We start from the raw sequence: 114,672 nt of genomic DNA on the forward strand, positions 1-114,672 counted from the left end.
GTTGCTCACCGGGGCGATCGGCATGAGGCTGCTCGCGCCCGCCGGCACCGGACGCGGCCTGCTCGGACGGCTGGCCCTGAGCGGCGGGTTGATCGTCATCGCGGCCGCATGCGCCGGGCTGGTCGCCCAGGGCCCGTACGCCGCGGGAGCGGGGCCGGGCTCCCTGCTGGATCCCGCACTGCTGCGTCCCGCGCTGACGGGCCGACCGGGCCGGACGACGGGCGCGCGGATCCTGCTCACCGGTCTACTGCTGCTGCCGGTGGCCCGGGGCCTGCCGCGTCCGGCGGCCTCCTGGGGGGCCGTCCCGCGACGGGTGCTCCCGGTGACTGCCGCCCTGGCCGCCCTGGCCGCCACCTTCGGCGCGGCCGGGCACGCGGCCACCGGGCGGCGGGTCCCCCTGGCCCTCACGGTCGACGTGCTGCATCTGCTGGCCATGGGGTTGTGGCTCGGCGGACTGGTGGCCCTGGTCGGTCTGTACGCCCGGCGGGAGCGGCCGGAGCCGCTGGCCGTGGTGACGCGCCGGTTCTCGAGTGTGGCCGGCTGGTGCGTCGCCGTCCTGGTGGTGACGGGCGTGGTGCAGGCACAACGCCAACTCGGCGGCCCGGGGCGGCTGCTGAGCAGCGACTACGGGCGGCTGCTCGTCGTCAAGGTGCTGGTGGTCATGCTCCTGCTGGTGCCGGCCCGCCTCGCACGCCGCTGGACCCGGACCCACGCCCGCGGGCCGCTGGGGGCCGCCCCGCAGCCGGCGGAAGGCGGGGCGTCCCGGGCGGGGCGGCCGGGTTCTCCAGCAGGGGAGGAGGCACGCCCGGCGGAACGGGCGCTCCGCGGCATGCGACGCACTCTGGCGGTCGAGACCGCGCTCGGTGCGGTGGTGATCGCCCTGTCGGCCCTCCTGTCCGGTTCGGCCCCACCGCACGGCGCGGGCGTGTCGGCCACCGCCGCCTCGTCCGCGTCCCCGCCGGTACGGATGGCGGCGGGTTACGACACCGGGAGCCCCGGCGGCCGCGGCACGGTCTCGGCCCGGGTGGCCCGGCGGGCCGGCGGTGGGGTCGAGGTGGAGCTGCGGCTCGCGGACCCCGCCGGCAGCCCCGTACGGGCGGAGGAGATCACGGCGGCCTGGTCGCTGCCGGCGCTGCGCCTCGGCCCGCTGCCGACGCGGCTGGAGGCGACAGGGCCCGGGCGATGGTCCGGCACCGTGCGGCTGTCCCCGCCCGGCGCCTGGCGGCTGGCCGTCAGCGTGCGCACGTCCGACACCGACGCGGCCACCGTCGTCTTCGACGACATCACCACCGGGACCGCTCCAGCCTCCTCAAGTCGCTTGGTTTCCCGGCCGGCCGCGGTCGGCTTCACGGGGGACATCGCCTCGGCGACCTCAGTCGGGGGCCTCAGCTGGGGAGCGTAGGCCGGCGGAGGAGGTAGCCCTCAACGGGGCCGGGGGTCTCGTCGTCCAGGTGGCAGGCGTCCGACCAGCGACGCTGTTCCACCGGGGCGAGGAGGTCCTCGATGGTGCAGGACCACGTTTCGCACAGGGTCCGCAGGAAGAATCCTTCGAGGTTGCCCGACATGCGCCACTACACCTTCTGCCATGTGAGCGTGGGCTGGTTGCGGGTGAACTCGTACGCGGCGTCGCGGTTCGTGACGTCCGGGAACACTTCGGCCAAGGGCGGCAGGGGCGCCCGTTGGCAGATGAGGACCCACACGGCCCGCGCAATTTCTTCGGAATCGTGACGGTCAACGGCTTCCTCGCCGACGAGTCGGTGGCCTTCGCGGGCCATCTGGCCGGTCAGCCCAACCGGGCGTTCTGACCTGCCATCAGGATGGGCGGCCAAGGTCGCCGACCACCCGGCCTTGCCGAGACTCGCGCCCCGTGTGCACATCGCTGCGATCCTGCAGCGCCGCACGGCCGGTGATGTGATGACCGACGACCACCGGCGCCTTCTCCGGGCAGGACGTCCGCGTTCCGGCCCCCGGGCGCATCCGTGCTCCGGACGGCCAGGACCGCTGCACGACCGGTGAGGCGGGGAGTTCCCCATGGGAGGGGACGCCGGTCCGCCGGTTCGGCTGCCCGCACATGCGGCTGTGCCGACCGCGTCAGCCGATCGCGCGAAGGGCGCCGCCGGGTCGGCGACGCAGGCGCTCCACGGCCTGCGCCGTCGTCTCGTCGGCCGGCAGGAGGACGACCAGCTCCTGCGCGTCGGTGCGTGGCAGCTCCAACCGTTCTCGCTGCCACCGCAGCTCGCGCCCGGTGGGGTGGTTGAGCCGAAGCGGGACCTGTGGTGGGGGCAGGTGGCGGTCGAGCCGCCGGGTGAACTCCTGCCCGGCGAGGGGGGCGAGTTCGGCGGTGAACCACGCGAAGGTCTCCGCGGACGGTCCGAGCCACAGGTCGAAGGCCTGCTCGTCGGCCACCTGGTCCCAGTCGGCGAAGAACGTCCGGGCCCGCGGATCGGTGAACACATAGCGGGTCAGGTTCGGCTCCTGCGTCTCCAGCAGCCCGCTTCCGCGCATCACCGACTCGAACCCCGTGGTGTGCGCGAGCACGTCGCCCAAGCGGTTGGTGACGAACGCGGCAGACGGCTCAAGGAGTTGGAGGGTCGCCAGCACCGTGGGGCGGACATGGCGGTTGGGCGGCTCCGGCCGCCGGTGCCCGGGGCAGGCCCCACCGGTGATCTTGGCGAGGTGGCGCAGGCGGTCGCGTTCGGCGGCATCCAGGCTCAAGGCGTCGGCGAGAGCGTTGATCACGGCGGGGGACGGGTTGCGGTCCCGGCCCTGCTCGATGCGGGTGAGGTACTCGACGCTGATCCCGGCCCGCGTCGCCAGGTCTGAGCGTCGCAGCCCCGGGGAGCGCCGGCGGCCGCGGTCGGGGAGCCCGAACGACTCGGGCTGGATGCTGTCGCGCTTGGCGCGGACGAAGTCGCCCAGTGGCGTGCCCATGGTGGCAGTCTAGTGACGGTGGCGGTGCGCCCGAATGCCGCAGGCTGGCCCTGCGGGGGCCAGCCTGCGCCCGGTCTGGTTGCCGATCTCGCAGCGGTGGACCGTGGAGCACATGAGCGAGAAGCAGAAGAAGCACAAGCTGGTCATCATCGTCGGGAGCGTCCGCGAGGGCAGGTTCGGCCCTGTCGTCGCCTCCTGGGTCGCCGAGCAGACGCGCGTGCACGGCGGGTTCGATGCCGAGATCGTCGACCTCGCCGACGTCGAGATCCCGCTGTCGTTGCCGGCGGCGCCGCCGAAGTTCGCCGGCGACTCCTACCCGCGCCCCGAAGCAATGGCGCCCCTGACGTCCCGCTTGGCGGAGGCGGAGGCGTTCATCCTGGTCACGCCGGAGTACAACCACAGCTACCCCGCCTCCTTGAAGGCTGCCATCGACTGGCACTTCACCCAGTGGACGGCCAAGCCCGTGGCCTTCGTCAGCTACGGCGGCGCGGCCGGAGGCCGTCATGCCGTCCTCCACCTGGAGAACGTGCTCACCGAACTGCACGCGGTGACCATCCGCGACGGTCTGGCGTTCCCGAACTACTTCACCGCATGGCAGGACGGGCGGCCACTGGACTCCGAGGCGCCTGGTTACGCCAAGACGCTGCTGGACCAGCTCGCATGGTGGGCCGCCGCCCTGAGCGCGGCATGCGAAGCGGCCCCGTACCCGGCCTGACAGGAGTCCTCACGGATCAGACCCTTCTTGCCGGGAGTGGTCGGCCGCTTGGCCCGCCCCCGTGTCCACGCCTGTAATGGGCAACGCGCCGGCCCCGGGCCGGGGGCGGTTTACCCGCCCGTGACCTCCGGTGCGGGCGCGACCCCGATGGGACAGGACACCCCGGTCCCGGCGAGCCTGTGCTGTCATGTGACCCATGGGCCGGAGCCGGCTGCCGGGTGGACCGGCCCGTCATCCCCGTAGGCCGGCGAGAGCTTCCTCTTCAACGGGATAGGGGCGTTCTTGGGGCAGCAGCTGGGCGGCGGCCTGCGGATCGCCACCTTTGACCAGGGCGTGGATCTCGTGGGCGAGCGGGGTCACGTCGCGGATGGCGACTGTCCACTCGTCGGCGTAGCGTCGTGCGGCCGCACCGGAGAGGCCGAGTTGCAGAGACCGGTACGGCAGGGGTTGCAGGTGCAGATCCCGCTCGGGGTCCCACTGCACGCGAGCGGGCGCCCGCTTCAACTGACGCTGCCAGGCGGCCCGGTCGGGGTGTACCCCGCGGACGTAGCTCGACAGACACGCGTTGCGCAGCGCCCACTCGAAGCCCTCACGGGTGATCTCGACCGCGAGAACGGTCTCCTGCCCCTCCTTGGCGCCCCAGCCGCATCGGTACATCATCCACAGAAACGACGGCTTGATCCACGTCATCCTGTCGCGCTTCCACGCGGTGGGGAAACGGCCCTCCTGGGCGGCGGGCAGGCCGATTTCCGGGGTGTATGCCTGGTAGACGGTGATCGTGGAGTCCCCGTAGGCCGCACGGATCTCGCGTTGCGGTTGTTCCATGGCGTACAGCGTGGGGTCGGCCGGTTCAGGCGGCCACTGATTTTCGACGTTCACCGCAACGGAGAGCGCCGGCCGCAGCACCGTGCGAACTGCCGGTGCCACGTTGCCCGCTTCAGCACCTACCGCGATACCGGCTACTTGTCCGTTGCCTCCGGCGCCGGAGCGATGCCCGTCGGGCAGGACGCTCCCCAGTTGGTCTCGAACGGGGTGCTCAGCTTGACCCCCGTCCCGCCCAGGCCGCAGTACCCGCCCGGGTTTTTGCTGTCCGAAAGGTACTGCTGGTGGTACCCCTCCGCCGGATAGAACTCGCGGCCCTGAGCGGGGAGCAGCTCCGTGGTGATGGTGCCGTGGCCCGCCGCCGTGAGGACCTTCTGGTACGCGTCGCGGGACGCCTGCGCGGCGGCCGCCTGGGCGGGGGAGTGGGTGTAGACGGCCGAGCGGTACTGGGTGCCGACGTCGTTGCCCTGGCGGAAGCCCTGGGTGGGATCGTGGGACTCCCAGAACACCTGGAGCAGGCGCTCGTACGAGATCTTCTTCGGGTCGTAGACCACGCGGACCGCCTCCGTGTGGCCCGTCAGGCCCGAGCAGACCTCCTCGTACGTGGGGTTCTGTGTGTATCCGCCCTGGTAGCCGACGAGGGTCGTGTGGATGCCCGCCGGCAGCTGCCAGAACTTGCGCTCGGCGCCCCAGAAGCAGCCCAGGCCGAAGTCGGCGATCTCCAGACCCTCGGGGTAGGGGCCGAGGAGCGGGGTGCCGAGGACGGTGTGCCGCTCGGGGACCGTGAAGGCCGGCTCGGGGCGGCCGCGCAGGGCCTGCTCCGGGGTCGGCAGCTGGGGCGTACGGCTGTGCAGGAACATGCGGTCTCCACAAGGTCGCGGGGCTGTGGGGGTCCGTGTACGTCAACGGGCGGGTCCGTCCGGGAATTCCGGTTCCGGTCCGGCTCCCCGGTGCGCCCGGGGCCCGGGCCGACGGCTCCCGGCCGCTGTCAGCGCGGCAGTGTCGCCGGGTTCCCCCCGTTCGCCTCGTACCCCGCCACCGCCAGTGCCCGGTAGACCGCGTAGTCGGCGGCCGGGTCGGCGCTCAGGGTCCAGGGGAGCGCGCCGACGTGGCCGTCGATGTGGACCAGCTGGCCCATCGCCTCGGCCCAGCGCTCGCTGCGGACCAGGAAGAACACCAGGAGATGGCGGACGTGGGCCAGCATCGGGTCGTCGGGGCGGGCGGACTGCACGGCGAAGAGCGCGCCGTGGATCGCCTTCGTGATCACCTCGCTCTGGTAGAAGCTGCTGACCAGGTGCACCTCGGGCAGGTGCTCGAAGACCGCGAAGAGGGGCATGGCCGCCAGCAGGGAGCCCTGGGGTGCCCGGGCCGCGGCCGACTCCGCGAACGAGTACGCCAGCGCCCGCGAGCCGTGCCACTTCTCGCACCAGTAGTGCAGGGCCGCCAGGTGCGCGCCCATATGGGCCGGTGCGCGGTCCAGGATCTTCAGCCACAGCCGCTCGAACTCCGGCTGCGGGTAGCCGAGTCCGCGGGCCACCGAGAGCTCGATGATGTAGGGGACCGGGTCACCGGGCGCCAGCAGTGCCGCGTCCGCGCACGCGGCCTTCGCCTCCTCCATGATGATCCGGAACTCGTCCGTCCCCGGTGTCGACGTGCGCCACGCCTGCTGCACCAGGAACTCGGCGTGCACCGCGGCGCCGCCCGCGTCCTTGGGGGCCTCGGCCCGCCACACCCGCAGCCACTGGCCGCCCGGCGTCTCGCTGACCCCGCCGGGCCGCTGCTGCAGCTCCAGGGACGCGGCGCCCGCGAACGCCTGCACGCGCTGCCAGCGGGTCTCGCTCTCCGTCTCCGTGCCGGCCAGGAGCTGCGAGGCCGCGCGGTAGTCCTGTGTGCGCTGCACCATGTCCAGGACGTCCAGCAGGTCCTGGTCGTGGCCGGGCATGCGCACGTCCAGTTCCTCCTGGCGCACGAAGCCGTAGTTCTCCGGGTCCGCGGCGTCGGGGTCGCCGGGCGCCACCTGCTGTATGCCCGCGCGCCTGCGCATGAGGACGGGCAGCAGGACCATGCTGAACAGGGCCAGCGCCATCAGAACCCAGAGAATCGCCATGCCTCAAGCGAACCAGACGGGTCCGGCACTTGGCCAACGTGGTCGCCGGCCTGTGGAAAACCGCCTGTGGACAGCGGGCGGGCCCTCGGAGGTCCCCGCGCGCCCGCCCGCACCGCCCGGGCGGGTCCCGCTCCCCACCCCGGTGCCCCGCTCTCGCGGCCCGTCGTCCCCGCCCCGGGCGCACTACCCTCGGTGCCCATGAGCGACAGGCACATCAGTCAGCACTTCGAGACCCTCGCGATTCACGCGGGGAACACCGCCGATCCCCTCACCGGGGCGGTCGTCCCGCCGATCTACCAGGTGTCGACCTACAAACAGGACGGTGTCGGCGGGCTGCGCGGCGGCTACGAGTACAGCCGCAGCGCCAACCCCACCAGGACCGCCCTGGAGGAGAACCTCGCCGCCCTGGAAGGCGGCCGCCGCGGCCTCGCGTTCGCGTCCGGACTGGCGGCCGAGGACTGCCTGTTGCGTACGCTGCTCGCCCCCGGCGACCACGTGGTCATCCCGAACGACGCGTACGGCGGCACGTTCCGCCTCTTCGCCAAGGTCGTCTCGCGGTGGGGAGTGGAGTGGTCGGTCGCCGACACCTCCGATCCGTCCTCGGTACGGGCGGCTCTCACCCCGAAGACCAAGGCCGTGTGGGTGGAGACCCCCTCCAACCCGCTGCTCGGCATCACCGACATCGCCGTCGTCGCCCAGATCGCCCGTGAGGCGGGTGCCAGGCTCGTCGTGGACAACACCTTCGCGACCCCCTACCTCCAGCAGCCCCTCTCGCTCGGCGCCGACGTCGTCGTGCACTCTCTGACCAAGTACATGGGCGGCCACTCCGATGTGGTCGGGGGCGCGCTCGTCGTGAACGACGAGGGGCTGGGCGAGGAGCTGGCGTACCACCAGAACGCGATGGGCGCGGTCGCCGGTCCCTTCGACTCCTGGCTGGTGCTGCGCGGCGCCAAGACGCTCGCCGTCCGCATGGACCGGCACAGCGAGAACGCGGCGAAGGTCGCCGACATGCTCACCCGGCACGCGCGCGTGACGCGTGTGCTGTACCCGGGCCTGCCCGAGCACCCCGGGCACGAGACCGCCGCCAAGCAGATGAGGGCGTTCGGCGGCATGATCTCCTTCCAGGTCGAGGGCGGCGAGGAGGCGGCCGTGGAGGTCTGCAACCGCGCCGAGGTGTTCACGCTCGGCGAGTCCCTGGGCGGTGTGGAGTCCCTCATCGAGCACCCGGGGCGTATGACGCACGCGTCCGCGGCCGGCTCGGCGCTGGAGGTGCCCGCCGACCTCGTCCGGCTCTCCGTGGGCATCGAGAACGTCGACGACCTCCTGGAGGACCTGCAGCAGGCCCTGCGCTAGAAGGCTCATGCCGTGGTGTGGAACGTGCCGGTCAGGGCTGTGGGCCGGCCCGTCCCGCTCACGGCCCCCTGTCACCCGCGGGCCGGCCCGGCCTCACCAGTCGCTGACCGGTGGAGTCGTCGTCGACGGCGGCTCCACCCAGGGCCGTGCGAAGGACGCCCAGATCGCGAAGGCGACGGCCGCGGCCAGCAGCGCCAGCCACAGCAGACGGCGTGCCGCCGCCCGGCGGCGCAGCATGCGGGAGCCGCGCCGCACCACCTCGTCGTACAGATCCGGCGGCACCTGCGGCGGCGTCCGCTCCAGCATCCGCCGCACGGCCGCCTCCCGCTCGGGCAGGTTCACCGGCCACCTCCGTCGCGGCCGGCCTCCGGGCGGGTCCCTCGGCAGGGCTTCGTGCCGCTCCCGTTCCGGGACGGCCCCCTCATGACGGTGCCACCTCGGCGCCCAGGACGGGCCGCGCAGGCTCCCGCGGCGGATGCAGCAGCGTCGCCATCGCCCGTGCCCCGAGCGTCCGTACCCGTTCGACGGGCAGACCCAGCAGTGCCGCCGTCTGCTCCTCGGCGACACCCTCGTACAGCCTGAGGACGATGATCAGCCGCTCCTGGGGGGACAGGCCGGCGAGCACGCTGCCCGAGTCCGGCCGGTGCCGGCCGAGCGCCCCGTACTGGTGCCACGCGCCGCGCGCGAAGCGGGAGGCCAGGTGCTGACGGGCCCGGTCGTACGGGTCCTCGCCGCGCCGGCGGTCCCAGGAGGCGTACGTCTGGGCCAGGGCGAGCGTCAGCAGACGCCGCGCACGCGGGTTGTCGTCCGGGGCCTCCGCGGTCAGCAGTGTGGCGGCGTGCAGCAGCCGCCCGGCCGCGCCCGCGACGAACGACTCGAACTCCCGGGCCCGGCGGGCGTCTTGGGACGCATGCCGTTCTCGCACCGCGCCTCCCGCCTGAGGGCGACCCTGAAGGGGACGGGACCCCGCCGCGACAGGGACCCGGTCTCATATGAGACCGGCCGCACCCCCCGGGTCAAGAGCCGGGAAGCGGTTGCTCACACGGACTTCCCGCGTGAGGGCGGAACGGTCCCCGCCGCTCAGGACGCCGGCTGCGAGTCCGCCACCGGAACCCCCTGCGCGGCCTGCCTGGCGGAGAGGGCGACGTTGAAGCGGGTGAGGAGCGTGCAGAACGCCTCACGCTCCTCCGGGGCCCAGTCCTGCGTCAGCTCGGCCATCAGCTGTCGCCTGGAGGAACGTACTTCCTCCAGGCGGGACACCCCGCGCGGGGAGAGCTGGAGCACCACCGCGCGTCCGTCCTCCGGGTGGGAGGTGCGTTTGACGAGGCCGGTGTCGACCAGCGGGGCGACCTGGCGGGTGACCGTGGACGAGTCGATGCCCATGCTGGCGGCGAGCGCCTTGACGCCCATCGGGCCTTCCTTGTCGAGGCGGTTGAGCAGCAGGTACGCGGCACGGTCCATGGAATTGCGCACCTGGCCGACCCCGCCGAGCCGCGTCTGTTCGGCCCGGCGCGCGAACACCGCGACCTCGTGCTGCAGCGTGTCGAGGAGGCCGGTGTCACCGACGGTCGTCATGTCCATCGACATGTCAGGTGTTGTGGGCATGGCCGGGGGCTCACTTCATGCGTGGGGAGCTGGGTTGGGGGACAGGGTACGCGGCCGGGGCGCGGGTCGTACCGGCGCTGCGCAAACCGGTTCCAGCGCTTGGTCACACCCGCTGTGGACGGGCGTGAACTGCGAGACTGGTGGTCATGAGCTACAGCACGTCTCACTCCTTGCCGACGGTGACGCTGGACGACGTACGCGGCGCCCAGAAGATGCTCGCGGGTGTCGCGCGCGTCACCGCCATGGAGGGGAGCAGGTATCTGTCCCGGCTGGTCGGGACGCCGGTGCACCTCAAGTGCGAGAACCTCCAGCGGACGGGATCGTTCAAGCTGCGCGGCGCCTACGTGCGCATCGCGGGGCTGCTGCCCGAGGAGCGCGCCGCGGGCGTCGTCGCCGCGAGTGCCGGCAACCACGCGCAGGGCGTCGCCCTCGCGTCCACCCTGCTCGGCGTGCACTCGACGGTGTTCATGCCGAAGGGCGCGCCGCTGCCGAAGATCAGCGCGACCCGCGAGTACGGCGCCGACGTACGGCTGTACGGCCAGGTGGTGGACGAGACACTGGCCGCCGCGCAGCAGTACGCCGCCGACACGGGAGCGGTGTTCATCCACCCCTTCGACCACCCGGACATCATCGCGGGCCAGGGCACGGTGGGCCTGGAGATCCTGGAGCAGTGCCCCGAAGTGCGCACGATCGTCGTCGGCGTGGGCGGCGGCGGCCTGATCGCGGGCATCGCGACCGCGGTGAAGGCGCTGCGCCCGGACGTGCGGGTGGTGGGCGTGCAGGCGGAGGGTGCCGCCTCGTACCCGCCATCGCTGGCGGCCGGGCACCCGGTGTCGGTGGAGAACCCGGTGACGATGGCCGACGGCATCCGGGTGGGGCGGCCGGGCGAGGTGCCGTTCCGGATCGTCCGCCACCTGGTCGACGAGATCCGTACGGTGTCCGAGGACGCGCTGTCCACCGCGCTGCTGCTGTGCCTGGAGCGGGCCAAGCTGGTCGTCGAGCCGGCCGGCGCGAGTCCCGTCGCGGCCCTGCTGGCCCATCCCGGGGCCTTCGAGGGCCCGGTGGTCGCGGTGCTGTCCGGGGGCAACGTCGATCCCGTGCTGCTGCAGCGCGTCCTGCGACACGGCATGGCCGCGCAGGGGCGCTACCTCGCCGTGCGGCTGCGGCTGACCGACCGCCCGGGCGCCCTCGCGACGCTGCTGGGGGTGCTGACGCTGGTCGACGCCAATGTCCTCGACGTGAGCCATGTGCGCACCGACCCGAGGCTCGGGATCACCGAGGCGGAGGTCGAGCTGCACCTGGAGACGAAGGGCCCGGAGCACTGCGCGGAGGTCGGCCGGGCGTTGCGGGACGCGGGCTACACGGTCATCGACTGAGGCCCGAGCGCCGTCTCGGCGGTCTTCCGGGAAAGGCGTTGAGGAACGCGATACATCGCGTTATGGTGTGTGTCTCGTCCCGTCGCGCTCGCACGCCTGCCGACGTCCGGCGGCGCGTGCGCGAAACCCCATGGACGCGAAATCCCATGGAGCGGACGCGACGGGAGACCTACGCTCTGCCCAACCCCAACGACGTGGAGAACTCATATGCCAGGCGCCATCTATGCCGAGGGTCTGGTGAAGACCTTCGGTGACGTAAGGGCTCTGGACGGCGTCGACCTCGACGTTCCGGAAGGCACCGTGCTCGGCCTCCTCGGGCCCAACGGCGCGGGCAAGACCACCACCGTCCGCTGCCTGACGACCCTGCTGCGCCCCGACAGCGGCACCGCGGTCGTCGCCGGGATCGACGTCCTCAAGCACCCCGACGCCGTGCGCCGCTCGGTCGGCCTGTCCGGGCAGTTCGCGGCGGTCGACGAGTACCTCACCGGCCGCGAGAACCTCGAGATGGTGGGCCGGCTCTACCAGATGAGGGCCAAGGCCGCGAAGCAGCGGGCGGCCGAACTGCTGGAGCAGTTCCACCTCACGGACGCCGCCGACCGCCCCACGAAGACCTACTCCGGCGGCATGCGCCGCCGCCTCGACCTCGCGGCCGCGCTGGTGGTGCGGCCGGCCGTGATGTTCATGGACGAGCCGACGACCGGTCTCGACCCGCGCAACCGCCAGCAGCTGTGGGAGGTCATCAAGCAGCTCGTCTCCGACGGCACCACACTGCTGCTGACCACCCAGTACCTCGAAGAGGCCGACCATCTGGCCCACGACATCTGCGTCGTCGACCACGGCCGTGTCATCGCCCGCGGCACCTCCGACCAGCTCAAGGCGCGCACCGGCGGCGAGCGGGTCGAGGTCGTCGTGCACGAGCGCGACCACATCGCGACCGCGGCCGAGGTCCTCAGCGGCTTCGGCAAGGGCGGCACGACCATCGAGGAGCACACCCGCAGGCTCACCGTCCCCGTCAGCGGCGGTGCCAAGCTGCTCGCCGAGGTCATCCGCGAGCTGGACTCCCGCGGCATCGAGATAGACGACATCGGACTGCGCCGTCCCACCCTGGACGACGTCTTCCTGTCCCTGACCGGCCATGTCGCCGAGGAGAAGCCCGAGGACGGCGGCACGGCCGAGGACACCGCGACCCGCAAGCGTGCGAAGGAGACCGCCAAGTGAGTGCCGTGAGCGATTCCCTGGTCGTGACCCGCCGGAACCTGATTCGCATGAGCCGGATCCCCGAGATGATCATTTTCGGGCTGGTCCAACCCATCATGTTCGTGGTGCTGTTCACCTACGTGTTCGGCGGCTCGATCCAGGTCGGCTCGTCCACTTCGACCCAGGCATATCGCGAGTTCCTGATGGCGGGCATCTTCGCCCAGACCGTGACGTTCGCCACCGCGGGCGCCGGCGCGGGCATCGCCGACGACATGCACAAGGGCCTCATCGACCGTTTCCGTTCCCTGCCCATGGCGCGTGGTGCGGTGCTGACCGGCCGCACCATCGCCGATCTGGTGCAGTCGGCGCTCACCCTCGTCGTCCTGGCGGTCGTCGCCCTGATCGTCGGCTGGCGCACGCACGAGAACCTCGGCAAGGTGCTCGCCGGATTCGGTCTGCTCCTGCTGCTCGGGTACGCGTTCTCGTGGATCGGCGCGCTCATCGGCCTGTCCGTGCGCACCCCTGAAGCGGCGACCTCGGGCGGCCTGATCTGGCTGTTCCCGCTGACATTCATCTCGAACGCGTTCGTGGACGCGAACCAGATGCCGTCCTTCCTGCGACACATCGCGGAGTGGAACCCGTTCAGCGCCACCGTGCAGGCGTGCCGCGAACTGTTCGGCAATCTTCCCCCGGGCTTCCAGGCGTCCGACGCCTGGCCGATGCAGCACCCGGTGTGGGCCTCGCTGATCTGGTCGGTCGTGATCATCCTGTTCTTCCGCACGCTCGCCGTCCGCAAGTACCGCCGGGCCGCCGGCTGACGGTTCCGCCTTCCGGCCGGAGGGAGCCCTTGGGCACGAGCCCGCGAAGGGAACCCGCCCGGTGCCACCGTGCCCGGGACGACGACGGGCGACACGACGGGCCCCCGGCGCCAAGGCGCCGGGGGCCCGCGGTGGTCGTGGAGGATCAGCCCTGGTAGGGCTCGGCCTTGAGGATCCGCACCGATGCCTTTCTGCCGTTCGGCAGCTCGTACTCCGCGTCCTCGCCGACCCTCTTGCCGTGCACGCCCGTGCCCAGCGGGGACTGCGGCGAGTAGGTCTCGACGTCCGAGCTCGCATACTCGCGGGAGGCCAGCAGGAAGGTCAGGGTGTCGTCCTCGTCCCCGTCGAAGGCGATCGTGACGACCATGCCGGGTGCCACCGCGCCGTCGGCGGCCGGGGCCTCGCCGACCTTGGCGTTCTCAAGGAGCTGGGTCAGCTGGCGCACCCGGAGTTCCTGCTTGCCCTGCTCCTCCTTCGCCGCGTGGTACCCGCCGTTCTCACGCAGGTCGCCCTCCTCGCGCGCGGCGGCGATCTTGGCGGCGATCTCCGAGCGCGCGGGACCAGAAAGGTACTCCAGCTCGGCCTTGAGCTGGTTGTACGCCTCCTGGGTCAGCCAGGTGACGTTCTCGCTGGTCTGGGTCACAGGTGCTCCTCGTCGGTACTGGGAATACAAAGCATCGCCCTACCCAGAAGCATGTTCGTTCACGGGTGGGCGAAACCACGAGCCTAACAATTACGTGGCCCAAGGGGGAGGACATAAGGCATCAGACGTACATCTATGCACGTCAGACGATGCCTGGCAAGAGTGCCGTCAGTCCCCGTGACAGCCCAGGAGCTCCGCGGTGGTGCCCTGCGCGGTGGTGCGGAGCGTGACGACCTTGTCGATGCGTGTGGCATGTCCGCCGAACCGGAAGTCCGCGCGCCCCACCTCCAGGCCGTCCGCCGCCTGGGAGCGCACGGTGCAGTAGCCGGTGGCGTCCGCGTCCTTGCGCACTTCCAGGTGGACCTTGACCGACTCCGGGGAGGTCTGGAAGCTGATGACCTCGCCGCTGATCTCGTTCTGCCCGACGTAGTGGTACGCGAACCAGCCGATGACGGCGAGCAGCACCGCCCCCAGCACGCCACCGACGATCTTGAGCGTGCGGTCGGTGCGCTCGTCCGCGGGGCGGCCGTAACGGCCCTCGGGAAGGCGCGTGCTCGCCGTACTCATGAGCGTCCTCTCGGCAGGGGCCGGGACGAACGTCCCGGAAGGGGCGCCCGCGTACCGGACCCGGAATACTTCGCCCCCCGATTCGGTCACTATAGAAGCCGCCCAGCACGCGGTACGACACCGGGCGCCGACTTGCCGACTTACTGAGGATCGAGTCTTGACTGACCAACTGCGACTGATGGCCGTGCACGCGCACCCCGACGACGAATCCAGCAAGGGCGCGGCCACCATGGCGAAGTACGTGGCCGAGGGGGTGGACGTGCTGGTGGTGACCTGCACGGGCGGGGAGCGCGGATCCATCCTCAATCCGAAGCTGCAGGGTGACGCGTACATCGAGGAGCACATCCACGAGGTGCGCAAGAAGGAGATGGACGAGGCCCGGGAGATCCTCGGCGTCAAGCAGGAGTGGCTCGGGTTCGTGGACTCCGGTCTGCCGGAGGGCGACCCGTTGCCCCCGCTCCCCGAGGGCTGCTTCGCCCTGGAGGACGTCGACAAGGCCGCCGGCGAGCTGGTCCGCCAGATCCGCGCGTTCCGCCCGCAGGTGATCACCACCTACGACGAGAACGGCGGCTACCCGCACCCCGACCACATCATGACCCACAAGATCTCGATGGTGGCGTTCGAGGGCGCGGCGGACACCGAGAAGTACCCGGAGGCGGAGTTCGGCGCGGCGTGGCAGCCGCTGAAGCTGTACTACAACCAGGGCTTCAACCGGCCGCGCACCGAGGCACTGCACCACGCGATGCTGGAGCGCGGTCTGGACTCGCCGTACGGGGAGTGGCTGAAGCGGTGGGACGAGTTCGGGCGCGTCGAGCGCACCCTGACCACGCACGTCCCCTGCGCGGACTACTTCGAGATCCGCGACAAGGCGCTGATCGCGCACGCGACGCAGATCGACCCCGACGGCGGCTGGTTCCGCGTCCCGATGGAGCTCCAGAAGGAGGTCTGGCCGACGGAGGAGTACGAGCTGGCCAGGTCCCTGGTGGACACCTCCCTGCCGGAGGACGACCTCTTTGCAGGCGTCCGCCGCTCCTGAGAGACAATGCATGACATGAGCGCAAGCGTGAGCCTGGCAGTGACGCACCTCGTCCCCCTCGCGGAGATCGACGAGAACAAGGTCACCCCCGGCGTCCTCGGCTTCATCGTCTTCGCGGTGATGGGAGTGGCGGTGTGGGGCCTGATGAAGTCCATGAACAAGCACATGGGCAAAGTGAACTTCAACGAGCCGGACGCCCCCGGTGAGGAATCCGCGCCGCAGGACCCGGCCGCGCCGCAGGGCACGCCGAAGGCACAGCAGGGCTGAGACGGGTCCTTCGGGGGCTGCGCCGGTGGACGGGCGCGGCCCCCGCTCGGCGTGCCGGTCCGCCCGTCAGCCCTGCGCCGGCACCGCCACTCCCATCACCTCCCGTGCGTGCCGTCCGGGCACCATGCCCAGGCGCCACGCCTGCCAGCCGTCCTCCAGACGCACGCCCCGCTCCAGCAGCAGCCGGTACGCCTCCATGCAGTCGTCGAGCTTCTCGTCCCGTGCCGGGTTGGCCGTGCGGGACAGCAGGGCCAGTTCCTCCTGGGCCACCGCGGTGCCCACCTCGGTGCCTCCCGGGGAGGCGTAGGGCAGGAGGGTGCAGCGCAGGAAGCGGGCCCAGTCCTCGCCCCTGCGGTCGCCGAAGGACGTGAACAGGCCCACCGCCTCGTCGCACAGGGCCAGCGCCTGCTGGGTGCGGGCGTTGCCGGCGTCCACCACCGCGAGTTCCAGGCAGGTCCACGCCTCGCCGTGGGCCACGCCGATGCGCTGGAAGTCCGTCCTCGCGTCCACCAGCAGCTGGCGGGCGAAGCCCGAGTTGCGCAGGGAGCCCGTGCGGGCCGCCCGTTGGTCACGGGTCACGCGCGCCGAGTGGTGGCGGGCACAGGCCAGCCCGTACACGTCCCGCATCCGCGAGAACATGGTGCGGGAGCGCTCCAGCTCGCGCACCGCCTGGTCGGGGTCGCCCGAGTCCTCCAGGGCCTGCCCCAGGTAGTAGAGCGTCCATGCCTCGCCGCGAGCGTCCTCGTTCTCCCGGTGGCGCGCGGCCGCCCGGCGCAGGCCGTCGGCCGCCGAGGACGCGTCGCCGGCGACGAGGCGGGCGCGGGCGAGCTGGGTCAGGGCCCAGGCGTCGCCCCGGGCATCGCGGGTGCGGGTGTGCAGGTCCAGCGCCGTGCGCAGCTCGCTCTCCGCCCGCGGGACATCGCCCATGCGCAGGGCCAGCTGGCCCAGCTGGAGGTGGGCCCACGCCTGGCCGTGCACCGACTCGTTCTCCCGGTGCAGTTCCAGGGCGCGGGTGAGCAGGTCCAGGGCCTCGGCCAGCCGTGTACGGTCGCGCTCCACGGCCGCCAGCGCGTGCATCGTCCACGCGCGGTCCGCCGCCAGCTCCGGCGAGGCCTGGAGGTCCCTGGCCTCCCGCAGCCGGGCCGCGGCCTCGGTGAGGTTGCCCTGGTGGTGGAGGGTGATGCCGAGGGAGCACAGCGCTCTGGCCGCGCCCGCGGCGTGGTGCGCCTCCACGTAGAGGTCCACCTTGCTCGCCGGGGAGGGTGCCCGGTCCTTTAGGGCCGGGGTGAATGCCCGCTCCCGCGTAGCGGGGCAGAGGTAGCCGAATCGCCACCAGGGCGATGCGGCGTCCCATCCGGCTCGACAGCATGTCGCACAAGGTGCAGCAACTCCGAGTTAACGGAGCGTTCTTCGGACGCGGCGAGGTCTTTGAGCTTGTCGTACAGGTCGTCAGGAATGCGGAAGTTGAAGATTGCCATGGGGTCACCGTAGCCCTAGGATGGGGTCATGGCCAGGTTCCGGATATACCCGACGTGCGAGCAGGAAGAGCAGATGCTCGTGCACTGCGCGCATGCCCGGTACGTCTGGAACCTCGCCGTCGAGCAGCACTCGCACTGGCGCCGGTGGCGCAAGTCCGCGCCCGGTTTCGCCGAGCAGTGCCGCCAACTCACCGAAGCACGGCGGGACAACGAGTGGCTGGGCGCCGGGAACGCGGACGTGCAGCAACAGGCACTCAAGGACTTCGCCCAGGCCAGGAACGCCCGCTTCACCTCCGGGTTCGGCAAGCCGACCTGGCGCAAGAAGTACCGGCACGAGGGCTTCCGCGTCATCGGCACCGACCGCGTACCCGAGTACAACGAGGACGGCACGCCGAAGCGGAACCCGAAGACCGGCAAGCAGGTCATGGGCCGGTCCGTCGTCGTACAGAAGCTCAACCGCAGGTGGGCCCAGGTCAAGGTACCCGGCTGCGGCTGGGTCCGCTTCTGCCTCAGCCCCAAGGGCAAGGGCGCGAAGCTGCCCGACGCGAAGACGTTCCGGGTCACCTTCCGCAATGGCCAGTGGAACATCGCCTTCGCCGTCATCCCTGAACCGACCCCCGCGCCCGGCACAGGCGAGGTCATCGGCATCGACCGGGGCGTCACGATCACCGCCGCCCTCTCGGACGGACGCAAGCTGAACTGCCCGCAGCCCACCGTCAAGGAGCGGGCGCAGATCCGCAAGCACCAGCGGCGCGCGGCACGGGCGAAGAAGGACAGCCCTCAGAAGACAGCCGAGCACGCCAAGGTCGCCCGGCTCAAGGCCCGTGAAGCGAACCGGCGTAAGGACTGGTGCGAGAAGACCAGCACCGTACTCGCCCGCACCTACGACCTGATCCGGTTCGAGAAGCTGAACATCCGGAACATGACCCGCTCAGCGAAGGGCACCGTCAAGGAGCCGGGTAAGAACGTCCGGCAGAAGGCCGGCCTGAACCGCGGCATCCTCGCCCAAGGGTGGGGACTGCTGCGCCGGCGCACCGAGCACAAGGCCCCGGGCCGGGTCGAAGACATCCCCGCCCCCTACACGAGTCTGCGGTGCGGCGCCTGCGGATGGATCGACAAGAACTCGCGCAAGAGCCAAGCCGAGTTCGTCTGTTCCTCCTGCGGCTTCACCTGCAACGCGGACACCAACGCAGCATCCAACGTCGCGGCAGGACAGGGCGGGATTCCCCGCCCCCGGCGAACAGTCGGTGCCGGAGGGGTGACAGCGGCCACCGGCCGTTCGAGCGCCCGTGAACCCCAACCCACCTGGGTTGGAATCCCCCTCTTTTAAGAGGGGGAGGATGTCAAGAGTGTCCTTCGGGAGCGGCATGAGCGCGAGGGGGCCGCCGATCAACCGAACGCCCGTGTCATCGGCACCTCACGATCCCCGTCCGCTCGGACACCGCCAGGAACACACACGCCCCCGCCAGTGCCGTCTCCGCCACCGCGCAGGCCATCGCCTGGGCGAGGGCCCCGCCCGACGGGGAGGTCGTTATGTCGAACCACGCGTCCAGAACCGCCACCGCCGCCGTCGCCGAGGCCGTGAGGCGCGCGTACCCGTGGCGGCGGAGGCCGAGCAGGGCCGTGGCCGCGCAGCCCGCCGCCAGCAGGACGTCCAGGCCCGCCCATGCCACCTGCCAGTTCCGCACGTCCGGGCTGGAGGGGAGGGTCCAGGCCAGCAGCACCGTCCAGGGCACCAGGAGCACGGCCGCCGTGCCCAGGGTCATCAGGAGCCGGCGCCGCACCGCGGCGGCGCCCGACCGGTCATGAGTCTCGATCGTTCGCATGCCCCCACCATAGAGCGCAGAGGGAATTCTGCAAAGAAATTTCTGCAGACTTCTCTCTGCAGAGTGATGTCGGCGGTACTGTGGGTGCCATGCCGGAGCCCGAACTCACCAGCGTCGAGCGCACCGCGCTCTACAAGTCCCTCGGCAACCCACTGCGCCGCCGCATCCTCGAGTACCTGGGAACCCACGCGGAGGCGAACTCGACGGTGCTCGCCAAGGTCCTCGGCGAGAGCTCGGGCACGACCAGCTACCACCTGCGCAAGCTGGCCGAGCAGCGGCTCATCGAGGAGGTCCCCGAGAAGTCCGGCGGCCGCGAGCGCTGGTGGCGGGCGCTGCCCTTCCGCCACACGGCGCCCGACCCGGCGACGATGACCCCCGAGGAGTACGCCGCGGCGGAGCACCTGGCGCTCATCAAGATCGACGTGGACACCGCCCTGTTCCGCCGCGCCCACCAGGAGTACCGGGGCCCGGAGGGCTGGGCCCAGGTCATGCGCGCCGGGGTATGGATGACCAGGGACGAACTGCTGGCCTTCGTCCGCGACTACCAGGCGCTCCTCGACCGTCACGGCCACACGCGCGACGACGCGCCCGAGGGGGCGCGCCCCATCGGCCTCCGGTTCTATGCGGTCCCCGACGCCGTGGGAGAGTGGGAGGGTGAACCGACTGGCCCATGAGACGTCCCCGTACCTGCTCCAGCACGCCGACAACCCGGTCGACTGGTGGCCCTGGTCGACCGCGGCCTTCGACGAGGCGCGCAGGCGGAACGCGCCGGTCCTGCTGAGCGTCGGCTACAGCAGCTGCCATTGGTGCCATGTCATGGCACACGAGTCCTTCGAGGACGAGGCGACCGCCGCCTACCTCAACGAGCACTTCGTCAGCGTCAAGGTCGACCGCGAGGAGCGGCCCGACGTCGACGCCGTCTACATGGAGGCCGTGCAGGCGGCCACCGGCCAGGGCGGCTGGCCCATGACCGTCTTCCTCACCCCGGACGCCGAACCCTTCTACTTCGGCACCTATTTCCCGCCCGCCCCCCGCCACGGCACGCCCTCCTTCCGGCAGGTCCTCGAGGGCGTCCGGATGGCCTGGTCCGAGCGCAGGGACGAGGTGGCGGAGGTCGCCGGGAAGATCGTGCGGGACATCGCCGGACGAGAGCCCGCGTACGGCGGCACGCAGCTCCCCGGCGAGCAGGAACTCGCCCAGGCACTCCTCGCGCTCACCCGCGAGTACGACCCGCGGCACGGCGGCTTCGGCGGCGCCCCCAAGTTCCCGCCGTCGATGGTCCTGGAGTTCCTGCTGCGCCACCACGCCCGCACCGGCGCGGAGGGCGCCCTGCAGATGGCGCAGGACACCTGTGAGCGCATGGCGCGCGGCGGCATCTACGACCAGCTCGGCGGCGGGTTCGCCCGCTACTCCGTGGGCCGCGACTGGACCGTGCCGCACTTCGAGAAGATGCTGTACGACAACGCCCTGCTGTGCCGGGTGTACGCCCATCTGTGGCGCGCCACCGGCTCGGAGCTCGCCCGCCGTGTGGCCCTGGAGACCGCCGACTTCATGGTGCGCGAACTGCGCACGCCCGAGGGCGGGTTCGCCTCGGCGCTCGACGCGGACAGCGACGACGGCACGGGCAGGCACGTCGAAGGCGCGTACTACGTCTGGACGCCCGAGCAGCTCACCGAGGTCCTCGGCGCCCAGGACGCCGAGATCGCCGCCCGCTACTACGGCGTCACCGAAGAGGGCACCTTCGAGCACGGCAGCTCCGTCCTCCAGCTTCCTCAGCGCGACACGGTGTTCGACGCGGAGAAGACCGAATCGATCAGGCAGCGCCTCACCGGGGCGCGCTCCCGCCGCCCGGCCCCCGGCCGCGACGACAAGGTGGTCGCCGCCTGGAACGGCCTCGCCGTCGCCGCCCTGGCCGAGACCGGCGCCTACTTCGACCGCCCCGACCTCGTGGACGCCGCGCTCGGCGCCGCCGACCTTCTCGTACGGCTGCACATGGATGAGCACGCGCGACTGGCCCGGACGTCGAAGGACGGTCAGGCGGGCGCCAACGCGGGCGTGCTGGAGGACTACGCGGATGTCGCCGAGGGCTTCCTGGCGCTCGCCTCCGTCACCGGCGAGGGCGTCTGGCTGGAGTTCGCCGGGTTCCTGCTCGACCATGTGCTCGCGCAGTTCACCGACGAGAGCGGAGGGCTGTACGACACGGCCGCCGACGCCGAGCAGCTCATCCGCCGCCCCCAGGACCCCACCGACAACGCCGCCCCGTCCGGCTGGACCGCCGCCGCCGGCGCCCTGCTGTCGTATGCCGGGCAGACCGGCGCCGAGTCCCATCGTGCCGCCGCCGAGCGGGCGTTGGGCGTCGTCACGACGCTGGGGGCGCGCGTGCCCCGTTTCATCGGCTGGGGGCTCGCCGTCGCCGAGGCGCTCCTCGACGGGCCGCGCGAGGTCGCCGTCGTCGGTCCGGCCCTCGACGACCCCGCCACAAGGGCCCTGCACCGCACGGCACTTCTGGGTACCGCACCGGGCACGGTGGTGGCCGTGGGCACTCCTGGGAGTGATGAGCTGCCGCTCCTCGTTGACCGGCCCCTGGTCCACGGCGAACCCACCGCGTACGTCTGCCGCAACTTCACGTGCGACGCTCCGACCACCGATCCGGAACGGCTGCGCAGGGCGCTGAACGGCTGAAACGCCCAGCGGAGGGATTCGTTCCAGGTGTCGCGATTGAGCATGTGTTCGGATAGATCCCGTTAGAGTACCGAGCGCTCCGAAACAAGCTATTTATCGGAAGACCTCCCGGACTTCACAATTTCCCCCTAGTCTCTGCACGGTGACGCGGCGGGCGCGATGACGCGCGGTCGCGACTGGGGGGTTTCAGGAGATCTGGGGGGATCTTTGCTGACGTCTGTCTTCATCGCCGCCGTTTCGCTTGCCTTGTTCTGGATGGCGGCCTTCACCCTGTGGTGGCAGATGCACGCGTGGCGCACGCCCGAGGTGCTCGCCTCCACCCGGTTCGGCAGCCCGGACGGCGCCGAACATCTCTCGTTCTCGCTGCTCCTGCCCGCGAGACACGAACAGGCCGTCCTGGAGCACACGATCCAGCGGCTGCTGGAGTCGACCCACGCCGACTTCGAGATCATCGTCATCGTGGGCCACGACGACCCGGAGACCGGCGAGGTCGCCCGGAGGGCCGCGGCCCGTGACGCGCGCGTCCGCGTCGTCGTCGACCGCCACGACAAGAAGAACAAGCCGAAGGCCATGAACACGGCGCTGCCGCACTGCCGCGGCGATGTCGTCGGGGTCTTCGACGCCGAGGACCAGGTCCATCCGGAACTGCTCGCCCACGTCGACCACGCGTTCCGCACCACCGGCGCGGACGTCGTCCAGGGCGGGGTGCAGCTCATCAACTTCCACTCCAGCTGGTACAGCCTGCGCAACTGCCTGGAGTACTTCTTCTGGTTCCGCTCCCGGCTGCACCTGCACGCGCAGAAGGGCTTCATCCCGCTCGGCGGCAACACCGTCTTCGTACGGACGGACGTGCTGAGGGAGGCCGGCGGGTGGGACCCCGAGTGCCTCGCCGAGGACTGCGATCTGGGTGTGCGGCTGTCCAGTGCGGGCAAGAAGGTCGTCGTCGCCTACGACTCCGACATGGTCACCCGGGAGGAGACCCCCGGCTCGCTGATGTCGCTGCTCAAGCAGCGCACCCGCTGGAACCAGGGCTTCCTGCAGGTCTACCGCAAGAAGGACTGGAAACGGCTTCCCGGCTTCGGGCAGCGGCTGCTCGCCCGCTACACCCTCATGACGCCGTTCCTGCAGGCGTTCTCCGGCGTCGTCATCCCGCTCAACGCCGCGATCGCCCTCTTCCTGGACGTGCCGGTCGGCATCGCCTTCCTCACCTTCCTGCCGCTCGTGACCGCCGCGGTCACCTTCGTCTTCGAGGTCGTCGGGCTGCACGACTTCGGCACCCAGTACGGGCTGCGCGTCCGCCTCGTCCACTACGCGAAGCTCATCGCGGGCGGCCCCTTCTACCAGGTGCTCCTCGCCGGCGCCGCCGTCCGTGCCGTCTGGCGCGAGCAGCGCGGCCGCAACGACTGGGAGCTGACCAGCCACGTCGGCGCGCATCTGACCGCGGCCGATGTGATCCGCGAGTCCCGAGAGGACGTTCCGGCGTGACCTCCACCCTTCCCGCGGCGACCGGCACCACGGTCCCCGCGCAGGACACACCTGTCCCCATCACCGTCCCCCTGTCCTCCGCGGTGTTCCGCTTCCGCCGCTCCCGTCCGGATCTGGCGCTGTGCGGAGTGCTCCTCGCGGCGATCCTCACGGTCCAGGGCTGGAACATCGCCGACTACCCGACCCTCAGCGACGACGAGGGCACCTACCTCGCCCAGGCGTGGGCGGTGCAGAACGGCCACGGGCTCGCCCACTACACGTACTGGTACGACCACCCGCCCCTGGGCTGGATCCAGCTGGCCCTGCTGACCTGGATCCCCTCCCGCGTCGACCCGGGCCTGATGACGGTCGGCACGATGCGTGTCGCCATGCTGGTGGTCAGCGCGACGAGCGCGGTCCTCGTCTACGTCCTCGCCCGCCGGCTGCGGCTGCCCGCCTGGGCCGCGGGCCTCGCCATGGTCCTCTTCGGGCTGTCCCCGCTCTCGGTGGTCCTCCAGCGCGAGATCTTCCTCGACAACATCGCGGTGATGTGGACGCTGCTCGCCTTCACCCTGGCCGCGTCCCCGAGCCGCCATCTGTGGCACCACTTCGGCGCGGGTCTCGCCGCGGCGGCCGGTGTCCTGACCAAGGAGACGATGCTCGTCGTCCTGCCCGCCGTCTTCCTCACGATGTGGCGCCACAGCCACCGCGACACCCGGAAGTTCGCGCTGACCGGCGCGGTCACCGCGTGCGCCCTGATCGGTCTGTCGTACCCCCTCTTCGCCCTGCTCAAGGGGGAGCTGCTGCCGGGAGCCGGCCATGTCTCACTGTGGGACGGCATCACCTACCAGATGAGCCGGGCCGGCTCCGGGTTCCTCCTCGACCCCGGCTCCGGCTCCTACGGAGTGCTGCACTCCTGGCTCTACTACGACCGTGTCCTGCCGATCGGCGGCCTGGCCGGGGCGCTGCTGATCCTGCTCACCCGGCGCTGGTCGGTGACCGCCCGGGCCCTGGCCGGGCCCGCGCTCGCCGTCGCGATCCTCACCCTGGTCGCGATGCGGCCCAGCGGCTACCTGCCCGCCATGTACGTCATCCAGGCCCTCCCGTTCCTCGCGCTGGTCCTGGCCGGCGCCGCCGCGAGCGTCGCCCACGCGGTGCTGCGCCGGCGCCGCGGCACGGCCGAGAAGCGGTACGTCACCTGGGCGCGGTACGCCGTGGCGGCGCTGCTCGTGGCGGCCGGGGCCGCCTATGCCGCGCCCCGCTGGTACGACGGCGACCGCACCGCCGTGACCGCCGACGCCAACGCCCCCTACCGGGCCGCGTCGCGGTGGCTGGCGGGCGAGGTCGAGGACCCGGAGGACACCCGCGTCCTCGTCGACGACGCCCTCTGGCTCGACCTGGTGCACGCCGGATACCGGCCCGGCCTCGGTGTCATCTGGTTCTACAAGGCCGACCTCGACCCCGCGGTGGCGAAGACGATGCCGCGCGGCTGGCGCGATCTCGACTACGTGGTGGCCTCGCCGACGGTGCGGCGCGACGCCGTCGACCTGCCGAACGTGAAGGCCGCGATCGAGCACTCGACGCCGGTCGCCACCTTCGGCACCGGTGCCGACCGGATCGAGATCCGCAGGATCGACCGGGGCGCGGGAGGCCACCGATGAGCCATGAATCCACCGCCCCCGGCGAGCTGGGCGATCCGGCGGTACGCGCCGCGGAGGTTCCCGAGCCGGGTGCCGTCACCATCGTCGTACCGACGTTCAACGAGTCCGGGAACATCCGTGAACTGCTGCACCGGATCACCGAGTCGGTGCCGGGACGGCTGCCCTGCGAGGTCGTCTTCGTCGACGACTCCACCGACGACACCCCCGAGGTGATCTCGCGCGCGGCGCAGGACTGCCCGTTCCCGGTCACCGTGCTGCACCGCGAGGAGCCGGCCGGCGGGCTCGGCGGGGCCGTCGTCGAGGGCATGACGGCGGCCACCTCCGACTGGATCGTCGTCATGGACGCCGACCTTCAGCACCCGCCGTCCCTGGTACCCGAGTTGGTCGGCACCGGCGAGCGCGCCGGCGCCGGTCTCGTCGTCGCCTCCCGCTACATCGAGGGCGGCAGCCGCGCCGGGCTCGCGGGCGGCTACCGCGTCGCCGTCTCACGTGGTGCGACCTGGCTGACCAAGTCGCTGTTCCCGCGCCGGCTGCACGGCATCAGCGACCCGATGAGCGGCTTCTTCGCGATCCGCCGCAGCGCGGTCACCGCGGAGGTACTCCGGCCGCTCGGCTACAAGATCCTCCTTGAACTGGCCGTGCGCAGCAGACCGCGCGAGGTCACCGAGGTGCCGTTCGTCTTCCAGGACCGGTTCGCCGGCGAGTCGAAGTCCACCGCGCGGGAGGGCCTGCGCTTCCTGCGCCATCTGGCCGGGCTGCGCACCGCCTCGCCGGTCGCGCGCATGGTGGCGTTCGGGCTGATCGGCGCCAGCGGTTTCGTACCGAACCTGGCGGGCCTGTGGGCCCTCACCGCGCTCGGTCTGCACTACCTGCCGGCGGAGATCCTGGCGAACCAGCTCGGCGTCGCCTGGAACTTCCTGCTCATCGAGCACCTGCTGTTCCGCGAGCGCCGCAGGCACCGGCACTGGGCGGACCGGGCGGGCCGGTTCGCCCTTCTCGCCAACGCCGACCTGGTGCTGCGCATCCCGCTGATCGCGCTGCTGGTCGGCATGTTCGGGATGAGCGTGCTGCCCGCCACCGCGCTCGCGCTGGTGACGACCTTCGTCCTGCGCTTCGTGGGGACCGAAGCGCTGGTGTATCTGCCGCGCCGGGGCCGGGGGGCCGCGGGCCGCACAGCAAGGAGGCACATGTGAAGACCATCCGGACACTCCGCGTCCCGCGCAGACGCAGGACCGCCCTGCTGGCCGTGACCGGTCTGACGGCGGGGCTGCTCCTGACCTCACCGCAGCCGGCCTCGGCCGCCAACCTCGTCAAGAACCCCGGCTTCGAGACCGACGGCACCGACGGGATGCCGTACTGCTGGGAGAAGTCGGGCTGGGGCGACAACGACTTCACCTTCACCACCACCAGCGACGCCCACACCGGCGGCAAGGCCATGAAGGTCGAGCTGACCCGCCGCGTCGACGGCGACCGCAAGGCGCTCATCACCGAGTCCGCGAGCTGCGCGCCGGTGGTCACGCCCGGCAAGCAGTACGACCTCTCGCTCTGGTACAAGTCGACCACCCCGGACGCCGCGGTCACCCTGTTCCGGCACGACACGACCGCGGGCTGGCAGTACTGGACCGACCTGAAGACGCTGGACATGAGCGCGGACTGGGCCCAGGCGGGCGTGCGCACCCCCGAGGTCCCGGCCGGCACCGACATGATCACCTGGGGTGCCTCCGTGTACGGCACCGGGTCCGCGACCACGGACGACTACACCATGGAGCAGGTCGCCGATCCGCTGCCGCCCGCGCAGTGCACGGGCAGCGCAGACCAGTGCGCGAACGGAAGCTGGGAGGTCCTGCCCACGCAGAACCCGGTGCGCTCCATGCACTCCGTCGTGCTCAACAACGGCAAGGTGCTGCTGATCGCGGGCTCCGGCAACAGCGAGGAGAACTTCGCGGCGGGCACCTTCACCAGCGCGGTCTACAACCCGGCGGACGGCTCGTACAAGGTGATCCCCACGCCGAAGGACATGTTCTGCGCAGGGCACGTCCAGCTCCAGGACGGGCGCGTGCTCGTGATGAGCGGCAACAAGGCGTACCCGGCGGCGGACGGCTCGCACGGCTACGAGGGCTTCAAGGACTCGTACGTCTTCGACCCGGCGACCGAGACCTACACCAAGACCAACGACCTCAACGACGGCCACTGGTACCCGTCGGCGACCGAACTCGGCAACGGTGACGTGATCTCCTTCGGCGGGCTGCGCGAGGACTCCACGGGCTCGGTGACCACGGAGTACTGGTCGGACGCCGACCAGCAGTGGCTGCCGCTGTGGAAGGTCAACCAGACCTGGTCGTACTGGGGCCTGTACCCGTCGATGATCCTCATGCAGGACGGCCGCCTGTTCTACTCGGGCAGCCATGTCTTCGGCAACAACATCCCGGGCACCGGCTCGGCGATCTACGACTACGGCGCGAACACCATCACGCAGATCCCGGGTCTGCAGAACAAGGACGAGCGCGACCAGTCGGCGAGCGTGCTGCTGCCGCCCGCCCAGGACCAGAGGGTCCTCACCCTCGGCGGCGGCAACATCGACACCAACCCGGACGCCAACCGGCTGACGGACATCATCGACCTCAAGCAGGCCAGCCCGCAGTACACGGCCGGGCCGCCACTGCCGCAGGGCACCGTCGACCTGGGCACCGGGCCGGTCGCCGAGACCGGCGGCCAGGGCAAGATGTACGTCTCCGCGGTGCTCCTGCCGGACGGCAAGGTGCTGGAGACCGGCGGCGCGCTGCACAACCGCGCCGACCCCGTGTACGAGTCGTCGATCTTCGACCCGGACACCACCACCTTCGATCCGGTGGCCGCCGACCCCGAGGCCCGCGGCTACCACTCCTCGGCCTTCCTGCTGCCGGACGGGCGTGTGATGGCCACCGGCGACAACCCGGGCAACGGCACGTGGAACCACAACGTGTCGATCTACTCGCCGCCCTACCTGTTCAAGGGTGCCCGCCCGGCGATCACCTCGGTGATCGACAACCGGTGGACCTACGGCACCACGCAGCGCATCACCGTCGACCGGCCCATCGTGAAGGCGGAGCTGATCCGGCCCGCCGCGGTCACCCACTCCTCGGACCCGAACCAGCGGTTCGTGGACCTGCCGCTGTCGGTGGACGGCGACAACGTCGACCTGAACGTGACGAGCAACCCCGACCTGGCCCCGCCCGGCTGGTACATGCTCTTCGCAGTCGACGCGAACGGCGTCCCCTCGGTGGCGCGGTGGGTCCATCTGCAGGGCCCGGCGGCCCTGTCCGCGGCCTCCCCCTCGGCGCACGTCCACTCCTTCGCCGACGCCCCGCAGGGTGCGACCACCGGCGCCGGCGGGAAGCGCACCTCGCAGCCGGTCAGCCCGGTGATCTCGGGCTGCGACCGGCACTACGGCTCGGCCAACGTGTGTGTGCCGACCGTGTTCCCGCCGCAGGTGAAGAGGACCACGGCCGCCCGCTGCGCCTGGCTGGCACGCAACGGCTACGGCAGGCTGGAGCTCAACGGCGGTGACGACCCACTGCGGCTCGACCGCGACAGGGACGGGGTGGCCTGCGGAAAGGGCGACGTGAAGAGGCGTTAGCCGCCACTCGACCCGTAGGCGAGGGCGCGCTCCACGATGGCCTCCAGCTGGTCGTGGTGCGCGCCCCGCCAGTAGGCGCGGCCGCAGTCGCGGCACCGGGCGAAGATCTCGTACGTCCGCTTGGTGCCGTGCTTGAGCTGGTCGGCGACCTCCTCCTTGGTGGCGTCGCGGAGCAGGCCGTTGCAGGCGGTGCACCGCGTCCACGGCCGCAGCTCGGGCGCGAACCGGTCGAGCACGTCCCTGAGTTGCTCCTCGGGCCGGGTGCTGTAGACAAAGGCGCCCGCCCACAGCTCCCGGCGGCGCAGCAGCCCCCGGTCGCGGCTGAGCATCACCCGGCGCTCGGCGGCGGAACGGGCGGCCAGGGCCGCGTCACCGATGTCCGTGGACTCGTACGCCGTGTCCACGCCCAGCAGCCGCAGCCGGCGCGCCAGGGTGCCGAGGTGGACGTCGAGGAGGAAGCGGAGCGGGGCGCCGGGCACCCGCTGGGGGCGCTCGACGGGACGCACCTCGACGGACTCGCCGGCGGCGGGCACATGGGAGAAGGAGGAGGCGCGGCCGTCCACGACCAGTTCCCCGACCTCGGTCAGGGGCACGCCCAGCGACTCGACGACATGGCCGAGCGAGGAGGCGCCGTCGGTGACGACCTTCGTGGCGCGCCCGCGCCGTGCGTGCGGGACGAAGAGTCCCAGCTCGGGGGAGAACTCGACGTGGATCTCGGGTCCGTTCACCTGGCCAGGATGGCATGCGGACGGCTCAGGGGGCGTCCGATTTCCGCGGGGGCAGGCCGTGCTGGAGCACATCCATCGTGCGGGTGACGTACGCGCGCAGGTCGCCCCGCTGCCCCTGCTCCGCCCAGTAGCGGGACGCCTCCAGCAGGGCGCCGACGACGCCCATGCAGAACACCCGCACCTCCAGGTCGCCGGGGTCGCGCCCGGTGCGCTCGGCCACCACCTCGCACATCATCCGGCCGGTCACGGACATGCTCTCGGTCATCCGGAAGCGGACCGCGGGCACCTCGACCATCAGCCGCCCGCGCAGCGCCATCTCCTCACGCGTCTCGTACCCCCCGGACAGGCTCCGCTCGACGGCGGTCTGCAGCACCTCCCGCAGCGACTCCATCAGGGGCTCGTCCGCGGGCCGCGCGCGCAGTTCCTCCTCCAGGAGCGGGTCGTACTCGTCGGTGATGACGATGTCCTCCTTGGTGGGGAAGTACCGGAACACCGTGGAGGGGGAGACCTCGGCCGCCTCCGCGATCTGCTCGATGGTGGTCGCGTCGTAGCCCTGTTCCTGGACCAGCCGGTACGTCGCCCTGCGGATCGCCGTACGAGTCTTGATCTTCTTCCGCTCGCGCAGTCCCAGACGGGGCTGTGCGGCGGGGGTGGAGCGGTGTGCGGTAGCGGCCATGGTCGTCATTGTCCGGCATTCCCGGGGGCGGGGACCATGGCGGAGGTCCTCCTCCGGCACGTCCGGCGCGGGCGGCGATCACCCCGTCCTCGGTGGTGATGGCAGCCCTTAAATGAGAGTAACTCTCAAAAGCGTGACGCTGTCCGTAGTGAGAGGGCTCCGTGAGGAGGCGCGGGCCGCGGCACCGGGCGCAACGGCTCCGGACACGGCGAAGGCCGCGGCGTCGGTGCCGCGGCCTTGGTGAACGGGCTGCCGGCCGGGCCGGCCGGAGGGACTACGCGTGCTGGTACGCCACCAGGGAGATCCCCACGTAGTGCACGACGAACGCGGCGAGGGTGAAGGAGTGGAAGACCTCGTGGAAGCCGAACCAGCGCGGCGACGGGTTCGGCCGCTTGATCCCGTAGATCACGCCTCCCGCGCTGTAGAGCACCCCGCCGACGATGACGAGCACGAGGACGGCGATCCCGCCGGTGCGCATGAAGTCGGGGAGGAAGAAGACGGCGGCCCAGCCCATCGCGATGTAGCAGGGCGTGTAGAGCCAGCGCGGGGCCCCGACCCAGAAGACCCGGAAGGCTATGCCGGCGGCGGCCGCGCCCCAGATGCCCCACAGCAGCCACTGGCCCTTCGCGCCCGGCAGGAGCAGCAGTGTCAGCGGTGTGTACGTGCCCGCGATGATCAGGAAGATGTTCGCGTGGTCGAGCCGGCGCAGCACCCCGTCCATGCGCGGACTCCAGTTGCCGCGGTGGTAGAGCGCGCTGACGCCGAAGAGCAGACAGGCCGTCAGGGCGTAGATGCCGCAGGCGATGCGGCCGCGGGCCGAGTCGGCGAGGGCGGTGAGTACGAGACCCGCGACGAGGACGGCCGGGAACATCCCGAGATGCAGCCAGCCGCGGAGCTTCGGCTTGACCGTGTGGGGCAGGGAGAGCGCGACGGGACCACGGCCGGCTGCCGGCGAGTCCGTGGGCGCGTCGGGGACGGACGCAGTCATGCGCCGCATGGTACCTACGGAACCGTAAGTTGCGAATCAAAGTGCGACCGGTATCACCCCGCCCGTCCGGTCTGCGCGCGACGCGGGGGAACCGAAAGATTCTCTCATCCGAACCCCACGTGGACGCAAAGAAACGCGATGACACGTGGCGATCCTCACGTTGCTCAGCTGGGCGCTCCTCTGGACAGATGGGCGATCCCGGCGGATGATCAAATGAGTGCGGTCGGCACCGGATGAGCGGTTACGAAGCATCCGGGTCGCGGCCCCCACGGGGCAGTCAACACAAAATCCCTCATCTAGGAGCAACCGTGGCGCGCGACATCGCGGCTCCCTCAACCGTCCCCACCCAGCACAAGGACCTGATCTCGTGGGTCAACGAGATCGCCGAACTCACGCAGCCGGACAACGTGGTCTGGTGTGACGGATCCGAGGCCGAGTACGAGCGTCTCTGCGAGGAGCTCGTCCGCAAGGGCACCTTCAAGAAGCTGGACCCCATCAAGCGCCCGAACTCGTACTACGCCGCCTCCGACCCGACCGATGTCGCGCGGGTCGAGGACCGGACGTTCATCTGTTCCGAGAAGGAGGAGGACGCGGGCCCGACGAACAACTGGAAGGCCCCCGCCGAGATGCGGGAGATCTTCCGGGGCGCGGACGGCCTGTTCCGCGGCTCCATGCGCGGCCGCACGATGTACGTCGTGCCCTTCTGCATGGGCCCGCTCGGCTCCCCCCTCTCCGCGATCGGCGTGGAGATCACCGACTCCGCGTACGTCGCGGCCTCCATGCGCACCATGACGCGCATGGGCCAGGCGGTCCTCGACGAACTCGGCCCCGAGGGCTTCTTCGTCAAGGCCGTGCACTCCGTCGGCGCGCCGCTGGAGCCCGGCCAGGAGGACGTCCCCTGGCCCTGCAACCAGACCAAGTACATCTCGCACTTCCCCGAGACCCGCGAGATCTGGTCCTACGGCTCCGGCTACGGCGGCAACGCGCTGCTCGGCAAGAAGTGCTACGCGCTGCGCATCGCCTCCGTGATGGCGCGCGACGAGGGCTGGCTGGCCGAGCACATGCTGATCCTCAAGCTGACGCCGCCGCAGGGCGAGTCCAAGTACGTCTGCGCCGCCTTCCCGAGCGCGTGCGGCAAGACGAACCTCGCCATGCTGGAGCCGACGATCTCCGGCTGGACGGTCGAGACGATCGGCGACGACATCGCGTGGATGCGGTTCGGCGAGGACGGCCGTCTGTACGCGATCAACCCCGAGGCCGGCTTCTTCGGCGTCGCGCCCGGCACCGGTGAGCACACCAACGCCAACGCGATGAAGACGATGTGGGGCAACGCCGTCTTCACCAACGTCGCCCTCACCGACGACGGTGACGTGTGGTGGGAGGGCATGACCGAGGAGCTGCCCGCCCACCTCACCGACTGGAAGGGCAACGACTGGACGCCCGCGTCCGAGACCCCGGCGGCCCACCCCAACTCCCGCTTCACCGTCCCGGCCGCGCAGTGCCCCATCATCGCGCCGGAGTGGGAGGACCCGAAGGGCGTGCCGATCTCGGCGATCCTCTTCGGCGGCCGCCGCGCCTCCGCGGTCCCGCTGGTGACGGAGTCGTTCGACTGGAACCACGGCGTCTTCCTGGGCGCCAACGTGGCGAGCGAGAAGACCGCCGCGGCCGAGGGCAAGGTCGGCGAGCTGCGCCGCGACCCGTTCGCCATGCTGCCGTTCTGCGGCTACAACATGGGCGACTACATGGCGCACTGGATCAAGGTCGGCGAGGGCAAGGACCAGTCCAAGCTGCCGCGGATCTACTACGTCAACTGGTTCCGCAAGAACGACGAGGGCAAGTTCGTCTGGCCGGGCTTCGGCGAGAACAGCCGCGTCCTGAAGTGGATCGTGGAGCGCCTGGAGGGCAAGGCGGAGGGCGTCGAGACCCCGATCGGCATCCTGCCGACCAAGGAGGCGCTGGACACCAACGGCCTGGATCTCTCCGGGTCCGACCTGGACTTCCTGCTCACCGTCGACAAGGAGGTGTGGCGCGAGGAGGCCGCCCTGGTCCCCGAGCACCTCAACACCTTCGGCGACCACGCTCCCAAGGAGCTGTGGGACCAGTACCGCGCGCTGGTGCAGCGCCTGGGCTGACCCCCATGTGAACTCCGCGGCCGGTCGGATGCGCCCTGACCTGCTCCTCGGGCCGGCCGCGGTGACGGCGCATGCACGGGCGGGGCCCGCCTCGTACGACGGCGTACGAGGCGGGCCCCGCCCCATGCGCTCCGCGACAAAGCGGTATTCGGGGGCATTTCGCCTATGGTGCTGCCATGCGCGGAATCCTGTTGGCGGGAGGCACCGGGTCGAGACTGTGGCCGCTGACCCGCTCGGTGTCGAAGCAACTGCTGCCGGTCTTCGACAAGCCCATGGTCTACTACCCGCTGTCCACGCTCGTGATGGCCGGCGTCCGGGAGATCCTGGTCATCACGACCCCCGATGACCAGCACCAGTTCCGCCGGCTGCTCGGCGACGGCGGTCAGCTGGGCCTGCGGCTGGAGTACCTGGCCCAGGAGCGCCCGGAGGGCATCGCCCAGGCGTTCGTGCTCGGAGCGGACTTCATCGACGGCGGGTCCGTCGCCCTGATCCTGGGCGACAACATCTTCCACGGGAGCGGTCTGGGCACCCGGCTGGCCCGCCACGACCGCCTTGAGGGCGGGCGGGTCTTCGCCTACCAGGTCGCCGACCCCTCCGCCTACGGCGTGGTGGAGTTCGACGAACGGGGCCGGGCGCTGTCCATCGAGGAGAAACCGGCCCGGCCCAAGTCCCGGTACGCGGTGCCCGGGCTGTACTTCTACGACCACCACGTCGTGGACATCGCCCGCGGTCTGCGGCCCAGCGCCAGGGGCGAGCTGGAGATCACCGACCTCAACCGCGCCTATCTGGACGCCGGGGCGCTGCACGTCACCCGGCTCGACCGGGGCACCGCGTGGCTGGACACCGGGACCTTCGCGTCCCTGGTGCAGGCGTCGGAGTTCGTCCGGGTGATCGAGGAGCGCCAGGGCTTCAAGGTCGGCTGTGTCGAGGAGGCGGCCTGGCGGGCCGGCCTGATCGACGACGACCGGCTCCGGGAACTGGCCCGGCCGCTGCTCGGAAGCGGATACGGGCACTATCTGCTGGGACTGCTGGAGGAGGAGCCGGGGGACTCCCGGCACGTCGTCATGCCCCGAAGGAGCGGCGGACCGCCTGGCGGGGAACTGCTGCGCGCGGGCGGCGGCCCGTCCGGTGCGAGCTCGTCCTAGCCGGCCCTGGCCGGCCCTGGCCGGTCATGGCCGGTCATGGCCGGGCCCGGCCGGCCTAAAGTCTCCCGGCGGACGTCCCGAAGTAACGAGGGGAGCGATCGGCACGGAGAGTCGCGTGGTGGAAGGGACCGATCACGTGGAATCACTTGGTATCGAAGGCGCCTGGGTGGACACCCCCGAGGTGTTCACGGACGGCAGGGGACGATTCCACGAATGGTTCAGGAGCGACCGGTTCCACGCGGCGACCGGACAGGGCCTCCGTCTCGAACAGGCCAACTGCTCCCGTTCCGTTCGCGGCACGCTGCGCGGTATCCACTTCGCGTCGGTCCCGCCGGGCCAGGCCAAGTACGTCACATGCGTCAGCGGCGCCGTCCTCGACGTGGTGGCCGACATCCGCCTCGGCTCCCCGACCTTCGGGACCTGGGAGGCGGTCCGGCTCGACGACACCGCACACCGGTGCGTCTACCTGTCGGAAGGGCTGGGCCATGCCTTCATGGCGCTGGAGGACGACTCCACCGTCGTCTACCTGTGCTCCGAGGGCTATGCGCCGCACCGCGAGCACGGGATCAACCCCCTCGACCCGGCGTTGGGCATCGCCTGGCCCGAGGGCCTGGAACCGGTCCTGTCCGACAAGGACGCCGGGGCACCCACGCTGGAGGAGGCACGGCGGCAGGGGCTGCTGCCCTCGTACGAGGACTGCGGTGCGTACCGCCAGAGTCTCGTGGGCAGTGCGTGAGAGAACCGGGGACATCATGCGCATCCTTGTGACCGGCGGCGCCGGGTTCATCGGTTCGGAATACGTCCGCCGACGGCTGGCAGCGGACCCGGCAGCGAGCATCACCGTCCTCGACAAGCTCACCTACTCGGGGGTCGAGGCCAATCTGGCGCCGGTGGCGGACCACCCCGGCCTCACCTTCGTCCGGGGCGACATCTGCGACCCCGAGGCGGTCGACCAGGTGATGGCGGGTCAGGACGCGGTGGTCCACTTCGCCGCCGAGTCGCACGTGGACCGGTCGATCGACGGCGCCGGTCCGTTCGTCCGCACCAATGTGCTGGGGACGCAGGTCCTCCTGGACGCGGCCCGGCGGCACGGCGTCGGCCGCTTCCTGCACGTGTCCACCGACGAGGTGTACGGCTCGATCGCCGAGGGCTCGTGGACCGAGGAGGCGCCGCCGGCCCCCAGCTCCCCCTACTCCGCCTCGAAGGCCGGCTCCGACCTGCTGGCGCTCGCCTACCACCGCACCCACGGCCTGGACGTCGTGGTCACCCGGTGCTCCAACAACTACGGGCCGCACCAGTTCCCCGAGAAGGCCGTCCCGCTCTTCATCACCAACCTGCTCGACGGTAAGCCGGTCCCCCTGTACGGGGACGGCCGCAACATCCGCGACTGGCTGCATGTCTCCGACCACTGCCGGGGCATCGACCTGGTCCTGCACGGCGGCCGGGCCGGCGAGGTGTATCACATCGGCGGCGGGACCGAGATGAGCAACCACAAGCTCACCGGTCTGCTCCTCGACGCGCTCGGCGCGGGCTGGGACCGGGTCGTGTACGTGGCGGACCGCAAGGGGCACGACCTGCGCTATTCGCTGGACGACAGCAAGATCCGGGCGCAGCTCGGCTACGCCCCGCAGGTGCCCTTCGCCGAAGGACTGGCCGCCACGGTCGCCTGGTACCGCGACCACCGCTCCTGGTGGGAGCCGCTGCGACAGCGGACCGGGCCGCGATGACCGCGCGCTGGCTGGTGACCGGCGCGCGCGGGCTTCTGGGCCGGGACGTGCTCGCCGAACTCGCCGCCGATCCGGGCGCCGTGGTGACGGAGGCGGGGCGGGACCGGCTCGACATCACCGACCCCGCGGCCGTGCGCGCCGCCGTCGCCGGTCACCGGGTGGTCGTCAACTGCGCCGCATGGACGGACGTCGACGGCGCCGAGTCGTCCGAGGCGGCCGCCACGGCCGTGAACGGCACGGGGGTCCGCCACCTCGCGGCCGCCTGCGCGGGCCACGGAGCGCTGCTGCTGCACGTCTCCACCGACTACGTGCTGCCGGGTGAGTCCCGTCGGCCCTGTCCGGAGGACGCGCCGACGGGGCCCCTGAACGCGTACGGGCGCGGCAAGCTGCTGGGGGAGCGCGCGGTCGCCGAGTTGCTGCCCCGCACCGGCTATGTGGTGCGCACCGCCTGGCTCTACGGCGAGCACGGACCCAACTTCGTGGCGACCATGCTCCAACTCGCCGCCCGGCGCGAGACCCTGGACGTGGTGGCCGACCAGCACGGCCAGCCGACCTGGTCCCGGGCGCTGGCCCGGCAGCTCGCGGCCCTCGGCCGTGCCGCCCTGGCCGGGCGGGCGCCGGCGGGCGTCTACCACGGCACGGCGGCCGGCCGCACCACGTGGTACGGCCTGGCGTGTGAGACGTTCCGGCGCAGCGGCCTGGACCCCGGGCGGATCCGCCCGGTCGGTTCGCTCACGTTCCCGCGTCCGGCCCGGCGGCCGGCGTTCTCGGTGCTCGCTCACGGCCGTTGGGCGGGTGCCGGCCTCGGGGCGCTGCCGCGCTGGGAGGACCAGCTGACCGCCGCCCTGCGCACCCCGTCCTTCGCCGCGCTGGCCGCCGCGGCACGAAGGACGCACGGTCCCTGAACCGCCGCCCGGGGCTACACCAGCAGTGGTCCGCCGCAGCGCTCGGTGCCCTCCTTCATCGCGATGAGGTTGGCGACCACGTAGGAGATGTCGTTCTGGGAGTGCCACTCGGTCGGGAAGTAGGTGACCAGCCGCGATCTCTGGAACCTGGCCTCGATCTCGGGCACGAAGGCGCGGTACTGGTTGTCCGTGTAGTACCAGAACGAGTTCTCGTTGTAGTAGGCGACATGGGTCGGGTCCTGGTAGGCGCCGCGTCCGTCGGAGCTGGGCGTCATGGACAGGAGCATGCCGCCGGGGGCCAGCAGCCGGTACAGCTCGTTGATCAGCGGCACCTTGGCGGGAACGTGCTCCAGGAAGTCCACCGCCCGCATCAGGCCGACCGAGCTGTCGGGCAGGTCCAGCTTCCCGGGCAGCGTCGCGACGATGTCGACGCCGTCCCCCGGGTACTGGTCCACGCCCAGATAACCGGGCGGCTTGCGGTGGGCCGCGCCGAGATCCAGCGCGAGCAGTCCCCGCCGGCGGGTCCAGGCCAGCGCGTTGGCCTCGATGTAGCGGTCGTACAGGGCGACCGTCTCGCGCTGGATGTGCGCGTTGATCTCCGGCTCGCGCTGGGTGTTCGCCGGGTGCATCCGCTGCAGGTACAGGCAGCGGGGGATGTGGTGGAAGTCGCCGACCTGGAACAGGCGGCACATCAGATCCTGGTCGTCCAGGACCGTGCGGGCGGCGTCGTACCCGCCGGCCGTGTCGTAACTCTCCCTGCGGAACGCCCGCACGTGGTTGGGCGCGTACCAGATGTAGGAGACGTTGTGCGGCGTGGGGGCCATGGCCAGGGACTGGAGCACCGTGCGGCCGCCGACGCGCACCTCCTCGTACCGCCAGCCGTGCGCCTCGTTGAAGCGGCTGTCGTCCCGCTTGCCGTCCTCGGTGATCTGCGCGGTGTTGCTGTAGACGAACACGGCCTCGGGGTGCTCGTCGAACGCCTTGCCGATCTCGGCCAGGCACTCCGCCGCCAGCAGATCGTCGTGGTCGAGCTCCACGAGGATGTCGCCGCGTGCGAGTTCGCAGGCCCTGCGCTTGGCCGCCCCCACGCCGCGGACCTCGTCCGCGACCTCCACCCGGACCCTCTCGTCGGGGCGCTCCGGACGCCAGCGGGCGCCGTTGTTGAGCAGGACGATCCACTCCCAGTCGGTACAGGTCTGCGCCTGCAGGGTCGTCAGGCACTCGTCGAGGAAACGGGGCCTGTGGCTGGGTGTGAAGACGGAGAACCGGGGTGTCGGGGTCGACGTCATCTCTGCTTCCCGCGTGGCTCGTTGTCGGTGGGGGCCGAACAGGCCGTGGCGGTGCGGGAGGAACCCGGGCCCGAACCGCCGTCGTGTCCGCCGACGTTACGAGGCCCCCCTCGGACGCCGCCATTCGGCAGACAGCAGGGGCGCAGAGACCACCCGAATGCAGGCAGCGACGACGCGGTCCGCCGCAGCCGAGGGGCGCCACCGGTGCACGGGGGAAGGGAGTGCACGCATGGATGCGCCCGCCCGCGGTCAGGTCCCTCTCCCTTCGTGAGGAAGGTTCTCAGGCGAGCCGTACAACGAATCGCAGCAGCCGCGTGAAGGCCGCGAGTCGGGTCGGCGCGCTGGCTCTGGCGCTCAACGTCGCCTCGGGCGCCGTGGCGTTCGCCGGCACGTCCCACGAGTCCGGCCACGCCGGCCACGTCAAGGGCAACGGCGGTGGCGACGGAGACCACGGGGATGGTGACAAGGGCGAGGCCACCACCTACGTGAACTCTGTCACCGCCGTGGCCGGCACGACCACGGCGATTGCCCCCTGCCTGTACTCCGGTGACGTGGCCACCGGTGGCGGCTTCAACATCACCGGTGCCACTCCCACGATCACCATCCCCGCCGGCACCACGTTCACCACCCCGTTCACCACCACCGTCGCGGGCACGATCGTCACCAGCCTCCCCGTCCCCAGCGGTGTGGGCAACACGCCCACCGCGTGGCAGGCGACCGTCACCACGCCCCTTCCGGCGGGTGAGACGCTCACCGCCTACGTCGTCTGCGCTCACCGGACGCGCTGACTCCCGGGGTGGGGGCCGGCTCGGGGAACGTGTGGCGCCCGGTCCGCGCGTCGCTGCGGGTGCACGCGGACCGGGGCCGTCGGGGGGAGCCGCTCGGGCGGCTCGGAAGGGGTCAGCCTGCGGCGACGCGATCGCGTGGCCCGGCCAGTGCGGCGGAATGGGCGTCCATGCGCTCCGCCGACAGGATCGCCGCCGCCGTGTCCGCGCGGGACGCCGCCACCACCAGGGCCCGGCCCGCCAGGGCGTGGGCGCGCCGGTGGAGCGCCGCGGCGTGCGGCTCGTGGGCGGTCGCGGTCGCCGTCGCCCGGATCGGCGGTGCGCTGCGGCGCAGCCGCGCCACCTGCTCGGCCAGCCGCTCGGCGGCCGTGTCCAGCTCCGCGGAGGGCGTCAGCGCACGCAGTTCGTCCGTCGCCGCGAGCAGTGCCGACAGATGGCCCGCGAGCTGGATGTCCAGTTCCTCCTCGCGTGAACGGTGCGGGAAGTCGGAGGGGGCGCCGGCCGTCGTGTGGACCGACTTGGTGCGGATCGGTTCGTACATGGGACGGCCTCCTGTGCTCTGACAGGAAGCCATCCTAGCTTGGATTTCGTCTAAGGTTGAGTCGGATCGGGAAACTGGCCAGGAGATCCACGCGGGGTGCGCGTCAGGGTTGGCCGTAACCGTCCAGGAAGTTCCCGATGCGCGTGATCGCCGCGGTCAGGTCGCTGACCGTCGGCAGCGTGACCACCCGGAAGTGGTCCGGCTCCGGCCAGTTGAAGCCCGTCCCCTGCACGACCATGATCTTCTCGCTGCGCAGCAGGTCCAGGACCATCTGCCGGTCGTCCTTGATCTTGAAGACCTTGGGGTCGAGGCGCGGGAAGAGATACAGCGCGCCCCTCGGCTTCACACACGTCACGCCCGGGATCTGCGTCAGCAGGTCGTACGCCGTGTCCCGCTGCTCCTTCAGCCGCCCGCCCGGCAGCACGAGGTCGTTGATCGACTGGCGGCCGCTGAGCGCCGCCACGACGCCGTGCTGACCGGGCATGTTCGCGCACAGCCGCATGTTCGCCAGGACCGTCAGCCCCTCGATGTACGACTCCGCGTGCGCCCGGGGGCCCGAGATCGACATCCAGCCCACGCGGTACCCCGCCACCCGGTACGCCTTCGACATGCCGTTGAAGGTCAGCGTCAGCAGGTCCGGGGCCACCTTCGCGGTCGCCGTGTGCGTCGCGCCGTCGTAGAGGATCTTGTCGTAGATCTCGTCCGAGCAGACGAGGAGGTTGTGCCGGCGTGCGATGTCCGTCAGGCCCCGCAGCATCGCCTCGTCGTACACCGCGCCCGTCGGGTTGTTCGGGTTGATGATGACGAGGGCCTTGGTGCGGTCGGTGACCTTCCGCTCCACGTCCGCGAGATCAGGCATCCAGTCCGACTGCTCGTCGCAGCGGTAGTGGACGGCCGTGCCGCCCGACAGCGACACCGCCGCCGTCCACAGGGGGTAGTCCGGCGCGGGTACGAGCACCTCATCACCGTCGTCCAGCAGGCCCTGCATCGCCATCACGATCAGCTCGGAGACGCCGTTGCCGATGAAGACGTGCTCGACGTCCGTCTCGATGCCGAGGGTCTGGTTGTGCATGACGACCGCCCGGCGCGCCGCGAGCAGGCCCTTCGCGTCGCCGTAGCCGTGCGCCGAGGAGACGTTGCGGAGGATGTCCTCCAGGATCTCGGGCGGGGACTCGAAGCCGAAGGCGGCCGGGTTGCCGGTGTTGAGCTTGAGGATGCGGTGGCCCGCGGCCTCCAGCCGCATCGCCTCCTCGAGAACCGGGCCCCGGATCTCGTAGCAGACGTTGGCGAGCTTCGTGGACTGGATCACCTGCATATCCGTGAGCTTACGGCCGCGTAACGCATCGCGCGGCGTGTTTTCCACCACGTGAGACCGGGTCGGTTTGTACTGTTACCGCCGGTCGCTGCCTTGGCCATGCCTTCCGCCCTTAGAATGCGCGGCCATGTCATGGGAGCACCGGCCCGGCGACGGGGCGTGCGGCGCACCTGCCGTGAACGACGCGGCAGACGCCCACCCCGCCAGCGGGCCGCACCAGGAGAACGGCGATCCCCAGGGTTCGCCGCACGTGTACCACCCGTACGCCGACGCGGCGCCCGAGTACGACCGGTACGCCGACCCGGCGGCCGCGCACGGCTGGCAGAACGCGTACGACGAGACGCAGAGGCTGCCGCCCGTGTCCTACGACGGTGACCGGGCCTCCGTGACCTACGACACCTACGACGGCGGTCCCGGCCCCGAGCCGTACGGCGAAGGCGACGGCGACGACGGCGACGGCTACGGCCCCGGACCGCGTGCCGGATCGCGGCACAGGGCCCGCTCCGCACCGCGCTTCCGGCTGCCCCGCCCCGCGATCGTGGCCGCCGGAGCCCTCGGTGCCGTGGGCATCGCCGTCGCGCTCGCCGGAGCCTTCAGCTCCGGCTCCTCGGGCGCGCCGGGAGCCGGGGAGCCGGCGCGCCCGAACGTGAAGCCGTCGCTGCCGCTCCCGGAGGGGCCCGGCTCCTCCGAGACCGAGCCGTCCGCGGGAGCCGTGGGCTCCCCCTCGGCCGGAGCCTCGTCGAGCGCCTCCGGTGCGGCGAGCGGAGACCCGGCGGGGTCGCCCGCGCCCACCGGCAGTGCCCCCGCCGCGTCTCCCTCCGCCACCGCGAGCGCGACGGGCACGGCCGCCGTCCGCAAGCCCGGTCGCGGGCACGGGGCCACCAAGGGGCCCAGGTAGTCGGGTCCCGGGGATCGCGGGCGGTCCCCGGCCGGGGGGCGAGGGGGACAGGTCCCCGGTGCGGCGCGCCGCCGGGTTCGCCGTCCTGTCCGGATGTCCGTCCCGAGGCGGCCGAAAACAACTCCTTGCCCGCACACACCCCTCGACTCACAATGCGCATGACAAAACAGGTGACGGCCGGACGACCTCCGGCCGTCACGTCATCGCAGCCTCATCCAGAGGGGATCCCCCACATGAGAAAGCCTCTCGTCGCCGCGCTCTTCGCCCTGGTGATCGCCGGGGCCGGCGCGGCACCGGCGGTCGCGGCGCCCCACCCCGCCCAAACGGCCGCCAGGACGGCCGCGGTCGCGCAGCCGGCCCCGGCCTCGCGGACGGCCACGGCTTCCGGTACGGCGACCATCCAGGCCGTGAACTTCGCCGGCGCGGTCTCGCTCAGCAACTGCTCCGGGTCCGTCATACGCTTCCCGAACTCCGCGGACACCGACCCCGCGCTCGTGCTCACCAACGGCCACTGCCTGGAGACGGGCTTCCCGTCGCCCGGTGAGGTCATCGTCGACCAGGCGTCCAGCCGCACCTTCGGCCTGCTCAACTCCTCGGGCAGCAGGATCGGGACGCTGCGCGCGAGCAAGGTCGCCTACTCCACGATGACCGACACGGACGTCACGATCTACCAGCTCACGAGCACCTACGCGCAGATCAGGAGCTCCTACGGCATCAGCGCCCTCACCGTCGCCGACACGCATCCGGTCGCAGGCACCGCCATCAGCGTCGTCTCCGGCTACTGGAAGCGGATCTACACCTGCAGCATCGACGGGTTCGTCTACCGCCTGAAGGAGGGCGACTGGACCTGGAAGGACTCGGTCCGCTACACCTCCTCCTGCAACACCATCGGCGGCACGTCCGGATCGCCCGTCGTCGACGACGCCACCGGCAAGGTCGTCGCCGTCAACAACACCGGCAACGAGAACGGCGAGACCTGCACCGTGAACAACCCCTGCGAGGTCGACGAGAGCGGCAACATCACCGTCCGCCAGGGCATCAACTACGCCGAGGAGACCTACCAGATCCCGGCGTGCTTCGGGACCGGCAACAAGCTCGACCTGAGTGCGAGCGGCTGCGTCCTGCCCAAGCCGTAGCGGGTGCGGGGCGGGCGGTCACACGGGAGTCCTGCGGACCGACCGCCCCGCGAGCACATCCGTCCGGCGCCCGTCCTCGATCACGAAACGGCCGTCGATCAGGACGTGGGGGATGCCCGTCGGGAGCGTGCGCGGATGCGCGAACGTGGCGCCCGCGGCGACCGTGTCCGGATCGAACAGCACCAGATCGGCGCGGTATCCCTCGCGGACCAGACCGCGGTCCGGCAGCCGCAGCCGGGCCGCCGGGCGCGAGGTGAGGTGGGCCACGCACTCCTCCAGCGACAGCACCCCCAACTCCCGTACATAACGGCCGAGATAGTGCGGAAAGGTGCCGTACGCACGCGGATGCGGCTTCGCGCCCTGCAGGATGCCGTCGGAGCCGCCGGTGTGGGCGCGGTGCCGCATGATCGCCCGGACGTTGTCCTCGTGGCCCACGTGCAGCAGGACCGTCGGGCCCAGCCGGTCCTCCGTCAGCAGCCGGCGGGCCGTCACCCACGGCTCCTCGCCGTGCAGTTCCGCCGACTCCTGGACGGTCCTGCCGACGTACGACGCCAGGGCGGGGTCGTTCACGCCCGAGATCTCGATCGTGTCCCACGCGACGGGCACGCCGTGGCAGCCGTCGGCGCCGACGACCTCCAGGTCGTGCCGGATCCGCTCGGCCACCGCGTCGTCGGCCAGCCGCCGGAGGACCTCCTGCGGACCGCCCTCGCTCACCCAGCTCGGCAGCAGCCCGGCCAGCGTCGTGCTGCTCGGGGTGTAGGGGTAGGTGTCCAGCGTGATGTCCGCGCCCGCCGCCAGGGCGTCGTCCAGCAGGGACAGCAGTTCCGGCGCGCGGCCCTCGTTGACGGCGAAGTTCATGGTGGCGTGGGCGAGGTGGAGCGGGCAGCCGGCCTCACGGGCCAGGGCCACCATCTCCTCGTACGCCTTCAGCGCTCCCGCCCCGTACGAGCGGTGGTGCGGGCAGTAGTAGCCGCCGTACTCGGCCACCACCCGGCACAGCTCGGCGAGTTCGGCGTCCTCGGCGTACATGCCGGGCGTGTAGGTGAGCCCGGACGACATGCCGACCGCGCCCTGCCGCATCCCCTCGGCGACCAGCCGGCGCATCCGGTCCAGCTCCTCGGGCGTCGCCTCCCGGTCCTCCCAGCCCACGGCCAGCATCCGCACCGTGCCCTGCGGGATCAGATAGGCCGCGTTGACCGCGATGCCCTGGTCCAGCCGGTCCAGGTACTCGCCCACCGACCGCCAGGTGAAGTCGATGTCGTCGCCGTGGCCGTTCCAGCCGGCGATCGTGCGGCGCACCTCGGCGAGCGTGCGGTCGTCGACCGGGGCGTACGACAGCCCGTCCTGCCCGATGACCTCGAGCGTCACGCCCTGTGCCGCCTTCGCGCTGTGGTCGGGGTCGCGCAGGAGGGCGAGGTCGCTGTGGGCGTGCATGTCGATGAAACCGGGGGAGAGGGCCAGGCCCTCGGCGTCCAGCTCCCGCACGGCCCTGGGACGCTGGCAGCCCGCCCCCGCGGCCTCCTTGACGATCGAGACGATCCGGCCGCCCTTGACCGCCACATCGGCACGGTAGGAGGGGGCACCGCTGCCGTCGACGACGTCCGCGTCCCGGATGACGAGGTCGGCGAGATCGGGGAGATCCATGGGAACGCTGCCTCCTGGTTCCTTCTGCTTCCTCTGCGTCCCGCTGTTCTCCTAGAAGAACGTGCGGACGTAGTCGACGACCGTGCCGTCCGCCTCGGCCACCGGAATCAGCTGCCACTTGTCGAAGGACGTGCACGGGTGGGACAGGCCCATGCCGAGCCAGTCCCCGACCTCCACGTCCGCCTCCGGGGTCGTACGGAGCCAGGCGTGCTGGTCGGACAGGGCGGTCACCGAGACACCCGTGGCCGGGCGCTCCTCACCGCCCCGGCGCACCACCAGGGCGAAGGGCAGATCCAGATCGTACGCCGCGTCCCGCTTGCCGGCGTTGGCGAACCCCTGCTCCGGCGAGGGCCTGGACACGACCTGCGCCCACAGGCGGAAGGCCGGCTGCAGCGCGCCCTCCTCCGGGATCCGGACGAACGGGGTCAGTCTGCGGTAGTGGCCGTCGTCATGGGAGACGTACGCGCCCGAGCGCAGCAGCTTGAGCACGGGCACGGACAGGCCGGGGAGTTCCGCGAAGACGTCCGCCACCGCGTCGAACCACGCGCTGCCGCCCGCGCTCACCACGATCTCGTCGAGCCCCGCGAACCGGCCCGCCTTGTCGAAGTCCGCCGCCAGCGCGGTCAGACGGCGCAGCCAGGCGCGCACCCGGTCCGGGTCCGCCCGGGGGACCTCGCCCTCGTACCCGGCCACGCCCACCAGACGCAGCGTCCCCGTCGCCGCCACCGCGTCCGCGACCGCAGCGCACTTGGCCTCCGTGCGGGCACCGGTGCGCGCGCCCTCCCCGGCCGCCAGTTCGACGACCACGTCCACCGGGCGCGCGGTCCCGCTCAGGGCCGCGTCCATCAGCTCGACGCCGCGCACCGAGTCCACGTAGCAGACGAACCGGAAGTCCGCGTCGGCGGCGAGTTCGGCCGCGATCCAGCGCAGGGCCGCGGGATCGACCAGTTCGTTCGCCAGGAAGACCCGCTGGATGCCGAACCACCGCGCCACCCGGACCTGGTGGGGGACCGCGAGCGTGATGCCCCACGCGCCGTGCTCGATCTGGCGGTGGAAGAGCTGGGGTGCCATCGACGTCTTGCCGTGCGGGGCGAAGGCGAGGCCGTGACGGGTGGCGTACGTCTCCATCAGGTCGAGGTTGTGCTGCAGGCGTTCGGCGGACAGGGCCAGGACCGGGGTGGTGAAACCACCGGTGAAGAGGTTGCGGCGCTGGGCGGCCAGCTCCGCGAGCGTCAGCCCCTCGGCGTCCGGCGGGAGGCCCTTGAAACGGTGGTCGACGCGTTCCGCCAGGAGAGCGGCGAGGCGTTCTGCGGTGGTCCCGGCATCCATGGAGCCTCCTAGTGGTGGTTGCGGCCGCCGCCTCTCCGGCGGAAGGCGCGCGACCAGAGCCGGGCCGCCGACCTCGGCGGCCACGAAGAGTCCTTCGCCTGCGTCGCCGGCCCGTCCGCCGGGCCACGGCCGGTGGGCGTCGTTGCATGGCGAGGATTCGTATAACGATGCAGGGGCCGACTGTGTCCGGCACAGGATCTTCGACCATACTGCCCGCTGTGGAGCAGCGCATTGGTTCGAGCAGTCAGCCCCTCGACGGCGCCGGGATGGACCCGGCCTTCATCCCCGGGCTCACCTCACCCGCGTCCGCGGCCGAGCCGGAGGATGCCGAGCCCGACGGCACCGAGCCCGACGACACCGAGCCCGAGAAGAAGGGCACGGTCGAGGACGTGGCGGCGGACACCGCCGGGGAGCCTTCCGCCGAGGACGAGACCGACGAGGCGGTCCGGGAGAAGGCCGACGGGGAACCCCACGAGGAGCTCGAAGGTGAGCCTGAAGGGGAACAGGCCCCCGAAGGCCCCGTGTTCGAGGCCGGCGACCGCCGTGCGCGCATCGTCGCCGACCACGGCGGCATACGGCTGCGCCTGGACGACCAGGAGTGCGAGTTCGGCTGGGACGAGATCGGCGCGGTGGAGACGGAGACCGCGCGCTTCGGAAAGCGGTTCACGGTGACCGTGCACACGCCGGAACGCCGCTGGTACCCCATAGAGATCGAGGCCGACTCCCGCGCGCGCTTCGAGGAGTGGGAAGCACAGCTGGACCAGGTGCTGGACGCCTACTTCGAGGACGGCGGGGAGGAACCCGCAGCCCCCGGGCAGGACGACGACTGACCCAGGCCGGAGCAACGGGACGGCCGGTCCCCGACCGGCCGTCCCGTACCCCTCGGCGGTCAGCGTGCCGTCACGGCAGCGCGTGCACGTGCGCCCCCACCGGGTTCGACCACGCGTTCCCCGACGACGCGTCCCAGTTCGTCGACCACGTCATCGCGCCCCGCAGGTCCGGGTACGTCCTCGACGGCTTGAAGGAGCCGCAGTTCGTGGCCTGGGTCAGGCAGTCCAGGGCGTTGTTCACGACCGTCGGCGACACGTACCCGCTGCCCGCCGCGCTCGTCGAGGCCGGGAGGCCGAGGCCCACCTGGGACGGGGACAGGCCGCCCTCCAACTGGATGCACGCCAGGGCCGTCAGGAAGTCCACCGAGCCCTGGCTGTAGACCCTGCCGTCGCAGCCCAGCATCGAACCGCTGTTGTAGTACTGCATGTTGACGACCGTCAGGATGTCCTTGACGTTCAGCGCCGTCTGGAAGTACGTGTTCGACGTCGACTGCATGTCGATGGTCTGCGGGGCCATCGTGATGATCAGCGACGAGCCCGCCTTCGACGACAGCTGGCGCAGCGCCTGCGACATGTACGTCGCGTTCAGGCCGTTCTCCAGGTCGATGTCCACGCCGTCGAAGCCGTACGTCTGCATCAGCGAGTAGACCGAGTTCGCGAAGTTCGTCGCGGACGCCGCGTCGTTCACCGAGACCGTGCCGTTCTGGCCGCCGACGGAGACGATGACCTTCTTCCCGGCCGCCTGCTTCGCCTTGATGTCCGCCGTGAACTGGTCCACCGTGTAGCCGCCCAGACCCGCCGAGTCCAGCGTGAAGGACACCGCGCCGGGTGTGCCGGTCGCGTCCGCGAACGCCACCGCGATGATGTCGTACTGCGACGGCACGTCCGAGATCCTCTGCACGGCCGCGCCGTTGTTGAAGTTCTGCCAGTAGCCCGTCACCGCGTGCTTGGGGAGCGCTCCGCCCCCTCCTCCGCCGCCGCCGGAGGGCGCCGTGGTGGCCGTCACCGGGGACGACTTCGCAGACTCGCCCGCCGCGTTGGTCGCCGTCACCTGGAAGGAGTACGACGTCGAGGGCGACAGGCCCGTCACCGTCGCCGAGGTGCCGGTGACGGCCGTCGCCTTCGTGCCGTCCCGGTACACGGTGTAGCCCGTCGCGCCCGTCACCGGGTTCCAGGCCAGGGAGGCCGAGGACGACGTCGTCGCCGGTACCGCCAGACCCGTCGGGGCCGCGGGCACGGTCGGTCCCGGGTCGCCGCCCCCGCCCCCGTCCGGCCCGTACACCGACACGTCGTCCGCGTAGTACGCCGCCTGTCCGTACCAGCCGTGCAGGTACACCGTCACCGATGTCGTCGACGCGCCGGTCGAGAAGGTCGTGGTCAGCTGCTTCCAGCCGGTCGAGTCCGGCGTCCAGGCCGAGACGTCCGTCGTGCCGGTGCCGGTGGCGCCCAGGAACGCGTAGCCGCCCTGCACCCACGCGGTCAGCGTGTACGTCGAGTCGGGCCGGACCGCCACGGTCTGGGTGCACTCGGCGTCGTCCTGCCCGGCCGGCGTCGCCTTGAGCGCGGAGGCGCCCCCGTGCACCGGGGAGGACACCGTCGTGCCGCTGCCGGCCGAACAGGTCCAGCCGCTCAGGCCGGACTCGAAGCCGGCGTTCCTGGTGTTGTTCACTTCCGCGGCAGCCGCGTGGCCCGCGCCCAGGAGGGAGAGGGCGAGCGCGGCGACGGCGGCCCCGGCGAGGGTCCGTCTGCGGCGGAGCATGCCTGGTACGCGGTCCACTTGGGCCTCCGGATGTGGGGAGAGGAAGGGCAGGAGGGCATTGCGGAACGGTGGCCACCGCCTGACCCATGAATTTGGTCCAGACCAATTGCGTTGTCAAGACCTCTGACGGCGCCAACCCTCCAGCGGCCGCGACGAGTTGAGGCATATGCGCCTACTCTGTGTCGATCACGCCCCCACCTTCCGTGAGATGATCTTCCCGATTGTGTGTTGAGCGGGGCATGCCGTGGATATGGTGCTGTTGCAGGACGACGCAATGGGACGTCACAGGGGCCATCTGAGGCGGAGGTCGACCACCTCGCCGCAGTGAACGGGGTGGTGTGCAGCCGTGCCGACCGCGATAGCCGTCACCAGTCCCGGCCTGGTGCTGCCACCGCTCGATCGGCAGACCCCGCCGGCCGCGGTCCAGCCGCAGCCCACGCTCGAACAGTCCCTGGGCGCCATGCACGCGCTCATCGAACAGCACGGTTACGTCATCGCCCTGTACCCCGCCTCCGGCGACGACCCGGCCGTCCAGCGGCTGCACACCGTCCGCTCCGTGCTGGAGAGCGACCGCATCGCGCTGCTCGGCGTCGACCTGCCCCCGCTCGGACTCGCCCTGCTGGCCCAGCAGTTGCGGCAGCTGTCCGTCTGCGACTTCAGCCCTGGGGTGCTGGCGTCGTCCGCCCGTCTGCTCGCCCACTACATCTACGCCGGCGCCCTCCTCGGATCGGTCGCCAGGCTCGACCGGGTCCCCGTCCCGCTGACGTCCCACGCCAAGTCCTGGGTGCCGGGCGCCCAGTTCGCCGTACTGGCCAATCCCCGGCCGCAGCTCGCACGGGCGGGGCAGGAGGAGTTACCGGGCCCCGAGTTCGGCACCCGGATGGTGGTCGCCGCCGGACAGCCGCCCTCGGACTGGGTCACCGCCACGCTCGCCCCCTCCTGGCGGGTGCAGGGAGTCGCGACCGTCCCCCTGCCGGAGGAGTCCGCCCGCTGGTGGGGGACCGGCCGGCTCGCCGAGTTCGCCGCCGGACTGCACGACGTGTCGGTGCTCTACCAGCTCGTCTCCTCCGTACGGCGCGAGGTGTGCCACTGGTGCGGGCTCGAACTCATCGGCGATCGCTGCGGATTCTGCGCCGCGCCCCTGCCACCGCCCGCGGACCATCGACCGGCCACCGCGGTGCGCGCACTTCCCCGAGGGGGCACATAACCCTACGGACGCCATCACCATCCCACGGCACCACAGCGCTACAACGCCACAGCACCGGGGCATCACAGCACCAGGGCAGCACAGCACCGGGCTCCAGCGCTCGACCACACCGCACGTCCCCTCGAGGTGAGATGTAGTGAACGCACGCCAGCGCCGCGGCGTCATCCTGCTGGTCCTCTCGGCCCTGAGCGCCGTCGGCGCCTTCGCCGGAGTGCTGTCGGTGGTCCGCGACGTGAACTCCAAGGTCGGCCCGGAGGTCACGGCGTACCGGCTCAAGAGCGACATCGCACCGTACAAGGAGCTCACCGCCGACCAGTTCCAGAAGATCGCCATGCCCAGGCGCTGGCTGTCCTCGACCGCCGTCACCAGCCTCACGCAGATCCGCGGCAAGATCGCCGTGACCCGGCTGGAGAAGGGGTCGCTGCTCCAGACCGACATGATCGTCGACCGGCCCGCACTCGAGCCGGGACAGCAGGAGATCGCGATCATGATCGACGCGTCGACCGGCGTCGCCGGAAAGATCGACCCCGGCTCGCGGGTCAACATCTACGCCACCTTCAAGGCCGCGAACGAGAAGAGCAAGGACGAGTCGAAGGTCATCGTGACCGACGCCCGCGTCCTCGACGTCGGCCGGCTCACCGCCCTGGACCCGGGACAGTCCAGCGACGAACGCCGCCGCAACGCCACCGAGGCCGTGCCCATCACCTTCGCGCTCGACACCGCCGACGCCCAACGGGTGGCCTACGCCGAGTCGTTCGCCGAACACGTCCGGCTCGCCCTGGTCGCGGGCGGCTCCGAGACGGCGGTCGCCCCGGGCGACCGCACCTACACCCTCGACCAGGACAAGTAGGAGGCCGCGCATGAGGTCCGTTCCGGCCCCCGGCGGGTCTGTTCCGACGGGGGCGCGCCGATGACCGTCCGTATCCTCCCCGCCGTCGGTGACGCCGACGCCGCCCGAGCGCTCACCACCCTGCTGAGCCAGATCGCCGACGCCGAGCCCGCCCCGCCGGTCCAGGACTCCACGGCCCTGCTCGACACCCTGGCGCGCCTGGCCGGCGAATCCCTGGACGAACTGCCCGAGGTCGTGCTCGTGCACGAGCGCATCGGGCCGCTCCCCGCGCTCGACCTGATCCGCGACCTGGTGATGCGGTTCCCGGCCGTGGGGGTCGTGCTGATCACCGCCGACACGAGTACGGGCGTCCTCACCGCCGCCATGGACTGCGGCGCCCGCGGCATCGTCACCCTGCCCCTCGGCTACGACGCCCTCGCCGAACGCGTCCAGGCCGCCGCCGCCTGGTCGTCGGGGATGCGCCGTCATCTGGGCAGCGCCACCCCGGAGCCCTACGCCGGGCCCGGCGGAACCGTGGTCGCGGTGACCGGCGCGAAGGGCGGCGTCGGCGCCACCGTCACGGCCGTCCAGCTGGCGCTCGCGGCCCGGGCCTCGGGGCGTACGGTCGCGCTGGTCGACCTCGACCTGCAGTCCGGGGACATCGCCTCGTACCTCGACGTGCAGTTCCGGCGCTCGGTCGCCGACCTCGCCGGGATCACCGACATCAGCCCGCGCGTGCTCCAGGACGCGCTCTACACCCATGACAGCGGCATCGGCATCCTCCTCGCGCCCGCCGAGGGCGAACGCGGCGAGGAGGTCACGGACCGGGTCGCCCGCCAGGTACTGGGCGCCCTGCGCTCCCGCCACGACGTGGTGATCGCCGACTGCGGCTCCCAGATGAACTCCGCCACCGCCGCGGCCGTCGAGGTCGCCGACCAGGCGCTGCTGCTGGTGACGCCGGACGTGGTCGCGGTCCGTGCCGCCAAACGGATGGTGCGCCTGTGGGACCGGCTCCAGATCCGCAAGGCCGAAGAGACCCTGACGGTCGTCAACCGCCACTCGCGCGCCACCGAGATCCAGCCCTCCCTCGTCGAACGCGTCACCGGCACGCGCATGGCCCGCGCCGCCGTCCCGGCCGCCTACAAGGAACTCCAGTCGGTCGTGGACGCCGGACGCCTCCAGGACCTCGACGCCCGCTCCACCGTGAAGCAGGCGCTGTGGGCGCTGGCGGGGGAGCTGGGCCTGGTGACGGTGCACGAGGGCGGGGGCGGACGGCGCCGCAAGCCGTCCTCCGACCGGGGCGCGATCGGCCTGTGGCGCAAGGGCGGCGACCGGGGCGCGGTGACCCTGGAATTCGCCGGGATGTTCCCGCTCGTGCTGGTCGTGATGGCGCTCCTGTGGGAGTGCGTCCTGTACGGCTACACGTACTCGCTCGCGGGCAACGCGGCGGACGAGGCGGCCAGGGCCGCCACCGCCGCGTACGCCGTGCGGGGCGACGTCGCGGGGGCGTGCCGGGCCGCGGGCGCCGCCCACCTGCCCGACGCCTGGAAGGGCGCGGACATCACCTGCGCTCCGGCCGGCCCGGTGATGAGGGCGACGGTCACCGCGGACGTCCCCCTGTTCTTCCCCGGCGTCAACCCGGGCTGGAGCGTGGACGGCAGCGCGGGCGCGGCGCTGGAGGTGAACGGGCCATGAGGGCAGCGCTCCGGCGCCGCGGCACCGCGCGCCCACCGGCACGGCGGACCCGCCGGTGGGGGAGAGGGCGGACCCGCCGGTGGAACGACCGCGGCGTCTCCATGCTGGAGTTCGCCGGCTTCCTGCCCGTCCTCCTCCTCATCGGCATGGCCGCCATCCAGCTCGGCCTCGTCGGCTACGGCGTCAACCAGGCCGGATCGGGCGCCCGCGCGGCCGCACGGGCGGCTTCCCAGAAGCAGGACGGGCCGGCGGCCGGCCGGGCCGCGGTGAGCGGGTGGCTGAACCCGCAGCCCGATGTGCAGCAGGGCCCCGACACCACCACCGCCACCGTCACCGTGCACGTCCCCGCCGTCATCCCCCTCTTCGGCGGCTGGGACGTCACCCGTCGCGCCACCATGCCCAACGACGACTGAAGCCCATACGCAGAGAGGAGTTGACGACAGGCATGAGCCTCCGCTCCCGTATCGCCGCCCACGACGACGGCGCAGCCGGCCGCGAGGACGGACACCTCGTCGCGGTCTACCGCGCCAAGCTCCTCGAAGAGATCGACCTCGCCGAGATGTCCGGCCTCGCGGCCGCCGAACGCCGGGTCCGTCTCGAACGCGTCCTCGGCCACATCATCAGCCGCGAGGGCCCGGTCCTCTCCTCCGCCGAACGCTCCCAGCTGATCCGCCGGGTCGTCGACGAGGCCCTCGGCCTCGGCGTCCTCGAACCGCTCCTCGCCGACGCGTCCATCACCGAGATCATGGTCAACGGCCCGGACTCGATCTTCGTGGAGCGGGCCGGCCGGGTCGAACAGCTCCCGCTGCGCTTCGCCTCCACCGAGCAGCTCATGCAGACCATCGAGCGGATCGTCTCCACGGTCAACCGGCGCGTCGACGAGTCCAACCCGATGGTCGACGCCCGGCTGCCCACCGGCGAACGCGTCAACGTCATCATCCCGCCGCTCGCCCTGACCGGCCCCACCCTCACCATCCGCCGCTTCCCGCGCGCGTACACGCTCCCCGAACTCATCGGCCTCGGCTCGCTCGACGAGCAGATGCTGATGCTGCTGGCCGCGTTCGTCCGCGCCCGCTTCAACCTCATCGTCAGCGGCGGTACGGGTACCGGCAAGACGACCCTGCTCAACGCCCTGTCCGGGCTCATCCCGTCCCACGAGCGCATCATCACCATCGAGGACTCCGCCGAACTCCAGCTCCAGCAGGAGCATGTGATCCGCCTCGAGTCGCGCCCGCCGAACGTCGAGGGCAAGGGCCAGATCACCATCCGCGACCTCGTCCGCAACAGCCTCCGGATGCGGCCCGACCGCATCATCGTCGGCGAGGTCCGCGGCGGCGAGACCCTCGACATGCTCCAGGCGATGTCGACCGGCCACGACGGCTCCCTCGCCACCGTGCACGCCAACTCGGCCGAGGACGCGCTGATGCGGCTGCAGACCCTCGGCTCCATGTCCGAGGTGCTGATCCCCTTCGAGGCGCTCAAGGACCAGATCAACTCGGCGGTCGACGTGGTCGTCCAGCTCGCCCGGTACGCCGACGGCTCCCGCAAGGTCGTGGAGATCGCGCTCGTCGTCTCCCACGGCCGCGAGCAGTTCCGCATCGCCCCCGTGTCCCGGTTCGTCCCGCAGCCCCTCGGCCCCGACCGGATCGTCCGCGGCCGCTTCGAGCACCTGCCGCTGCCCCGGGCGACCGCGGAGAAGCTGTACGTCGCGAACGAGCCGCTCCCGCCGGCCTTCGGCGTCGCGGAGGCCCTCGACGCACTGACCACGAGGCAGGCCATCGGATGACCCCCGCCCGCGACGTCCGCGACGTCCGCGACGTCCACCCCGCCCACCCCGCCCACCAGGCCCGCGAGAGGAGCGAGCCGTGAACAGCCCCGCCCTCCTCGCTCTCGGCGCCACCGTCCTCACCGGCACCCTCGCCGTCGCCGGAGTGCACGTGTACGCCTCCGGCCGTGCCCAGCGACAGGCGCTCGTCGACCGGCTCTCCGGAAGCGCGACGGAACCGGCCCGCGCCGCCTCGGGCCGGGTACGGCGCTTCACGGCCGTCGACCGCAGACTGCGCCGCACCCGTCTGGGCCGCACCCTCCAGCTGCGGCTCTCGGCGACCGGACTCGACCTGACGCCGGGCGAGTTCTTCACCTACGCCACCGCCGTCGTCCTCGCCCTGTGGCTGATCGCGGCGGCCACCCTCGCCCCCTTCTTCGGCCCGATCGCCGCCCTGGTCGGCGTGTGGAGCGCGGCCATCTTCCTCAACTGGCAGCGTCAGAAACGCATCGAGGCGTTCATCAACCAGCTCCCCGACGTGGCCCGCCTGCTGGCCAACGCCACCGCCGCCGGCCTGGCCCTGCGCACGGCCCTCGCCATGGCCGCGGAGGAGCTGGAGGCCCCGGCCGGCGAGGAACTGGCGCGGGTCGCCGACCAGTTGACCCTCGGCCGCACCATCGACGACACCCTCGGCGAACTCGCCGAACGGCTCCCGTCCCGGGAGCTGATCGTCCTGGTCACCACCCTCGTCCTGGCCAACAAGGCGGGTGGCTCGGTGGTGAACTCACTGCGCAACCTCACCCAGACCCTGGAGGACCGCAAGGAGACACGGCGCGAGGTCCGCACCATGCTCTCCGAGGTCAACGCCACCGCCTTCACCGTGCCGCTGCTCGGCCTCGGCTCCCTCGTCCTGGTCAACTCCTCGAACGAGGGTGCCCTCGCCCGCGTCACCGGCTCCCCGCTCGGCCAGGGCCTGGTGCTGCTCGCGCTCGGCCTGTACACGGTCGGCTTCTTCGTCATCCGCCGGCTCGGCAAGATCGAAGTGTGAGGGGGATCACGTCATGCTGCCGCTGCTCCTCGCCCTGCTGACGGCGGTCTCGGTCGCCGGGATCCTCCTCGGGATCCGCATGATCCGCGCGGAGGCGAAGCTGCCGAGCGACCTGGCCCTAGCCCTGGAGGTGGGCGCCACCCGCGTCTCCAAGGCGGGCTCGGCGGTCGACCGGCTCGGCATGCGCTTCGCGCCGCTCGTGCTGCGCCTCATGGGCCCGCGCCGTGTCGACGCCAAGCGGCGCCGCATCGACATGGCCGGCAACCCGGGCGGGCTCACGCTCACCAGATACGCCGCCCGCCGGGCGGTCTACGGCGTCTTCGGCCTCGTCATGGGCCTGGTCTTCCTGTCGAACGGGCAGCTGCTGTTCGCGGGCGTCACCCTCGCCTTCGGGCTGTTCGCCGCCGACGCCCTGATCTGGCAGGCCATCCGCGAACGCAAGGAGGTCATCGACCGCACGCTGCCCGACTTCCTGGACGTCCTCGCGGTCGTCGTCTCGGCGGGCCTCGGCTTCCGCCAGGCGCTGGACCGGGTCGCCGAGAAGTACGAGGGCCCCTGGGCGGACGAACTGCGCATCACCCTTCGCCAGATGGACATGGGGGTCAGCCGCCGCCAGGCCTTCGACGAACTCCGCAGACGCAACTCCTCCGAGCAGGTCGCCCAGTTCGTCTCCGCCCTGCAGCAGGGGGAGGAACTGGGCTCCCCGATCGCGGAGACGCTGATCCAGCTGGCCACCGACATGCGGCGGACCGACGCGCAGAACGCCCGCCGCCGCGCCGCCAAGACGATCCCCAAGGCCACGCTGGTCACCCTGGTCTTCATGCTCCCGGCCACGATGATCCTCATCGCCACGGGCATGTTCCTGGGCTCGGGGACGGACTTCGGATCGATCCTGGGCCGATGATGAGCAGCCGCACCGGCCGCCCGACCCGCACCGGCCGCCCGACCCCCGGGTACCTGGAGGACGACGCACCGCCCCCGGCGAGCGTCCGCCTCCAGCTGAGCGCGCTCCAGGCCCTGTGCCGCCAGACCGTGGCCGTACGCCTCGCCATGGTGCTGATCGGATCCCCCTTCGCCCTGGCCAACACCCCGCACGGCGCCCCCCGCTACGCCGTCCTCGCGGCCGCCGTCCTCGGCGTCATGACGTCGTACGCCATGCTGCGCGACTGGGACCGCGTCGGCCCGCTCCTCCTCGCCCACCCGACACTGATGGCGCTGGACCTCCTCTTCGTCGCCACGCTCCTGCTCACCGCCTCCCCGGCCTCCCCCCTCGCCTACGCCGGCGTCTGCACCCCGCTCCTGTCCGGCCTGCTCTACGGCTGGCGCGGCGCGGGCGTCCTCACGGGCCTGCAACTGGGCGTGGTGCTCGGGGTGTTCCGCGCCTGGGAGCACCGGCCCGGTGCCGGTGTCAGCACCCTCCTCGTCGCCGGCTTCTGCGTGGGCGCCGGCATCATCGGTGTGACCCTGCGCAATCTGCTCTTCCGCTTCGGCGCGGCCGGCGAGGCGCTGTCGGAGGCCAACGCCCGCCTCGCGGCGGCGGAGGCCGTGGAGTCCGAACGCGCCCGGCTGGCCAGGGAGCTGCACGACTCGGTGGCGAAGACGCTGCACGGGCTGGCCCTGGCGGCCGAGGCCCTGGCGGCCTCCGCCGACCACCGCGACCCCGAGGAAGTCAAGCGCCGGGCCACCCTGGTGGCCGGCGCGGCGCGCCGGGCCGCGGCGCAGTCCCGCGACCTGCTGTCGGACCTGCGGCGCCACACCGACTTCACCACGGCGAGCCTGGACGTGCGAGCCGAACTCAGGTCGCGTCTCGGCGAGTTCGCGGCACGCGCCGGCGCGGACGCCGAGCTGAGCGGACCGCACCCGGACGCCCCGCTGCTCCTTCCGCCGATCACGGCCCGCCACGTCCTGGAGATCGTGTCGGAGGCACTGGAGAACACGCACCGCCACGCCCGTGCGACGCGCGTACGGCTCGAACTCGGCACCACCGAGGACGGCACGCTCGATCTGCGGATCGACGACGACGGTGTCGGCCTGCCCCCGGACGCGGACCCCGAAGCCCTGGCGAAAACCGGCCACTTCGGGCTGCTGGGCATGGCCGAACGGGCCGCCTCCCTCGGCGGCGGCCTCCACCTGTGCCGCTCCCCACTGGGCGGCGCCGGGATCCGACTGCGCATCCCCCTGCGCCCCACCGCTCCCCACACCCCCCAAGAGGAGGCCGCACATGCCTGACCAGGCACTTCCCGGCCCGCCCCTGCGCGTCCTCGTGGCCGACGACAACCCGGTCGTCCGGGCCGGTCTCACCGCCCTGCTGTCCGTCCACCGCGACATCGAGGTGGTGGCGGAGGCGGCGGACGGCGCCCAGGCACTCGCCTGCGCCGCCCGGCACCGCCCGGACGCCGTCCTCCTGGACCTCCGCATGCCCGGCACGGACGGCCTGACCGCCCTGCCCGAACTGGCGCGCACGGCGCCCGTGATGATGCTGACGTACAACCGGGAGCCCGAGGTGGTGGCCGAGGCCCTGCGTCGCGGCGCCTCCGGCTACCTGGTGCACGGCGAGTTCACGGCGGCCGAACTCATCACAGCGGTACGGGACCTGAGGGACGGCCGGCCGACGTTCTCCCCGGGCGTCTCCTGCCCGTCCCGCCCTGTCTCGTCTTCGCTCGGCACTTCCTACGAACCCGACGAAATCTCTTCGCACCTGCAACCATTTATGGCACAGTCGTCCACGCCCCGGCCCGCCCCCGCTGGCGGTCCGCGGCGCCGTGCCGCGGGGTGGCTGGACTTCGGCCTGAGCGCACGGGAGGTGGAGGTCATGGATCTCATCGCGGCCGGCATGAACAACCGGCAGATCGCCGCCGCCTGCTTCATCAGCGAGAAGACGGTCAAGAACCACATCAACCGCATCTTCGCAAAGCTGCACAGTTCCTCGCGCAGCGAAGCGATCGCCCACTGGCTGGGCACGGCCCGGGAGGGGTGGAGCCGATGACCCCCCGGCCTCAGGGAAGTTGGGCCCCTGGACCCACTCGCAGTGAGGGTGCTTTCACGTACCGTGTCCAGGTTGGGAGCAGCCGCACCTGGCGGGAGGGCAGGGACCGTGATGGCGAAGACGTGGCGCAGGGCCGGCGCGTGGGGGCGCACCGTGGTGTCCCGGATGCGGGGAGCCGGGCGGGATGCGGGGGCCGGGTTCGTGGAGTATGCGGGCCTGATGATCATCATTGCCGGAATCTTCACGCTGATCGACCAGATCGGTCTGGACGGAATGATTTCGGGCGCGATCCGGACCGCCGTCAGGTCCGTCACGGGCGGCGGCTGACGCTCCCGGATCTCCACGGTGATCGAGGGCAGACGCTCCCCATCTACATCTGGCTGACGGGGATCCTGCTGTTCGCCGCGTTCGCCTTTTTCGCTTTCGCTCAAGCAGCGTCCGCGCGGAATGGAGCTCAATCCGCAGCGGACGCTGCTGCGTTGGCGGCCGCGCAGGACTCACGCGACGAGTTGATGACCGGCCTTCAAACGGCCATCGGCCACGACGACAACTGGCTGGACTGGCTGAAGGGCGATCTCTTCCAGGGCACGGGAGCCACCGCCGCGGCCGAGCGGCTCGCCGCGGAGAACGACTCCACCGTGCAGGGCGGCGCGGTCCGCACCATCGTCAACGGCTACCCCGGATACCGGGTGGCCATCGAGACGCGCTACACGGTCGGGAAATCCATCATCCCGGGCACCGAGACGCGGCACGCCACGGCCGAGGCCACCGCGGTGATTCAACCGCGTTGCACCTTCGCGCCGGACGCCGATCCGAAGAAGCCCGTGCAGTTGGACTGCAGCGGCGATCTCGTCGACATCAACCCCGAAGATTTCCAATCGGGGGACCTTCCCGACGCGTCCGTGCTGTTCTCTGTGCATCTGGCCGAGTGAGAGGAAGCCGTACTGATGGATCTCCGGCACACCATGAAGGGTCGCAGGGTGCTGTCCGCGCTGGCGATCACGACCGGGCTGCTCTTCACGGTGGCCGGCTGCGGTGGAGGAGACGGCGGTGGGAAGTCCGGTGGAGCGTCGTCCTCGAGCAAGTCCCCTGCCGGAGGCAGTGGCAGCCAGGCCGGGCAGTCTTCCGGGCCCGCTGCGGAGCAGGCGCTGGCCGAGGTGAAGAGCGGTGACATCACACTCGCCGTCACCTCCGCGGTTCGCGACCAGGGCGGCTTTGTGACGGTGAGCGGCACGGTCACCAACAGCGGCGGCCAGTTCTGGATCGCGGCCAACTGGCGTGGCGACGAGCGGGAGCTGAGCAGGAACGGCGCCTCCTTGGCCGGGGCGTCCCTGATCGACAGCAAAGGCAAGAAGAAGTACCTCGTTCTGCGGGACACCCAGGGGCGCTGCCTCTGCACCAAGTTCGACGGCGGTGGGGTGGACGCAGGCAAGTCGGCCGAATGGTTCGCCCAGTTCCCCGCCCCACCCGAAGACACCACCAAGGTCGACTTCCAGGTCGGCGCCATGCCTCCCGCCTCCATCGAGATCTCCCAGGGGTGAACGACATGCCCCTCATCCCCCGTCTCACCGCCCTCTCCCTCCTCTCGGCCCTCACCTTGGCCAGCGGCCCCGCGGCCGTCGCCGCCGACGGCCCCAGCCAGCCGCCCGGTACCGTCACCACCTCCCCGCCCCCGTCCGTCGACCCGTCCAGCCCGGGGCTGAAGCTCGCCGACGGGGCCACGCTCGCGCCCGCCAAGGTGCTGGACATCAAGTCCGTCGTGGAGGACCTCGGCGGTGAGGAGCGCCGCGAGGACACCGCTGAGAACGTGACGGTCGCGCTTCAGGCGGAGGTGTTGTTCCCCAAGGACAGCGCCAAGCTGAACCCGGAGGCCCGCTCCCGCATCGACGCGATCGCGGAGGAGATCAAGAAGCAGAACGCGACGAACGTCCGCGTCTTCGGCTTCACCGACAACCTGGGCTCGTACGCCCACGGCCTGGTCCTGTCCCGGCAGCGCGCCGAGGCGGTCCACGACCGGCTGGCCGTGACCCTGGGCGGGGACATCACCTTCGAGGTGCGCGGCTACAGCGAGGACTACCCGATCGCGGACAACTCCTCGGAGGAGGGCCGCCGCAAGAACCGCCGGGTGGAGGTGTCGTTCCCGAGGGGGACGTCGAGCGGCGCCGCCACACAGGGGTCGGGCGCCTGACACCGGTCCCCGCGGCCATCGAGCGATGGGCAGATCTGTTCCGGTCGCTGCCTCACCCGGGCCTGGTCAAGGTCGCCGTTGCCGGAACGGAACTGCCGATCGGTCGGTCGCCTGGGCCGCACCGGGTGCGGGGGGAGGGGCGTGGCGAACGGGGCTGGTGCGGCTCTGTGAGTAGCTTGGGCGGCGGGTGCTGGGAACCGACGGCGGCGAGGTGCGCGGTGCGGAAGATCGTCCTGATGATGTCCATGTCCCTGGACGGGTACAGCGAGGACCCGGACCGCGAGATCGGCTGGAGCCGGGTCGACGACGAGCTGCGTCAGCACTTCAACGACGTCCTCATGGAGATGGGCGCCTTCCTCAGCGGGCGCGTGACCTACGAGCTGATGGCGGATCACTGGCCCACCGCCGACGCCGACCCGCAGGCGTCGGCGCCCGTGGCCGAGTTCGCGCGGATCTGGCGGAACATGCCGAAGGTCGTGTTCACCCGGACCCTGGAGCACGCCGGCTGGCACACCACCGTCGTCCGGGACGTCGTCGTCGAGGACATCCTCGCGCTCAAGGCCCAGGACGGCGGTGACCTCGCCCTCGGCGGCGCCGACCTCGCCGCCGAGTTCCTGCGGCACGGCCTCGTCGACGAGTTCCGTGTGTACGTCCATCCGGTCCTCGCCGGCCGGGGCAAGCGGCTCTTCCCCGAGGCCGACGGCCTGACTTTTCTTCGTCTGAAGGACACCCGGCGGTTCGGCAACGGTGTGGTGCTGCTGCACTACGAACGTGACGCGGCCGGCGGCCGGTAAAGGTGTTGTCCGCTGCGGTCCGGCTCTGTAGGAAGGCCGCATGACTGGACTCGGTGCGGTGTTCCGGCCCCAACTGCCTCCCGAGCGGCTGCGCGCCATCGCGCGGCTCGCGGACGAGTCGGGCCTCCAGGAGCTGTGGCTGTGGGAGGACTGCTTCCTGGAAGGGGGGATCTCGGCCGCGTCCGCCGCGCTCGCCTGGACCGAGCGGCTGCGCGTGGGCGTGGGACTGCTGCCCGTGCCGCTGCGGAACGTGGCGGTCGCCGCGATGGAGGCGGCCACGCTGGAGCGGATGTTCCCGGGGCGGTCCGTCCTGGGTGTCGGACACGGCGTCCAGAGCTGGATGGGACAGGTCGGCGCCCGCGCCGAGTCGCCCGTGACGCTGCTGCGCGAGTATCTCGACGCGCTGCGGGCGCTGCTCCGCGGCGAGCGGCTGACCACGGACGGACGGTACGTCAGACTGGACGGCGTCGCGCTGGACTGGCCGCCGGCGGAGGCGGTCCGCATCCTCGCCGGGGCCACCGGTCCGCGGTCGCTGCGGCTGTCCGGCGAGGCGGCCGACGGCACGATCCTCACGGCGGCCACGGCGCCGGAAGGCGTCCGGCGGGCGCGCCGGCTCATCGACGAGGGCCGGGAGGCGGCGGGGCGTACCGATCCCCACCACGTCGTCGTCTACCTCCACACGGCCACCGGTCCGGACGCCGCCGCCCGGCTGCGCGCCGAGATGGAGGCGTCCGGGGAGGACCCGCTGCCGGAACACGGGGTGGCCGGGGACGCGGACGCCGTCGCCAAGGCCGTGCAGCGGCTCGCGGAGGCGGGCGCCGACACCGTGGTCCTGCAGCCGACCGCGGACGAGCCGGATCCGGAGGCGTTCATTCGCTTCGCGGCCCGCGAGGTACGCCCCCTCGTGCCGTAGGCGCGGTCGGTGCCGGGCGGCGCGGCACCCGGCGCCGGGAAATTCGGTCGCCTTCCCTCCCCGGTTGTTGGAAGGATCACGCCATGACCGCCGGCCGTACCTTCGAGGACCTCGTCCGTGAGGCCGTCGACGCTCCCGTCGACGGCTGGGACTTCTCCTGGTTCGAGGGGCGGGCCACGGAGGAGCGGCCTCCGTGGGGGTACGCGCGGTCGATGGCGGCGCGGCTGGCGCGCGTGAGCGCCGCGCTCGACGTGCAGACCGGGGGAGGGGAGGTCCTGGGCTCCGCCCCGGCGTTCCCGCCGCTGACCGTCGCCACCGAGGGCTGGCCGCCCAACGTGGCCAAGGCCGCCGCGTTGCTCCACCCGCGCGGTGCCGTGGTCGTCGCCTCGCCGGAGGACGCGCCGCTGCCGTTCGCGGACGCCGCCTTCGACCTGGTGACCAGCCGCCACCCGGTGCGCACCCACTGGCGCGAGATCGCCCGCGTCCTGCGGCCGGGCGGCATGTACTTCTCCCAGCAGGTGGGCCCGGCGAGCGCCTTCGAACTCGTCGAGCACTTCCTGGGACCGCAGCCGCAGGAGGTCCGCCGGGCCCGTGACCCCCGGCGCGCGCGGGCCGAGGCCGAGACGGCCGGACTGGAGGTCACCGATCTCCGGGAGACGCGGCTGCGCATGGAGTTCGGTGACATCGGCGCCGTCGTCCACTTCCTGCGCAAGGTGATCTGGATGGTTCCGGGCTTCACCGTGGAGCAGTACGCGGACCGGCTCCGGTGCCTGCACGAGCGGATCGAGACCGAGGGGGCCTTCGTCGCCCACAGCACCCGTTTCCTGATCGAAGCCCGCAAACCGGGGGAACGGGGGTGAGGCCGGTGTCCATATGCCGGGACGTCCGCACGGGGTTTCCACATCGTTATGGACAGCGGCTCGCTTCGCGCCCATGACTCACGTAAGTTCAGACCAAGGTAATTCGCGCAAGCAAAGCTGCGCGGGTGGCACCGTGCAGTGGAGGGGGCTGTGCGGTGCCGTGAACACCGCGCCGAGCCGCCCTCAGTCGTCCTGTACGGCGACCCGTACGCCGCGCCGTATCCCCCAGCGTTCCATCGCCCCGGCCTCCGCCTCCAGTGCGTGGCGTGCGCGGGGACGGGGCAGGCCGATGCGCCCCGGCCGCATCGTCCGTACCGCCACGACCCGCAAGTTCCGGTCGAGATAGGCGACATCGATCGCGAACCGCATCCCCAGCGTGTGGACCGCGCTCGCGGGACTCAGCAGCAGCGCTCCCTCGATCCCGTCGCGCCCGAGCAGTCCGCGCCGCCGGGCCCGCGCTGAGCGGGCGAGCTCCAGGGGTATGGGATCAGGCGTCCCGGGTGTTGTGAGCATGGCCATGGCTGCGAAGTTAGCGACGGCGTCAAGCGCCCGCCCTCCCCTGCGGTCACCCGCCTGGAGGACGTGGGACATGTCACCGAGTGCCGCACAAGCCCACCCAAACCCCTTGGATCCCTCAGGATCCCGCCGGATTCCCCTGGAAACCGCAGCGAGAGGGCCGCGGCCGCCTGTGAATGAGCGCTTCCGGGATGACCGGGGTGTTGTCGGACGGTTGCGGAGAGTAGTTTTGGCACGGCAATGCGCGCAGCATCACTTACGAAGGGTTATGGTGGAAGCCCCCCCTCGGGCCGGTCCGTCTCCCCCCCACGGACCGGCCCGTTTTCTGTGCCCGTCTCTTTTCCCGCTCCTCTCTTCCCCTCCTCTCTTCCCGCTCCTCTCTTCCCCCGGTCTTCCCCCCGGTCTTCCCCCCGGCCGAACGTCCGGCTCGCCTGTCGCGCCGGAGCGGCGAGCCCGTTCCGGTCCGCCTGCCAGGTCCGCCTGCCCGGCCCGCCCGACACCCCCGTACCAGCCCCTCGGGAGGCCGCCCCGCGTATCTCCCCAGAAGGGCCACCCTCGTGCAAACGGCCCAGAACACCGGCCACCCGGGCCCCCGTTCACGGCCGGAACCCCGGCCGGGGCCCCGGCGCCCGTGGGCCGGGCGGGGGCCTTGCGGGGGTAGGCTTCGGCTCCGGGGACCCCCGTCTGACGGGGTCCGGGGACCGCCATCTGACGGGGATCGCGCACGCCCGCACCTGTCTGATCCGCACGGAGGGGCTGACAATCACGTGAACCTGCGCGACAAGCTGCGCGGCCTGCTGGTCAGGTTGTACGCACGCCGGGTGGAAGGCCACCTGGACCACGCTCAGGTGCCCAAGCACATCGGCGTCGTCATGGACGGCAACCGGCGCTGGGCGAAGGCGGCGGGCTCGACCACCGCGCAGGGTCACCGGGCCGGGGCCGACAAGATCGAGGAGTTCCTCGGCTGGTGTGCCGAGACGGACGTCGAGGTCGTCACCCTCTGGCTGCTGTCGACCGACAACTTCGACCGGCCGAAGGAGGAGCTGGTCCCGCTCCTCGGGATCATCGAGGACGTCGTACGCTCCCTCGCGGCCGACGGCCGCTGGCGCGTGCACCACGTGGGCGCGCTCGACCTGCTGCCCGGGCAGATGCAGACCGTCCTCAAGGAGGCCGAGGCGGCCACCGCGCACGTCGACGGGATACTCGTCAACGTCGCCATCGGCTACGGCGGACGCCAGGAGATCGCCGACGCCGTGCGGTCGATGATCCTCGACGCCCGCGACAAGGGCACCTCGATGGAGGACCTCGCCGAGTCCGTCGACATCGACATGATCGGCCGCCACCTCTACACCAGTGACCAGCCCGACCCCGACCTGGTGATCCGTACGAGTGGCGAGCAGCGGCTGTCCGGATTCATGCTGTGGCAGACCGCCCATTCGGAGTACTACTTCTGTGAGGTCTTCTGGCCGGCCTTCCGCAAGGTCGACTTCCTGCGCGCCCTGCGTGACTACGCGGCGCGACACCGCCGCTACGGCGGCTGACCCGCCACGTCGTATCACCCCCCTGGGGGAAGGCGTCACACGGAGTTCACCGGCGCGCCGTCATGGCCCGTGGCATGGCCACGCGCGTTCGAGGGCATAAGGCAAGCAGGTCGACACCCGAACCACGGGTGCCGTATCTCAGCGGGCGGCTCGGGGCCGTCCGCCCGGGAGGCCCTTTGCATCAGCCCGACCGTGCGGCCACTGCACGGAGGAAGCAGCGGAGGGCCGGTTCCCGGCCCGTGCGACGCGGCCGGCAACCGGCCGCCTTCCTCCCGCCCGCCCTCCCGGATTCCCTTCTCGTCGCTCCCCGACCTCATCCGAGGGGGTACGTCCTTCCGTGGTGACCAGCACAAAGCGCCACAAGCCAGACCGGCGCACCTATGTTCTCGACACCAGCGTCCTGCTGGCCGACCCGAACGCCATGAGCCGCTTCGAGGAGCACGAGGTCGTGCTGCCCGTCGTCGTGGTCACGGAGCTGGAGGCCAAGCGGCACCATCCCGAACTCGGCTACTTCGCCCGGCAGGCGCTCCGCCTGCTCGACGACTACCGTGTCCGGTACGGCCGTCTCGACGCCCCCATCCCGATCGGGGACCTCGGTGGGACCCTCCGGGTCGAGCTCAACCACTCGGACCCCAGCGTGCTGCCCACCGGCTACCGCCTGGGGGACAACGACTCCCGCATCCTCGCGGTCGCCCGCAACCTGCAGGCGGAGGGGTTCGACGTCACCGTCGTGTCGAAGGACCTCCCGCTGCGGATCAAGGCGTCCTCCGTCGGCCTTCTCGCCGAGGAGTACCGCGCGGAGCTGGCCATCACGGACTCCTCCGGCTGGACCGGGATGTCCGAACTGAGCCTGTCCGGCGAGCAGGTGGACATCCTCTTCGACGAGGGGCACGTCTACGTCCCCGAGGCCGCGGACCTCCCCGTGCACACCGGCCTGACGATCCAGTCGGAGCGGGGCAAGGCGCTGGGGCGCGTCACGGCGGAGGGCAACGTCCGTCTCGTCCGCGGCGACCGGGAGGCGTTCGGCATCAAGGGCCGCAGCGCCGAACAGCGGATCGCCCTGGACCTGCTGCTCGACCCGGACGTCGGGATCGTCTCGATGGGCGGCCGGGCCGGCACCGGCAAGTCGGCGCTGGCGCTGTGCGCGGGCCTGGAGGCGGTGCTGGAGCGCAGGCAGCACCAGAAGGTGATGGTCTTCCGGCCGCTGTACGCGGTCGGCGGGCAGGAGCTCGGTTATCTGCCGGGCACCGAGGCCGAGAAGATGAGCCCCTGGGCGCAGGCCGTCTTCGACACGCTGTCCGCGGTCACCAGCCGCGAGGTCATAGAAGAGGTCACCGCGCGCGGGATGCTGGAGGTCCTCCCGCTCACCCACATCCGCGGCCGCTCGCTCCATGACGCGTTCGTGATCGTGGACGAGGCCCAGTCGCTCGAACGGAACGTCCTGCTGACCGTTCTGTCCCGGATCGGCGCGAATTCACGGGTGGTGCTGACCCATGACGTCGCCCAGCGGGACAACCTGCGCGTCGGCCGGTACGACGGGGTCGTCGCCGTCGTGGAGAAGCTGAAGGGGCATCCGCTCTTCGCGCACGTCACGCTCACCCGGTCCGAGAGGTCCCAGATCGCCGCCCTTGTGACCGAAATGCTGGAGGAAGGGCAGATCTGACCGAAGTGCTCAACTTGGGCTGATTACCCGCAGGTTGGCGTCGTCCGGCAAAGGCTAGAGCCTAGCCGGGCGGCGCCTTCACATGTGGTGGATCCTGAGAATCCCCTGGGTCAAACGGGATGTGAGCTTTCACACGCAACACGGAATTGCCACCCGGTGTCGGGTTACGGCAGAGTCTCACTCCTGTCAGGCCCCGCATACGACACATCGGTACCCCCAGCGGTACGGCACAACTGAAGCATCCAGAACTCCATAGGGCCGTCGTATGCCGCCCGAGCACCACGCGGCGCTCCCGTGCCGGGAGTTGCCCACCGGGCCCGTGCCTCCCGTGACCCCGCTAGTTGGGAGGCCAGCGTCAGGGGCACGATTGCGTCCGCCAGGGTCACCGAAGCGGGCGATGCTGGAAGGAAACCGTGTGAGCCGGATTTCGGTCCGGGGATTCGCAGTGGCCTCGGCCACGGCGGTCACCGCTGTCGGAAGCGTCGTCGGGGTTGCCTCGGGCAGCACCGCGCAGACCAACGACGCCGAGGCGACGGCAAGCGACTCGACGCTCCTCGCAGACATACCCGCCGGCCAGCAGGCCCAGGTGCAGACGGCGTCCCTGACGCAGCAGGCCGACGCGCAGGCCATCGCCGCGGACGCCAGCGCCAAGAAGGACGCCGAGGCGGCGGCACGCAAGCAGGCGGCCGCGGACGCGATCGCCAAGCAGAAGGCCGCGCAGAAGGCGGAAGAAGAGGCCAAGGCGCGCAAGGAGGCGGAGGCCAAGGCCAGTCGCGACGCCGTGCGCTCCGCGTCCAGCTTCGCCGTCCAGAGCTCTTACACCGTGTCGCAGATCCAGGCGATGGCGCGGCAGATGGTGCCGAGCGGCCAGTTCCAGTGCTTCAGCAACATCGTGGACCACGAGTCCAGCTGGAACTACCGGGCCGTCAACGCCTCCTCCGGTGCCTACGGCCTCTTCCAGGCCCTGCCGGGCTCCAAGATGGCCTCCGTCGGCGCCGACTGGCAGACCAACCCGGCCACGCAGATCAAGTGGGGCCTGAACTACATGAACAGCCGCTACGGCAGCCCGTGCGAGGCATGGTCGTTCTGGCAGGCCAACCACTGGTACTGAGTCGCGACTCCGCCCGCGGGCGGCCACTCAACCTCCCGCAGCCCCTCACCGTCTATGGGTGAGGGGCTGCGGCCGTTCACCGCCGTGGGGCCCGGCCCTGTACGGTCGGATCCGTGAACTCCAGGGGGGAGTGGTGGGGGGCACCCGCGGACACGGGGGAAGAGGACGGATCATGTCGGTAGTGCCAGGGTGGCTCGCTCGGCTCGGCGCCGGACTGACCCAGATGGGGGAGCGGCTGGACGAACGCCGTGCCGAGGTCGAGAAGGAGAGCGCCGAGCCCGAGCCGCCCGCGGCGCCGGACCGCGTTCCGCCACCCCCCGCGTACGCACCCGCAGTCGTGCCGCGCCCGCACCCCGTCGAGGCGGTGCCGTGGGGCGTGCGGGTCGCGGCGGAGGCGGGCTGGCGGGTGCTCGTCCTCGCGGGCACCGTCTGGGTGCTGATGCGGGTCATCAGCGCCGTGCAACTGGTGGTGCTGGCCTTCGTGGCCGCGCTGCTCATCACGGCGCTGCTGCAGCCGACCGTGGCACGGCTGAAACGGCACGGCGTGCCCCGCGGGCCGGCGACCGCGCTGACCGCCGTTCTCGGCTTCGTCATCATGGGCCTGATCGGCTGGTTCGTGACGTGGCAGGTCATGGAGAACATCGACTCGCTCTCCAACCAGATCCAGGACGGCATCGACGAGTTGCGCAAGTGGCTGCTGAACAGCCCCTTCCACGTCACCGACAAGCAGATCAACGAGATCGCCAAGAACCTGCGCGAGGCGATCGGCGCCAACACCGACCAGATCACTTCGGCGGGCCTGGAAGGCGTGACCGTCATCGTGGAGGCGCTGACCGGCATCCTCCTGACGATGTTCTCCACCCTCTTCCTGCTGTACGACGGCCGGCGCATCTGGGAGTGGACGCTGAAGCTGGTCCCCGCGGCGGCGCGGCCGGGGGTGGCGGGTGCAGGCCCGCGGGCATGGCGCACGCTGACGGCCTACGTCCGCGGCACGGTGATCGTGGCCCTCATCGACGCGATCTTCATCGGCCTGGGGATCTACTTCCTGGACGTCCCCATGGCGGTGCCACTGGCCGTCTTCATCTTCCTGTTCTCCTTCATCCCCCTGGTGGGCGCGGTGGCGTCGGGCGCGCTGGCGGTGGTGGTGGCGCTGGTGACGCAGGGCGTCTTCACCGCCATCATGACGCTGGCCGTGGTCCTCGCCGTCCAGCAGATCGAGGGCCACATCCTGCAGCCGTTCATCCTGGGCCGGGCGGTCCGGGTCCATCCGCTGGCGGTGGTGCTGTCGGTGACGGCCGGCGGGATGATCGCGGGGATCGGCGGCGCGGTGGTCGCGGTGCCGCTGGTGGCGGTGACGAACACCGTGGTGGGCTATCTGCGGTCGTACTCGGCCGCCGTCGCGGCGCAGCAGAGGCCGCAGCGGACGGCGGAGCAGATGCCGCAGCAGACGGCCCCACCGCCGTCCGACGTCGTCTCGTAGGGGCCGCGCGCACCCGAGAGGGGCGGCACACGGCGTCGGGCCCCGTCCACCGCACGGTGGACGGGGCCCGAGGCGGCCGCCGCCGGCTACTCCGCCAGGACCGCCTCCGCGTCCAGGGTCACACCCACCGCGTGGATCACCGCGGCGATCTTGAATGCCTCCTGGACGACCTCACGCTCCACGCCGGCCTTCCGCAGCACCTGCTCGTGCGAGTCCAGGCACGAGCCGCAGCCGTTGACCGCCGACACCGCGAAACACCACAGCTCGAAGTCGGTCCTGTCGACCCCGTGGTTGCCGATGACGTTCATCCGCAGGCCCGCGCGCAGATTGCCGTACTCGTGGTCCGACAGCAGGTGGCGCGTGCGGTAGAAGACGTTGTTCATCGCCATGACGGCGGCCGCGGACTTCGCCGCGGTGTACGCCTCCGGCGTGAGGTTCGCCTTCGCCTCCGGCTCCAGCTCGCGCAGCACGATCGGGGACCGGGAGGCGATGGCCGTGGCCAGCACCGTGCCCCACAGCTGCTGCGTGGGCAGGCCGGAGTTGCCGATGACCGAGCCGAGGTTGAGCCTCAGGTCCTTGGCGTGGTCCGGTACGGCGGCCTTGAGGGAGTCGAGAGACATCGGCTCACTCACCGGCCAGCAGCTTGACCGGGTCGAGCGTCTCGTCGCCCTTGGCCCAGTTGCACGGGCACAGCTCGTCGGTCTGCAGGGCGTCCAGGACCCGCAGGACCTCCTTGGGGTTCCGGCCGACGGAACCGGCGGTCACCATGGTGAACTGGATCTCGTTGTTCGGGTCGACGATGAAGACGGCGCGCTGCGCGAAACCGTCCTCGCCCTCGATGCCCAGCGCGCGCATCAGCTCGTGCCTGGAGTCCGCCATCATCGGGAACGGCAGGTCGCGCAGGTCGTCGTGGTCCTTGCGCCAGGCGTGGTGCACGAACTCGGAGTCACCGGAGAAGCCGAGGATCTGGGCGTCACGGTCGGCGAACTCGTCGTTCAGCTTGCCGAAGGCCGCGATCTCGGTCGGGCACACGAAGGTGAAGTCCTTGGGCCAGGCGAAGACGATCTTCCACTTGCCCTCGTAGGTCTTGTGGTCGATCTGCTCGAACTCCTTGCCCTTCTCCAGCGAGACGCAGGCGGTCAGTTCGAACTCGGGGAACTTGTCACCGACAGTGAGCACGGGCTCTCCTTGCAGCGAGGAGACATCCCGGTCACAGGCTGTCTCCCATGGGTTGGACGATCGTGATCCTGGCACAGAGTGCATTGATCAGGGAAATAGCTACACTCGGTCATGTTGATCGAGATCGGCTATCAGTGACTATGAGTAAGGGGTACGGTCTTGACCCCGATCAGGACCCATGGGCGCCGCCAGCCCAGTCTCGCCCAGCTGCGCGCCTTCGCGGCCGTCGCCGAGCACCTCCACTTCCGCGACGCCGCCGCCGCGATCGGCATGAGCCAGCCGGCGCTGTCGGGCGCCGTCTCCACCCTGGAGGAGATCCTGGGCGTCACCCTGCTGGAGCGCACCACCCGCAAGGTGCTGCTCTCGCCCGCCGGTGAGCGCCTCGCCGTACGGGCCAAGGCGGTGCTGCACGAGGTCGGCACGCTCATGGAGGAGGCCGAGGCCGTCCGGGCGCCCTTCACCGGAGCGCTGCGGCTCGGGGCGATCCCTACCGTGGCGCCCTATCTGCTGCCGACCGTCCTCCGGCTCGTGAACGACCGCTACCCGCACCTCGACCTCCAGGTCCACGAGGAGCAGACCGCCAGCCTCCTGGACGGGCTCACCAGCGGCCGTCTCGACCTGCTGCTGCTCGCCGTCCCCCTCGGCGTTCCCGGCGTCGTCGAACTCCCCTTGTTCGACGAGGACTTCGTGCTCGTCACCCCGCTCGACCACTGGCTCGGAGGCCGCGAGGGGATCCCCAGGGAAGCCCTGCGCGAGCTGAACCTGCTGCTCCTCGACGAGGGGCACTGCCTGCGGGACCAGGCCCTCGACATCTGCCGCGAGGCCGGGCGCGGGGACTTTCCGGTGACCACGACCGCGGCCGGACTGTCCACCCTCGTGCAGCTCGTCGCCGGCGGACTGGGCGTCACCCTGCTGCCCCGTACGGCCCTCAGGGTCGAGACCACCCGCAGCGACCAGCTCCTCACCGGCTACTTCGCGGATCCGGCGCCCACCCGGAGCGTCGCCCTCGCCATGCGCACGGGCGCCGCCCGGGGCGCGGAGTACGAGGAACTGGCGCAGGCCCTCCGCGAGGCCATGCGGCCACTGCCCGTGCGGGTGTGGGCGCCCGGCTCCTAAGAATCCGCGGACAACCGCCGTTGCACTTCCGGTCATTTGTGCGCCGCAACACGTCCCGGGAACGGCGAGAGAACGCAACTTCCGTCACCTACCGCGACTTTCACCGGGAAATCCACCCGGACTGATACACATACCCCCTCGGCGTGACGCGTCAGGCACATGTGCGACATTCCAAGGGGAGTTGTGACGGGCATATGGGATTCCCCTGAGCGGGACGGATACGACCTGCTGTCGCGCGCGGTGACGCGCCACGCACACGAGAAGGGCGATGGCGGCCTGAGGGTTTCCGGGCGGCCGGGGGGAGTCGTCCATATCCGTGACGGCCTCGTCGTCGCCGTCGCGAGCCCCGGCGCCCCCGGCCCCGGAACGCTGCTGCTGCGTTCCGGCCGGTCCGGCGCCGGGGCGGCCGCCCTGCGGGTCGTGCGGGTGATGGCGATGCAGGACGCGGTCTTCGCGATCCTCGCCGGGCAGGTGGACGGCTGCGAGGCGATCGAGGACCCCGCCGAACCCCCCGAGGCACTGGCCGTCGGGGAGACGCCCGCGCGGTTGCTGCACCAGGCGGCGCGCAGGCTGGCCGCGCTCGACGTCCTGCCGCATCCGGTACGGCCCGACCGGGAGCGCCCGCTGCCCGCCGTCGAGGCGGACCTCGCCCGACTCGGCGCCGTGCAGCGGGAGGTGATGCTCCACGCGGACGGCCGCCGCACGGCTCGGGACATCGCCTTCAGCACCGGGCGCGCGGTCTACACGGTCACCGTCGAGATGGCCCGCCTGCTGGGCGCGGGCTACCTCGAGTGCGTCGCGTCGGCCGCGCCGGCGGTCCGGATACCGGGCCATGTACCGGCCGAGGGGCTGCGCCCGCGGATGCCCCCGCGGACGCCCCCGCGGACGCCCCAGCGGGTGGAACCGCGGGCGGAACCGCAGGGCGCGGCCGCACCCGGCCCCGAGCGTGCCGCGCCTCCCCCTCCGCCTCCGGCGCCCGTCCTGCCCCGCCGCACCCCAGGCGCCAGCGGCATCGCCGAGACGCCCGCCACCGAAGGGAACGGGCCGCGCCGGAAAGGGTTCTTCCGGCTGCGGAGCGGAACCGCGAGATGACCACGAGCCGAGCACGAACCGACCACGACCCGCATATGCGCACGACGCACATACGCGGTCACCGATGAATGATGCACAGGGAGTTGAGACCATGGACCACACGGCGCTGGCGCTGGAGATGCGCGGCCTGCGCGATCAGGTGACGGGAATCACCGACACCGCGGTCGCGGCGGCCGACGGACTGCTCATCGCCGCCGACACCGCGAACGGCATCGATCCCGAGGGGCTCGCCGCACTGGCCGCGGCCGGCATCGGGCTCGCCCGGCGCACCACCGAGGCGACCGCCCGGGGCACCCTGCAGGGAACCGTGGCATACGGCAGCCACGGCTGCGCCGCCTTCTACGCCGTCGGCGACACCGCCCTGATGGTCGTGCTCGGTGACGAGGGGATGGACCTGGACCGGCTGCACCTGGCGACCCGGCCGGCCATCGACCGCATCGGCTCGATCCTCACCGCGACGGCACCCGAGGGAGTATGAGGGGATGGCGACGAAGCGTATGACTCAGAGCTTCTCCGACCAGGTGCTGGGCCTGGTCAAGACCCTCCGCTCCGAGGCCCCCGACTGTGTGGCCGCGGGTGTGGTCGACATGGCGACGGGCATGCTGCTGTCGTACGAGACCGTGGACAACCACCCGCCCGAGGTCCTCGACCTCCTGGCGGGCGCGACCCTCGACCTGTTCCAGGGGCGCACGGTGGTGATGATCGAGGACGTGTTCAAGGAGCGCCGCGGGGTCAGCGGCGACAACCACTTCTTCCAGGAGATCCTCGTCAACAGCGACCACCTCACCCATCTGTTCGTGCGCATGAACGAGCAGCAGGACGTCGTCGCCGTGGTCGTCTGCCGCAAGTCGGTGAACGTCGGCATGCTCTTCGCCCAGGTCCGCCGGGTGGTGAAGGAATACAGCCTGTGAACGCGTGTGGGCCCCCTCCCAGCGGGGAGGGGGCCCACACGGCCGGCCCGGCCGGTCACTCGGTGCGCAGACCGTCCGGCCGCATCAGCCGCAGCAGCGGCGGCAGGCTGAGCACCGTCACCACCAGCACGACCGCCGCGCCGCTGCCGGTCATCGCCAGCAGGCTCGCCCAGTCCACGCTCACCGTGGCGCCGACCATCTTCAGCAGGACCGCGCCCAGCGTGAGACCCACCACCGACGCCAGCAGCAGGCCCAGCGCGATCGGGATCGCCGTCTGCCACAGCACCGACAGGCTCAGCGTGCGGCGCCGGGTGCCGAAGGCGACCAGCGACGACAGCAGCTTCCTGCGTTCGCGCAACTGCTCCAGCTGCGAGACCAGCAGACTCGCCCCGATCAGCGCCAGCACACAGGCCGCGCCCACGAACAGCCCGGTGCGGATGGAGGCGAAGCGCACGGACTCCCTGGAGGTCGCCCAGGTGTTGGGCATGGAGAGCGGAGCGAGCCGCGCCGCGGTGTTCCGCACATAGTCCCGCGCGTCGGGCACCGAGGGGTCCACCCCGATGTACAACTGCCTGTCGAACGCCGCAGCCGCCTTCGCGGACAGGGCGCCGCGGGTGATCAGGAAGCCGCCGCGCTCCGACCCGGTCGGGTCGTTGCCCGCCCGGGCCTGCTTCAGCGTCCGCGGTACCGTCCAGGCGACCTCCTTGCCCTTGTCGCCGTTGGCGTAGGACGGATCGAAGTACAGGGTCCGGCCGGGCTTGGCCAGCTCCGCGGTGCCGGTGTCGAACACGGCACCCTGCACGGCGAAGACGTCGCCCTCGCGGCACGAGGGGAGCGGCGCCGTCTCGCGCAGGGCCTCGCAGGTGCCCACCGTGACCTGGGTGGTGTTGTCCGGGTCCTTGGCCCGGTCGCCGACATAGGATTCCGAGAACGCTATGACCCGGCGTACGCCCTTGGTGTTCCGCATCTCCCGGGCGGCCGGGTCGAGCGGAGCGCCGCTCGGCAGGGAGACCTGCATCTGGGCCCGCGTCAGGTCGCGTCCCGTCGACGCCCTGTAGTCGCCCTCCACACCGGCGAACAGCATCTGCAGCGCGACCGCACCGGCCACCGCCACCGCGACGCCGTTGACCATACGCGCCGCGGTGCCGCTGCTCAGCTGGAGCCTGCGGACGGCCAGTTGCCATGACACCCCGCCGGCGTCGAGCCGGGCGACGACCGCTTCGACGACCCAGGGCAGCAGTGCGGTGATGCCGACGAGCAGGAACATGACGCCGCCGACGACCAGGTACTGGTTGAAGTTCCCGTTGTCGTTGCCCTTCCCGACCATCGGGTAGAGCATGGCGAGCCCGGCCAGTGGCAGCAGCAGCCGCCACCACAGCCGGCGCCGTGCGGGCCTGGCCGTGCGGACCACGCCGAGCGGCTCGATGACCACACCGCGCAGCGCGAGCAGGGTGACGAGCACCGCGGCCGTGGGGACGGCCACCGCGACCAGCAGCGCCAGCGCGGGCGCCGGGTTCAGGTAGCTGGGGAAGACGCTGATGCCGAAGACTTCCACCTGCGCGACGAGCTGACGCCCGATCAGGAAGAAGCCGACGCCCAGCAGCAGCCCGAACAGGGACCCGGCGAGGGCCTCCCCGGCGGCGATCCGCCGGGTCATGCCGCTGTCGGAGCCGACCAGACGCAGGGCGGCCAGCCGCCGGTCGCGCCGCTCGCCGCCGAACCGCACGGCCGCCGCGATGAAGACCCCGACGGGCATGAGCAGCACCACGAAGACGACCAGGACCAGCAGGAGCAGAACGGGATCCCACGGCTCGGAGCCGGGGTCGGCGCCGCCGAAGCTGTTGATACGGGCCACGTACGGGGGCGCGATGTGCGCCGCCAGTCCCTTGGCGCCCGCGTAGTAGGCGAGTTCCTGGGAACCGATGAGGCCGCTCTCCCCGATGGTCCCGGCGATCCGGTACGGCAGCCGCTCCCGCAGCAGCTTCCCGTCTCCGGATGTGAGCAGCTCCTTCAGAGCGGGGGAGACCACCATCTCGCCCGGCGCCGGGAACGACGTCAGCCCCGGCGGCAAGGGCGCCCGGGCGCCCTCCCGCTCCAGCAGCCGCCCGCGGACGTCCTTCCCGCGGTACTCGGTGTCGACGTCCGCGACCACCAGGGTGTTGTCCGCCCTGGGTCTCTGCGACTGGCTGAAGGTGTGGTCCGCGCGCGCCTCCTCGCGCACTTTGCGCTCCGACAGGACGTTCGGCAGGGCGGTCGTCAGCAGCAGCAGTGCCACGCCGAGTCCGACGCCGACGGCCGTCAGCAGAACCCGGACCCACCCCTCGCGCCCGCCGGTGAACGCGAACTTGGCCCCCATGGCCAGGTCCCTGGGCCACCCCCAAGCTCTCGACTCCGCTCCAGCAGGGAGGTGCCCCCGTGCCGCGCTCATACGATGCGCTCCATGTCCCGGGACTTCCCGTCCCGTACGACGATCTCGCGGTCGGAGTACGCGGCCACCCGCGCCTCGTGCGTGACCAGCACGACGGCGGCGTTGGTGGAGCGGGCCGCCTCGGTGAGCAGTTCCATCACGCGCTCGCCGTTGAGGGAGTCGAGGGCGCCGGTGGGCTCGTCGGCGAACAGCACGCGCGGCGAGGTGACCAGCGAGCGGGCGACGGCGACGCGCTGTCCCTGACCGCCGGATATCTCGCCGGGCCGCTTCTTCGCGAGGTCGTCGACCTCGAGCCGCTCCATCCAGGACAGCGCGGTCCGCTCGGCGGTCCTGCGGGGCGTCCCGCCCAGCCGCAGCGGAAGGGCCACGTTCTCGACGCAGGTCAGCTCGGGCACGAGCTGGCCGAACTGGAACACGAAGCCGAACTCGGACCTCCTCAGGAGGCTGCGCTCGGCGTCGCCCATGCCGGCCATCTCGCGGCCGTCGTACAGGATCGAGCCCGAGTCGGGCGGCACGATCCCGGCGAGGCAGTGCAGCAGCGTCGACTTGCCGGAGCCGGAGGGACCCATCACGGCGACGATCTCGCCCGGGTGGATGGAGAACCCGGCGCCGTCGAGGGCGAGGGTCGGCCCGTAGGCCTTGCGCAGGTTCTCGGCGGTGAGCAGGGAACCGGGAGGATGCGTCATGGGGCCACCACCTCGGCGAGCCGGTCGAGGCGCGCGGCGGTCAGCTCCAGCCAGCGCAGGTCGGCCTCGAGATGGAACAGGGCGTGGTCGCAGATCAACTGGTCGGCCAGGTCGCCCTTGCGCTTGCGGTCGGTGAGGATCCGCATCATGCGCAGATGCTCGGCGCGCTGTGTGTCGAGGATGTCGGCCGCGTCGCGGTGGGTGAGAAGCGCGAGGACGACCTTGGTGTAGAGGGTCGACTGCAGATACGGTTCGGGCTTCTCGGGGGTCGCGAGCCACCGCCGCACGTCGGTGATCCCGGCCTCGGTGATGGCGTACCGCTTGCGCTCGGGCCCGTCGCCCGCCTCGATCCCGTCGACTTCGACGAGCCCGTTCTTCAGCAGGCGGGACATCGTCGAGTAGACCTGGCCGTAGTGCAGCGGCCGGTCGTGACCGAATTTCTCGTCGAAGGCCCGCTTCAGGTCGTAACCGTGACGGGGCCCGGACTCCAGGAGCCCTAGGAGGGTGTGACCGATGGACATGCGCTCACTCTACACACGGCGTATACACCTCGCGTATACATGCGGCGTATAGGTCTCGCCGGAGGGTGACTCCTCGCAGGTGGGGAGGCTTTGTCACGGTTCTGCCACAGGCCTGGCCGGGTGTTCGGGGAACGTGAGCCGCTCGGTCCGGCGGGGGTTCCCGGCGCCTGCGCGAGGTCGTGCCGCGCCAGGAACTTGGGCCTGCCCGACAACCTTCCGCCGCTCTCGGACGTCGGTTCGGATGGGACAGGTGCTGGATCTCACGTCCGACAAGGCGTGATCGGCAACCCTTTGTCATACCGTGCGGTGTTAGCTTTCTGAGCTGACCCGAGCCACGAACCTGTGTGACCCACGAGACCGAAGCGGATTGGATCGAGCCATGGGACGAGCGGAAGAGAGACGAGCGCGGCAGCGCGGTGGCCGCCGCGCGGCGCCCAAGCGCTCGTCCAGGACGGCCGGATCCGCGTCGGTCGGCGCGTCGCCGGGCCCCCGGGCCGCCGCACGGGGCAGGGGCGGCAAGGCCGGGAAGAGCGGCATACGCAGATTCTTCACCTGGAAGACCGTCCTGGGCTCGCTCTTCGGCTTCGTGCTGCTGGGCATGGGCGCCTTCATCGTGCTGTACATGATGATCGGCATCCCCGAGGGCAACGCGGCCGCCAAACTGCAGAGCAACGTCTACAAGTACAGCGACGGCACCATCCTGGCCCGCACCGGCGAGATCAACCGGGAGAACGTGGATCTCGCCGAGATCCCCAAGGACGTCCGGCGCACCTTCGTCGCCGCCGAGAACAAGACCTTCTACAAGGACGCGGGCGTCGACCTGAAGGGCACGGCCCGCGGTCTGATCAACACCCTGTCCGGCAAGGGCGCCCAGGGCGGCTCCACGATCACCCAGCAGTACGTCAAGAACTACTACCTGAACCAGAACCAGACCGTCACGCGCAAGCTGAAGGAACTGGTCATCTCGCTGAAGCTGGACCGCCAGAAGTCCAAGGACTACATCCTCGCGGGTTACATCAACACCAGCTACTACGGCCGCGGCGCCTACGGCATCCAGGCCGCGGCGCAGGCGTACTACCGCAAGGACGCCAAGGACCTCACGGTCCAGGAGGGCGCCTACCTGGCCGCGCTGCTCCAGGCGCCGAACCAGTACGACTGGGCGATCGCCACCGACACCGGCAAGAGGCTGGCGAAGAACCGCTGGAACTACGTCCTGGACAACATGGTCGGGCAGCACTGGCTGGACGCGGGCAAACGCCAGGGCATGACGTTCCCGGTGCCGAAGACGCCCAAGGCGGCGCCCGGCATGGAGGGGCAGACCGGCTACCTGGTGGACGCGGCCAACGCGGCGCTGGAGAAGCAGCTGGTCAGCCAGGGCACCGCCGCCTCGCTCGGTGACGCCGAGGCGCTGGTGAAACAGGGCGGCTGGACCATCACACTGAACATCGACAAGAAGAAGCAGGCCCAGCTGGAGCAGGCCGTCAAGGACCGCCTCACCAGCAAGCTGAACCCGAAGAAGCGGTCCGTCGACGGCGACGTCCAGGCCGGTGCGGCGTCCGTGGACCCGAAGACGGGCCGGGTGATCGCCATGTACGGCGGCATCGACTACTTCAAGCACTTCCGCAACAACGCGACCCGCCGCGACTATCAGCCCGCCTCCACCTTCAAGCCGTTGATCCTCGCCGCCGCGCTGGACAAGGGCGCCAAGACCCAGGACGGCCGGGCGATCGACGCGAACACGATCTACGACGGCATGAGCCGCCGTCCGGTCAAGGGCAGCGCGGTCCCCTTCGCCCCGCCCAACGAGGACGAGCAGAACTACGGAGACATCACCGTCCAGACGGCGATGAACCAGTCCGTGAACTCGGTCTTCGCGCAGATGGGCGTCGACGTCGGCATGGAGGAGGTCCTGAAGACCGCGAACTCCCTCGGCATGGACACCGAGGGACTGCCGGCCGTGCCCGCCCAGACCCTCGGCTCCATGGGCGCGAGCCCGCTGGAGATGGCCGGGGTCTACGCCACCCTCGACAACCACGGCAAGAAGGTCACCCCCGCGATCATCAAGTCGGCCGAGCACAAGGACCGCACGGTCACCCTCCCGGACCCGATCGGCGACCAGGTGATCACCCGCGAGGCCGCGGACACGGTCACCTCCGTGCTCACCGGCGTGGTCGACGACGGTACGGCCAAGACATCGGTGCGGGACAACCCGGCCCGCCGCGGTCAGCAGGTCGCCGGCAAGACGGGTACCTCCGACAGCAACAAGTCGGCCTGGTTCACCGGCTACACACCGGACCTGGTCACCTCCGTCGGCCTGTTCGGCGAGGACGCCAAGAGCCACGCCCAGGTGTCGCTGAAGGGGGCGACGGGCCTCATCCCGGGCAGCGGCCGCATCAACGGCGGTGGCTACCCGGCGCAGATCTGGGCCGCGTACACCTTCGACGCGATGGACGGCGTCAGCAAGTTCGACCTGGAGACCACGCAGGGCGCGGCCGTCCAGCCGAGCTCGTCGCCGACGACCAGCCAGTCGCCCACCGGCACGCCGTCGTCGACGCCGACCACCCGGCCGCCCACGTCCGCGCCGCCGACGTCCTCGGCCCCGCCGACGCAGTCGCAGACGCCCACCCAGGAGCCTCCGACCACGAGCCCGCCGACGACGCCGGCCACCACCACCCCGCCGCCGCCCAACAACCCGCTGAATCCCAACGGCGGGACATGATCCCGAGCGCGTGGGAGAGGGGGCACCCGGTCGTCCGGGTGCCCCCTCGACGCGTCACGGGAGCCGCCCGGGCGGCCGCCCCGCTCAGGCGCCGTTGACGTTGTGGGCGATGCGGTCGCCGATCTCCTTGTCGATGTTGCGCCAGTACTGCAGCGCACGGTCGAGGACCGGGCGGGTCACGCCGGCCTTGAGATGACCGGTGACGTTCGACACCAGCCGGTCGCGGGCCGCGTCGTCCAGCACATGGCGGACCATGGTGCCCGGCTGGCCGAAGTCGTCGTCCTCGGAGTGCAGCCGGTAGGCCTCGCGGACCATCTCGCCCGCCGTCTGCCAGCCAGCGATATCGCCGAACTGCGTCACCGCCGCGGCCGGGCCGCCGTATGAGTTGGGGGCGTACGGCCGGGCGGTGTCGGCGGGCTCGTAGCGCATCGGGCCGTCCTTGGCGTAGGAGTTGACCTGCGAGCGCGGCCGGTTGGGCGGCAGCTGGGCGTAGTTCGGGCCGATGCGGTAGCGGTGCGTGTCCGGGTAGGAGAAGAGCCGCCCGAGCAGCATCTTGTCCGGGGAGGGGCCGATGCCCGGCACCATGTTGGACGGCTCGAACGCGGCCTGCTCGATGTGGACGAAGTAGTCCTCGGGGTTCTTGTCGAGGGTCATCCGGCCGACCTCGATCAGCGGGTAGTCGCCGTGCGGCCACACCTTGGTCAGGTCGAACGGGTTGAACCGGTAGTCCGGGGCGTCCTCGAACGGCATCACCTGGACGTGGACCGTCCAGGACGGGTGCTCGCCGCGCTCGATCGCCTCGTACAGATCACGGCGGTGCACGTCGGCGTCCTCGCCGGCGAGGCGGTCCGCGTCGGCCTGGGTGAGGAAGTCGATGCCCTGGTCGGTCTTGATGTGGTACTTGACCCAGAACTTCTCGCCGCCGCCGTTGATCCACATGTACGTGTGCGAGGAGTAGCCGTTCATATGGCGGTACGTCTTCGGGACGCCGCGGTCGCCCATGAGCCATGTCACCATGTGCGCCGACTCGGGGGAGAGGGTCCAGAAGTCCCACTGCATGTCGTTGTTGCGCAGCCCGGTGACCGGGTGGCGTTTCTGCGACCGGATGAAGTCCTGGAACTTCTGCGGATCCCGGACGAAGAAGACCGGGGTGTTGTTGCCGACCAGGTCGTAGTTGCCGTGCTCCGTGTAGAACTTCAGCGCGAAGCCGCGCGGGTCGCGCCAGGTGTCGGGGGAGCCGAGTTCGCCCGCGACCGTCGAGAAGCGGGCGAGCATCTCGGTGCGCTTGCCCGGCTGGAAGAGGGCGGCCTTGGTGAACTGGCTCACGTCGTTGGTTACTTCGAAGGTTCCGTACGCGCCACTGCCCTTGGCGTGCACCACGCGCTCGGGGACCCGCTCCCGGTTGAACTGGGCCATCTTCTCGATGAGGTAGTGGTCCTGGAGGAGGATCGGGCCGTCCGGTCCCACGGTCAGCGAGTGTTCGTCGCTCTCCACCGGAATACCGGCGTTCGTCGTGGTGTACGGGACCGACTGAGGTGCCTGAGTCACGAGCGTCCCTCCTGTCGAACGAGGTCGTCAGGTCGCTTGGCTCACCTCAGCAGTCAACTCCGCCCCTGGGGTGTCGGCAACATTTGGACCTGGTCCAGCTCCGGTCCCGGTCCAGGACCGGAGGCCGGACCGGGTCGCCGTCCGGGACCGCTCAGCCCCTGTTCAGCTCGAACCAGACCACCTTCCCCGTGCTCAGCCGGGTCGCACCCCAGCGGCGCGCCAGCCGGTTGACCAGGTACAGGCCCCGGCCGCCCTCGTCCGTGGCCCGCGCCTGGCGCAGCCGCGGCAGCTGCGGCACATCGTCGCCGACCTCGCAGCGCAGCACATCGGTGCGCAGCAGCCGCAGCGTGACCGGCCGTGACGCATAGCGCACGGCGTTCGTCACCACCTCACTGACCAGCAGCTCCACCGAGTCCGTCAGCTCGTCCAGGTCCCAGCGGGCGAGCGCCCGGCGCACCAGCCGGCGGGCCCGGCTCGGCGCCGAGTCCTCCGGTTCCAGGAACCAGTAGGCGACATCGGTCGGCGCGATCCCGTCGAAGCGGGCCGCCAGCAGCGCGATGTCGTCGTCGCGGTCGCCGGGACCGAGCATGTCGAGCACCTCGTCGCACAGCGCCTCCAGCGGCGGCGGGTGATCGGCGCCGGTCAGCTGGGCGGTCGCCGCGAGCTTCTCCCGCAGCTGCTCTATCCCGGTCCACACGTCCCGCAGCCGCGACTCCACCAGACCGTCGGTGTACAGCAGCAGCGTCGCGCCGGCCGGGGCGTCCAGCTCGACCGCCTCGAAGTCCACGCCGCCCACCCCGATGGGAGCGCCCGCGGGGACCCGCAGCACCTCGGCCCGGCCGCCCAGATGCAGCAGCACCGGCGGCGGATGGCCCGCGTTGGCGATGGTGATCCGGTGCGAGACCGGGTCGTACACCGCGTACAGGCAGGTCGCCATGCGGTCGGTGCCCAGCCGCTGGGCCTGCTCGTCGAGGTGGTGCAGCACCTCCTGCGGCGGCAGGTCCAGCCCGGCGAGCGTCTGCGCCGTGGTGCGCAGCTGCCCCATGATCGCCGCGGATGTCATGGAGTGGCCCATGACGTCGCCCACGACCAGCGCCACCCGGCTGCCCGGCAGCGGGATCGCGTCGTACCAGTCGCCGCCCACCCGCGCGGTCTCGGCGGCCGGCAGATACCGGGACGCCAGCCGCACGCCCGTCGGGTTCGGCAGGGTCTCCGGCAGCATGGTCCGCTGCAGCTCGTCGGCGATGTACGCCTCGCGGCCGTACAGCACCGCCTTGTCGATGCCGAGCGCGCTGTGCGTGGCGAGCTGGGCGGCGACCAGCAGGTCGTCCGTCTCGAACGCCATGCGCTCAGGGCGGCGCAGGAACAGGGCGGCGCCGATGACCCGGCGGCGGCCACGCAGCGGAGCGAGGATCGCCCGCTGGCCCGCCGGGATCACCAGGTCGTCGCCGAGCAGCTCGGGCAGCGCGGCGCGCGCGGCCGGCGCGTCCGCGAACACGGGCCGCACCCCGCGCAGCACCTCGGCGAGCGGGCCGCCGGGCCGCACCTGGCACAGCTCGTTGCTCAGCTCGGCCAGACCCGAGTTCTCCGGCGCCGGAACCGGCAGGATCCCGTCCTCCAGGTCCCGCTCCTGAGGGATCCGGTCGGTGCGCCGCAGCCGCAGCACCAGGGGCCCGGTGGGCCGCTCGTCGCCCACGGGCAGGGGATCACGCAGATAGACCAGGATCGCGTCCGAGAAGGTCGGCACGGTGGCCCGGCACAGGCCCATCACGATCTCGTCGAGATCGATGCCCCGGGCGATCCGGCGGGTCGCGGCGCCCACGAAGCGCAGCCGGTCCCCGTCGCGCCGCATGGGCATGGGCCCGCTCGGCGGCGACTGGCCGGTGCGCCGGTCCTCGCCCGCAGGCGGCGCGGCGCCACGGTCCTGGTCGGCGCCGGGCTGGGCCGGGATGCTCTCGGGAGCGGGGCGCGGCCGGTGCGCGTCGGGCTCCTCCGCGGCCGGCTGTGAGTGCTCCGTGACACCCGCCGCGGGCAGCGGTGCGGGCGTGCCGCCCGGGGTGCCCGGCGGCCCGTGCTGGGCGCAGGGCATCGGCACCGCGGACACGTCGCCGGGCCGGGTCTGTGCCGGTAACGCCGAGGCCGGCGCGGTGGACAGCGGCTCCGGGGTACGCAGGAGCGCCCCGCGGGGCTCCGCGGGGCCGACGCCCGGCTGCGGGCGTTCGTGGGAGGTCGGGTGCTCCGTCACGCGTGTCGAATCCATCCGTCCGGGGCTGCGCGCCGTGCGTGCAGTTCGTCCCGCAGAAAAGCCGATACCCGGAATACGTGCCCCGGGAACGGGAATCCCGTGCGGTCACGGGCCGTCCATGGTCCACCGGCCGGACGGCCCGGAGCCGTCCCGGTGTGGCCCTCGTACCCCTCGCTCACGTCCTGCCGCCCCTCGGTGACGTTTGGTCAAGCCCAGCACATACTGCGGGAGTTGCTCGTGCGTGCCCTTGCGGAGGACGATCCTACGGTTGTACCGCGGGGGCGCAACAAGGGTCTCATGAGGTCACGTACGCGGGGGTACGGTCCCAGTCCTCCGGCAGCGACGGCACGGACCAGGACGGATCCGGGCGCCAGTGCTGCCAGCCCTCCGAGAACGGCGGCCCCCAGGCGCGGATCACCTCCACCGCCGAGCGCCCCGCCTCCCGTACCCGGCGGGCGAGCCGGGCGTCCATCAGACCGTCCCGCTGGGCCTGCGCGAACTCGTCCTCGTCGCGCCAGCCCCAACTGCGGTCCGGATAGACGCAGATGTCCAGGAAATGGTCCTCGGAGTCGACCCCGCCGCTCCAGCGGACCAGCGGCGCCTCCAGATTGACGTACCAGTTCTTGAACCGCCAGCCCGGCTCCCAGAACAGCCACACCGACCAGGGCTCGCCGGGCCGCGCCAGCTTGAGCACACCGGTGCCGGACCAGCGGTCGAGCCGCACGGTCCGCGGCTTGGTGTAGCGGGACTCCAACGGCTCCGCGTGCAGCGGGGTGCCGTCGGCGAGGACGGGCTTCACGCATCGGGTGCCGGGTGCCATCCACACGGCGAGCATCTCGTCGTCGTCCCGGACGACGGTGACCGGCCGGGCGATGTGGAAGCGATCGCCCGCGTTCTCCCGGTACCGCCACAGGATCCGTTCCCCCGGGGTCCAGTACACCGTCGGTCCGTTGTCTTCCCCACCCGCTTCCACTCGTCTCACCGTCCCGTCGTCCGTCATGCAGAGATATTAGGTGCCACAGGCATACGACGCCGTGGCGGCCGCCATGGTTCGCGTCACGAGCGGGCCGTGTGACGGGACGTGACGGGAATCGTCACGGATGCGTCATCCGCAGGACGTCGAGCGCCTCGTCCAACTGCTCCAGCGTGAGCTCTCCGCGGTCCACGTACCCCGATTCCAGGACGGCCTGACGGATCGTCTTGCGTTCGACGAGCGCCTTCTTGGCGACCCTGGCGGCCTCCTCGTACCCGATGTACGCGGTGAGCGGGGTGACGACGGAGGGGGACGACTCGGCGTACTCACGGGCGCGTTCCCGGTGGGCGACGATGCCGTCGACGGTGCGGTCGGCCAGCAGCCGTGCGACGTTGGCGAGCAACCGGACGGATTCGAGGACGTTCCTGGCCATCACCGGCAGCATGACGTTCAGCTCGAAGGTGCCGGAGGCGCCGGCGGTGGCGATGGCCGTGTCGTTCCCGACGACCTGCGCGGCGACCATCAGGACCGCCTCCGGGATGACGGGATTGACCTTGCCGGGCATGATCGAGGACCCCGGCTGCAGATCCGGGAGGCTGATCTCGGCGAGCCCCGCCCGCGGCCCGGAGGCCATCCACCGCAGATCGTTCGCGATCTTGGTCAGTCCCACGGCGATGGTCCTGAGCTGCCCGCTGATCTCGACGACCGCGTCCCGGGCGCCCTGCGCCTCGAAGTGGTCGCGGGCCTCGGTGAAGGGCAGCCCCGTGACCCGGGCGACCTCCGCGATGACGGCGGCGGAGAACCCGGGCGGGGTGTTGATCCCGGTCCCGACCGCGGTACCGCCCAGCGGCAGCTCGGCGAGCCGCGGCAGCGAGGCGTTCAGGCGCTCGACGCCGTAGCGCACCTGGGCGGCGTACCCGCCGAACTCCTGACCGAGCGTCACGGGCGTGGCGTCCATGAGATGGGTCCGCCCCGCCTTCACCACATCGGCGAATGCGTCCGCCTTGCGCTCGAGCGAGGCGGCGAGATGCTCCAGGGCGGGGACGAGATCCCGGGTGACGGCGGCGGTCGCGGCGACGTGCAGGGAGGACGGGAAGACGTCGTTGGACGACTGCGAGGCGTTCACATGGTCGTTGGGATGCACGTCCCTGCCGAGCCGCTCGCTCGCGAGGGTGGCGATGACCTCGTTGGCGTTCATGTTGGACGAGGTCCCGGACCCGGTCTGGAAGACGTCGACGGGGAAGTGCTCGTCCCACCGCCCCTCGGCGACCTCCGCGGCAGCCTCCTGGATCGCCTCGGCGACGTCCTCGGACAGCACGCCGAGTTCCCCGTTGACCTTGGCGGCGGCCCCCTTGATCCGCGCGAGCGCCTCGATGTGCGCCCGCTCGATCCGCTGCCCGGAGACGGGGAAGTTCTCCACGGCCCGCTGCGTCTGCGCCCGCCACTTGGCGTGCCGCGGTACCTGGACTTCACCCATGGAGTCGTGCTCGATGCGGTAGTCGCTCATGGCAGGTACAGCGACGGGGGTGGTGGGGTTGTTCCGGGGGCTGGGCCATGTGGGTGCGGAGCCGGACGGCTGAGCTGTTCTGCTCTGCTGGAGGCGCGCTGAGTGTCGGCCGGGCTGGGGGCATGGCGGTGACCCGACCCCGACGGCCACATCGCAGCCGCCGGGGTGGGGGGACCGCCCCCGCGCCGCGCCGGCTTGTGCTACGCCAGCCCGGGCCTGCGCACCGGGATCGATGTGAAGGTGGGCGGCTCCGAGGGCGCCTGGAAGAAGTCGTTGCCCTTGTCGTCCACCACGATGAACGCCGGGAAGTCCTCCACCTCGATCTTCCAGACCGCCTCCATGCCGAGTTCCTCGTACTCCACGACCTCGACCTTCTTGATGCAGTCCTGGGCGAGGCGCGCGGCCGGGCCGCCGATGGAGCCGAGGTAGAAGCCGCCGTGGGCCGCGCACGCGTCCGTGACCTGCTTGCTGCGGTTGCCCTTCGCCAGCATCACCTTGGAGCCGCCCGCCGCCTGGAACTGCTCGACGTAGGAGTCCATGCGGCCGGCCGTCGTGGGCCCGAACGAGCCGGACGCGTACCCCTCGGGGGTCTTGGCCGGGCCCGCGTAGTAGACCGGGTGGTCCTTCAGGTACTGCGGCATCTCCTCGCCGCGGTCCAGCCGCTCCTTGATCTTGGCGTGCGCGATGTCGCGCGCCACCACCAGCGGGCCGGACAGCGACAGCCGCGTCTTGACCGGGTACTTGGTCAGCTCGGCGAGGATCTCGTCCATCGGCTGGTTCAGGTCGATGCGGACACTCTGCGCATCAGCGGCTTCGCCGCGGGCCCCGTCCTGCTCCAGGTGCTCGTCCGTCGTCTCCGGCAGGAACCGCGCCGGGTCCGTCTCCAGCTGTTCCAGGAACACGCCCTCGGCCGTGATCTTGGCGACCGCCTGCCGGTCCGCGGAACACGACACCGCGATCGCCACCGGGCAGGACGCACCGTGCCGCGGCAGCCGTACCACCCGCACGTCGTGGCAGAAGTACTTGCCGCCGAACTGCGCCCCGATGCCGATCTTCTGCGTCAGCTCGAAGACCTTCTCCTCCAGCTCCTTGTCCCGGAAGCCGTGCCCCAGTTTTGAGCCCTCGGCCGGCAGCTCGTCCAGGTAGTGCGCGGAGGCGTACTTCGCGGTCTTCAGCGCGTACTCGGCGCTCGTGCCGCCGACGACGATCGCCAGGTGGTACGGCGGGCAGGCGGCCGTGCCCAGCGAACGGATCTTCTCCTCCAGGAACTTCATCATGGAGGACTCGTTCAGGACGGCCTTCGTCTCCTGGTAGAGGAAGGACTTGTTGGCGCTTCCGCCGCCCTTCGCCATGAACAGGAACTTGTAGGCGCCGCCGTCCGTCGCGTACAGCTCGATCTGTGCCGGCAGGTTGGAGCCGGTGTTCTTCTCCTCCCACATGGTGAGCGGAGCCATCTGCGAGTACCGCAGGTTCAGCTTCGTGTACGCGTCGTAGATGCCCCGGGAGAGCGCCTTCTCGTCCTCGCCTTCGGTGAGGACGTTCTGGCCGCGCTTGCCCATGACGATGGCCGTGCCGGTGTCCTGGCACATGGGCAGCACACCCGCCGCCGCGATGTTCGCGTTCTTCAGCAGGTCCAGGGCGACGAACTTGTCGTTCGCCGACGCCTCCGGGTCGTCGATGATGCGCCGCAGCTGGGCGAGGTGCGCGGGACGCAGGTAGTGCTGGATGTCGTGGATCGCCTCTTCGGCGAGCTTGCGCAGCGCCTCCGGCTCGACCTTGAGGAACGTCCGCCCGTCGGCCTCGAAGGTGGAGACACCCTCGGAGGTCACCAGCCGGTAGGGGGTGGTGTCCTCTCCCGTGGGGAGCAGATCGGTGTACGCGAACTCAGGCATCTCGCCCATTCCTCACTCGACAGACAGCGGCTGGCCTCCGTTGGCAGCGCTCACCAGCGTAGAACCTGGCGAGGACGGCCCGCCTGTGAGGTAGGGCTCAGTTCACGCCCGGCCGTCCCCCGGCCGGCCCCCGGCCGTCCCCGGTTGTCCACAGGCCGGGTCGAGGGGTAGTCGCGATCTATCGCGTTTCGGTACGCTGCTGCCGTGGACCTTCACAAGAGCCCCGCCCCGACGGACCGGCAGCCGGTGGCCCCGGCCGAGCTGCGCTGCTCCGATGCCGACCGCGACCGTGTCGCCGACATCCTGCGCGACGCCCTGGCCGAGGGCCGCCTGACCGCGGAGGAGCACGCCGAGCGCGTCGAGGGTGTGCTGAGCGCCAAGACCGTCGGCGACCTGGAGGGGTTCGTCCGGGACCTGCCCGTGGCCCACCCGCGCCGCACCACGGTGTACACGTCGGCGCCTCCTCGCCCCACCCGCGAGGCGATACCGGCCGAGCCCGACGAGAACGTGGTGGCGGTCTTCAGCAGCGCCATACGCAGGGGCCGCTGGCGCCCAGGCCGCCGGCTCCACGCCTACGCGATCTTCGGTTCCGTCGAGATCGACCTCAGCGAGGCCATGTTCGAGTACCAGCAGGTCGTGATCAAGGCGATCTCGGTCTTCGGCAACGTGGAGATCCGCGTCCCCGAGAACGTCACGCTGCGCGGAACCGGAGGCGGCGTGCTCGGCAATTTCGAGGTGAGCACGCTGGACTCGGGCGAACAGGACGCGCCCGTCGTCTACGTGGACGGACTGGCCGTACTCGGAAACGTCGAGGCGCGGCCGAAGCGCGGAAAGCTCGTCGCGGACATTCTCGATCGGGTCTCGGACAAGGTCGACAGGGCTTTGCGCAAACATCTGGACCGTTGACGCTTGTGAATCCGGCCGCGCCCGAAGTGCGCCGGGTGCGCCTCGTTGACATCAACCTCCCCTGGAATTCCGGTGGTTCGGGACCCAGCGCATAGGCACGCGCACAGCGGGTACACCTTGGTGCATCGTCTCTCGCTCGCGAAGCCGTCGTCAGGAGTAGACCGTGCTGCAACCGCCGCATTCGTCCCTGCAGGTCGCTGGGGTTCCGCACCAGCGGGTGCCAGTGCGCGACAGGGATCAGGACGCCCCGTGGCACACGGAGGCGGTGTGCCGGCGCGACGAGGCCGGCCTGTTCTTCGCCCCCTCCAAGGAGCCCACCGCGGCCCGGTTGTCCCGTGAGGAGGCGGCCAAGCGGGTCTGTGCGCGCTGCCCGGTGATGGTCGAGTGCCGAGAACACGCACTCCTGCAACCGGAGCCGTACGGCGTGTGGGGCGGCCTCACCGCCGCAGAGCGCCGCGTGGTGCTGGCCCGGCGCCGCCGCCGCGACGTGGAACTCAAGAAGGCCGCGCGGGGGACGATAGCGGCGGCGGGCTGAGCGAGGCATACGGGAAGGGGCGCGCTCTCCGCACCGAGGACGCCCCTCACCGGAACGAGGCGTGAGGCAGACGCGAGGGGCGCCCGCCGTCGGCGCGCGCCCCTCGGATCCCCGACGACCCCGTAGCGCCGTTTACTTCGCGCGTTCGAAATCGATCGTGCTGTACGCACGCAGCTTGCTCAGCCGGTGCACGGAGTCGATCCGCCGGACCGTGCCGGACTTCGAGCGCATGACGATCGAGTCGGTGGTGGCGGTCTCGGAGCGGTAGCGCACCCCGCGCAGCAGTTCGCCGTCGGTGATGCCGGTGGCGACGAAGAAGACGTTCTCACCGGAGACCAGGTCGTCCGTCATCAGGACCCGGTCGAGGTCGTGGCCCGCGTCGATGGCCCGCTGCCGCTCCTCGTCGTCCTTGGGCCACAGCTTGCCCTGGATCGTGCCGCCCAGGCACTTCACGGCGCAGGCGGAGATGATGCCCTCGGGCGTGCCCCCGATGCCGAGCAGCAGGTCGATGCCCGTGCCCTCGCGCAGCGCGAGGATCGAGCCGGCGACATCGCCGTCCGAGATCAGCTTGATGCGCGCACCGGTCTCCCGGACCTCCCTGATCAGGCCGTCGTGGCGGGGCCGGTCGAGGATGACGACGGTGACGTCCTCGGGCGTGGAGTTCTTGGCCTTCGCAACGCGGCGGATGTTGACGGAGACGGGCGCGTCGATGTCGACGAAGTCGGCCGCCTCGGGGCCGGTGACCAGCTTGTCCATGTAGAACACGGCGGACGGGTCGAACATCGTGCCGCGGTCGGCGGCGGCCAGCACCGCGATCGCGTTCGGCATGCCCTTCGCGGTGAGCGTGGTGCCGTCGATCGGGTCCACGGCGATGTCGCATTCCGGGCCGGTGCCGTCGCCGATCCGCTCCCCGTTGAAGAGCATGGGGGCTTCGTCCTTCTCCCCTTCCCCGATGACGACGACGCCGTTCATCGACACGGTCGAGACGAGGGTCCGCATGGCGCGTACCGCCGCGCCGTCCGCGCCGTTCTTGTCCCCGCGGCCGACCCAGCGGCCCGCCGCCATCGCGGCGGCCTCGGTGACCCGGACCAGTTCGAGGGCGAGGTTGCGGTCGGGGGCCGCGGAGGGAACTTCGAGCTCGGACGGCAGATGATGGTGATTCTCGGTCATCGGAGCGCACCTTTCTGCTGATACGACGACGGCCGGACGAGGGTGATAACCCCTGACTCTATCGCCGGACAGACAAAATGAGCAGCGGGCCCCACGGATGAGCAGATCCCTGCACCTGCGACGATAGGGGCGTGGCAGGTACGAAAGGCAAGCAGAAGACGGTCCGGGACATGATCCTCTCCCTGGGCCTGATCGGGCTGATGGCGGGCGTCATCTACCTCTTCATCCCGCATGACGACCACGCTCCCGACCTCAAGAGGGTCGACTACCGCGTCGAGCTGCTCACGGCGCGCCGCGCCGCGGGCTACCCGGTGGCGGCACCCGAGGGGCTGCCCGATACCTGGAAGGCCACCTCGGTGCGCTTCCGGGGCGACCACTTCGACGCCTGGCACCTCGGCTTCCAGGACCCCGAGGGTCAGTACGTGGCGATCGAGCAGTCCACTCAGAAGGCGTCCGAATTCATCGACGAGGCCAGCCAGGGCGCCGAGGCGACGAAGGTCACCCAGAGCATCGGCGGCCGGACGTGGCAGCGCTACACCGGCGGCCGCTACGACGCGCTCGTGTTCGAGGACAAGGGCTCCACGACCGTGGTTGCCGGAACGGCCTCGTTCGCGCGGCTGACGGCGTTCGCGGAGGCCCTGAAGGCGGAGTGACCCGGGTCACCGGCGGAGGGTGACCCGGCTCACCGGCGGAGGGTGACCCGGCTCACCGGCGGAGGGCGGCCGGGGCCGCCGGCACAGTGGCCGGGGGTCACTGCGAGGGCTCTGCGCCCTCCCCGCCCTCTTCCTCCTCCTCGGCCAGCGCGGCGTCGAGCCGCCTGCGCGCGCCCTCCAGCCATGTGCGGCACACCCGGGCCAGCTCCTCACCCCGCTCCCACAGCGCCAGGGACTCCTCGAGCGTCGTGCCTCCGGCCTCCAGGCGCCGTACGACCTCGATCAACTCGTCCCGCGCCTGCTCGTACCCGAGTGCCTCGTCCGTCTTGCTGGTCATGCGCCCACCCTAGATGTCGACCCGTACCGTGAACTCGCCCTCCGCGACCCGTGCCCGCAGCGTCTCGTCCGCCGACACCTCGTCCGGCGCGCGGACGACATGCCCGTCGGCCTTCTGCAGCACCGCGTACCCCCGCTGCAGCGTGGCCGCCGGGGACAGGGCCACCACGCGCGCGTGCGTGTGCGTGAGCTCCGACTCGGCGCGGTCGAGCAGATGCCCCAGCGTGCGCCGGGCGCGGTCCACCAGCGAGTCGACCTGGCCGGCACGCTCGTCGATCATGCGGTGCGGGTCCTCTATCGAGGGCCGCGCCAGCGCGTGCGCGAGCCCCCGCTCCTCGCGCTCGACGAGCGCCAGCACACACCGCCGCGCCCGGTCCCGCAGCGCCCGTACGCGCTGCAGCTCCTCACCGACGTCCGGCACCACCTTCTTGGCGGCGTCCGTCGGGGTGGAGGCCCGCAGGTCGGCGACGTAGTCGAGCAGCGGATGGTCCGGCTCGTGGCCGATGGCCGACACCACCGGCGTACGACAGCCCGCCACCGCCCGTACGAGCTGCTCGTCCGAGAACGGCAGCAGGTCCTCCACGCTGCCGCCGCCGCGCGCCACGATGATCACGTCGACGTCCTCCAGCGCGTCCAGCTCCTTCACGGCCTGGACGACCTGGGGCACGGCGTGCACACCCTGCACCGCGACGTTGCGCACCTCGAAGCGGACGGCGGGCCAGCGGTGCCGCGCGTTCTCCAGCACGTCCCGCTCGGCCGCCGAGGCCCGGCCGCAGACGAGCCCGACGAGCTGCGGCAGGAACGGCAGCGGCTTCTTGCGCTCGGGCGCGAACAGCCCCTCCGCGTCCAGGGACTTCTTCAACTGCTCCAGCCGTGCGAGCAGTTCACCGACCCCCACGGGCCGTATCTCGGCGGCCCGCAGGGACAGCTGCCCCCGGGGCGCGTACCACTCCGGCTTGGCGTGCACCACCACGCGGGCGCCCTCGCTCACGACGCCGGCGACGGCGTCGAACACCTGCCGGTAGCAGGTGACGCCGACGGAGATGTCGTACGACGGATCGCGCAGCGTCAGGAAGACGACACCGGCGCCGGGCCGCCGCGACAGCTGCGTGATCTGCCCCTCGACCCATACGGCCCCGAGCCGGTCGATCCACCCCCCGATGAGCCGCGACACCTCGCCGACGGGCAGCGGGTTCTCCGCGGACGTGTTCACAGCCATGAGCCCGAGCGTAACGGCCGGTACCGACAAAGCCGTCCAGGCCGGCATGCCACCGGACACCGGGGGACCGCGCCGGGCCCGCCGACGGCCGGGAAGGCGATCTCGGAGCCGCCGGGCGCGGCCTTACGATGGTGCACATGACCGCTTCGTCTGGCCGCCGTGTTCTGCTCGCCGCCCCCAGGGGCTACTGCGCGGGCGTCGACCGTGCCGTGATCGCCGTCGAGAAGGCCCTGGAGCAGTACGGGGCCCCGATCTACGTCCGCCACGAGATCGTCCACAACAAGTACGTCGTGCAGACCCTGGAGAAGAAGGGTGCGATCTTCGTCGAGCGGACGGAAGAGGTGCCGCCGGGGAACATCGTCATGTTCTCCGCGCACGGTGTCGCACCCGTGGTCCACGACGAGGCCGAACGGGGCCGGCTGGCCACCATCGACGCGACCTGCCCGCTGGTCACCAAGGTCCACAAGGAGGCCGTCCGGTTCGCCAAGGAGGACTACGACATCCTCCTGATCGGCCACGAGGGCCATGAGGAGGTCATCGGGACGTCCGGCGAGGCCCCGGACCACATCCAGCTCGTCGACGGCCCCGATGACGTCGCGGGCGTCGAGGTGCGCGACCCGTCGAAGGTCGTCTGGCTGTCCCAGACCACCCTCTCGGTCGACGAGACCATGGAGACGGTCGACGCGCTCAAGGAGCGGTTCCCGCAGCTGATCTCCCCGCCCAGCGACGACATCTGCTACGCCACGCAGAACCGCCAGCTCGCCGTGAAGCGGATGGGCGCCGAGGCGGACCTGGTGATCGTGGTCGGCTCGCGGAACTCCTCCAACTCCAAGCGGCTGGTCGAGGTGGCCAAGCTCGCCGGCGCGCGCGAGGCATACCTCGTGGACTTCGCCGACGAGATCGACGAGGCGTGGCTGGAGGACGTGTCGACGGTCGGCGTGACCTCCGGTGCCTCCGTTCCCGAGGTCCTGGTCGAGCAGGTCCTGGAGTGGCTCACGGGGCACGGCTTCGAGGACGTCGAGATCGTCAAGGCGGCCGAGGAGTCCATCGCCTTCTCGCTCCCCAAGGAACTCCGCCGCGACCTGCGCGCCGAGGCGGCGGCACTCGCGGCGGAGCGCACCGGCGGGAAGTGACGTCCCGTCCTGGACGTGAGGCCACGTCCGGTCGGTGACGCCACGCCTGGGAGGTGACGCCACGTCCGGTCGGTGACGCCACGCCTGGGAGGTGACGCCACGTCCGGAACATGGCCCCGGGCCCACGCCGTACCGTGGTGTGCATGCAGATCTTCGGTGTGGACATCGGCGGATCCGGAATCAAGGGCGCTCCTGTGGACCTCGGCCTGGGCACCCTGGCGGACGAGCGCTTCAAGGTGCTCACCCCGCATCCGGCGACGCCCGACCGCGTGGCCGACGGGGTGAAGGAGGTCGTCGGCCACTTCGGCTGGACGGGGCCGGTCGGCATCACGTTCCCCGGCGTGGTCACCGGCGGCTCCACGATCCGCACCGCGGCGAACGTCGACAGCGGCTGGATCGACACGGACGCGCGCGCCCTGCTCGGCGAGCGCCTGGGCGGTCTCCCGGTGACCGTGGTGAACGACGCGGACGCGGCCGGTGTGGCGGAGATGCAGTTCGGGGCGGGCCGCGACCGCCGGGGCACGGTCATCCTGCTCACCTTCGGCACGGGCATCGGCAGCGCCCTGTTCAGCGACGGCGTCCTGGTCCCGAACACGGAGCTGGGCCATCTGCAGCTCAACGGCCACGACGCGGAGAAGCGGGCCTCCTCCAAGGCCAAGGAGGACCAGAACCTGACCTGGGAGCACTGGGCCCGCCGAGTGCAGAAGTACCTCGCCCATGTGGAGATGCTGTTCTCCCCGGAGCTGTTCATCATCGGCGGGGGAGTCAGCCGCAAGTCGCACAAGTTCCTGCCGCTGATCGAGGGCGTCAAGGCGGAGATCGTCCCGGCCCGGCTGCAGAACAACGCGGGGATCGTCGGGGCCGCGATGAGGGCGGCGCAGGCAGGGTAGCGGCCACCGCCACCGCCACCGCCACTGCGGCCGGCCGGCGGGTACGCGGCTCAGGCCGCGCCGCGGCGCTGTGCCGCCCGGCGGCGCATCATCCGCACCCTGCGCACGGTGGCGATGGCGCCCGCGATGAGGGTGCCGCCGTACAGCCAGCCCGCCTGGGTGGCGAGCGCGGTGAACAGCCCCACCAGATGTCCGGCGAACCCGCTGTCGCCGTCGGTCACGGTCAGCAGACCGGCGGCGAAGGCGATCGGCACCACCACGGGCGGGGCCACCAGGTCCCCGCGCCGCACCCACAGCGCGGTCAGTGCGCACACGGGCAGGAACAGCACCCCGTAGACCGTGAGCGACCCCTCGAACAGCAGCCGGTCGAGGGATCCGAGCACCGCCATCGTGGCGATGCCGAACAGTCCGCCGCCGAGGCCGGTGAGCCGGGGATTGGGCAGGCGCCGTGCCGTGGGGGCGGACGGCGAGGAGGGCGCTCGCTGGGCGGGCGGACGCCGCCGGGGGCCGGTGCTCCCCGCTCTCGGCTGGCGTTCCGGGTCGCCGGGCCGGGCGGCAGCACCGGACCGCCCCGTCGCAGCCGCGTCCCTGCGGCCCTGCGGGGGAAGAGGCGCACCGCGTCGCTGTCCGTGGTGCGGAAGTCGCGTCCTGTGTTGCTCCACTGGACCAACTTAGGTCGGTTTATGTGCGGAATGACCTCTCAGACACGCCGTTGTTCGCGAGCTTGGCCAAGCGTTCGACACCTCGCCGGGGAGAGTCCGCGCACGCCGTAGACTGGGGGATCGGCCCGCACACACTCCTGACGGACCCGGGCCCACCCAGCCCAGTCCAGTCCTCCTCTCTCACGTACGGGAAGTCGCAACGTGTCGCTCACGATCGGAATCGTCGGTCTGCCCAATGTCGGCAAGTCGACCCTGTTCAACGCCCTGACCAAGAACGACGTGCTGGCGGCCAACTACCCGTTCGCCACGATCGAGCCGAACGTCGGCGTGGTCGGCGTCCCCGACGCCCGTCTCACCAAGCTGGCCGAAATCTTCGGCTCGCAGCGGATCCTCCCGGCGACGGTCGACTTCGTCGACATCGCGGGCATCGTGCGCGGCGCGAGCGAGGGCGAGGGCCTGGGCAACAAGTTCCTGGCGCACATCCGTGAGTCCGACGCGGTCTGCCAGGTCATCCGTGCCTTCAAGGACGAGAACGTCGTGCACGTGGACGGCAGGGTCTCGCCCAAGGAGGACATCGAGACGATCAACACCGAGCTGATCCTCGCGGACGTGCAGACGATCGAGAAGGTGCTGCCGCGCCTCCAGAAGGAGTCGCGGATCAAGAAGGACGTCGCCCCGAAGGTGAAGGCCGTCGAGGAGGCGAAGGAGATCCTGGACAAGGGCGACACCCTGTTCGCGCACGGCATCGTCCAGGGCACCGAGCGCGCCGCGCCCCTCCACGACCTGCACCTGCTGACCACCAAGCCCTTCCTCTACGTCTTCAACGTCGACGAGGACGAGCTGACGGACGACGCCTTCAAGGACGAGCAGCGCGCCCTGGTGGCCCCCGCCGAGGCGATCTTCCTCAACGCCAAGCTGGAGGCGGACCTCGCCGAGCTGGACGAGGACGAGGCCCTCGAACTCCTGCAGTCGGTCGGCCAGGACGAGCCGGGCCTGGCGACCCTGGCCCGCGTCGGCTTCGACACCCTGGGCCTGCAGACGTACCTCACGGCGGGCCCGAAGGAGGCCCGCGCCTGGACGATCAGGAAGGGCGCCACCGCCCCCGAGGCCGCCGGCGTCATCCACACCGACTTCCAGAAGGGCTTCATCAAGGCGGAGGTCATCTCCTTCGAGGACCTGGTCGCCACGGGCTCGGTCGCCGAGGCCCGCGCCAAGGGCAAGGCGCGGATGGAGGGCAAGGACTACGTGATGCAGGACGGTGATGTGGTGGAGTTCCGCTTCAACGTGTGAATTTTTCCGCCCCCTGGCCTCGTGTGTGAAGCCGCAGGTCAGGGGGCTTGTCATGCGTCGTGGATACTGTGTTCGGCGGCGTTCTTCCAGAACGTTCAAGACTCGGGGCGGCGGCAGCTGTCTTCACGTTTCCGCAGGTCGACGGTATGGCACGCTCTTCGACAGCGGTGAGTGACGCCTTGGTTACGGTGATGGATGCTGGATTCCTGCTGGATGATCTGACGGATGGTCATTCCCCGTAGGCCGGTGTCCGGTACGCGGCGGAGGCTACTTCTGTTCGGTGGTGCCGATGGTCGGGCGCCGGTGGCCCCCGTGTCTCCCCCCGGTCGGTGGCGAGTCCGTTGTGCCTGGAGGGGGTCGGCCTGCAGTCCTTCTCCGGCGTCACGAGCACCGACGGTCTGGCCCCGGACTGGGCGCTGGACGGCGGTCAGGTGGCGGCCGCGGCCCGGGAAGCTCGGCACCGGCCGGCTCGTCGGCGCCGCCGTGCCCGTCGGCCTGCCGGGCCCGCACGTCGTCGAGCATGTTCGCCACGGCGGGGTTGAAGCCCCGCGATCCTTGGCGGGTGCTGGGCTGGAGTGACCGGTCGCTGAGATCCATCGGCTGGAGAAAGTGTCAATGGTCGGCTGCTTGTCGTCGTCTGCGGGACTGGCTGTTTGGCGTTGCGTACTGGGTCGGTAGCTCCCTTCGGATGGTCGCCTGGGCGCACTTCAGGCAATCACTGATGTCCAACGCCTTTCATGGAAGTAAACGAACCGTTCTTTTGCGTACGGATGGGTGTTTGATTATCTGATCTTGAGGAAGTGCTTGATCTTCGATTGATCTGGCCCTGCCATGCTCCTCAATCGCCAAGCGATTGTGATGGGTTCGTCAAATGCTCGGGGGTGGGGTGTGGGGGATTCGGGGGGCAGACGTGTGTGGCCGCTGCGTACGGCGTGGCTGGCCGCAACCGCGCTGTTGATTCAGCCTCTTGCGGGTGCGGCTGTCGCGGATACGGCCGGCGCTGTGGTCAGGGACGGGGGTTCCACTTCCGCAGCCTCTCTCTCGCCGGAGGCGGCTGCCTCGCAGAAGGCGATGGCGACTGGTTCTTCGGTCGAGGTTGTCGAGGACCGTACGGAGTACGCGACGACGTCCGCCAACCCGGACGGCATGACGTTCACGCTGGATCAGTCGGCCGTACCGGTGCGGGTGCGCCATGGTGACGGGTCGTGGGTGGCGCCTGATCCGACGCTTGAAGTGCGGGCGGATGGTTCGGTGGGTCCGAAGGCGGCGGTGGTGGATCTGGCGTTCTCCGGCGGGGGTGATGGCTCGGGGCTGGTGGCCATCGCCCGGGACGGCAAGTCCCTGCGGCTGGGCTGGCCGGGGAAGTTGCCGAAGCCGACGCTGGACGGGACGAGCGCGGTCTACGCCGATGTGCTTCCCGGCGTGGACTTGCGGATGACGGCGACGGCGGAGGGCTTCCGTGAGCTGCTCATCGTGAAGACTCCCGAGGCGGCGGCAGATCCGGCGCTGAAGAAGGTCGCCTTCTCGCTGCAGTCGGACGGGCTGGCGGTCGCGCCCACGGGCGGCGGCGGGATGACCGCCGTGGACGACAACGCTCGCCCGGTCTTCTCGGCCCCCGCCGCACTCATGTGGGATTCGCAAGGCGATGCCGCCACCACGGCCACCGCGTCGGTGCGGACGGCCGCGTTCAGCCAGGTGACCGGCCCGTCGCCGTCGCCGGCCTCCACCACCGACCCCTCGACCGGTACGCAGGACGATCCGACGGCGGGACCGGGTGACGGGGACGCGTCGGCGGTGCTGCCGGTCCAGGTCGGTCCGGATTCGCTGGCCGTGGTGCCGGATACGACTCTGCTGGGGAACAGCGCCAGCAGCGCGTTCCCGATCTACATCGACCCGAGCGTCGGGCTGGATCAGACGGCCCACACGTATCTGCGCTCGGACGGTGTCTCCGACTTCAACTGGGGCAACGGCAGCAACAACGAGGGCAAGGGCATGGGCCACTGCTCCTCGTGGAACGGCTACTACTGCGGGCCCGGGTACACCGAGCGGCTGTATTTCCAGTTCTCGCCCAGCAGCCTGGCGGGCAAGAAGGTGCTGTCGGCGACGTTCCGTGCTACGGAGAGCTGGTCGTTCACGTGTGACGCGCGGTGGGTCGACCTGCACCGCACGGGCAATATCTCCTCGTCCACCACTTGGTCCACGCGCCCGTCGAACCTGGGCACGATGGCAAGCCGTGCCGTCTCGGCGGGGCGTGGGTCTCTGTGCGACCCGTCGCAGCCGGATGCTCCCATCGAGTTCACGGGTTCGGCCCTGACGTCTGCGGTCGGGGATTTCGCGGCGGGGAAGTTCTCCCGGCTGACTCTCATGCTGAAGGCCCGGGACGAGACGGACACGAGCGCCTGGAAGCGGTTTCGGAACGATGCGGTGCTGTCGGTGACGTATGTCGGGCTTCCCGCGGTGCCGACCAAGGCGGGCCTGGTCGAGGGGAGCGCCGTCAGCTGTGAGACGGATGCCGCCAAGCCGGATGTGATCGCTGATCCCACACCGTCCCTGACCGCGACGGCGTGGACGGCGACGGGCGGCGGCAGCGGGGCGAGCCTGCGGGCGCACTTCTACGTCCAGCAGAAGAACAGTGACGGCACGTGGTCGGTGGCGACGGAGCCGGTGCGGCCCACCAGCGGCTACGTCGGCAACGGTGTCGTGGTCACGTATCCCTCGCCGATCACGTTGTCCGAGGGGACGCTGTACCGGCTGGCGGTGTTCAGCCGCTCGTACTACGACAGCGGTGCCAGTCTTCTGGAGTCGCACAGCACGGTGACGACCAAGGGCTGGTGCTACTTCAGGGTGGATTCCACCGCCCCGAAGGCGCCGACGGTGACCTTCGGGGGTCCGTACTCCGAGTGCACGGCCAACGCTTGTGACCCCGCCGGTGGTCCGGGCGTGCAGGGCCAGTTCACCTTCTCCCCGGCCTCGGGCGACACCAACGCCGCTTACGAGTACAGGCTGGCGACCTCCACTGCCTGGTCCCAGCCCATCTCGGGGAACGTCGTCTCCAAGGGGATCACACCGCAACTGGCGGGCACACAGCAACTCGAGGTACGGGCGCAGGACAGCGTCGGTAACTGGGGCGCGAAGACGATCGTGAAGTTCAACGTCGCGCAGGGGCAGACGGCGATCGGCCGCTGGCACTTCGACGACGCGGCCCCGGGCTCGGGGGTGACCACGGCCGCGGATACGGCGACGGAGGGCAGCACCCGCCACCCGGCGACCCTGTACACCGCCGGCGCGGGCTGGTCGTCGCTCGCGCGCCGGGGTGAGGGGGACCGGTCGCTGTGGTTGAACGACACCTCCAACACCACGAACCAGTCCGGGTACGCGGCCACGGACGCACCGGTGGTCAACACCCAGTCGTCGTTCACGGTCTCGGCATGGGCCTACCTGGCGGAGGATTCCGCCTTCCGCACGGTGCTGTCGGAGACGGGCAGCGACGGCTCCGGGTTCGCGCTGTACTACTCACCGGGCGTCCAGCGGTGGGTGTTCCTGTGGAACTGGTACGAGAACGGTGTCCGCAAGTACCTGGGTGCGAACGCGGACGCGGCGGGTGTGCCGTTGAAGGCGTGGACGCATCTGACCGGCGTGTACGACGCCCAGGCCCGCACGATCTCCCTGTATGTCAACGGCCGTTTGCAGGGGGCGCCGGTGGCGCTGCCCAGCACCTCGGACGCCACGGCCAGCGACGGCGCTCTGCAGTTCGGCCGGGCCAGCTTCACTCCGGGCAGTTACGTGAACTACTGGCGGGGTCGCGTCGACGAGGTGGCCGTGTGGCAGCGGGCCCTGACGGGCGATGAGGTCGCTGTGGGCGATCAGTTGCTCGACGCGAACGGCGCGCCGAGCGTGGAATTGATGGGCGCCTGGAACCCGGATGGCGCGAGCGGCACCGCGCTGGCGGACTCCGCCTCCGGCTACGGCCGCACGCTCACGCTGTCCGGCGGTGCCTCGCTCGACGGGCAGGCCATCGTCCTGAACGGCACGGACGGCGCGGCCACCAGCCCTGGCCCGGTGCTGGACGACACGGCCTCATTCACTGCCACCACTTTGGTGGACGTGGACCGTGGCGCGCTGCTGTCCAAGCCGGTCGGTTACACGGCCCAGGTAGTGGGCCAGCGCAGCGCGGACGGTTCCGCCTGGGGCTTCTGGTACCGGTTGACGGGGACGGACATCGACCCGGCCACGGATACGACCGTACCGGTCGGCAACTGGTACTTCGGCAGGCTGAACACGGACGGCGGTTTCGACGGGGTGGTCTCCGACGAGGCTGCGGTTCTGGGCAGTTCGGTGCGGATGACCGGCACGTACGATGCCCCGTCCGGGACGATCCACTTCTATCTCGGGCCCGACGAGAACGGCGCCGACAGCATCCACCCCTACACAGCGGTGGCGGGGTCCGGCGAGTTCGCGGCCGGTGAGGGATACGTCGGCGGAGCATGGGGTCGCTACCTGCCCGGAAAGATCACCGATATCCGCCTGTGGGCCGGCGCTATGGCCGGCCAGCAAGTCACCGACACCATCGGGTGACCCTCACCGGGTGGCGCGGCGTCAGACAGCCGCCCCACCCGGCCAGGCCCCTCGATTCCTTGATCTTTTGATCCCTTGGCGTGCGCAGGCGGCCGACAGCGGTCGCGGGAGGCTAGTCATGAGTTCCGGCATGAAAGCTCGTTGGATCGGCAGTGCTCTGACCCGCGGTGTCCTGTTTCCGTGGCGTGCACCGGCATCGAGGCAGGTGGTACGGCGTCGGCGGGCACCTGTTGTCGCGGCTCTGTGCATGGCGCTGGTCGTACCGGCAGGATTGGGCGGGCCCGATGCTCATGCTGCCGGTGGCGCCCTGGGCAAGCCGGAACTGCCCCGGCAGCGGGTCGACAAGGTGCAGAAGCATCCAGGCCTGGGCGCGAAGAAGACACGTGAGCAGGTCGCGAGAACCAAGGCCGCCAACGCGGCACAAGCCGACCGGGCACGTGTCCAGCAGCACACCGCCTGGCCCACCGCCGCCGTGGTGACCGGGCGGATACCCGGGCAGGGCGCGGCGCAGCTGACCGCGGGTGGACTGCCCGTCACCGTCTCACCCGGCCGGGGGACCAACCTGGCCGCCGGTCAGGTTCAGGTGCGGGTTCTGGGGCAGCAGCAGGCGCGGGCAGCGGGTATCAAGGGCGTGCTGCTGACGGCGTCGGCCACCGAGCCGGGCTCCGCCCAGGTGAGCGTGGACTACTCGGCGTTCGCCTCCGCCTACGGCGGCGACTGGTCTGGCCGCCTGCAGTTGGTCCGACTCCCGGCTTGCGTGCTGACCACACCGCAGAAGGCCGCCTGCCGGACGCAGACTCCGCTCGGCTCGCACAACAACACCGGCGGACAGACGCTGTCCGCCAAAGTCAGCCTGGGCGCGGCACGCCACGGTACCGACACGGTGCGGGCCTCGCGTTCGGCGCCGCGCACCTCACTGATGACCGCCGGCACGACGTCCTCGGCCACGGTGCTGGCCGTGACCGCCACATCATCTGGGGAGTCGGCGTCCGGCGCCGGTAACCATGCGGCCAGCCCGCTGTCGGCCTCCTCCAGTTGGGAAGCGGGCGGTTCCTCGGGTGCCTTCACCTGGTCGTATCCCTTGAGTGCCCCGCCGGCCGCCGCGGGACCGGCTCCGCAGCTTTCGTTGTCGTACGACTCCGGGAGCGTGGACGGCAGGACGGCGTCGACGAACAACCAGGGGACTCTGGTCGGTGAGGGCTTCGACCTGACGTCCTCCTACGTCGAGCGGTCCTACGGCTCGTGCGATGACGACGGCCAGAACGGCAAGTACGACCTGTGCTGGAAGTACGACAACGCCTCGCTGGTGCTCAACGGCAAGTCCACCGAACTGGTGAAGGACGACACCACCGGCACCTGGCACCTGAAGGACGACGACGCCTCCACCGTCACCCACTCCACCGGCGCCGACAACGGCGACAACGACGGCGAGTACTGGACCGTCACCACCGGCGACGGCACCAAGTACGTGTTCGGGCTGAACAAGCTGCCGGGCGCGGACACCCAGCGCACCAACGCCGTATGGACGGTGCCGGTGTTCGGCGACGACTCCGGCGAGCCCGGCTACGATCAGGGATCCGCCTTCGCCGACCGGGCCCTGGCTCAGGCGTGGCGATGGAACCTGGACTACGTCGTGGACCCGCACGGCAACGCGATGTCATCCTGGTACACCGCCGAGACCAACTACTACGCCAAGAACGGCGCCACCACCGGCACCGCCCAGTACACGCGCGGCGGCTACCTCACCAAGATCCTCTACGGTCAGAACAAGGACACCCTGTTCACCGGCACCGCCTCGGACGAGGTCACCTTCGGCTACGACGAACGCTGCACCGCCTCCGACTGCTCCTCGCTGACCTCCTCCACCGCCTCCAACTGGCCCGACGTCCCCTTCGACTCCATCTGCGCCTCCGGCGCGGACTGCAACGCCGCCAACCCGGCCTTCTTCACCCGTAAGCGCCTCACCAGCATCGACACCCATGCCTGGTCGGCTGCCTCGAGCACCTACACGACGGTCGACTCCTGGGCGCTCACCCACCAGTTCCTGGACCCGGGCGACATCGGGGACAGCTCGGACCAGACCCTGGTCCTGAAGAGCATCCAGCACACCGGCAGAAACGGCACCGCCATCTCCCTGGACCCGGTGGCGTTCACCTACCAGATGCGAGCCAACCGGGTCGACTCCTCCACCGACAACATCCTGCCGTTGAACCGGCCCCGCATCGCCAGTGTCACCTCCGAGACCGGCGCGATCACCACCGTGACGCTGTCGAACCCGGAGTGCGTACGCGGCTCGAACATGCCGTCGTCCGAGGACAACGACACGATGAGCTGCTACCCGGTCTACTGGCACATCAACGGCGCCATGGAGGCGTCCCTGGACTGGTTCAACAAGTACCGGGTGCTGGACGTCGTCACCTCCGAGCCCACCGGGCTCGGCGAGACGATGGAGAACCACTACAGCTACTCCGGACCGGCCTGGCACTACAACAACGACCCGATCACCCCGGCCACGGAGCGCACCTGGTCCGACTGGCGCGGCTACCGCACCGTCACGGCCCTCAAGGGGGCGTCCACCGAGACGCAGTCCAAGACGGTGACCGTGTACCTGCAGGGCATGGACGGCGACAAGCAGAAGGACGGCACGACTCGCTCCGTCTCCGTCCCGGGCATCGGCTTCACCGGCCTGAGCGTGGCCGCCCAGACCGACTACGACCGCTTCGCGGGCTTCACACGCGAGCAGGTCACGTACAACGGCTCCGCGCCTGTCTCCGTGACGGTCAACTACCCGTGGTCCCATCTCACGGCCAGCCAGCAGAAGTCGTACGCCAGCATCGAGGCGTACTTCATCCGCACGTACAAGACCGAGACGTCCACCTACCTGACCGCCACCTCCAGCTGGCGCACCCACAGCGTGAACACCAGCTTCGACGGCTACGGCATGCCCGTCAGCGTCAACGACTCCGGCCAGCTCGGCCTCAGCGGCGACGAGACCTGCACCCGCACCTGGTACGCCCGCAACGACAGCCTGGGCATCAACTCCCTGGTCTCCCGCACCCGGGTCGTCGGCCGAGTATGCTCCACCACCGAGACCGCCCTGAACCTGCCGGCCTCCTCCAGTACCCGCGGGGACGTGCTGTCCGACACCGCCGCCGTCTACGACGCCCCCACCGCCACCTCCTGGACCGCCTCCCAGACACCGACCCTCGGCGACGCCACCTGGAGTGGACGTGCTTCCGCCTACCCCGCCACGGCCACGAACGGCGAGCGGTACCCCACGTCCTGGCAGACCGTCGCCAAGACGGGTTACGACAGCCTGGGCCGACCGACGAGCGTGACCGATGCGGCAGGCAATCCGACCTCCACCGCCTACACCCCGACCACCACGGGGCCGCTGACCAAGATCACGGTCACCAACGCCAAGACCCAGAAGACGTACACCTACCTGGACTACGCCCGCGGCACGACCGTGAAGTCCTACGACGTCAACAACAAGCCGACCGAGTCCACGTATGACGCCCTGGGCCGCGTGACCGCCACCTGGCTGCCCAACCACCTCCGCGCCGCCGGATACGGCGCCAACTACACCTACGCCTACTCCGTCAGCAACAGCGCCCCGTCCTGGTCCGCCACTTCGACCATCCTCGCCGAGGGCGTCTACAACACCACCTACACGATCTACGACTCGCTGCTGCGACCACTGCAGACCCAGTCCCCGACCGCCAACGGCGGCCGACTGCTGACCGACACCCGCTACGACAGCCGCGGCTTGGCCTACGAGACCTACGCCGACGTCTTCGACTCCACCGCGACCCCATCCGGCAGTTACGCCAGGGCCCGATACGGCGGCGCGCCGAAGCAGACCGACACCGTCTTCGACGGCGCCGAACGCCCGACCACCAGCACCCTGTACGTCTACGGTGTCAACAAGTGGTCCACCACCACCAGCTACACCGGTGACTCCACCGCCACCACCGCCCTGACCGGCGGCTCCGCGGTCCGCACCCTCACCGACGTCTTCGGCCGCACCACCGAACAGCGCGAGTACTCCGGCACCAGCCCGGCCGACACCGCCTACGGCGCGGGCGTCGGCGCCGCCTACACCTCCACGACCTACACCTACACCCGCGACGGCAAGCCGGACACGATCACGGGCCCTGACGGCACCCAGTGGTCCTACACCTACGACCTGTTCGGCCGCCAGGTCACGGCGGCGGACCCGGACAAGGGGACGGCCACCACGTCGTACACCGACCTGGACCAGGTCGCCACCACCACGGACTCCCGCAACACCACCCTCCTGTACGGCTACGACCAACTCGGCCGCAGGACCGACCAGTGGCAGACCTCCAAGACCGACGCGAACAAACTCGCCCACTGGGCCTACGACACCCTCGCCAAAGGACAGCTGGACTCCTCCACCAGCTACGTCGGCGGCGTGACCGGCACGGCCTACACCCGGAAGGTCACCGCCTACGACAGCCTGTACCGGCCCACCACCACCCAGCTGGTCCTGCCCTCCACCGACGCCCTGGTCACCTCCGGCGCCGTCGCCTCCACCCTGTCGTTCTCGACGTACTACAACCTCAGCGGCACCCAGCAGTACATCTCCGAACCCGCCGCCGCGGGCCTGGCCGCAGAAAAGACCGTCACCCACTACAACAACGTCGGCCTGCCCACCGACGTCGCCGGCACCAGTGACTACCTGCTGGGCGCCAGCTACTCGGCCACCGGCCGGATCCAGCAGCTCACCCTGGGCACGTCCGCAGCCGAAGGCATCAAGAAGGCGTACATCACCAACACCTGGGAGGAAGGCACCGACCGGCTCAAGCAGTCCGCCGTCACCGACCAGACCCACAACTACGAACTGCAGGAACTGAACTACACCTACGACGACGCGGGCAACGTCACCGCCATCACCGACCCCACCACCCTCGGCGGCACCGGCAAGGCCGACAACCAGTGCTTCACCTACGACGGACACCGGCGCCTGACCGAGGCCTGGACCCCCACCACCGCCGACTGCTCCACCTCCGGCCGCACCACCGCCAACCTCGCCGGCGCGAGCCCCTACTGGACCTCGTACACCTACACCGACAGCGGCCTGCGCACCACAGAGACCACCCACACGTCAGCCGGCGACACCACCAACACCTACTGCTACAACGCCGGCCGGCCCCACGCACTGACCGCCACCACCACGGCCTCCTCCTGCACGGGCGTCACCGCCACCTACGCCTACGACAACACCGGCAACACCACCGCCCGCCCTAACGGCCCCGACACCCAGACCCTCACCTGGAACCCCGAAGGCCGGCTCGACACCCTCACCGAAAAGACCAGCTCCGGCACCACCAAGAGCACCACCAGCCACATCTACGACGCCGACGGCGCCCTCCTGATCCGCCGCAACACCAGCGCAGAGACCGTCCTCTACCTGGACGGCGGCACCGAGGTCCACCTCGACACCTCCACCCCGACCGCCAAGTACTGGGCCCAGCGCTACTACACCGCCGACGGCTTTACCATCGCCCTGCGCACCAACCAGACCGGCACCGAGACCCTCTCCTGGCTCGCCGCCGACCAGCACGGCACCAGCAGCCTGGCCGTCGACGCCACCACGCAGGCGATCACCAAGCGCTACACCACCCCCTTCGGAGCCCCACGCTCCGGCGGCACCGGCGCCTGGCCCGACGACAAGGCCTTCCTCGGTAAGTCCACCGACACCACCACCGGCCTCACCCACATCGGCGCACGCGAATACGACCCCACCACCGGCCGCTTCATCAGCGTCGACCCACTCCTGGAGACCGACAAACCGCAGACTCTCAACGGCTACACCTACAGCGCCAACAATCCCGCCACCTTCGTCGACTCCACCGGTGAAGGGCTGGCCTGCGGCCGCGGGTTCGATGCGGGCTGCGGCAACGGCGTCGTCACTCACGGCGATGGCAGCAGGTCCAAGAACGGCAACCCGACCGGCGGCGGAGTAGCACCCGGGTACGCCGGTACAGCCTCCACCAGCAGCACCGGCAAGACCAGCAGCGGCGGCCATCAGAAGAGTGGCGGCTCCTCGTGGGGATGGCTGTCGGATGCCGTCGACTACGGCTCCGCGATCTTCTCCCAGCCCGAGATCTGGTGGGGCTCCGCGGAAACCGCAGGCAGCATGATCCTCATGGGCATCGGCGGGGACGCCACCGTCGCCGGTCTCGGCCTGTGCCTCACCGGCGTCGGCTGTCTCGCCGGCGCCCCCGTCGCCGCAACCGGCGTAACACTGGTCGGAGTCGGCGCCACCGGCACAGCGGACGGCATCGGACGCATCAACGACGGACTGGGAAAGGCATTCTCGGAGGCAAGCAGCGAATCTTCCGGTTCCTCCGCTGGGTCGAGAACTTTTACTTCCGACGATCCGCTCGTGGGCGATGTGGCTAACGAGATCGAGGCGAAGTACCCTGGCTTGGTTGAGGACGTCAACGTTCCAGTCAATCGCTCTGATGGGTCCACTCTGACCGATTTCGACATTGAGCTTAAGAACGCTGTTATTCAAGTTAAGGCAGGTCCCGGGAAGGGCGCCGGGGCCCAGGTGACACGAACTCAGGAGGGGACGGGCAAGCCAGTGATCGTCTACGGCCCGAAGCTGCGTCCGAGTGTGATCAAGGAAGTGAACAGCCGCGGCGGAATTGGTGTGACGTCGATGGACGACCTCCTGGCGGTGGTGGCACCGTGAATTCACTGATCGCATGTGTGCCACGAAGCGTGACCTCTCAGGACGTCCGCGACCAATTGCTCGCCTCCGGAATGTATGTGGAATTTCGAGACAGTCGCATCACCGTGTCGTGTGAAGGGGCGCTTGCGTGGATCGAAAGAGACTCGGATGGCGAGCTTGAGAGACAGTATGAGCCGAGTGAGCTTTCCGTTGTAAGTGGACTCCTCGGACGATGGGTGGGCTTCATCATCGACTATCGATCAATAGAGGTCGCCGCTATGATCGTGGCGGCGATGTGTGAGCGGTGGCCCTGCGTGGTGGACGATGAAGATGGATTCCTCGGGTGGGGGCGAGAGTACCTTGAACGCCGCCGTTCTGAGGGCAGTTCCGCTCGTTGAACGACGTACTCCGCACCTGGGGATTTAGGTTTCCAGTCAGCGGGGTCGGGTTCCTTCGAAATCGGCTCCAAGACCGGCTGCCAGTACGACCTGGCCGACTGCTCCAAGACGGTCCAGAAGGACGTGGGCTACGACCCCCGCACGGGCAAGGCCGATCCCTCCAAGGGCACCGCCGCCACCAGCAGCACCGGCAAGACCAGCAGCGGCGGCCATCAGAAGAGTGGCGGCTCCTCGTGGGGATGGCTGTCGGATGCCGTCGACTACGGCTCCGCGATCTTCTCCCAGCCCGAGATCTGGTGGGGCTCCGCGGAAACCGCAGGCAGCATGATCCTCATGGGCATCGGCGGGGACGCCACCGTCGCCGGTCTCGGCCTGTGCCTCACCGGCGTCGGCTGCCTCGCCGGCGCCCCCGTCGCCGCAACCGGCGTAACACTGGTCGGAGTCGGCGCCACCGGCACAGCGGACGGCATCGGACGCATCAACGACGGACTGGGCAAGGCATTCAGGGAAGCGGACGGGGAGGCGAGCGGTGGTCGGGCGGCGCAAGAATATGGTGATGCATACGAAGAGTTCCTGCAGGAGAAGCTTGGTGGAGGTGGGGGATTCTCTGAGAAAGGGCGCCAGTTTGATGGCGCATATGTAGACCCTGCGACGGGAAGGGGGACATGGTACGAGGCAAAGTCGGGAAGTTTCTTCGAAAACACTCTCAAGAACCCTAAGCGGTTGAGTAAGTTTTACTCTACTGAGGGGCAGAAGGCCAGGATTGCAGCTGAGCAGGGAGTCGACTACAAGGTGATATCGGAGAATCCTATTCCCGGACAGATTACGAACTGGCTCAGCAAGAAGGGTATTCCATGGGAAGTGATCTCAAGGTGACTTCGGCCGGAGAGGGTGTGAAGTTGTGACCAGATCTGTAGACGTTGACTTTACGTTCAATGGGCCGATCGACATTCCCGTGATGCTACGCACCCTGCTGGAGGCGGGCGTGAGGCCTTCAGTGACAGGTGAGGTGACCTATCTGATTGATGAAGATGGAATGTTCGACTGGCAGACGGCTCAGGCTTCTCTGCTAGATGAAGTCATCTCCAAGATGGCAGAGTCGCGGTGGGATGATCGGGTCGTTGGAATTACGCTTCTTTTCCCGGGGGAGGAGTGCGGAGGGGATGTTCTATTTCATCCGGGTCGCACTTCGATCTCCTATGTAATCAATATTAATCCGAAATATCTGCCAGGCCCTTCTCGGTTTTGTGACATTGGTTGGTATTTGGAGAAATTGGTGCCCCTATTTGAGCCGCTTGGTCTATTGGAAGTCGAGGCGCGGGATTCTCCATAGGGTGGATTCGGCGTCATTTTCCCGGGCGATTCGGTGGCGGTGGTTGCGCGGTGAAGTCGTTCAACTCGGTCATTCTCGACCCTGACTTCGGACAATTCGGCCCGGACCTGCTTCAACTCCGTCTGAAGGACCGGCGATCACCCGCACCAAGTCGTAGTGCGACGGCTCCCTGCGACTGGCGGAGCCCACGAACGACCCGACGGCTAATCCTCCAGACAGGTCGCCGACGGTCCTGAGTAGTCACGAAGTTGCGGATTCTCAAGTGCTGCAATCGGCCTTGACCGCGTACGAGATCATGGTCCGGGAACCACCACGGATGAGCTCCTGAGCCCTTCCCCGCCTCGGCTTGCGGAGTTGAGGCGGGGTGAGGACTGTCTGGATGAGGCTGGTAGGCGGGTGGTGCTGCACCGGCGTCTCGGTGGTGGGACGGCGCGTGTTCAGGCGCTGAACGGGCGCCGCTGCGCGGATGTGTTCGCGTGCTGGATCGCCGCTGGATCGCGGCCCCACGATGGGCGATCGCTGCAGGTGACAGCCGAGTCGTCGATGTTCCGCTTCAACGTCTAATACGTTCGGCGAAAGGCCGTCTGACCTGCGACGGAGCGGGTTGGGCGGCCTTTGCGGTCCGCGCAGAGTCCGCAGCGTGCTGACTTCGGTCAGCGCGCGGGGGAGCGGCTACCGGGATTCATTCGCAGTGCATCGGGCTTCAGCCCGGTGGTGAAGCGAATCTGATGGTTGCGACGCGGAGCGTCGCGGTTTCTTGTCCGGCGGAGCCGGGCAGGGCTCACACCGGCCGGTTCTGCTGCTCGATGTACTGCCTGACCACGGACAGCGGGGCGCCCCCGACGGTCCCGGCGAAGTAGGAACCGGACCACAGCTTGTTGGCCCGCCAGTAGTGACGGACCAGGTCGGGGAATTCCTGGCGCAGACGGCGCGAGGAGACGCCCTTGAGGGAGTTCACCAGCTTGGTGACGGCGACCTTGGGCGGGAAGTTCACCAACAGGTGGACATGGTTGTCCTCGCCGTTGAACTCCACCAGTGTGCACTCGAAGTCCATGCAGACCGACCGCATGATCTCCTCCATCCGTGCCAGATGGGCATCGGTGAACACCTTATGCCGGAACTTGGTCACGAAAACCAAGTGAACATGCATTACGAAAGCACAGTGCCGACCAGTTCTGATCTCCTGCATCTCACCCATAACCCAAGTATGTATTGTGCCCGGCATGCAGCTTCGGTACAGCTTCCGCCTGTACCCGGACACCGGCCAGCGCACCGCGCTGGCCAAAGCGTTCGGGTGTGCTCGCGTCGTGTTCAACGACTGCGTGCGCGCTCGTGAGGACGCCCGGAAGGCGGGCAGACCGTTCCCGAAGGCCGGTGAGCTGTCGAAGAAGCTGATCACCCAGGCGAAGCAGAGCGAGCCCCGGTCCTGGCTGGGCGAGGTCTCCTCCGTGGTCCTGCAGCAGTCCCTGCGCGATGCCGAGGCCGCCTACAAGAACTTCTTCGCCTCCCTCCAGGGCACCCGCAAGGGCCCGAAAGTCGGCTCGCCCCGGTTCAAGTCCCGTAAGGACTCCCGGCAGTCGATCCGGTTCACCGCCAACGCCCGCTGGAACCTGGACCAGTCCGGTCGCCTGAACCTCCCCAAGATCGGGGCAGTAAAGGTCACATGGTCCCGCGCCCTGCCCACCACCCCCACCTCGGTCACCGTGATCAAGGATTCCGCAGGGCGGTACTTCGCCTCCTTCGTCATCGACACCGACCCACTGGCGGACGCGGCCAGGATGTCCGACACCGACCAGACCATCGGCATCGACCTGGGTCTGACCCACTTCGCCGTGCTGTCCACCGGCGAGAAGATCGACTCCCCGCGGTTCCTGCGCCGCGCTGAGAAGAAGCTGAAGAAGGCCCAGCGGGAGCTGTCCCGTAAGCAGAAAGGCTCGAAGAACCGCGAGAAGGCCCGTCTGAAGGTCGCCCGAACCCACGCCAAGGTCACCGACGCACGCCACGAGTTCCACCACCAGCTCTCCACCCGCCTGATCTCCGAGAACCAAGGGATCGCCGTGGAGGACCTGTCGGTGACGGGACTGGCGCGCACCAGGCTGGCCAAGTCCGTCCATGACGCCGGCTGGTCGAAGTTCGTGGCCATGCTGGAGTACAAGGCACAGAGATACGGGCGCATCCTGGTGAGGATCGGCCGGTTCGAGCCGACGAGCCAGACCTGCTCCACCTGCGGCGTCAAGGACGGCCCCAAGCCCCTCGACGTGCGGGAATGGCTCTGCGCCGCCTGCGGCACCGTCCACGACCGGGACACCAACGCCGCGATCAACGTAAAGACGGCCGCCGGACTGGCGGTATCGGCCTGCGGAGCGCCGGTAAGACCAGAACCCGTTCTGGCACAGCGCGAAGAAACAGGAAGCCACGGACTCCCGACCGGGCCCTGTGCCGCGTAGCGGCACAGCAACGATCGAGAAGGCCAGAATCCTCGGGCTTCAGCCCGAGGAGCAAGTCAAGCCGCTTCGTCGACCTGTGGCTGGGCATCGGCGGATTGGTCCGCGTACGCCTTGTCGACGGCGGCCCGGGTCCGCTCCTCGGAGTCGGGCCACAGGCGGGTGTAGTTGTTTCAGGGTCATCGCCGCACTGGTGCGGCCGAGGCGCTCGGAGACGGTCTTCACCGACTCGCCGTGCTTGATCAGCAGGCTGGCGTAGTGGTGCCGGAGGGCGTGGGGTCCGGTGCCCTTCGGTATGCCTTCGCGTAGGCGGGCCGCCAGGACCGGGTGTGTCCAGCCAGTGGTGTAACTCGGTTGTCGGTTTTGGCGGCGGGCGGCCGAGAGCCGTCCGTCGAAGGTGATGTCGAACGCCTGTAGCGCTGGCTTCCACCGGATCGCCCAGCGCCGCCGTCCTGTCCCGGTCGGGTCCAGGCTCATCACCGCCAGATATACGCACTTCAGCGCGGCCTGCTCCGTCGGAAAGTGCCCACGGGCGCGCACGGCCTTGCGGATGCGGGCGTTGATCGACTCGATGGCATTGGCGGTGCACACGATCCGGCGGATCTCCACGTCGAACCGCAGGAACGGCACGAACTCCGACCAGGACGACTCCCACAACCGCACGATCGCCGGGTATTTCTTCCCCCACACCTCGGCGAATTCCATGAACCGCTCCAGCGCGGCCTCTTCGGTCGGCGCTGTGTAGACCGGCTTCAGTCCACGCGCGATCTTCTCCCAGTCCTGCCGCCCGCAGTACTTGAACGAGTTGCGCAACAGGTGAACGACGCACGTCTGCACGATCGTCGCAGGCCAGACCGCATTGACCGCGTCCGGCAACCCCGTCAACCCGTCGCAGACCAGCATCAGCACGTCCGCGGCGCCGCGGTTCTTGATCTCGGTCAGCACCTGGAGCCAATATTTCGCGCCCTCGCCCCCGTCGCCGACCCACAGGCCGAGGATGTCGCGGTGGCCCTCGGCGGTGACCGCCACGGCCATGTAGACGGGCCGGTTGGCGACCTGCCCTTCCCTGATCTCCACGTTCACACAGTCGATGAAGACGACCGGGTAAACCGCGTCGAGCGGCCGGTTCTGCCATTCCGTCATCCCCGCGACCACGCTGTCGGTGATGGTGGAGATGGTCTGCTTGGAGACGTTCGCCCCGTAGACGTCGGCCAGGTGGGCGGAGACCTCGCCGTGGGTCAGCCGTGACCGATGGCCTGGTTTGTAGCAGGTCAGGGCGGCGATGGAGATGCGTCTGCGGGAGCGGCCGCGGACTCGCACCATGGGGGTGCGGCCTCGCGGATTCGTCGCCGCGCTGCACGCAGCTCTGCGGACTCCTCCGAGACCCTGCCAGGGCGCCGGGCCCGGCCCGTGACACCGGTGAACCGGAAGGTGGCCCACGCCCGGTACGGCTCGGCGTCCGGCATCAGCTGCCGTACGTGCTCGAGGCCCTCCTGCTCCCACCGGAAACCGGACCGGTGCGGCTGGAACCAGTGCTCGCGACGCGCCGGGGGGCCGGGCTTGGCGGCGGTCGGCGTCACGTGGAGTCCTCCGGTCATGGGCTGTCGTCGTAACGGGGCAAGCCTAGCGACGTCACACCAACGGCCGGGACCGCTCCGCGGGGCGGCCCTGGTCAGATGGGGTACGGGCGGCTTCGCCGCAGAAGGCGACGAGCAGTGCAAGGCGCCGATCTGCACACTCGGGGGCGGCGATGTCCTGGGAGAAAAGGCGACGCACCCGCACGAAGGGCGTGGAGGCGGGCCTGTCAGGGGCCAGGACGGGGCGCACTGAGCTGGATGCGGTCGCGAGAGGGCCCGGCTGTACGATGCGCGGGGTATGCCCAGGTGACCGTGTCCTGCCGAAGGATTCCTCCATGCCTCAAGCAGCAGTTTCCGAATCCATAGAGATCGCTGTTCCTCCGCGCGTCGTGTATGACGCCGTCGCCAACGTCGCCGACATGGGCCGTTGGAGTCCGGAGTGCACGGGTGCCGATGTCAAGGGCAACGTCGGCGAGGTTCGCGTGGGCACGCGCTTCACCGGCCGTAACGTGTCCGAGAAGTCCCGCCCCTGGTCGACCAATTGCACCGTCACCGCGGCAGATCCTGGAATCCACTTCGCTTTCGCCGTACGTGCTGCGGGAATGGCCGTCTCCACCTGGAGTTACGCATTCGAGGCCACTGACAGCGGCGCCACCAAGGTCACCGAGACCTGGACCGACCAGCGCAACCGCATCCTCAACTTTGTCGGTCCGTACATCACAGGAATCAAGGATCGCACGGCCCACAACCGCACGACCATGAAGGTCACCCTCCAGCGCCTGAAGGAGGCGCTGGAGAAGGAACAGGGAAGGTCATAATCGGGGTCCTGCAATGTCGTGGCCGTTGATCCTGCCAACTGCTGCCCATGGCAGCGGGGTTCGGCCCGGGCCCGGACTGGCTGGCGGCGGCTGGAGCGGTGGCCGCCGCGGCCGTGCGAGCCGTCGTCGGGGCCCCGGTCACGGAAACGCCGTGACCGGGGCCCCGGATCAGCCACCGCGGAGGGCGCCGGCCGCCGCTGGTTCCGGTACCGGAACACGATCCGGCCGCGCGTCAGGTCGTACGGCGGGAGCTCCACCAGCACCCGGTCCTCCGGCATGATCTTGATGTAGTTCTTGCGGATCTTCCCGCTGATGTGCGCGAGCACCTGGTGGCCGTTCTCGAGCTCCATGGTGAACATGGCGCTGCGCAGGCACTCGACGACCCTGCCCTCGCCGTCGAGCGTGGCGTCGATCGGGCGCCAGGTCGGATCCAGCGGCTCGTCCGGTGCCGGGCGCCGGACGAAGGGTCGGCCGCGCTGGTCGCAGGCGCCGAAGTCCTGGTAGTTGCGCTGGGCCTCGATCAGGGAGGCATTGCTGGCCCCACCGGCCACGGTCGGCCAGCGGAACCGGACTTCGTCGTCCTCCCAGAAGCAGACAGAGCAGATCTCGTACGAGCCGGGTAT

At 70.5% G+C, this 114,672-nt stretch carries 99 protein-coding genes and 4 pseudogenes (1 of these 103 only partly in view); 62 read left to right on the top strand and 41 right to left on the bottom strand.

Annotation, left to right across the window (positions count from 1 at the left end):
• Window positions 1-1,402, top strand: partial view of a copper resistance CopC/CopD family protein gene (locus ACZ79I_RS25090; RefSeq protein ID WP_471499716.1) — the 3' portion only. 527 nt of this gene lie to the left of the window's left edge; 1,402 of the gene's 1,929 nt are visible here — the last part of the coding sequence; the start codon falls outside the window, past its left edge; its stop codon occupies window positions 1,400-1,402.
• Here the strand turns inward: ACZ79I_RS25090 and ACZ79I_RS25095 are convergent.
• Window positions 1,386-1,565 (bottom strand): hypothetical protein, encoded by a 180-nt coding sequence (locus ACZ79I_RS25095; RefSeq protein ID WP_471499717.1) that lies wholly within the window; start codon window positions 1,563-1,565, stop codon window positions 1,386-1,388. The two genes, ACZ79I_RS25090 and ACZ79I_RS25095, sit on opposite strands and share 17 nt — an antisense overlap.
• Window positions 1,566-1,679: 114 nt before the next feature.
• Between ACZ79I_RS25095 and ACZ79I_RS25100 the strand changes: the two genes are divergently transcribed.
• Complete coding sequence (locus tag ACZ79I_RS25100) at window positions 1,680-1,805, top strand: hypothetical protein (protein ID WP_471499718.1); 126 nt, start codon at window positions 1,680-1,682, stop codon at window positions 1,803-1,805.
• Window positions 1,806-2,091: 286 nt separating this feature from the next.
• Here the strand turns inward: ACZ79I_RS25100 and ACZ79I_RS25105 are convergent, their stop codons facing one another.
• The gene (locus ACZ79I_RS25105) at window positions 2,092-2,931 is read right to left on the bottom strand and encodes a helix-turn-helix domain-containing protein (protein ID WP_471499719.1); all 840 of its coding nucleotides are present in this window, start codon (window positions 2,929-2,931) and stop codon (window positions 2,092-2,094) included.
• A gap of 112 nt (window positions 2,932-3,043) precedes the next feature.
• On the opposite strand from ACZ79I_RS25105, the gene ACZ79I_RS25110 reads away from it, so the two are divergent.
• On the top strand, window positions 3,044-3,646 hold the full coding sequence (locus tag ACZ79I_RS25110; RefSeq protein ID WP_471499720.1) for an NADPH-dependent FMN reductase: 603 nt from the start codon (window positions 3,044-3,046) through the stop codon (window positions 3,644-3,646).
• 231 nt (window positions 3,647-3,877) lie between these two features.
• Here the strand turns inward: ACZ79I_RS25110 and ACZ79I_RS25115 are convergent, their stop codons facing one another.
• The 3 genes from ACZ79I_RS25115 to ACZ79I_RS25125 form a co-directional block, all read right to left on the bottom strand.
• The gene (locus ACZ79I_RS25115) at window positions 3,878-4,471 is read right to left on the bottom strand and encodes a DUF4291 domain-containing protein (protein ID WP_471499721.1); all 594 of its coding nucleotides are present in this window, start codon (window positions 4,469-4,471) and stop codon (window positions 3,878-3,880) included.
• Window positions 4,472-4,605: 134 nt separating this feature from the next.
• Window positions 4,606-5,328, bottom strand: coding sequence for a peptide-methionine (S)-S-oxide reductase MsrA (msrA, locus tag ACZ79I_RS25120; RefSeq protein ID WP_471499722.1), 723 nt, complete (start codon window positions 5,326-5,328; stop codon window positions 4,606-4,608).
• Between the two features lie 128 nt (window positions 5,329-5,456).
• Window positions 5,457-6,575 carry a hypothetical protein gene (locus ACZ79I_RS25125; protein WP_471499723.1) on the bottom strand — a complete coding sequence of 373 codons (1,119 nt, stop codon included), beginning with the start codon at window positions 6,573-6,575 and terminating at the stop codon, window positions 5,457-5,459.
• 198 nt (window positions 6,576-6,773) lie between these two features.
• On the opposite strand from ACZ79I_RS25125, the gene ACZ79I_RS25130 reads away from it, so the two are divergent.
• Window positions 6,774-7,928, top strand: coding sequence for a cystathionine gamma-synthase (locus tag ACZ79I_RS25130; RefSeq protein WP_471499724.1), 1,155 nt, complete (start codon window positions 6,774-6,776; stop codon window positions 7,926-7,928).
• A 93-nt stretch (window positions 7,929-8,021) separates the two neighbouring features.
• Here the strand turns inward: ACZ79I_RS25130 and ACZ79I_RS25135 are convergent, their stop codons facing one another.
• The 3 genes from ACZ79I_RS25135 to ACZ79I_RS25145 form a co-directional block, all read right to left on the bottom strand.
• Window positions 8,022-8,270, bottom strand: coding sequence for a hypothetical protein (locus ACZ79I_RS25135; protein WP_471499725.1), 249 nt, complete (start codon window positions 8,268-8,270; stop codon window positions 8,022-8,024).
• A 79-nt stretch (window positions 8,271-8,349) separates the two neighbouring features.
• On the bottom strand, window positions 8,350-8,853 hold the full coding sequence (locus ACZ79I_RS25140) for a sigma factor-like helix-turn-helix DNA-binding protein (RefSeq protein ID WP_471499726.1): 504 nt from the start codon (window positions 8,851-8,853) through the stop codon (window positions 8,350-8,352).
• Between the two features lie 155 nt (window positions 8,854-9,008).
• Window positions 9,009-9,515: a MarR family winged helix-turn-helix transcriptional regulator gene (locus ACZ79I_RS25145; protein WP_471505206.1), complete on the bottom strand. Its 507-nt coding sequence runs from the start codon at window positions 9,513-9,515 to the stop codon at window positions 9,009-9,011.
• A 164-nt stretch (window positions 9,516-9,679) separates the two neighbouring features.
• Between ACZ79I_RS25145 and ilvA the strand changes: the two genes are divergently transcribed.
• From ilvA to ACZ79I_RS25160, 3 genes are all read left to right on the top strand, one after another.
• Entirely contained in the window at window positions 9,680-10,909 is a 1,230-nt protein-coding gene (gene ilvA, locus ACZ79I_RS25150) for a threonine ammonia-lyase (RefSeq protein ID WP_471499727.1), read from the top strand.
• 207 nt (window positions 10,910-11,116) lie between these two features.
• Window positions 11,117-12,127 carry an ATP-binding cassette domain-containing protein gene (locus ACZ79I_RS25155; RefSeq protein ID WP_471499728.1) on the top strand — a complete coding sequence of 337 codons (1,011 nt, stop codon included), beginning with the start codon at window positions 11,117-11,119 and terminating at the stop codon, window positions 12,125-12,127.
• On the top strand, window positions 12,124-12,924 hold the full coding sequence (locus ACZ79I_RS25160; protein WP_471499729.1) for an ABC transporter permease: 801 nt from the start codon (window positions 12,124-12,126) through the stop codon (window positions 12,922-12,924). Before ACZ79I_RS25155 ends, ACZ79I_RS25160 begins: the two co-directional genes overlap by 4 nt.
• A gap of 145 nt (window positions 12,925-13,069) precedes the next feature.
• Here the strand turns inward: ACZ79I_RS25160 and greA are convergent, their stop codons facing one another.
• Complete coding sequence (gene greA, locus ACZ79I_RS25165; RefSeq protein ID WP_471499730.1) at window positions 13,070-13,567, bottom strand: transcription elongation factor GreA; 498 nt, start codon at window positions 13,565-13,567, stop codon at window positions 13,070-13,072.
• A 168-nt stretch (window positions 13,568-13,735) separates the two neighbouring features.
• On the bottom strand, window positions 13,736-14,134 hold the full coding sequence (locus tag ACZ79I_RS25170) for a DUF4307 domain-containing protein (RefSeq protein ID WP_471499731.1): 399 nt from the start codon (window positions 14,132-14,134) through the stop codon (window positions 13,736-13,738).
• Window positions 14,135-14,312: 178 nt separating this feature from the next.
• Here ACZ79I_RS25170 and mca point away from each other — a divergent pair, with 178 nt between their 5' ends.
• Both mca and ACZ79I_RS25180 read left to right on the top strand, forming a co-directional pair.
• Entirely contained in the window at window positions 14,313-15,170 is an 858-nt protein-coding gene (gene mca / locus ACZ79I_RS25175) for a mycothiol conjugate amidase Mca (protein ID WP_471505208.1), read from the top strand.
• Between the two features lie 6 nt (window positions 15,171-15,176).
• The gene (locus ACZ79I_RS25180; protein WP_471499732.1) at window positions 15,177-15,437 is read left to right on the top strand and encodes a hypothetical protein; all 261 of its coding nucleotides are present in this window, start codon (window positions 15,177-15,179) and stop codon (window positions 15,435-15,437) included.
• A gap of 66 nt (window positions 15,438-15,503) precedes the next feature.
• On the opposite strand, the pseudogene ACZ79I_RS25185 reads toward ACZ79I_RS25180, so the two are convergent.
• A pseudogene (locus ACZ79I_RS25185) lies at window positions 15,504-16,691 on the bottom strand (tetratricopeptide repeat protein); the annotation flags it as partial.
• A 20-nt stretch (window positions 16,692-16,711) separates the two neighbouring features.
• A complete protein-coding gene (locus ACZ79I_RS25190) occupies window positions 16,712-16,915 on the bottom strand; it encodes an Arc family DNA-binding protein (RefSeq protein ID WP_471499733.1) in 204 nt (67 codons plus the stop codon).
• A 28-nt stretch (window positions 16,916-16,943) separates the two neighbouring features.
• Here ACZ79I_RS25190 and ACZ79I_RS25195 point away from each other — a divergent pair, with 28 nt between their 5' ends.
• Window positions 16,944-18,245 carry an RNA-guided endonuclease InsQ/TnpB family protein gene (locus ACZ79I_RS25195; RefSeq protein ID WP_471499734.1) on the top strand — a complete coding sequence of 434 codons (1,302 nt, stop codon included), beginning with the start codon at window positions 16,944-16,946 and terminating at the stop codon, window positions 18,243-18,245.
• A 76-nt stretch (window positions 18,246-18,321) separates the two neighbouring features.
• Here ACZ79I_RS25195 and ACZ79I_RS25200 read toward each other — a convergent pair whose 3' ends face one another.
• Window positions 18,322-18,741, bottom strand: a complete 420-nt coding sequence (locus tag ACZ79I_RS25200) for a hypothetical protein (protein WP_471499735.1) — start codon at window positions 18,739-18,741, stop codon at window positions 18,322-18,324.
• 89 nt (window positions 18,742-18,830) lie between these two features.
• Here ACZ79I_RS25200 and ACZ79I_RS25205 point away from each other — a divergent pair, with 89 nt between their 5' ends.
• The 6 genes from ACZ79I_RS25205 to ACZ79I_RS25230 all read left to right on the top strand — a co-directional run bounded on the left by ACZ79I_RS25205 (window position 18,831) and on the right by ACZ79I_RS25230 (window position 28,164).
• Window positions 18,831-19,415 carry an ArsR/SmtB family transcription factor gene (locus ACZ79I_RS25205; RefSeq protein ID WP_471499736.1) on the top strand — a complete coding sequence of 195 codons (585 nt, stop codon included), beginning with the start codon at window positions 18,831-18,833 and terminating at the stop codon, window positions 19,413-19,415.
• Window positions 19,363-21,423: a thioredoxin domain-containing protein gene (locus ACZ79I_RS25210; RefSeq protein WP_471499737.1), complete on the top strand. Its 2,061-nt coding sequence runs from the start codon at window positions 19,363-19,365 to the stop codon at window positions 21,421-21,423. Before ACZ79I_RS25205 ends, ACZ79I_RS25210 begins: the two co-directional genes overlap by 53 nt.
• Window positions 21,424-21,630: 207 nt before the next feature.
• Window positions 21,631-22,908: a glycosyltransferase gene (locus ACZ79I_RS25215; RefSeq protein ID WP_471499738.1), complete on the top strand. Its 1,278-nt coding sequence runs from the start codon at window positions 21,631-21,633 to the stop codon at window positions 22,906-22,908.
• A complete protein-coding gene (locus tag ACZ79I_RS25220) occupies window positions 22,905-24,548 on the top strand; it encodes an ArnT family glycosyltransferase (RefSeq protein WP_471499739.1) in 1,644 nt (547 codons plus the stop codon). Before ACZ79I_RS25215 ends, ACZ79I_RS25220 begins: the two co-directional genes overlap by 4 nt.
• Entirely contained in the window at window positions 24,545-25,741 is a 1,197-nt protein-coding gene (locus ACZ79I_RS25225) for a glycosyltransferase (RefSeq protein WP_471499740.1), read from the top strand. Before ACZ79I_RS25220 ends, ACZ79I_RS25225 begins: the two co-directional genes overlap by 4 nt.
• On the top strand, window positions 25,738-28,164 hold the full coding sequence (locus ACZ79I_RS25230; protein WP_471499741.1) for a galactose oxidase-like domain-containing protein: 2,427 nt from the start codon (window positions 25,738-25,740) through the stop codon (window positions 28,162-28,164). The genes ACZ79I_RS25225 and ACZ79I_RS25230 overlap by 4 nt, the downstream gene beginning before the upstream one ends.
• Here ACZ79I_RS25230 and ACZ79I_RS25235 read toward each other — a convergent pair.
• The 3 genes from ACZ79I_RS25235 to trhA form a co-directional block, all read right to left on the bottom strand.
• Entirely contained in the window at window positions 28,161-28,892 is a 732-nt protein-coding gene (locus tag ACZ79I_RS25235) for a Mut7-C RNAse domain-containing protein (protein WP_471499742.1), read from the bottom strand. The two genes, ACZ79I_RS25230 and ACZ79I_RS25235, sit on opposite strands and share 4 nt — an antisense overlap.
• Window positions 28,893-28,917: 25 nt before the next feature.
• The gene (locus ACZ79I_RS25240) at window positions 28,918-29,577 is read right to left on the bottom strand and encodes a TetR/AcrR family transcriptional regulator (protein ID WP_471499743.1); all 660 of its coding nucleotides are present in this window, start codon (window positions 29,575-29,577) and stop codon (window positions 28,918-28,920) included.
• Window positions 29,578-29,842: 265 nt separating this feature from the next.
• Window positions 29,843-30,556, bottom strand: coding sequence for a PAQR family membrane homeostasis protein TrhA (trhA, locus tag ACZ79I_RS25245; protein ID WP_471499744.1), 714 nt, complete (start codon window positions 30,554-30,556; stop codon window positions 29,843-29,845).
• A gap of 308 nt (window positions 30,557-30,864) precedes the next feature.
• Between trhA and ACZ79I_RS25250 the strand changes: the two genes are divergently transcribed.
• The 5 genes from ACZ79I_RS25250 (at window position 30,865) to rfbD (ending at window position 36,465) form a co-directional block, all read left to right on the top strand.
• On the top strand, window positions 30,865-32,688 hold the full coding sequence (locus tag ACZ79I_RS25250) for a phosphoenolpyruvate carboxykinase (GTP) (protein WP_471499745.1): 1,824 nt from the start codon (window positions 30,865-30,867) through the stop codon (window positions 32,686-32,688).
• 176 nt (window positions 32,689-32,864) lie between these two features.
• On the top strand, window positions 32,865-33,833 hold the full coding sequence (gene rfbA, locus ACZ79I_RS25255; RefSeq protein WP_471499746.1) for a glucose-1-phosphate thymidylyltransferase RfbA: 969 nt from the start codon (window positions 32,865-32,867) through the stop codon (window positions 33,831-33,833).
• A 136-nt stretch (window positions 33,834-33,969) separates the two neighbouring features.
• Window positions 33,970-34,569 carry a dTDP-4-dehydrorhamnose 3,5-epimerase family protein gene (locus ACZ79I_RS25260; RefSeq protein ID WP_471499747.1) on the top strand — a complete coding sequence of 200 codons (600 nt, stop codon included), beginning with the start codon at window positions 33,970-33,972 and terminating at the stop codon, window positions 34,567-34,569.
• Between the two features lie 16 nt (window positions 34,570-34,585).
• Window positions 34,586-35,560 (top strand): dTDP-glucose 4,6-dehydratase, encoded by a 975-nt coding sequence (gene rfbB, locus ACZ79I_RS25265; RefSeq protein ID WP_471499748.1) that lies wholly within the window; start codon window positions 34,586-34,588, stop codon window positions 35,558-35,560.
• Window positions 35,557-36,465, top strand: coding sequence for a dTDP-4-dehydrorhamnose reductase (gene rfbD, locus ACZ79I_RS25270; protein ID WP_471499749.1), 909 nt, complete (start codon window positions 35,557-35,559; stop codon window positions 36,463-36,465). Before rfbB ends, rfbD begins: the two co-directional genes overlap by 4 nt.
• Window positions 36,466-36,479: 14 nt before the next feature.
• On the opposite strand, the gene ACZ79I_RS25275 is transcribed toward rfbD, so the two are convergent.
• A complete protein-coding gene (locus tag ACZ79I_RS25275) occupies window positions 36,480-37,754 on the bottom strand; it encodes a glycosyltransferase (RefSeq protein ID WP_471499750.1) in 1,275 nt (424 codons plus the stop codon).
• Window positions 37,755-38,068: 314 nt separating this feature from the next.
• Here ACZ79I_RS25275 and ACZ79I_RS25280 point away from each other — a divergent pair, with 314 nt between their 5' ends.
• On the top strand, window positions 38,069-38,542 hold the full coding sequence (locus ACZ79I_RS25280; protein ID WP_471499751.1) for a hypothetical protein: 474 nt from the start codon (window positions 38,069-38,071) through the stop codon (window positions 38,540-38,542).
• Window positions 38,543-38,654: 112 nt separating this feature from the next.
• On the opposite strand, the gene ACZ79I_RS25285 is transcribed toward ACZ79I_RS25280, so the two are convergent.
• The gene (locus tag ACZ79I_RS25285) at window positions 38,655-39,080 is read right to left on the bottom strand and encodes an SCO4983 family protein (protein WP_471499752.1); all 426 of its coding nucleotides are present in this window, start codon (window positions 39,078-39,080) and stop codon (window positions 38,655-38,657) included.
• A 103-nt stretch (window positions 39,081-39,183) separates the two neighbouring features.
• Window positions 39,184-40,395 (bottom strand): pyridoxal phosphate-dependent aminotransferase, encoded by a 1,212-nt coding sequence (locus ACZ79I_RS25290; protein WP_471499753.1) that lies wholly within the window; start codon window positions 40,393-40,395, stop codon window positions 39,184-39,186.
• Between the two features lie 127 nt (window positions 40,396-40,522).
• On the opposite strand from ACZ79I_RS25290, the gene ACZ79I_RS25295 reads away from it, so the two are divergent.
• Both ACZ79I_RS25295 and ACZ79I_RS25300 read left to right on the top strand, forming a co-directional pair.
• Window positions 40,523-41,293, top strand: a complete 771-nt coding sequence (locus tag ACZ79I_RS25295) for a hypothetical protein (RefSeq protein WP_471499754.1) — start codon at window positions 40,523-40,525, stop codon at window positions 41,291-41,293.
• A 233-nt stretch (window positions 41,294-41,526) separates the two neighbouring features.
• Window positions 41,527-42,429: a S1 family peptidase gene (locus ACZ79I_RS25300; protein ID WP_471499755.1), complete on the top strand. Its 903-nt coding sequence runs from the start codon at window positions 41,527-41,529 to the stop codon at window positions 42,427-42,429.
• Window positions 42,430-42,447: 18 nt separating this feature from the next.
• Here ACZ79I_RS25300 and ACZ79I_RS25305 read toward each other — a convergent pair whose 3' ends face one another.
• Both ACZ79I_RS25305 and ACZ79I_RS25310 read right to left on the bottom strand, forming a co-directional pair.
• Window positions 42,448-44,073 (bottom strand): N-acyl-D-amino-acid deacylase family protein, encoded by a 1,626-nt coding sequence (locus tag ACZ79I_RS25305; protein WP_471499756.1) that lies wholly within the window; start codon window positions 44,071-44,073, stop codon window positions 42,448-42,450.
• A 51-nt stretch (window positions 44,074-44,124) separates the two neighbouring features.
• Window positions 44,125-45,402 (bottom strand): amino acid deaminase, encoded by a 1,278-nt coding sequence (locus ACZ79I_RS25310; protein WP_471499757.1) that lies wholly within the window; start codon window positions 45,400-45,402, stop codon window positions 44,125-44,127.
• 218 nt (window positions 45,403-45,620) lie between these two features.
• Between ACZ79I_RS25310 and ACZ79I_RS25315 the strand changes: the two genes are divergently transcribed.
• Complete coding sequence (locus ACZ79I_RS25315) at window positions 45,621-46,232, top strand: hypothetical protein (protein ID WP_471499758.1); 612 nt, start codon at window positions 45,621-45,623, stop codon at window positions 46,230-46,232.
• Window positions 46,233-46,302: 70 nt separating this feature from the next.
• Here the strand turns inward: ACZ79I_RS25315 and ACZ79I_RS25320 are convergent, their stop codons facing one another.
• Window positions 46,303-47,991, bottom strand: coding sequence for a chitinase (locus ACZ79I_RS25320; RefSeq protein ID WP_471505210.1), 1,689 nt, complete (start codon window positions 47,989-47,991; stop codon window positions 46,303-46,305).
• Between the two features lie 346 nt (window positions 47,992-48,337).
• Between ACZ79I_RS25320 and ACZ79I_RS25325 the strand changes: the two genes are divergently transcribed.
• The 16 genes from ACZ79I_RS25325 (at window position 48,338) to ACZ79I_RS25400 (ending at window position 62,276) form a co-directional block, all read left to right on the top strand.
• On the top strand, window positions 48,338-49,198 hold the full coding sequence (locus ACZ79I_RS25325; RefSeq protein WP_471499759.1) for a hypothetical protein: 861 nt from the start codon (window positions 48,338-48,340) through the stop codon (window positions 49,196-49,198).
• 136 nt (window positions 49,199-49,334) lie between these two features.
• Entirely contained in the window at window positions 49,335-50,048 is a 714-nt protein-coding gene (cpaB, locus tag ACZ79I_RS25330) for a Flp pilus assembly protein CpaB (protein ID WP_471499760.1), read from the top strand.
• 60 nt (window positions 50,049-50,108) lie between these two features.
• Window positions 50,109-51,722 carry an AAA family ATPase gene (locus tag ACZ79I_RS25335; RefSeq protein ID WP_471499761.1) on the top strand — a complete coding sequence of 538 codons (1,614 nt, stop codon included), beginning with the start codon at window positions 50,109-50,111 and terminating at the stop codon, window positions 51,720-51,722.
• Window positions 51,719-52,135 (top strand): TadE family protein, encoded by a 417-nt coding sequence (locus tag ACZ79I_RS25340; protein ID WP_471499762.1) that lies wholly within the window; start codon window positions 51,719-51,721, stop codon window positions 52,133-52,135. The genes ACZ79I_RS25335 and ACZ79I_RS25340 overlap by 4 nt, the downstream gene beginning before the upstream one ends.
• Before the next feature lie 32 nt (window positions 52,136-52,167).
• Entirely contained in the window at window positions 52,168-53,508 is a 1,341-nt protein-coding gene (locus ACZ79I_RS25345) for a CpaF family protein (RefSeq protein WP_471499763.1), read from the top strand.
• Window positions 53,509-53,587: 79 nt separating this feature from the next.
• Window positions 53,588-54,535, top strand: coding sequence for a type II secretion system F family protein (locus ACZ79I_RS25350; protein WP_471499764.1), 948 nt, complete (start codon window positions 53,588-53,590; stop codon window positions 54,533-54,535).
• Window positions 54,536-54,548: 13 nt separating this feature from the next.
• A complete protein-coding gene (locus ACZ79I_RS25355; protein WP_471499765.1) occupies window positions 54,549-55,439 on the top strand; it encodes a DUF5936 domain-containing protein in 891 nt (296 codons plus the stop codon).
• On the top strand, window positions 55,436-56,764 hold the full coding sequence (locus ACZ79I_RS25360) for a sensor histidine kinase (RefSeq protein ID WP_471499766.1): 1,329 nt from the start codon (window positions 55,436-55,438) through the stop codon (window positions 56,762-56,764). The genes ACZ79I_RS25355 and ACZ79I_RS25360 overlap by 4 nt, the downstream gene beginning before the upstream one ends.
• Complete coding sequence (locus ACZ79I_RS25365; protein ID WP_471499767.1) at window positions 56,757-57,521, top strand: response regulator; 765 nt, start codon at window positions 56,757-56,759, stop codon at window positions 57,519-57,521. The genes ACZ79I_RS25360 and ACZ79I_RS25365 overlap by 8 nt, the downstream gene beginning before the upstream one ends.
• A gap of 111 nt (window positions 57,522-57,632) precedes the next feature.
• Window positions 57,633-57,848 (top strand): hypothetical protein, encoded by a 216-nt coding sequence (locus tag ACZ79I_RS25370; RefSeq protein ID WP_471505544.1) that lies wholly within the window; start codon window positions 57,633-57,635, stop codon window positions 57,846-57,848.
• A gap of 41 nt (window positions 57,849-57,889) precedes the next feature.
• Window positions 57,890-58,453, top strand: a complete 564-nt coding sequence (locus tag ACZ79I_RS25375; protein WP_465269761.1) for a pilus assembly protein TadG-related protein — start codon at window positions 57,890-57,892, stop codon at window positions 58,451-58,453.
• A 15-nt stretch (window positions 58,454-58,468) separates the two neighbouring features.
• Window positions 58,469-59,062 (top strand): hypothetical protein, encoded by a 594-nt coding sequence (locus tag ACZ79I_RS25380; protein WP_471499768.1) that lies wholly within the window; start codon window positions 58,469-58,471, stop codon window positions 59,060-59,062.
• Window positions 59,063-59,067: 5 nt separating this feature from the next.
• Window positions 59,068-59,709: an OmpA family protein gene (locus ACZ79I_RS25385; protein ID WP_471499769.1), complete on the top strand. Its 642-nt coding sequence runs from the start codon at window positions 59,068-59,070 to the stop codon at window positions 59,707-59,709.
• Between the two features lie 218 nt (window positions 59,710-59,927).
• Complete coding sequence (locus ACZ79I_RS25390; RefSeq protein ID WP_471499770.1) at window positions 59,928-60,503, top strand: dihydrofolate reductase family protein; 576 nt, start codon at window positions 59,928-59,930, stop codon at window positions 60,501-60,503.
• Window positions 60,504-60,543: 40 nt separating this feature from the next.
• Window positions 60,544-61,416, top strand: coding sequence for an LLM class flavin-dependent oxidoreductase (locus tag ACZ79I_RS25395; RefSeq protein ID WP_471499771.1), 873 nt, complete (start codon window positions 60,544-60,546; stop codon window positions 61,414-61,416).
• Window positions 61,417-61,499: 83 nt separating this feature from the next.
• Window positions 61,500-62,276, top strand: coding sequence for a class I SAM-dependent methyltransferase (locus tag ACZ79I_RS25400; RefSeq protein WP_471499772.1), 777 nt, complete (start codon window positions 61,500-61,502; stop codon window positions 62,274-62,276).
• 183 nt (window positions 62,277-62,459) lie between these two features.
• On the opposite strand, the gene ACZ79I_RS25405 is transcribed toward ACZ79I_RS25400, so the two are convergent.
• Window positions 62,460-62,795: a DUF192 domain-containing protein gene (locus ACZ79I_RS25405; RefSeq protein ID WP_471499773.1), complete on the bottom strand. Its 336-nt coding sequence runs from the start codon at window positions 62,793-62,795 to the stop codon at window positions 62,460-62,462.
• Between the two features lie 764 nt (window positions 62,796-63,559).
• Here ACZ79I_RS25405 and ACZ79I_RS25410 point away from each other — a divergent pair.
• The 4 genes from ACZ79I_RS25410 (at window position 63,560) to ACZ79I_RS25425 (ending at window position 68,587) form a co-directional block, all read left to right on the top strand.
• Window positions 63,560-64,333 (top strand): isoprenyl transferase, encoded by a 774-nt coding sequence (locus ACZ79I_RS25410; RefSeq protein WP_381085946.1) that lies wholly within the window; start codon window positions 63,560-63,562, stop codon window positions 64,331-64,333.
• A gap of 337 nt (window positions 64,334-64,670) precedes the next feature.
• Complete coding sequence (locus tag ACZ79I_RS25415; RefSeq protein WP_471499774.1) at window positions 64,671-65,996, top strand: PhoH family protein; 1,326 nt, start codon at window positions 64,671-64,673, stop codon at window positions 65,994-65,996.
• A gap of 397 nt (window positions 65,997-66,393) precedes the next feature.
• Window positions 66,394-67,107 carry an aggregation-promoting factor C-terminal-like domain-containing protein gene (locus ACZ79I_RS25420; protein WP_471499775.1) on the top strand — a complete coding sequence of 238 codons (714 nt, stop codon included), beginning with the start codon at window positions 66,394-66,396 and terminating at the stop codon, window positions 67,105-67,107.
• A 172-nt stretch (window positions 67,108-67,279) separates the two neighbouring features.
• Window positions 67,280-68,587, top strand: a complete 1,308-nt coding sequence (locus ACZ79I_RS25425; protein WP_471499776.1) for an AI-2E family transporter — start codon at window positions 67,280-67,282, stop codon at window positions 68,585-68,587.
• A gap of 86 nt (window positions 68,588-68,673) precedes the next feature.
• Here ACZ79I_RS25425 and ACZ79I_RS25430 read toward each other — a convergent pair whose 3' ends face one another.
• Both ACZ79I_RS25430 and ACZ79I_RS25435 read right to left on the bottom strand, forming a co-directional pair.
• A complete protein-coding gene (locus tag ACZ79I_RS25430) occupies window positions 68,674-69,207 on the bottom strand; it encodes an alkyl hydroperoxide reductase (RefSeq protein WP_471499777.1) in 534 nt (177 codons plus the stop codon).
• 4 nt (window positions 69,208-69,211) lie between these two features.
• Entirely contained in the window at window positions 69,212-69,766 is a 555-nt protein-coding gene (locus ACZ79I_RS25435; RefSeq protein WP_471499778.1) for a peroxiredoxin, read from the bottom strand.
• Between the two features lie 159 nt (window positions 69,767-69,925).
• On the opposite strand from ACZ79I_RS25435, the gene ACZ79I_RS25440 reads away from it, so the two are divergent.
• From ACZ79I_RS25440 to ACZ79I_RS25455, 4 genes are all read left to right on the top strand, one after another.
• Window positions 69,926-70,882 (top strand): LysR substrate-binding domain-containing protein, encoded by a 957-nt coding sequence (locus ACZ79I_RS25440; RefSeq protein WP_471499779.1) that lies wholly within the window; start codon window positions 69,926-69,928, stop codon window positions 70,880-70,882.
• A 183-nt stretch (window positions 70,883-71,065) separates the two neighbouring features.
• A complete protein-coding gene (locus ACZ79I_RS25445; protein WP_471499780.1) occupies window positions 71,066-71,974 on the top strand; it encodes a MarR family transcriptional regulator in 909 nt (302 codons plus the stop codon).
• 91 nt (window positions 71,975-72,065) lie between these two features.
• On the top strand, window positions 72,066-72,452 hold the full coding sequence (locus ACZ79I_RS25450; protein WP_471499781.1) for a roadblock/LC7 domain-containing protein: 387 nt from the start codon (window positions 72,066-72,068) through the stop codon (window positions 72,450-72,452).
• A 4-nt stretch (window positions 72,453-72,456) separates the two neighbouring features.
• Window positions 72,457-72,885: a hypothetical protein gene (locus ACZ79I_RS25455; RefSeq protein WP_471499782.1), complete on the top strand. Its 429-nt coding sequence runs from the start codon at window positions 72,457-72,459 to the stop codon at window positions 72,883-72,885.
• Window positions 72,886-72,940: 55 nt separating this feature from the next.
• Here the strand turns inward: ACZ79I_RS25455 and ACZ79I_RS25460 are convergent, their stop codons facing one another.
• From ACZ79I_RS25460 to ACZ79I_RS25470, 3 genes are all read right to left on the bottom strand, one after another.
• Window positions 72,941-75,241 carry an ABC transporter permease gene (locus ACZ79I_RS25460; RefSeq protein ID WP_471499783.1) on the bottom strand — a complete coding sequence of 767 codons (2,301 nt, stop codon included), beginning with the start codon at window positions 75,239-75,241 and terminating at the stop codon, window positions 72,941-72,943.
• A gap of 68 nt (window positions 75,242-75,309) precedes the next feature.
• On the bottom strand, window positions 75,310-75,999 hold the full coding sequence (locus tag ACZ79I_RS25465) for an ABC transporter ATP-binding protein (protein ID WP_471499784.1): 690 nt from the start codon (window positions 75,997-75,999) through the stop codon (window positions 75,310-75,312).
• On the bottom strand, window positions 75,996-76,520 hold the full coding sequence (locus ACZ79I_RS25470) for a PadR family transcriptional regulator (RefSeq protein WP_471499785.1): 525 nt from the start codon (window positions 76,518-76,520) through the stop codon (window positions 75,996-75,998). Before ACZ79I_RS25470 ends, ACZ79I_RS25465 begins: the two co-directional genes overlap by 4 nt.
• Window positions 76,521-76,899: 379 nt before the next feature.
• Here ACZ79I_RS25470 and ACZ79I_RS25475 point away from each other — a divergent pair, with 379 nt between their 5' ends.
• Entirely contained in the window at window positions 76,900-79,239 is a 2,340-nt protein-coding gene (locus ACZ79I_RS25475; RefSeq protein WP_471499786.1) for a transglycosylase domain-containing protein, read from the top strand.
• Between the two features lie 84 nt (window positions 79,240-79,323).
• Here ACZ79I_RS25475 and ACZ79I_RS25480 read toward each other — a convergent pair whose 3' ends face one another.
• The 5 genes from ACZ79I_RS25480 to ACZ79I_RS25500 form a co-directional block, all read right to left on the bottom strand.
• A complete protein-coding gene (locus tag ACZ79I_RS25480; protein WP_471499787.1) occupies window positions 79,324-80,787 on the bottom strand; it encodes a catalase in 1,464 nt (487 codons plus the stop codon).
• Between the two features lie 151 nt (window positions 80,788-80,938).
• Window positions 80,939-83,047, bottom strand: a complete 2,109-nt coding sequence (locus ACZ79I_RS25485; RefSeq protein WP_471499788.1) for a SpoIIE family protein phosphatase — start codon at window positions 83,045-83,047, stop codon at window positions 80,939-80,941.
• 280 nt (window positions 83,048-83,327) lie between these two features.
• Complete coding sequence (fomD, locus tag ACZ79I_RS25490) at window positions 83,328-84,032, bottom strand: cytidylyl-2-hydroxypropylphosphonate hydrolase (protein WP_471499789.1); 705 nt, start codon at window positions 84,030-84,032, stop codon at window positions 83,328-83,330.
• Between the two features lie 94 nt (window positions 84,033-84,126).
• Complete coding sequence (locus ACZ79I_RS25495; RefSeq protein WP_471499790.1) at window positions 84,127-85,512, bottom strand: class II fumarate hydratase; 1,386 nt, start codon at window positions 85,510-85,512, stop codon at window positions 84,127-84,129.
• Window positions 85,513-85,712: 200 nt separating this feature from the next.
• The gene (locus ACZ79I_RS25500; protein WP_471499791.1) at window positions 85,713-87,404 is read right to left on the bottom strand and encodes a fumarate hydratase; all 1,692 of its coding nucleotides are present in this window, start codon (window positions 87,402-87,404) and stop codon (window positions 85,713-85,715) included.
• Between the two features lie 204 nt (window positions 87,405-87,608).
• Between ACZ79I_RS25500 and ACZ79I_RS25505 the strand changes: the two genes are divergently transcribed.
• Complete coding sequence (locus tag ACZ79I_RS25505; protein ID WP_471499792.1) at window positions 87,609-88,310, top strand: DUF1707 SHOCT-like domain-containing protein; 702 nt, start codon at window positions 87,609-87,611, stop codon at window positions 88,308-88,310.
• A 163-nt stretch (window positions 88,311-88,473) separates the two neighbouring features.
• On the top strand, window positions 88,474-88,845 hold the full coding sequence (locus ACZ79I_RS25510) for a WhiB family transcriptional regulator (RefSeq protein WP_471499793.1): 372 nt from the start codon (window positions 88,474-88,476) through the stop codon (window positions 88,843-88,845).
• A gap of 132 nt (window positions 88,846-88,977) precedes the next feature.
• Here the strand turns inward: ACZ79I_RS25510 and glpX are convergent, their stop codons facing one another.
• Complete coding sequence (gene glpX, locus ACZ79I_RS25515; protein ID WP_471499794.1) at window positions 88,978-90,015, bottom strand: class II fructose-bisphosphatase; 1,038 nt, start codon at window positions 90,013-90,015, stop codon at window positions 88,978-88,980.
• 131 nt (window positions 90,016-90,146) lie between these two features.
• On the opposite strand from glpX, the gene ACZ79I_RS25520 reads away from it, so the two are divergent.
• On the top strand, window positions 90,147-90,668 hold the full coding sequence (locus ACZ79I_RS25520; protein WP_471499795.1) for a DUF4245 domain-containing protein: 522 nt from the start codon (window positions 90,147-90,149) through the stop codon (window positions 90,666-90,668).
• Window positions 90,669-90,765: 97 nt separating this feature from the next.
• Here the strand turns inward: ACZ79I_RS25520 and ACZ79I_RS25525 are convergent, their stop codons facing one another.
• Together ACZ79I_RS25525 and xseA are read right to left on the bottom strand one after the other, a co-directional pair.
• Window positions 90,766-91,005 carry an exodeoxyribonuclease VII small subunit gene (locus ACZ79I_RS25525; RefSeq protein WP_471499796.1) on the bottom strand — a complete coding sequence of 80 codons (240 nt, stop codon included), beginning with the start codon at window positions 91,003-91,005 and terminating at the stop codon, window positions 90,766-90,768.
• 9 nt (window positions 91,006-91,014) lie between these two features.
• Window positions 91,015-92,223: an exodeoxyribonuclease VII large subunit gene (xseA, locus tag ACZ79I_RS25530; protein WP_471499797.1), complete on the bottom strand. Its 1,209-nt coding sequence runs from the start codon at window positions 92,221-92,223 to the stop codon at window positions 91,015-91,017.
• A gap of 137 nt (window positions 92,224-92,360) precedes the next feature.
• Between xseA and ACZ79I_RS25535 the strand changes: the two genes are divergently transcribed.
• Window positions 92,361-93,356 carry a 4-hydroxy-3-methylbut-2-enyl diphosphate reductase gene (locus tag ACZ79I_RS25535; RefSeq protein WP_471499798.1) on the top strand — a complete coding sequence of 332 codons (996 nt, stop codon included), beginning with the start codon at window positions 92,361-92,363 and terminating at the stop codon, window positions 93,354-93,356.
• Between the two features lie 143 nt (window positions 93,357-93,499).
• On the top strand, window positions 93,500-94,246 hold the full coding sequence (gene ppgK, locus ACZ79I_RS25540; protein WP_471499799.1) for a polyphosphate--glucose phosphotransferase: 747 nt from the start codon (window positions 93,500-93,502) through the stop codon (window positions 94,244-94,246).
• 50 nt (window positions 94,247-94,296) lie between these two features.
• Here ppgK and ACZ79I_RS25545 read toward each other — a convergent pair whose 3' ends face one another.
• Window positions 94,297-94,908: a DUF6542 domain-containing protein gene (locus ACZ79I_RS25545; protein ID WP_471499800.1), complete on the bottom strand. Its 612-nt coding sequence runs from the start codon at window positions 94,906-94,908 to the stop codon at window positions 94,297-94,299.
• A 201-nt stretch (window positions 94,909-95,109) separates the two neighbouring features.
• On the opposite strand from ACZ79I_RS25545, the gene ychF reads away from it, so the two are divergent.
• From ychF to ACZ79I_RS25570, 5 genes are all read left to right on the top strand, one after another.
• Window positions 95,110-96,198: a redox-regulated ATPase YchF gene (gene ychF / locus ACZ79I_RS25550; RefSeq protein ID WP_471499801.1), complete on the top strand. Its 1,089-nt coding sequence runs from the start codon at window positions 95,110-95,112 to the stop codon at window positions 96,196-96,198.
• A 1,071-nt stretch (window positions 96,199-97,269) separates the two neighbouring features.
• Window positions 97,270-100,773 (top strand): LamG-like jellyroll fold domain-containing protein, encoded by a 3,504-nt coding sequence (locus ACZ79I_RS25555; RefSeq protein ID WP_471499802.1) that lies wholly within the window; start codon window positions 97,270-97,272, stop codon window positions 100,771-100,773.
• A 247-nt stretch (window positions 100,774-101,020) separates the two neighbouring features.
• Entirely contained in the window at window positions 101,021-107,500 is a 6,480-nt protein-coding gene (locus ACZ79I_RS25560) for an RHS repeat domain-containing protein (protein WP_471499803.1), read from the top strand.
• 500 nt (window positions 107,501-108,000) lie between these two features.
• A complete protein-coding gene (locus ACZ79I_RS25565; protein WP_471499804.1) occupies window positions 108,001-108,753 on the top strand; it encodes a hypothetical protein in 753 nt (250 codons plus the stop codon).
• 25 nt (window positions 108,754-108,778) lie between these two features.
• On the top strand, window positions 108,779-109,210 hold the full coding sequence (locus tag ACZ79I_RS25570; RefSeq protein WP_471499805.1) for a hypothetical protein: 432 nt from the start codon (window positions 108,779-108,781) through the stop codon (window positions 109,208-109,210).
• Between the two features lie 781 nt (window positions 109,211-109,991).
• Here ACZ79I_RS25570 and tnpA read toward each other — a convergent pair.
• Entirely contained in the window at window positions 109,992-110,408 is a 417-nt protein-coding gene (gene tnpA / locus ACZ79I_RS25575; RefSeq protein ID WP_471499806.1) for an IS200/IS605 family transposase, read from the bottom strand.
• 25 nt (window positions 110,409-110,433) lie between these two features.
• Between tnpA and ACZ79I_RS25580 the strand changes: the two genes are divergently transcribed.
• Window positions 110,434-111,657: an RNA-guided endonuclease InsQ/TnpB family protein gene (locus tag ACZ79I_RS25580; RefSeq protein WP_471499807.1), complete on the top strand. Its 1,224-nt coding sequence runs from the start codon at window positions 110,434-110,436 to the stop codon at window positions 111,655-111,657.
• 369 nt (window positions 111,658-112,026) lie between these two features.
• On the opposite strand, the pseudogene ACZ79I_RS25585 reads toward ACZ79I_RS25580, so the two are convergent.
• Window positions 112,027-112,974, bottom strand: a pseudogene (locus tag ACZ79I_RS25585) (IS256 family transposase); the annotation flags it as partial.
• A 592-nt stretch (window positions 112,975-113,566) separates the two neighbouring features.
• Here ACZ79I_RS25585 and ACZ79I_RS25590 point away from each other — a divergent pair.
• Complete coding sequence (locus ACZ79I_RS25590; RefSeq protein ID WP_471499808.1) at window positions 113,567-114,049, top strand: SRPBCC family protein; 483 nt, start codon at window positions 113,567-113,569, stop codon at window positions 114,047-114,049.
• A 200-nt stretch (window positions 114,050-114,249) separates the two neighbouring features.
• Here the strand turns inward: ACZ79I_RS25590 and infA are convergent.
• Both infA and ACZ79I_RS25600 read right to left on the bottom strand, forming a co-directional pair.
• Window positions 114,250-114,462 (bottom strand): annotated as a pseudogene (gene infA, locus ACZ79I_RS25595) (translation initiation factor IF-1); the annotation flags it as partial.
• Between the two features lie 84 nt (window positions 114,463-114,546).
• Window positions 114,547-114,672: pseudogene (locus ACZ79I_RS25600) on the bottom strand (CPCC family cysteine-rich protein); the annotation flags it as partial.

This window comes from Streptomyces sp. PSU-S4-23, assembly GCF_055632315.1.

Excerpts from the sequence above, each read along its gene's own strand:
- ACZ79I_RS25095 (WP_471499717.1), bottom strand. The coding sequence starts at position 1,565 with ATGTCGGGCAACCTCGAAGGATTCTTCCTGCGGACCCTGTGCGAAACG.
- ACZ79I_RS25105 (WP_471499719.1), bottom strand. The coding sequence starts at position 2,931 with ATGGGCACGCCACTGGGCGACTTCGTCCGCGCCAAGCGCGACAGCATC.
- ACZ79I_RS25110 (WP_471499720.1), top strand. The coding sequence starts at position 3,044 with ATGAGCGAGAAGCAGAAGAAGCACAAGCTGGTCATCATCGTCGGGAGC.
- ACZ79I_RS25115 (WP_471499721.1), bottom strand. The coding sequence starts at position 4,471 with ATGGAACAACCGCAACGCGAGATCCGTGCGGCCTACGGGGACTCCACG.
- msrA (WP_471499722.1), bottom strand. The coding sequence starts at position 5,328 with ATGTTCCTGCACAGCCGTACGCCCCAGCTGCCGACCCCGGAGCAGGCC.
- ACZ79I_RS25125 (WP_471499723.1), bottom strand. The coding sequence starts at position 6,575 with ATGGCGATTCTCTGGGTTCTGATGGCGCTGGCCCTGTTCAGCATGGTC.
- ACZ79I_RS25130 (WP_471499724.1), top strand. The coding sequence starts at position 6,774 with ATGAGCGACAGGCACATCAGTCAGCACTTCGAGACCCTCGCGATTCAC.
- ACZ79I_RS25145 (WP_471505206.1), bottom strand. The coding sequence starts at position 9,515 with ATGTCGATGGACATGACGACCGTCGGTGACACCGGCCTCCTCGACACG.
- ilvA (WP_471499727.1), top strand. The coding sequence starts at position 9,680 with ATGAGCTACAGCACGTCTCACTCCTTGCCGACGGTGACGCTGGACGAC.
- ACZ79I_RS25155 (WP_471499728.1), top strand. The coding sequence starts at position 11,117 with ATGCCAGGCGCCATCTATGCCGAGGGTCTGGTGAAGACCTTCGGTGAC.
- ACZ79I_RS25170 (WP_471499731.1), bottom strand. The coding sequence starts at position 14,134 with ATGAGTACGGCGAGCACGCGCCTTCCCGAGGGCCGTTACGGCCGCCCC.
- mca (WP_471505208.1), top strand. The coding sequence starts at position 14,313 with ATGGCCGTGCACGCGCACCCCGACGACGAATCCAGCAAGGGCGCGGCC.
- ACZ79I_RS25180 (WP_471499732.1), top strand. The coding sequence starts at position 15,177 with ATGCATGACATGAGCGCAAGCGTGAGCCTGGCAGTGACGCACCTCGTC.
- ACZ79I_RS25190 (WP_471499733.1), bottom strand. The coding sequence starts at position 16,915 with ATGGCAATCTTCAACTTCCGCATTCCTGACGACCTGTACGACAAGCTC.
- ACZ79I_RS25195 (WP_471499734.1), top strand. The coding sequence starts at position 16,944 with ATGGCCAGGTTCCGGATATACCCGACGTGCGAGCAGGAAGAGCAGATG.
- ACZ79I_RS25200 (WP_471499735.1), bottom strand. The coding sequence starts at position 18,741 with ATGCGAACGATCGAGACTCATGACCGGTCGGGCGCCGCCGCGGTGCGG.
- ACZ79I_RS25205 (WP_471499736.1), top strand. The coding sequence starts at position 18,831 with ATGCCGGAGCCCGAACTCACCAGCGTCGAGCGCACCGCGCTCTACAAG.
- ACZ79I_RS25210 (WP_471499737.1), top strand. The coding sequence starts at position 19,363 with ATGCGGTCCCCGACGCCGTGGGAGAGTGGGAGGGTGAACCGACTGGCC.
- ACZ79I_RS25225 (WP_471499740.1), top strand. The coding sequence starts at position 24,545 with ATGAGCCATGAATCCACCGCCCCCGGCGAGCTGGGCGATCCGGCGGTA.
- ACZ79I_RS25240 (WP_471499743.1), bottom strand. The coding sequence starts at position 29,577 with ATGACGACCATGGCCGCTACCGCACACCGCTCCACCCCCGCCGCACAG.
- trhA (WP_471499744.1), bottom strand. The coding sequence starts at position 30,556 with ATGACTGCGTCCGTCCCCGACGCGCCCACGGACTCGCCGGCAGCCGGC.
- rfbA (WP_471499746.1), top strand. The coding sequence starts at position 32,865 with ATGCGCGGAATCCTGTTGGCGGGAGGCACCGGGTCGAGACTGTGGCCG.
- rfbB (WP_471499748.1), top strand. The coding sequence starts at position 34,586 with ATGCGCATCCTTGTGACCGGCGGCGCCGGGTTCATCGGTTCGGAATAC.
- rfbD (WP_471499749.1), top strand. The coding sequence starts at position 35,557 with ATGACCGCGCGCTGGCTGGTGACCGGCGCGCGCGGGCTTCTGGGCCGG.
- ACZ79I_RS25275 (WP_471499750.1), bottom strand. The coding sequence starts at position 37,754 with ATGACGTCGACCCCGACACCCCGGTTCTCCGTCTTCACACCCAGCCAC.
- ACZ79I_RS25285 (WP_471499752.1), bottom strand. The coding sequence starts at position 39,080 with ATGTACGAACCGATCCGCACCAAGTCGGTCCACACGACGGCCGGCGCC.
- ACZ79I_RS25290 (WP_471499753.1), bottom strand. The coding sequence starts at position 40,395 with ATGCAGGTGATCCAGTCCACGAAGCTCGCCAACGTCTGCTACGAGATC.
- ACZ79I_RS25295 (WP_471499754.1), top strand. The coding sequence starts at position 40,523 with ATGTCATGGGAGCACCGGCCCGGCGACGGGGCGTGCGGCGCACCTGCC.
- ACZ79I_RS25300 (WP_471499755.1), top strand. The coding sequence starts at position 41,527 with ATGAGAAAGCCTCTCGTCGCCGCGCTCTTCGCCCTGGTGATCGCCGGG.
- ACZ79I_RS25305 (WP_471499756.1), bottom strand. The coding sequence starts at position 44,073 with ATGGATCTCCCCGATCTCGCCGACCTCGTCATCCGGGACGCGGACGTC.
- ACZ79I_RS25310 (WP_471499757.1), bottom strand. The coding sequence starts at position 45,402 with ATGGATGCCGGGACCACCGCAGAACGCCTCGCCGCTCTCCTGGCGGAA.
- ACZ79I_RS25320 (WP_471505210.1), bottom strand. The coding sequence starts at position 47,991 with ATGCTCCGCCGCAGACGGACCCTCGCCGGGGCCGCCGTCGCCGCGCTC.
- ACZ79I_RS25335 (WP_471499761.1), top strand. The coding sequence starts at position 50,109 with ATGACCGTCCGTATCCTCCCCGCCGTCGGTGACGCCGACGCCGCCCGA.
- ACZ79I_RS25340 (WP_471499762.1), top strand. The coding sequence starts at position 51,719 with ATGAGGGCAGCGCTCCGGCGCCGCGGCACCGCGCGCCCACCGGCACGG.
- ACZ79I_RS25345 (WP_471499763.1), top strand. The coding sequence starts at position 52,168 with ATGAGCCTCCGCTCCCGTATCGCCGCCCACGACGACGGCGCAGCCGGC.
- ACZ79I_RS25355 (WP_471499765.1), top strand. The coding sequence starts at position 54,549 with ATGCTGCCGCTGCTCCTCGCCCTGCTGACGGCGGTCTCGGTCGCCGGG.
- ACZ79I_RS25360 (WP_471499766.1), top strand. The coding sequence starts at position 55,436 with ATGATGAGCAGCCGCACCGGCCGCCCGACCCGCACCGGCCGCCCGACC.
- ACZ79I_RS25365 (WP_471499767.1), top strand. The coding sequence starts at position 56,757 with ATGCCTGACCAGGCACTTCCCGGCCCGCCCCTGCGCGTCCTCGTGGCC.
- ACZ79I_RS25370 (WP_471505544.1), top strand. The coding sequence starts at position 57,633 with ATGGCGAAGACGTGGCGCAGGGCCGGCGCGTGGGGGCGCACCGTGGTG.
- ACZ79I_RS25380 (WP_471499768.1), top strand. The coding sequence starts at position 58,469 with ATGGATCTCCGGCACACCATGAAGGGTCGCAGGGTGCTGTCCGCGCTG.
- ACZ79I_RS25385 (WP_471499769.1), top strand. The coding sequence starts at position 59,068 with ATGCCCCTCATCCCCCGTCTCACCGCCCTCTCCCTCCTCTCGGCCCTC.
- ACZ79I_RS25395 (WP_471499771.1), top strand. The coding sequence starts at position 60,544 with ATGACTGGACTCGGTGCGGTGTTCCGGCCCCAACTGCCTCCCGAGCGG.
- ACZ79I_RS25400 (WP_471499772.1), top strand. The coding sequence starts at position 61,500 with ATGACCGCCGGCCGTACCTTCGAGGACCTCGTCCGTGAGGCCGTCGAC.
- ACZ79I_RS25405 (WP_471499773.1), bottom strand. The coding sequence starts at position 62,795 with ATGGCCATGCTCACAACACCCGGGACGCCTGATCCCATACCCCTGGAG.
- ACZ79I_RS25420 (WP_471499775.1), top strand. The coding sequence starts at position 66,394 with ATGCTGGAAGGAAACCGTGTGAGCCGGATTTCGGTCCGGGGATTCGCA.
- ACZ79I_RS25425 (WP_471499776.1), top strand. The coding sequence starts at position 67,280 with ATGTCGGTAGTGCCAGGGTGGCTCGCTCGGCTCGGCGCCGGACTGACC.
- ACZ79I_RS25430 (WP_471499777.1), bottom strand. The coding sequence starts at position 69,207 with ATGTCTCTCGACTCCCTCAAGGCCGCCGTACCGGACCACGCCAAGGAC.
- ACZ79I_RS25450 (WP_471499781.1), top strand. The coding sequence starts at position 72,066 with ATGGACCACACGGCGCTGGCGCTGGAGATGCGCGGCCTGCGCGATCAG.
- ACZ79I_RS25455 (WP_471499782.1), top strand. The coding sequence starts at position 72,457 with ATGGCGACGAAGCGTATGACTCAGAGCTTCTCCGACCAGGTGCTGGGC.
- ACZ79I_RS25460 (WP_471499783.1), bottom strand. The coding sequence starts at position 75,241 with ATGGGGGCCAAGTTCGCGTTCACCGGCGGGCGCGAGGGGTGGGTCCGG.
- ACZ79I_RS25465 (WP_471499784.1), bottom strand. The coding sequence starts at position 75,999 with ATGACGCATCCTCCCGGTTCCCTGCTCACCGCCGAGAACCTGCGCAAG.
- ACZ79I_RS25470 (WP_471499785.1), bottom strand. The coding sequence starts at position 76,520 with ATGTCCATCGGTCACACCCTCCTAGGGCTCCTGGAGTCCGGGCCCCGT.
- ACZ79I_RS25475 (WP_471499786.1), top strand. The coding sequence starts at position 76,900 with ATGGGACGAGCGGAAGAGAGACGAGCGCGGCAGCGCGGTGGCCGCCGC.
- ACZ79I_RS25485 (WP_471499788.1), bottom strand. The coding sequence starts at position 83,047 with ATGGATTCGACACGCGTGACGGAGCACCCGACCTCCCACGAACGCCCG.
- fomD (WP_471499789.1), bottom strand. The coding sequence starts at position 84,032 with ATGACGGACGACGGGACGGTGAGACGAGTGGAAGCGGGTGGGGAAGAC.
- ACZ79I_RS25495 (WP_471499790.1), bottom strand. The coding sequence starts at position 85,512 with ATGAGCGACTACCGCATCGAGCACGACTCCATGGGTGAAGTCCAGGTA.
- ACZ79I_RS25500 (WP_471499791.1), bottom strand. The coding sequence starts at position 87,404 with ATGCCTGAGTTCGCGTACACCGATCTGCTCCCCACGGGAGAGGACACC.
- glpX (WP_471499794.1), bottom strand. The coding sequence starts at position 90,015 with ATGACCGAGAATCACCATCATCTGCCGTCCGAGCTCGAAGTTCCCTCC.
- ACZ79I_RS25525 (WP_471499796.1), bottom strand. The coding sequence starts at position 91,005 with ATGACCAGCAAGACGGACGAGGCACTCGGGTACGAGCAGGCGCGGGAC.
- xseA (WP_471499797.1), bottom strand. The coding sequence starts at position 92,223 with ATGGCTGTGAACACGTCCGCGGAGAACCCGCTGCCCGTCGGCGAGGTG.
- ACZ79I_RS25535 (WP_471499798.1), top strand. The coding sequence starts at position 92,361 with ATGACCGCTTCGTCTGGCCGCCGTGTTCTGCTCGCCGCCCCCAGGGGC.
- ppgK (WP_471499799.1), top strand. The coding sequence starts at position 93,500 with ATGCAGATCTTCGGTGTGGACATCGGCGGATCCGGAATCAAGGGCGCT.
- ACZ79I_RS25555 (WP_471499802.1), top strand. The coding sequence starts at position 97,270 with ATGGCGACTGGTTCTTCGGTCGAGGTTGTCGAGGACCGTACGGAGTAC.
- ACZ79I_RS25560 (WP_471499803.1), top strand. The coding sequence starts at position 101,021 with ATGGCGCTGGTCGTACCGGCAGGATTGGGCGGGCCCGATGCTCATGCT.
- tnpA (WP_471499806.1), bottom strand. The coding sequence starts at position 110,408 with ATGGGTGAGATGCAGGAGATCAGAACTGGTCGGCACTGTGCTTTCGTA.
- ACZ79I_RS25580 (WP_471499807.1), top strand. The coding sequence starts at position 110,434 with ATGCAGCTTCGGTACAGCTTCCGCCTGTACCCGGACACCGGCCAGCGC.
- ACZ79I_RS25590 (WP_471499808.1), top strand. The coding sequence starts at position 113,567 with ATGCCTCAAGCAGCAGTTTCCGAATCCATAGAGATCGCTGTTCCTCCG.